The sequence below is a fragment of the Sphingobacterium sp. MYb382 genome (assembly GCF_037572665.1).
In the GTDB taxonomy this organism is placed as follows: Bacteria; Bacteroidota; Bacteroidia; order Sphingobacteriales; family Sphingobacteriaceae; genus Sphingobacterium.
In genome coordinates this window covers 115,344-230,686 of sequence record NZ_JBBGZT010000007.1, presented here as the reverse complement: position 1 = coordinate 230,686, position 115,343 = coordinate 115,344, and the positions used below count along the sequence as shown (strand labels likewise).

The 115,343-nt window shown below is 39.8% G+C and carries 100 protein-coding genes and 4 tRNA genes (1 of these 104 only partly in view); 58 read left to right on the top strand and 46 right to left on the bottom strand.

Annotated elements, in window-relative coordinates; all coding sequences use genetic code 11:
• The first annotated feature begins 132 nt into the window (after positions 1 to 132).
• The 5 genes from WH223_RS01770 to WH223_RS01750 all read left to right on the top strand — a co-directional run bounded on the left by WH223_RS01770 (position 133) and on the right by WH223_RS01750 (position 5,392).
• A complete protein-coding gene (locus WH223_RS01770; RefSeq protein WP_340045804.1) occupies positions 133 to 870 on the top strand; it encodes an electron transfer flavoprotein subunit beta/FixA family protein in 738 nt (245 codons plus the stop codon).
• A gap of 20 nt (positions 871 to 890) precedes the next feature.
• A complete protein-coding gene (locus tag WH223_RS01765) occupies positions 891 to 1,865 on the top strand; it encodes an electron transfer flavoprotein subunit alpha/FixB family protein (RefSeq protein WP_340045803.1) in 975 nt (324 codons plus the stop codon).
• Between the two features lie 108 nt (positions 1,866 to 1,973).
• Complete coding sequence (locus WH223_RS01760) at positions 1,974 to 2,594, top strand: bifunctional nuclease family protein (RefSeq protein WP_340045802.1); 621 nt, start codon at positions 1,974 to 1,976, stop codon at positions 2,592 to 2,594.
• Between the two features lie 21 nt (positions 2,595 to 2,615).
• On the top strand, positions 2,616 to 3,974 hold the full coding sequence (locus tag WH223_RS01755) for a nucleoside permease (protein WP_340045801.1): 1,359 nt from the start codon (positions 2,616 to 2,618) through the stop codon (positions 3,972 to 3,974).
• 110 nt (positions 3,975 to 4,084) lie between these two features.
• Entirely contained in the window at positions 4,085 to 5,392 is a 1,308-nt protein-coding gene (locus tag WH223_RS01750; RefSeq protein WP_340045800.1) for a mechanosensitive ion channel family protein, read from the top strand.
• Positions 5,393 to 5,605: 213 nt separating this feature from the next.
• Here the strand turns inward: WH223_RS01750 and WH223_RS01745 are convergent, their stop codons facing one another.
• Positions 5,606 to 6,133 (bottom strand): NAD(P)H-dependent oxidoreductase, encoded by a 528-nt coding sequence (locus WH223_RS01745; protein WP_340045799.1) that lies wholly within the window; start codon positions 6,131 to 6,133, stop codon positions 5,606 to 5,608.
• 163 nt (positions 6,134 to 6,296) lie between these two features.
• Here WH223_RS01745 and WH223_RS01740 point away from each other — a divergent pair, with 163 nt between their 5' ends.
• Positions 6,297 to 6,662, top strand: a complete 366-nt coding sequence (locus WH223_RS01740; RefSeq protein WP_340045798.1) for a winged helix-turn-helix transcriptional regulator — start codon at positions 6,297 to 6,299, stop codon at positions 6,660 to 6,662.
• A 67-nt stretch (positions 6,663 to 6,729) separates the two neighbouring features.
• Here the strand turns inward: WH223_RS01740 and WH223_RS01735 are convergent, their stop codons facing one another.
• The gene (locus tag WH223_RS01735) at positions 6,730 to 7,233 is read right to left on the bottom strand and encodes a hypothetical protein (RefSeq protein WP_340045797.1); all 504 of its coding nucleotides are present in this window, start codon (positions 7,231 to 7,233) and stop codon (positions 6,730 to 6,732) included.
• A 91-nt stretch (positions 7,234 to 7,324) separates the two neighbouring features.
• Complete coding sequence (locus WH223_RS01730) at positions 7,325 to 7,924, bottom strand: C40 family peptidase (RefSeq protein WP_340045796.1); 600 nt, start codon at positions 7,922 to 7,924, stop codon at positions 7,325 to 7,327.
• Between the two features lie 172 nt (positions 7,925 to 8,096).
• Here WH223_RS01730 and WH223_RS01725 point away from each other — a divergent pair, with 172 nt between their 5' ends.
• Positions 8,097 to 8,987: a DMT family transporter gene (locus tag WH223_RS01725; RefSeq protein WP_340045795.1), complete on the top strand. Its 891-nt coding sequence runs from the start codon at positions 8,097 to 8,099 to the stop codon at positions 8,985 to 8,987.
• Between the two features lie 44 nt (positions 8,988 to 9,031).
• On the opposite strand, the gene mtaB is transcribed toward WH223_RS01725, so the two are convergent.
• The gene (mtaB, locus tag WH223_RS01720) at positions 9,032 to 10,354 is read right to left on the bottom strand and encodes a tRNA (N(6)-L-threonylcarbamoyladenosine(37)-C(2))-methylthiotransferase MtaB (RefSeq protein ID WP_340045794.1); all 1,323 of its coding nucleotides are present in this window, start codon (positions 10,352 to 10,354) and stop codon (positions 9,032 to 9,034) included.
• 276 nt (positions 10,355 to 10,630) lie between these two features.
• Here mtaB and WH223_RS01715 point away from each other — a divergent pair, with 276 nt between their 5' ends.
• The 7 genes from WH223_RS01715 to rodA all read left to right on the top strand — a co-directional run bounded on the left by WH223_RS01715 (position 10,631) and on the right by rodA (position 18,172).
• Entirely contained in the window at positions 10,631 to 11,452 is an 822-nt protein-coding gene (locus WH223_RS01715) for a thymidylate synthase (RefSeq protein ID WP_340045793.1), read from the top strand.
• A 26-nt stretch (positions 11,453 to 11,478) separates the two neighbouring features.
• Positions 11,479 to 11,928, top strand: coding sequence for a dihydrofolate reductase (locus WH223_RS01710; protein WP_340045792.1), 450 nt, complete (start codon positions 11,479 to 11,481; stop codon positions 11,926 to 11,928).
• A 502-nt stretch (positions 11,929 to 12,430) separates the two neighbouring features.
• Entirely contained in the window at positions 12,431 to 13,453 is a 1,023-nt protein-coding gene (locus WH223_RS01705; RefSeq protein ID WP_340045791.1) for a rod shape-determining protein, read from the top strand.
• A gap of 103 nt (positions 13,454 to 13,556) precedes the next feature.
• Positions 13,557 to 14,393: a rod shape-determining protein MreC gene (mreC, locus tag WH223_RS01700; protein ID WP_340045790.1), complete on the top strand. Its 837-nt coding sequence runs from the start codon at positions 13,557 to 13,559 to the stop codon at positions 14,391 to 14,393.
• Positions 14,386 to 14,913 carry a rod shape-determining protein MreD gene (locus tag WH223_RS01695; RefSeq protein ID WP_340045789.1) on the top strand — a complete coding sequence of 176 codons (528 nt, stop codon included), beginning with the start codon at positions 14,386 to 14,388 and terminating at the stop codon, positions 14,911 to 14,913. The genes mreC and WH223_RS01695 overlap by 8 nt, the downstream gene beginning before the upstream one ends.
• Before the next feature lie 15 nt (positions 14,914 to 14,928).
• Positions 14,929 to 16,908 (top strand): penicillin-binding protein 2, encoded by a 1,980-nt coding sequence (gene mrdA, locus WH223_RS01690; RefSeq protein WP_340045788.1) that lies wholly within the window; start codon positions 14,929 to 14,931, stop codon positions 16,906 to 16,908.
• Positions 16,901 to 18,172, top strand: coding sequence for a rod shape-determining protein RodA (gene rodA, locus WH223_RS01685; protein ID WP_340045787.1), 1,272 nt, complete (start codon positions 16,901 to 16,903; stop codon positions 18,170 to 18,172). Before mrdA ends, rodA begins: the two co-directional genes overlap by 8 nt.
• 3 nt (positions 18,173 to 18,175) lie before the next feature.
• Here the strand turns inward: rodA and WH223_RS01680 are convergent, their stop codons facing one another.
• From WH223_RS01680 to WH223_RS01670, 3 genes are read right to left on the bottom strand one after another with little or no spacing between them, the layout of a single operon-like run.
• Positions 18,176 to 19,030 carry a nucleoside phosphorylase gene (locus tag WH223_RS01680; protein ID WP_340045786.1) on the bottom strand — a complete coding sequence of 285 codons (855 nt, stop codon included), beginning with the start codon at positions 19,028 to 19,030 and terminating at the stop codon, positions 18,176 to 18,178.
• On the bottom strand, positions 19,027 to 19,644 hold the full coding sequence (locus tag WH223_RS01675) for an IMPACT family protein (RefSeq protein ID WP_340045785.1): 618 nt from the start codon (positions 19,642 to 19,644) through the stop codon (positions 19,027 to 19,029). The genes WH223_RS01680 and WH223_RS01675 overlap by 4 nt, the downstream gene beginning before the upstream one ends.
• Entirely contained in the window at positions 19,641 to 20,495 is an 855-nt protein-coding gene (locus WH223_RS01670; protein WP_340045784.1) for a DMT family transporter, read from the bottom strand. Before WH223_RS01670 ends, WH223_RS01675 begins: the two co-directional genes overlap by 4 nt.
• Positions 20,496 to 21,209: 714 nt before the next feature.
• Here WH223_RS01670 and WH223_RS01665 point away from each other — a divergent pair.
• The 5 genes from WH223_RS01665 (at position 21,210) to WH223_RS01645 (ending at position 26,440) form a co-directional block, all read left to right on the top strand.
• Complete coding sequence (locus WH223_RS01665; RefSeq protein ID WP_340045783.1) at positions 21,210 to 22,034, top strand: prephenate dehydratase; 825 nt, start codon at positions 21,210 to 21,212, stop codon at positions 22,032 to 22,034.
• Between the two features lie 37 nt (positions 22,035 to 22,071).
• Entirely contained in the window at positions 22,072 to 23,178 is a 1,107-nt protein-coding gene (locus tag WH223_RS01660) for a chorismate mutase (RefSeq protein WP_340045782.1), read from the top strand.
• Positions 23,178 to 24,431, top strand: coding sequence for a 3-phosphoshikimate 1-carboxyvinyltransferase (aroA, locus tag WH223_RS01655; RefSeq protein ID WP_340045781.1), 1,254 nt, complete (start codon positions 23,178 to 23,180; stop codon positions 24,429 to 24,431). Before WH223_RS01660 ends, aroA begins: the two co-directional genes overlap by 1 nt.
• A gap of 73 nt (positions 24,432 to 24,504) precedes the next feature.
• Positions 24,505 to 25,599, top strand: a complete 1,095-nt coding sequence (aroC, locus tag WH223_RS01650; RefSeq protein WP_340045780.1) for a chorismate synthase — start codon at positions 24,505 to 24,507, stop codon at positions 25,597 to 25,599.
• Positions 25,589 to 26,440 carry an ROK family protein gene (locus WH223_RS01645; protein ID WP_340045779.1) on the top strand — a complete coding sequence of 284 codons (852 nt, stop codon included), beginning with the start codon at positions 25,589 to 25,591 and terminating at the stop codon, positions 26,438 to 26,440. Before aroC ends, WH223_RS01645 begins: the two co-directional genes overlap by 11 nt.
• A 19-nt stretch (positions 26,441 to 26,459) precedes the next feature.
• On the opposite strand, the gene WH223_RS01640 is transcribed toward WH223_RS01645, so the two are convergent.
• Complete coding sequence (locus tag WH223_RS01640; protein WP_340045778.1) at positions 26,460 to 28,877, bottom strand: alpha-ketoacid dehydrogenase subunit alpha/beta; 2,418 nt, start codon at positions 28,875 to 28,877, stop codon at positions 26,460 to 26,462.
• A 151-nt stretch (positions 28,878 to 29,028) separates the two neighbouring features.
• Here WH223_RS01640 and WH223_RS01635 point away from each other — a divergent pair, with 151 nt between their 5' ends.
• Both WH223_RS01635 and WH223_RS01630 read left to right on the top strand, forming a co-directional pair.
• Complete coding sequence (locus tag WH223_RS01635; RefSeq protein WP_340045777.1) at positions 29,029 to 29,763, top strand: hypothetical protein; 735 nt, start codon at positions 29,029 to 29,031, stop codon at positions 29,761 to 29,763.
• 19 nt (positions 29,764 to 29,782) lie between these two features.
• A complete protein-coding gene (locus WH223_RS01630) occupies positions 29,783 to 30,238 on the top strand; it encodes an NUDIX domain-containing protein (protein ID WP_340045776.1) in 456 nt (151 codons plus the stop codon).
• Between the two features lie 233 nt (positions 30,239 to 30,471).
• Here the strand turns inward: WH223_RS01630 and rlmH are convergent, their stop codons facing one another.
• The 4 genes from rlmH to fbaA form a co-directional block, all read right to left on the bottom strand.
• The gene (gene rlmH / locus WH223_RS01625) at positions 30,472 to 30,945 is read right to left on the bottom strand and encodes a 23S rRNA (pseudouridine(1915)-N(3))-methyltransferase RlmH (protein WP_340045775.1); all 474 of its coding nucleotides are present in this window, start codon (positions 30,943 to 30,945) and stop codon (positions 30,472 to 30,474) included.
• Positions 30,946 to 31,039: 94 nt separating this feature from the next.
• Complete coding sequence (locus WH223_RS01620; protein WP_340045774.1) at positions 31,040 to 31,279, bottom strand: hypothetical protein; 240 nt, start codon at positions 31,277 to 31,279, stop codon at positions 31,040 to 31,042.
• Between the two features lie 27 nt (positions 31,280 to 31,306).
• Positions 31,307 to 32,029 carry a hypothetical protein gene (locus WH223_RS01615; protein WP_340045773.1) on the bottom strand — a complete coding sequence of 241 codons (723 nt, stop codon included), beginning with the start codon at positions 32,027 to 32,029 and terminating at the stop codon, positions 31,307 to 31,309.
• Positions 32,030 to 32,188: 159 nt separating this feature from the next.
• Positions 32,189 to 33,268 (bottom strand): class II fructose-bisphosphate aldolase, encoded by a 1,080-nt coding sequence (gene fbaA, locus WH223_RS01610; RefSeq protein ID WP_340045772.1) that lies wholly within the window; start codon positions 33,266 to 33,268, stop codon positions 32,189 to 32,191.
• Positions 33,269 to 33,528: 260 nt separating this feature from the next.
• Between fbaA and WH223_RS01605 the strand changes: the two genes are divergently transcribed.
• From WH223_RS01605 to WH223_RS01590, 4 genes are read left to right on the top strand one after another with little or no spacing between them, the layout of a single operon-like run.
• Positions 33,529 to 33,876, top strand: a complete 348-nt coding sequence (locus WH223_RS01605; protein WP_340045771.1) for a Spx/MgsR family RNA polymerase-binding regulatory protein — start codon at positions 33,529 to 33,531, stop codon at positions 33,874 to 33,876.
• Position 33,877: 1 nt separating this feature from the next.
• Positions 33,878 to 35,824 (top strand): M1 family metallopeptidase, encoded by a 1,947-nt coding sequence (locus WH223_RS01600; RefSeq protein ID WP_340045770.1) that lies wholly within the window; start codon positions 33,878 to 33,880, stop codon positions 35,822 to 35,824.
• A gap of 3 nt (positions 35,825 to 35,827) precedes the next feature.
• Positions 35,828 to 36,541 carry a carboxypeptidase-like regulatory domain-containing protein gene (locus WH223_RS01595; RefSeq protein WP_340045769.1) on the top strand — a complete coding sequence of 238 codons (714 nt, stop codon included), beginning with the start codon at positions 35,828 to 35,830 and terminating at the stop codon, positions 36,539 to 36,541.
• A gap of 32 nt (positions 36,542 to 36,573) precedes the next feature.
• Positions 36,574 to 38,058: an amino acid permease gene (locus WH223_RS01590; RefSeq protein WP_340045768.1), complete on the top strand. Its 1,485-nt coding sequence runs from the start codon at positions 36,574 to 36,576 to the stop codon at positions 38,056 to 38,058.
• Between the two features lie 87 nt (positions 38,059 to 38,145).
• Here the strand turns inward: WH223_RS01590 and WH223_RS01585 are convergent, their stop codons facing one another.
• The 4 genes from WH223_RS01585 to thrA form a co-directional block, all read right to left on the bottom strand.
• Positions 38,146 to 40,518 carry a hypothetical protein gene (locus tag WH223_RS01585; protein ID WP_340045767.1) on the bottom strand — a complete coding sequence of 791 codons (2,373 nt, stop codon included), beginning with the start codon at positions 40,516 to 40,518 and terminating at the stop codon, positions 38,146 to 38,148.
• 267 nt (positions 40,519 to 40,785) lie between these two features.
• Positions 40,786 to 42,093, bottom strand: coding sequence for a threonine synthase (thrC, locus tag WH223_RS01580; protein ID WP_340045766.1), 1,308 nt, complete (start codon positions 42,091 to 42,093; stop codon positions 40,786 to 40,788).
• Between the two features lie 5 nt (positions 42,094 to 42,098).
• The gene (locus WH223_RS01575) at positions 42,099 to 43,091 is read right to left on the bottom strand and encodes a homoserine kinase (RefSeq protein WP_340045765.1); all 993 of its coding nucleotides are present in this window, start codon (positions 43,089 to 43,091) and stop codon (positions 42,099 to 42,101) included.
• A gap of 21 nt (positions 43,092 to 43,112) precedes the next feature.
• Positions 43,113 to 45,560, bottom strand: coding sequence for a bifunctional aspartate kinase/homoserine dehydrogenase I (gene thrA, locus WH223_RS01570; protein WP_340045764.1), 2,448 nt, complete (start codon positions 45,558 to 45,560; stop codon positions 43,113 to 43,115).
• 454 nt (positions 45,561 to 46,014) lie between these two features.
• Here thrA and WH223_RS01565 point away from each other — a divergent pair, with 454 nt between their 5' ends.
• Both WH223_RS01565 and WH223_RS01560 read left to right on the top strand, forming a co-directional pair.
• Positions 46,015 to 46,590 carry a C40 family peptidase gene (locus WH223_RS01565; protein ID WP_340045763.1) on the top strand — a complete coding sequence of 192 codons (576 nt, stop codon included), beginning with the start codon at positions 46,015 to 46,017 and terminating at the stop codon, positions 46,588 to 46,590.
• Between the two features lie 148 nt (positions 46,591 to 46,738).
• Positions 46,739 to 47,254 (top strand): phosphoribosyltransferase family protein, encoded by a 516-nt coding sequence (locus WH223_RS01560; RefSeq protein ID WP_340045762.1) that lies wholly within the window; start codon positions 46,739 to 46,741, stop codon positions 47,252 to 47,254.
• Positions 47,255 to 47,288: 34 nt separating this feature from the next.
• Here the strand turns inward: WH223_RS01560 and WH223_RS01555 are convergent, their stop codons facing one another.
• The 5 genes from WH223_RS01555 to WH223_RS01535 all read right to left on the bottom strand — a co-directional run bounded on the left by WH223_RS01555 (position 47,289) and on the right by WH223_RS01535 (position 53,015).
• The gene (locus WH223_RS01555; protein ID WP_340045761.1) at positions 47,289 to 48,722 is read right to left on the bottom strand and encodes a lytic transglycosylase domain-containing protein; all 1,434 of its coding nucleotides are present in this window, start codon (positions 48,720 to 48,722) and stop codon (positions 47,289 to 47,291) included.
• A 159-nt stretch (positions 48,723 to 48,881) separates the two neighbouring features.
• The gene (locus WH223_RS01550) at positions 48,882 to 49,085 is read right to left on the bottom strand and encodes a twin-arginine translocase TatA/TatE family subunit (protein ID WP_340045760.1); all 204 of its coding nucleotides are present in this window, start codon (positions 49,083 to 49,085) and stop codon (positions 48,882 to 48,884) included.
• 75 nt (positions 49,086 to 49,160) lie between these two features.
• Positions 49,161 to 50,435, bottom strand: a complete 1,275-nt coding sequence (locus WH223_RS01545) for a murein hydrolase activator EnvC family protein (RefSeq protein ID WP_340045759.1) — start codon at positions 50,433 to 50,435, stop codon at positions 49,161 to 49,163.
• 98 nt (positions 50,436 to 50,533) lie between these two features.
• Entirely contained in the window at positions 50,534 to 51,313 is a 780-nt protein-coding gene (locus tag WH223_RS01540; RefSeq protein WP_340045757.1) for a DUF4292 domain-containing protein, read from the bottom strand.
• Positions 51,303 to 53,015 (bottom strand): tetratricopeptide repeat protein, encoded by a 1,713-nt coding sequence (locus tag WH223_RS01535; RefSeq protein ID WP_340045756.1) that lies wholly within the window; start codon positions 53,013 to 53,015, stop codon positions 51,303 to 51,305. The genes WH223_RS01540 and WH223_RS01535 overlap by 11 nt, the downstream gene beginning before the upstream one ends.
• A 206-nt stretch (positions 53,016 to 53,221) precedes the next feature.
• On the opposite strand from WH223_RS01535, the gene rplM reads away from it, so the two are divergent.
• The 4 genes from rplM (at position 53,222) to tsf (ending at position 55,889) form a co-directional block, all read left to right on the top strand.
• Positions 53,222 to 53,665 carry a 50S ribosomal protein L13 gene (gene rplM / locus WH223_RS01530; protein WP_340045755.1) on the top strand — a complete coding sequence of 148 codons (444 nt, stop codon included), beginning with the start codon at positions 53,222 to 53,224 and terminating at the stop codon, positions 53,663 to 53,665.
• Between the two features lie 11 nt (positions 53,666 to 53,676).
• Positions 53,677 to 54,063 carry a 30S ribosomal protein S9 gene (gene rpsI, locus WH223_RS01525; RefSeq protein ID WP_340045754.1) on the top strand — a complete coding sequence of 129 codons (387 nt, stop codon included), beginning with the start codon at positions 53,677 to 53,679 and terminating at the stop codon, positions 54,061 to 54,063.
• Positions 54,064 to 54,080: 17 nt separating this feature from the next.
• Positions 54,081 to 54,884: a 30S ribosomal protein S2 gene (gene rpsB, locus WH223_RS01520; RefSeq protein WP_340045753.1), complete on the top strand. Its 804-nt coding sequence runs from the start codon at positions 54,081 to 54,083 to the stop codon at positions 54,882 to 54,884.
• A gap of 168 nt (positions 54,885 to 55,052) precedes the next feature.
• Positions 55,053 to 55,889 (top strand): translation elongation factor Ts, encoded by an 837-nt coding sequence (gene tsf, locus WH223_RS01515; RefSeq protein WP_340045752.1) that lies wholly within the window; start codon positions 55,053 to 55,055, stop codon positions 55,887 to 55,889.
• 176 nt (positions 55,890 to 56,065) lie between these two features.
• Here tsf and mnmD read toward each other — a convergent pair whose 3' ends face one another.
• The gene (gene mnmD, locus WH223_RS01510) at positions 56,066 to 56,734 is read right to left on the bottom strand and encodes a tRNA (5-methylaminomethyl-2-thiouridine)(34)-methyltransferase MnmD (RefSeq protein WP_340045751.1); all 669 of its coding nucleotides are present in this window, start codon (positions 56,732 to 56,734) and stop codon (positions 56,066 to 56,068) included.
• Between the two features lie 54 nt (positions 56,735 to 56,788).
• Here mnmD and WH223_RS01505 point away from each other — a divergent pair, with 54 nt between their 5' ends.
• The 5 genes from WH223_RS01505 (at position 56,789) to WH223_RS01485 (ending at position 63,670) form a co-directional block, all read left to right on the top strand.
• Entirely contained in the window at positions 56,789 to 58,024 is a 1,236-nt protein-coding gene (locus tag WH223_RS01505) for a dicarboxylate/amino acid:cation symporter (RefSeq protein ID WP_340045750.1), read from the top strand.
• 199 nt (positions 58,025 to 58,223) lie between these two features.
• Positions 58,224 to 58,640: a cytochrome c maturation protein CcmE domain-containing protein gene (locus WH223_RS01500; RefSeq protein ID WP_340045749.1), complete on the top strand. Its 417-nt coding sequence runs from the start codon at positions 58,224 to 58,226 to the stop codon at positions 58,638 to 58,640.
• 27 nt (positions 58,641 to 58,667) lie between these two features.
• Positions 58,668 to 61,133 (top strand): cytochrome c biogenesis protein CcsA, encoded by a 2,466-nt coding sequence (ccsA, locus tag WH223_RS01495; protein ID WP_340045748.1) that lies wholly within the window; start codon positions 58,668 to 58,670, stop codon positions 61,131 to 61,133.
• Complete coding sequence (locus WH223_RS01490) at positions 61,133 to 61,900, top strand: Rossmann-like and DUF2520 domain-containing protein (RefSeq protein WP_340045747.1); 768 nt, start codon at positions 61,133 to 61,135, stop codon at positions 61,898 to 61,900. The genes ccsA and WH223_RS01490 overlap by 1 nt, the downstream gene beginning before the upstream one ends.
• A 219-nt stretch (positions 61,901 to 62,119) precedes the next feature.
• Entirely contained in the window at positions 62,120 to 63,670 is a 1,551-nt protein-coding gene (locus WH223_RS01485; protein WP_340045746.1) for an FMN-binding glutamate synthase family protein, read from the top strand.
• 39 nt (positions 63,671 to 63,709) lie between these two features.
• Here the strand turns inward: WH223_RS01485 and WH223_RS01480 are convergent, their stop codons facing one another.
• Positions 63,710 to 64,150, bottom strand: coding sequence for a MarR family winged helix-turn-helix transcriptional regulator (locus WH223_RS01480; RefSeq protein WP_340045745.1), 441 nt, complete (start codon positions 64,148 to 64,150; stop codon positions 63,710 to 63,712).
• Positions 64,151 to 64,258: 108 nt separating this feature from the next.
• On the opposite strand from WH223_RS01480, the gene WH223_RS01475 reads away from it, so the two are divergent.
• Entirely contained in the window at positions 64,259 to 64,639 is a 381-nt protein-coding gene (locus WH223_RS01475) for a hypothetical protein (protein ID WP_340045744.1), read from the top strand.
• 114 nt (positions 64,640 to 64,753) lie between these two features.
• On the opposite strand, the gene WH223_RS01470 is transcribed toward WH223_RS01475, so the two are convergent.
• Both WH223_RS01470 and WH223_RS01465 read right to left on the bottom strand, forming a co-directional pair.
• On the bottom strand, positions 64,754 to 65,527 hold the full coding sequence (locus tag WH223_RS01470; RefSeq protein ID WP_340045743.1) for an amidohydrolase: 774 nt from the start codon (positions 65,525 to 65,527) through the stop codon (positions 64,754 to 64,756).
• 91 nt (positions 65,528 to 65,618) lie between these two features.
• Complete coding sequence (locus WH223_RS01465) at positions 65,619 to 66,596, bottom strand: polyprenyl synthetase family protein (RefSeq protein WP_340045742.1); 978 nt, start codon at positions 66,594 to 66,596, stop codon at positions 65,619 to 65,621.
• An 89-nt stretch (positions 66,597 to 66,685) separates the two neighbouring features.
• On the opposite strand from WH223_RS01465, the gene WH223_RS01460 reads away from it, so the two are divergent.
• Together WH223_RS01460 and WH223_RS01455 are read left to right on the top strand one after the other, a co-directional pair.
• Positions 66,686 to 67,840 (top strand): glycosyltransferase family 4 protein, encoded by a 1,155-nt coding sequence (locus tag WH223_RS01460; RefSeq protein WP_340045741.1) that lies wholly within the window; start codon positions 66,686 to 66,688, stop codon positions 67,838 to 67,840.
• A 4-nt stretch (positions 67,841 to 67,844) separates the two neighbouring features.
• Positions 67,845 to 68,174 (top strand): metal-sulfur cluster assembly factor, encoded by a 330-nt coding sequence (locus WH223_RS01455; RefSeq protein ID WP_340045740.1) that lies wholly within the window; start codon positions 67,845 to 67,847, stop codon positions 68,172 to 68,174.
• Positions 68,175 to 68,247: 73 nt separating this feature from the next.
• On the opposite strand, the gene WH223_RS01450 is transcribed toward WH223_RS01455, so the two are convergent.
• Together WH223_RS01450 and WH223_RS01445 are read right to left on the bottom strand one after the other, a co-directional pair.
• Positions 68,248 to 69,489 (bottom strand): cation:proton antiporter, encoded by a 1,242-nt coding sequence (locus WH223_RS01450; RefSeq protein ID WP_340045739.1) that lies wholly within the window; start codon positions 69,487 to 69,489, stop codon positions 68,248 to 68,250.
• A gap of 4 nt (positions 69,490 to 69,493) precedes the next feature.
• Positions 69,494 to 69,973 carry a cation:proton antiporter regulatory subunit gene (locus tag WH223_RS01445; protein ID WP_340045738.1) on the bottom strand — a complete coding sequence of 160 codons (480 nt, stop codon included), beginning with the start codon at positions 69,971 to 69,973 and terminating at the stop codon, positions 69,494 to 69,496.
• 276 nt (positions 69,974 to 70,249) lie between these two features.
• Between WH223_RS01445 and WH223_RS01440 the strand changes: the two genes are divergently transcribed.
• Positions 70,250 to 70,822 (top strand): YceI family protein, encoded by a 573-nt coding sequence (locus WH223_RS01440; protein WP_340045737.1) that lies wholly within the window; start codon positions 70,250 to 70,252, stop codon positions 70,820 to 70,822.
• Positions 70,823 to 70,864: 42 nt separating this feature from the next.
• On the opposite strand, the gene WH223_RS01435 is transcribed toward WH223_RS01440, so the two are convergent.
• Positions 70,865 to 71,650 (bottom strand): MBL fold metallo-hydrolase, encoded by a 786-nt coding sequence (locus tag WH223_RS01435; RefSeq protein WP_340045736.1) that lies wholly within the window; start codon positions 71,648 to 71,650, stop codon positions 70,865 to 70,867.
• Positions 71,651 to 71,765: 115 nt separating this feature from the next.
• Between WH223_RS01435 and recJ the strand changes: the two genes are divergently transcribed.
• The 5 genes from recJ (at position 71,766) to WH223_RS01410 (ending at position 78,244) form a co-directional block, all read left to right on the top strand.
• Positions 71,766 to 73,460: a single-stranded-DNA-specific exonuclease RecJ gene (recJ, locus tag WH223_RS01430; RefSeq protein WP_340045735.1), complete on the top strand. Its 1,695-nt coding sequence runs from the start codon at positions 71,766 to 71,768 to the stop codon at positions 73,458 to 73,460.
• Between the two features lie 33 nt (positions 73,461 to 73,493).
• The gene (lptB, locus tag WH223_RS01425) at positions 73,494 to 74,228 is read left to right on the top strand and encodes an LPS export ABC transporter ATP-binding protein (RefSeq protein ID WP_340045734.1); all 735 of its coding nucleotides are present in this window, start codon (positions 73,494 to 73,496) and stop codon (positions 74,226 to 74,228) included.
• Between the two features lie 26 nt (positions 74,229 to 74,254).
• On the top strand, positions 74,255 to 75,769 hold the full coding sequence (locus WH223_RS01420) for a GH3 auxin-responsive promoter family protein (RefSeq protein WP_340045733.1): 1,515 nt from the start codon (positions 74,255 to 74,257) through the stop codon (positions 75,767 to 75,769).
• Between the two features lie 102 nt (positions 75,770 to 75,871).
• A complete protein-coding gene (locus WH223_RS01415; protein WP_340045732.1) occupies positions 75,872 to 76,939 on the top strand; it encodes a branched-chain amino acid aminotransferase in 1,068 nt (355 codons plus the stop codon).
• A gap of 97 nt (positions 76,940 to 77,036) precedes the next feature.
• Positions 77,037 to 78,244 (top strand): IS3 family transposase gene (locus WH223_RS01410; RefSeq protein WP_445265598.1). Its coding sequence is split into 2 segments (ribosomal slippage): positions 77,037 to 77,370 and positions 77,370 to 78,244, totalling 1,209 coding nucleotides; the frame shifts between segments, so codons are not numbered across the junction.
• A 42-nt stretch (positions 78,245 to 78,286) separates the two neighbouring features.
• Here the strand turns inward: WH223_RS01410 and miaA are convergent.
• The 4 genes from miaA to pdxA form a co-directional block, all read right to left on the bottom strand.
• Positions 78,287 to 79,213 (bottom strand): tRNA (adenosine(37)-N6)-dimethylallyltransferase MiaA, encoded by a 927-nt coding sequence (gene miaA, locus WH223_RS01405; RefSeq protein ID WP_340045730.1) that lies wholly within the window; start codon positions 79,211 to 79,213, stop codon positions 78,287 to 78,289.
• A gap of 74 nt (positions 79,214 to 79,287) precedes the next feature.
• Complete coding sequence (locus tag WH223_RS01400) at positions 79,288 to 79,881, bottom strand: IS1096 element passenger TnpR family protein (RefSeq protein ID WP_340045729.1); 594 nt, start codon at positions 79,879 to 79,881, stop codon at positions 79,288 to 79,290.
• Between the two features lie 58 nt (positions 79,882 to 79,939).
• Positions 79,940 to 81,358, bottom strand: coding sequence for a CCA tRNA nucleotidyltransferase (locus WH223_RS01395; protein WP_340045728.1), 1,419 nt, complete (start codon positions 81,356 to 81,358; stop codon positions 79,940 to 79,942).
• 94 nt (positions 81,359 to 81,452) lie between these two features.
• Positions 81,453 to 82,508, bottom strand: coding sequence for a 4-hydroxythreonine-4-phosphate dehydrogenase PdxA (gene pdxA, locus WH223_RS01390; RefSeq protein ID WP_340045727.1), 1,056 nt, complete (start codon positions 82,506 to 82,508; stop codon positions 81,453 to 81,455).
• Between the two features lie 103 nt (positions 82,509 to 82,611).
• On the opposite strand from pdxA, the gene rsmA reads away from it, so the two are divergent.
• From rsmA to WH223_RS01375, 3 genes are read left to right on the top strand one after another with little or no spacing between them, the layout of a single operon-like run.
• Entirely contained in the window at positions 82,612 to 83,391 is a 780-nt protein-coding gene (rsmA, locus tag WH223_RS01385; protein ID WP_340045726.1) for a 16S rRNA (adenine(1518)-N(6)/adenine(1519)-N(6))-dimethyltransferase RsmA, read from the top strand.
• A gap of 3 nt (positions 83,392 to 83,394) precedes the next feature.
• A complete protein-coding gene (locus WH223_RS01380) occupies positions 83,395 to 84,573 on the top strand; it encodes an FAD-dependent monooxygenase (RefSeq protein ID WP_340045725.1) in 1,179 nt (392 codons plus the stop codon).
• Positions 84,560 to 85,495 (top strand): NAD(P)-dependent oxidoreductase, encoded by a 936-nt coding sequence (locus tag WH223_RS01375; RefSeq protein ID WP_340045724.1) that lies wholly within the window; start codon positions 84,560 to 84,562, stop codon positions 85,493 to 85,495. The genes WH223_RS01380 and WH223_RS01375 overlap by 14 nt, the downstream gene beginning before the upstream one ends.
• On the opposite strand, the gene WH223_RS01370 is transcribed toward WH223_RS01375, so the two are convergent.
• Positions 85,473 to 86,354: a UbiA family prenyltransferase gene (locus WH223_RS01370; protein ID WP_340045723.1), complete on the bottom strand. Its 882-nt coding sequence runs from the start codon at positions 86,352 to 86,354 to the stop codon at positions 85,473 to 85,475. The two genes, WH223_RS01375 and WH223_RS01370, sit on opposite strands and share 23 nt — an antisense overlap.
• Positions 86,355 to 86,529: 175 nt before the next feature.
• Between WH223_RS01370 and acs the strand changes: the two genes are divergently transcribed.
• The 8 genes from acs to mnhG all read left to right on the top strand — a co-directional run bounded on the left by acs (position 86,530) and on the right by mnhG (position 94,641).
• Complete coding sequence (gene acs, locus WH223_RS01365) at positions 86,530 to 88,446, top strand: acetate--CoA ligase (RefSeq protein WP_340045722.1); 1,917 nt, start codon at positions 86,530 to 86,532, stop codon at positions 88,444 to 88,446.
• Positions 88,447 to 88,898: 452 nt separating this feature from the next.
• The gene (gene mbhE, locus WH223_RS01360) at positions 88,899 to 91,208 is read left to right on the top strand and encodes a hydrogen gas-evolving membrane-bound hydrogenase subunit E (protein ID WP_340045721.1); all 2,310 of its coding nucleotides are present in this window, start codon (positions 88,899 to 88,901) and stop codon (positions 91,206 to 91,208) included.
• A gap of 3 nt (positions 91,209 to 91,211) precedes the next feature.
• Entirely contained in the window at positions 91,212 to 91,622 is a 411-nt protein-coding gene (locus WH223_RS01355; protein ID WP_340045720.1) for a Na+/H+ antiporter subunit B, read from the top strand.
• A 1-nt stretch (position 91,623) separates the two neighbouring features.
• On the top strand, positions 91,624 to 91,980 hold the full coding sequence (locus WH223_RS01350; protein ID WP_340045719.1) for a Na+/H+ antiporter subunit C: 357 nt from the start codon (positions 91,624 to 91,626) through the stop codon (positions 91,978 to 91,980).
• Entirely contained in the window at positions 91,977 to 93,485 is a 1,509-nt protein-coding gene (locus tag WH223_RS01345) for a proton-conducting transporter transmembrane domain-containing protein (protein ID WP_340045718.1), read from the top strand. The genes WH223_RS01350 and WH223_RS01345 overlap by 4 nt, the downstream gene beginning before the upstream one ends.
• Before the next feature lie 4 nt (positions 93,486 to 93,489).
• Complete coding sequence (locus tag WH223_RS01340) at positions 93,490 to 93,966, top strand: Na+/H+ antiporter subunit E (protein ID WP_340045717.1); 477 nt, start codon at positions 93,490 to 93,492, stop codon at positions 93,964 to 93,966.
• Positions 93,963 to 94,238 carry a monovalent cation/H+ antiporter complex subunit F gene (locus WH223_RS01335; RefSeq protein ID WP_340045716.1) on the top strand — a complete coding sequence of 92 codons (276 nt, stop codon included), beginning with the start codon at positions 93,963 to 93,965 and terminating at the stop codon, positions 94,236 to 94,238. The genes WH223_RS01340 and WH223_RS01335 overlap by 4 nt, the downstream gene beginning before the upstream one ends.
• A complete protein-coding gene (mnhG, locus tag WH223_RS01330; RefSeq protein ID WP_340045715.1) occupies positions 94,231 to 94,641 on the top strand; it encodes a monovalent cation/H(+) antiporter subunit G in 411 nt (136 codons plus the stop codon). The genes WH223_RS01335 and mnhG overlap by 8 nt, the downstream gene beginning before the upstream one ends.
• Before the next feature lie 3 nt (positions 94,642 to 94,644).
• Here the strand turns inward: mnhG and WH223_RS01325 are convergent, their stop codons facing one another.
• Complete coding sequence (locus tag WH223_RS01325; RefSeq protein WP_340045714.1) at positions 94,645 to 95,736, bottom strand: lactonase family protein; 1,092 nt, start codon at positions 95,734 to 95,736, stop codon at positions 94,645 to 94,647.
• 191 nt (positions 95,737 to 95,927) lie between these two features.
• Here WH223_RS01325 and WH223_RS01320 point away from each other — a divergent pair, with 191 nt between their 5' ends.
• Positions 95,928 to 97,334, top strand: coding sequence for a peptidylprolyl isomerase (locus WH223_RS01320; RefSeq protein WP_340045713.1), 1,407 nt, complete (start codon positions 95,928 to 95,930; stop codon positions 97,332 to 97,334).
• Between the two features lie 456 nt (positions 97,335 to 97,790).
• Here WH223_RS01320 and WH223_RS01315 read toward each other — a convergent pair whose 3' ends face one another.
• From WH223_RS01315 to WH223_RS01275, 9 genes are all read right to left on the bottom strand, one after another.
• Complete coding sequence (locus tag WH223_RS01315; protein WP_340045712.1) at positions 97,791 to 98,660, bottom strand: nuclear transport factor 2 family protein; 870 nt, start codon at positions 98,658 to 98,660, stop codon at positions 97,791 to 97,793.
• A 59-nt stretch (positions 98,661 to 98,719) separates the two neighbouring features.
• The gene (gene cysS, locus WH223_RS01310; RefSeq protein ID WP_340045711.1) at positions 98,720 to 100,192 is read right to left on the bottom strand and encodes a cysteine--tRNA ligase; all 1,473 of its coding nucleotides are present in this window, start codon (positions 100,190 to 100,192) and stop codon (positions 98,720 to 98,722) included.
• Between the two features lie 18 nt (positions 100,193 to 100,210).
• Complete coding sequence (der, locus tag WH223_RS01305) at positions 100,211 to 101,515, bottom strand: ribosome biogenesis GTPase Der (protein ID WP_340045710.1); 1,305 nt, start codon at positions 101,513 to 101,515, stop codon at positions 100,211 to 100,213.
• A gap of 161 nt (positions 101,516 to 101,676) precedes the next feature.
• Positions 101,677 to 103,389: a RagB/SusD family nutrient uptake outer membrane protein gene (locus WH223_RS01300; protein WP_340045709.1), complete on the bottom strand. Its 1,713-nt coding sequence runs from the start codon at positions 103,387 to 103,389 to the stop codon at positions 101,677 to 101,679.
• A gap of 15 nt (positions 103,390 to 103,404) precedes the next feature.
• Positions 103,405 to 106,461, bottom strand: a complete 3,057-nt coding sequence (locus WH223_RS01295) for a SusC/RagA family TonB-linked outer membrane protein (protein ID WP_340045708.1) — start codon at positions 106,459 to 106,461, stop codon at positions 103,405 to 103,407.
• A 379-nt stretch (positions 106,462 to 106,840) separates the two neighbouring features.
• Positions 106,841 to 106,913, bottom strand: a tRNA-Met gene (locus WH223_RS01290).
• Between the two features lie 46 nt (positions 106,914 to 106,959).
• A tRNA-Met gene (locus tag WH223_RS01285) sits at positions 106,960 to 107,032 on the bottom strand.
• 47 nt (positions 107,033 to 107,079) lie between these two features.
• Positions 107,080 to 107,152, bottom strand: a tRNA-Met gene (locus WH223_RS01280).
• A gap of 51 nt (positions 107,153 to 107,203) precedes the next feature.
• A tRNA-Met gene (locus tag WH223_RS01275) sits at positions 107,204 to 107,276 on the bottom strand.
• Positions 107,277 to 107,391: 115 nt separating this feature from the next.
• Between WH223_RS01275 and era the strand changes: the two genes are divergently transcribed.
• Complete coding sequence (gene era, locus WH223_RS01270) at positions 107,392 to 108,270, top strand: GTPase Era (RefSeq protein WP_340045707.1); 879 nt, start codon at positions 107,392 to 107,394, stop codon at positions 108,268 to 108,270.
• Here era and uvrC read toward each other — a convergent pair.
• The 3 genes from uvrC to porW all read right to left on the bottom strand — a co-directional run.
• Entirely contained in the window at positions 108,267 to 110,078 is a 1,812-nt protein-coding gene (uvrC, locus tag WH223_RS01265; RefSeq protein ID WP_340045706.1) for an excinuclease ABC subunit UvrC, read from the bottom strand. The two genes, era and uvrC, sit on opposite strands and share 4 nt — an antisense overlap.
• A 148-nt stretch (positions 110,079 to 110,226) precedes the next feature.
• Complete coding sequence (locus WH223_RS01260) at positions 110,227 to 112,482, bottom strand: penicillin-binding protein 1A (RefSeq protein ID WP_340045705.1); 2,256 nt, start codon at positions 112,480 to 112,482, stop codon at positions 110,227 to 110,229.
• Between the two features lie 111 nt (positions 112,483 to 112,593).
• Positions 112,594 to 115,343, bottom strand: partial view of a type IX secretion system periplasmic lipoprotein PorW/SprE gene (gene porW, locus WH223_RS01255; RefSeq protein ID WP_340045704.1) — the 3' portion only. Its footprint extends 412 nt past the window's final position; the window shows 2,750 of its 3,162 coding nt (coding positions 413–3,162); the start codon falls outside the window, past its right edge; its stop codon occupies positions 112,594 to 112,596.

Below are 115,343 nucleotides of genomic sequence, written 5' to 3'. Positions count from 1 at the left end.
AAAAAATGTAATGAAAAGCCCAGCACAGGATACTTGTTATTACTTAAAAAAAATGATAGGTTTGTTAGTAGACGAAATAAACCACTAGATAGTAAACCGAGCTTACAAATGCTCCTTAAATAATGAGATCATATGAAAATATTAGTTTGCATCAGTAATGTGCCCGACACTACTTCGAAAATAACATTCACCGATAATAACAGCAGTTTTAACACATCGGGAATTCAATACATCATTAATCCGTATGACGAAATTGCATTGTCTAAAGCTGTTGATTTAGCCGAAGGCGGAAAAGCAACCGTCACTGTGCTTCACGTAGGGGACGCTTCTTCAGAGGCAACCATCCGCAAGGCTTTGGCTGTTGGAGCCGATGAAGCTGTTCGTGTGGATGCACCAGCGCGCGATGCATCATTTGTTGCACATCAAATTGCGGCCTATGCTAAAGAGAAACAATTTGACCTTATCCTTACCGGACGGGAGTCTATCGATTATAACGGTACACAAGTACAAGCTTACGTAGCTGAATTGTTGAACATCCCATCGGTATCTATTGCTAAAAAATTAACCATCGATGGTAATACAGCAACTGTAGAGCGTGAGATTGAAGGAGTAAAAGAAATCCTCACGGCGAGCTTACCGCTAGTTGTTGGTACCGCAGAAGGTGTAGCAGAGACTAAAATTCCGAATATGCGTGGTATTATGTCGGCAAGAACAAAACCGCTTGAAGTTATTGCAGCGGTCGACGTACCAAGCTTATCCAGCATCAAAAGCTATGAAACACCACCAGCAAGAGGCGCTGTACAGCTTATAGATAAAGATCAGGTTGCTCAACTTGTGGAGCGTTTACACAATGAAGCTAAAGTTATTTAAGAACCTTTAAAAAGAAATTTATGTCAGTTTTAGTATATATAGAAAATTCAGAAGGCACATTTAAAAAATCAGCTTTTGAGGCCCTTTCATACGCAAAGGAAGTAAGCTCCTTAAGTAACCAAGATGTAATAGCGTTAAGCATTGGTAAAGTTGATGCTGCCGAATTGGAAAAAGTAGGTCAATATGGTGTCGCGCAAGTTATCAATGTAGACACTGACCAGCTAGGTCAATTTGTAAATCAAGCTTACGCATCGGTTATTGCAGAAGTTGCGACAAGTAAATCAGCAAATACAGTAATCCTAGCGAATACGTTTAGCGGAAAAGGCTTGGCACCACGCGTAGCGGCAAAATTAGATGCTGCACTAGCTGTTGCTGCCACTTCTCTACCTACGATTTCAGGAGATACATGGACCATAAAACGTACTGTGTTCTCTAGTAAGGCCATCGCAACGGAAGAACTTACCGCAGCTAAGCGTGTTATCTCCCTAAGCCCTAATGCATTTGAAGTAAAAGAAAATCCTGTATCAGTAAATATTGAAGCTTTTCAAGCTAATGTATCCTCTGGCGATTTATCTACTGTTATCAAAGAAATCGTTAGAGCAACAGATAAAATATCGTTACCAGAGGCCGAGATTGTGGTTTCAGCAGGTAGAGGTCTCAAAGGACCTGAGAACTGGGGAATGATTGAAGAGCTTGCTGATGTACTTGGTGCAGCTACAGCATGTTCTAAACCTGTTTCTGATGCCGGCTGGCGCCCGCACTCGGAACACGTAGGTCAAACCGGAATTGCAGTTAGCCCGAACCTATATATTGCCATTGGTATCTCGGGAGCTATCCAACATTTAGCTGGAGTAAGCTCTTCGAAAACTATTGTTGTCATCAATACAGATGCCGAAGCACCGTTCTTTAAAGTAGCCGACTATGGCATCGTTGGAGACGCCTTTGAAATCGTTCCGAAGCTTATTGAAGCCTTAAAAACGTATAAAAACAGTTAAACATACACATTGAAACAAAGTAAATGGCTATACGTAAACAAGTTACGTCTAGCCATTTTTATTTTTTAGTGAATATTCCCATCTTTGTATTCTTGTAAGGCTTTAAGAATGAAGAAAATCAAATTAGATATTGTTGGCTTGTCCTATAGCCAAACACAATCTGGTGCCTATGCCCTGGTATTAGGGGAAGTTGGTGGCAACCGTAGGTTGCCTATTATTATAGGTGGATTTGAAGCTCAAGCTATTGCTGTGGAGATCGAAAAGATGAAACCCAGCAGACCATTAACACACGATTTATTTAAAACCTTTGCAGACAATTTTAATATTCGCATTGAAGAAGTACTTATCTACAACCTCATTGATGGTATTTTCTTCGCCAAAATACTATGCAATAATGGCGAACAATCTATTGAAATCGATGCACGCACATCCGACGCTGTGGCTTTAGCCGTTCGTTTTGGTGCTTCTATCTATACCTATGATTTTATTATGGATGCTTCTGGCATTGTGATTGAAAGCAATGACTTAGCATTTCTTGAAAATATGGATAGCCCAAAAGAGAATGTAAGTACACGCGAAGCGGATCGTCCACAAGAAAGTCAAACTCCTTCGGCCTACACAAACCTTAGTGATGAGCAGTTGGAAGCCAATCTTACTAGAGCCATTGAGAATGAGCAATACGAGAGTGCGGCAAAGATTCGTGACGAAATCGAAAGAAGAAAATCTTAATTAAACATAATTACTTCATATATGTCAGTCAAACTACGATTAACCATCATGAGCTTTTTCCAGTTTTTTGTTTGGGGAGCTTGGTTAATTACGATAGCGAATTACTGGTTTGGAACCAAACATTGGGAAGGCACCCAGTTTGGAGCCATCTTCGCCACGATGGGAATAGCATCCCTTTTTATGCCTACCCTTATGGGGATAATTGCCGACCGCTGGATTAATGCTGAGAAGTTATACAGCATATTGCATTTCCTATATGCAATTACACTATTTTACCTACCGACGGTAGATGACCCACAAGTATTTTTCTATGTCATCCTCTTGGCTATGTGTTTTTACATGCCAACACTAGCACTATCAAACTCCATATCTTACAGCGCTTTAACTGCAGGAAACTACGACTTAGTAAAGTCCTTCCCTCCTATTCGCGTTTGGGGAACTGTTGGATTTATTGCAGCGATGTGGTTAGTGAATTTAACGGGAAATAAAGCTACAGCACATCAGTTTCATATCGCAGGAGCGGCAGCAGTTGCTTTAAGCATATTTGCGTTAAGTCTACCTAAATGTCCACCAAGGAATACAAATAAAGAATCTAGAACATTTGTACAAACTTTTGGTCTTGAAGCCTTCAAATTGTTTAGCGACTATAAGATGGCTTTATTCTTTATCTTTTCCATGTTTTTGGGTGCAGCACTACAATTGACAAATGCATATGGAGATGTTTTCTTAGATGAATTTAAATTCTACCCTAAATATGCAGACTCTATCGTTGTTAAGTTCTCGACGGTTATCATGTCTATTTCCCAAATTTCGGAAACACTTTTTATCCTAGCGATTCCTTTCTTTTTGAAGCGTTTCGGTATTAAGAATGTGATGTTAATCTCCATGTTTGCCTGGGTATTACGCTTCGGTCTGTTTGGTCTTGGTGATCCAGGAACAGGGCTTTGGATGATTGTTCTATCCTGTATTGTCTATGGTATGGCCTTTGACTTTTTCAATATCTCAGGTTCATTATTCGTAGAATCTTCTACAAACTCTCATATCCGTAGCTCTGCGCAAGGACTTTTCATGATGATGACCAATGGTTTTGGCGCCATCTTAGGTAGTTTAGTTTCAGGATGGGTAATCGAGCATTACTTCACTTTATCCTTCACGGATATCTCTAGCCTAGCAAGCTATTTACACACAGAGGCCAGCAATAGCACTTTATTGAAACTTGTACAGGAGCACGGTATATCATTAGCAGATAATGGCCTACTTAGCGCTGGTATTCACTTAAAAGATTGGCACAACATCTGGTTAGCATTCGCAGGTTATACGTTAATAATTGCGATACTATTTGCAATATTCTTCAAGCACAAACACGAGAAAGCAGATTAGTTTTCTACATAAACGACAAATGGCCGCAGCAAAACTGCGGCCATTTGTCATTTACAGGGCATAGACCGCTAAAAAACCGTTTAGTCTATTTTCCTTATCTTTATCATTATATGGAAAAATCAGACTTTTTAGTAGTAGACACAAAACGAAACACACTTATTTTTGACTGGCTCTTACATCAAATAGAACTATTAGGCTTTAAAGGACATGTAGCCCAAATCAGTACTTCTATTATTCTACTTGTTGTATTTGTATCCGGACTTATCCTAATCGACTTTTTAATTCGTAAAGTACTCAAATCGTTATTTATTCGAATTATACAAAGAACCCTCAATACGTATGATGATCTATTGGTTCAACATAAGATTTTAGACAATATCAGTCATATCGTTCCACTCTTAATAGCACAGCAGTTACTCCCTATTATCTTTATCGATTCACCACTTTGGGCAAGTATAGTTTTTAAAACAACAACTATATTTATCGTCTTCATGGTTTATAGACTTATCAATGGGGTATTGAAGACCATACGTGATGTACTTCACCTTAAAAATCGCCTTGTTGATAAACCCTTAGATAGTTACCTACAGGTTGTACAAATCTTCCTTATTTTCATCGGTGGTATGTCTGCCTTTTCGATATTAACCAGCATCGAGCCTTGGCGCTTTGTTGCCTCCTTGGGTGCGGCATCAGCCATCCTCCTACTCGTCTTTAAAGATACTATCTTAGGCTTTGTAGCAAGCATTCAGGTATCAGCAAACGACTCGGTGCGCGTAGGCGATTGGATCGAAATGAACAAATACGGGGCCGATGGCACCGTATTGCAAATAAACCTTAACAACGTAAAGATTCAAAATTTTGATAAAACAATCGTTACTATACCAACGCATACACTCCTTACAGACTCTTTTAAGAACTACAGGGGTATGCAGCAATTTGGTGGACGAAGAATTAAGCGGGCGGTAAACATTAAAATCTCATCTATCCGGTATTTAAAACAAGACGAGATTGAAGCCTTAAAGAAAATTCAGTTGCTCGCTCCTTATATCGCGGAACGCCAAAAGGAGATTGATGATCACAATTTGAAAACGCAAGCTGACTATAATGTATTGGTTAATGGTAGAAGAATGACCAACGCTGGTCTTTTCAGAGCCTACATCACGCGATACATCCAAAACAACCCCAACATACACCAAGACAGAATGGTGATGGTACGACAGCTCCCTACCACCGAGCATGGTTTACCTTTAGAACTATACATGTTTACGACAAGTACCGATTGGGAGTTTTACGAACGTGTAATGGCTGATATCTTTGATCACCTTTTTGCTTCAATAAAGTACTTTCACCTAGAAATTTTTGAATTACCAGCATCGGATGACTTACGAAGCTTTATAGAAAATAAAGATTTAAAATAGTAAAATGAAAAAGGTCGTTCCTAGCAGAACGACCTTTTCTCATTTTTTGGTTGGGCATATTTCACAATAGGCCTTAACATTAACCATAACACTATGAACAAAAATTACTCTGACACAAAGGTGCAACATCAGTATTAAGTCAATATTAGGTCGCTATTAAATAACCAATTTTTTCTAAAACAGCTTTTTAAGGCAAATTCTCCTATTTGAAGCTTATAAACCCTGTGCATAAGCTAGATAAGCTTTAGCACTATCTTCAACAATCTCGGGGCTTGGATTATGCTCTACATCATACCAAGTAAAAATAGGTGCGAACGCTGCACCAATATACTGTGCTGTTACTTTTATAGGAAGCGAAAGCTGTTCAATTGTTACTTCATACAAACCATCAGCTTGATAGTCTTCCTCTTTGATTCCAGCTGAAATAGCAAGTCCTATTTTCTTTCCTTTCATCTTATCGCCGCCTGTACCATATGCCCATCCGTAGACTAATACCTCATCCATCCATTGCTTCAATAATGGCGGGGTGAAAAACCAATACAAAGGATACTGAAAAATAACGGTATCATGTGCTTCCACTAGCTTCTGCTCGGCTAGTACATCAATTTTCCCGTCAGGGTAAGCTTCATACAAGGCGTGTACGGTAAATTCCGCTGGATATTTTTTCAACTCTTCAATCCATCGTTTATTTACTAAGGAATTTTCAATAGTCGGGTGTGTTACTATAACTAATTTTTTCATCGTTATTACATACTTTAATAAACTCAAAATTAGCATAGCCGCTTTAATCATACAATAAGGGATGAATTAGTCCCTTGGTGATAAATTAATCATGATGGGAAAACGACGCGTAGGGCAATCTTGCTAGCAAAAAAATACGTATTTTTATACAAATAGCAATTCTATGTATCAGCGTAAAATCCCTCTTGACTTTGAATGTGGAACAGGTATAGCCATTGAGGTTGTACTTTCAAAATGGAAATTTTGCATCCTTCAAGAAATTGAACGCGGCATTAGCCGTCCTAAAGATTTAATGGAGGCCATACCTGGTATTACCAAACGAGTATTGCATGATCAATTAAAGCAATTGGAATACCATGGAATCTTAAAAAAAGAAATTTATCCGGAAGTACCGCCTCGTGTAGAATATGCCATCACAGAGCTCGGGCAGACAGCCCTTCCGATTACCAAGGCCGTACATGCTTGGGGATTGGAATTTGGACCTAAGCTCAAAAGCATTCTTCAAGCTGAAGAAGAGAAAAATATATAAATGTCTATAAAACAAAAATACTGCAGTTTATGGCTGCGGTATTTTTGTTTTATCTATTTCTTATGCATTACTTACGTGCATAGGTAACATTAATTCTGTCAAGTACTTTTTCAATTGTCGTCTTAGCGGCATCTTTCATTTTTTGATTACCTGGATAATCGGCATCTAAAACGACACGTTTACTTTTATCTTTATACTTATATTCTAAAATGTAACGTGGCACTTTTGCTCCTTCTGTACTATCTTGACGTACTGTTGTCATATCATTATCTACATTCCAGAAGCCCATTTCCATTGCTTTTCTATGAAGAAACAATAAATCATCGTTCGATAATTTAAGTTTTTCTTTGACCACTTCATTATTTTTATTCAAGTATTGGTAATCTTGCGTTGCTGAATTGTACGTATTCAACATAGAATCTCGTAAGCCGTACTGAATATCAATAGATTCGAAATCAGAAAAACGGAAAGGCGCATTTTTCAACATATTGGAGTAATAAAATACACAATAAATAAAAAATGAACCGATGATACACAAACCTAAAAAGATGGTCTTTGTTCTTTTCTTCATAACAATTAAAATATGACGCAAACATACGGAAATATGCGGGAAGAAAGACGCTTTAGCGTTCCCGATTTAAGGGCTTAGTGTAATCTTAGTGTTAGATTTTTGGAGAACCCGCGCGGACAAAATATTTGTAATACCAGCTATCCTTGATATTAGAGATGATTACTCCACGTTTTGTAGATACGTGCACGAACTTATTATTGCGTAGATATACACCCACATGATCGATGTCTCTTCCTCCGAAGGAGAAAAATATTAAATCACCTTCCTTGAGGTCACGTTCGTATTTACGTTTTACCTGATCGCCCATATCGCGCGAGGTACGTGGTAGATTTTTACGGTACACCTCTTCGTAGAGAATACCGACAAAACGTGAACAATCAATACCCGATTTTTCACCTCCCCCCATCCGATGTGGGCTTCCCATCCAATTATCTAAAAACGAATAAAGTTGTTTATTATTCAATTCTCGCAAACTCACCCCTAGAATATCGGCATAATTAGCCAGTTTAGCGGTCTCTAAGTTCATATTGCGCGCATCACTAGCGTCTGTCAAAATGGTACCCGAAGCAGGTCGTCCGCCGTCCCTTTTTCCCAACACAACATGTCGCTTACTTCCGCAGGAGTTCAGCAGGAGCACTGCACAAAGCAGTCCTACAACAGCAGATAATCGTTTAGAGATGCCTATATACATATAACAAACTTACTTAATTTCCATTTTAGTTACAACAAGATGCATGCCTAAAACTGATTTTAAGAAGCTAAAAGTCAATAAAAAAAAGGACGACTATTGTAAAAAAGCACAGTCAATTTGTATATTTTGAGAGCGCCATCTTGAATTTATGTACCTTTGACAAATTTTTATCATGAATAAATTCAAAGGACTTATCGCTGTATTTTTAGGCGCAGCAAGTTTCGGGATCCTATCCACATTCGTCAAAAAGGCCTATGGCGAAGGTTTTAACTTAGGCGAAGTGACAGGCGTTCAAGCCTTGTTTGGTATGGTTTTTCTATGGGTTCTCCTTGGCATAGTGGTTCTTTTTAACAAAGGATACCTTAAAAAATATCCAGCTACCACACCTACTTGGAAAATGATTCTTAGTGGTACGGCTACAGGAGCGGTAAGTATTTTATACTACAAATCCGTTTCCTTGGTTCCGGCATCGCTGGCCATTGTATTACTGATGCAATACATTTGGATAGGCCAACTCATTGAGTTTGTTGTTTTCAAAGAAAGACCTAGCAAAAAGACATTAATCGGTATTGCCGTTATTTTGGCCAGTACGCTACTTGCAACAGGACTACTAGAAAAAGAAATTCAAGACATTAGCCTTCTCGGTATATTTTATGGATTGGCCGCTGCAACAGCATATGCAACTATCATCATTGTTAATGGACGCGTAGGAAATGATTATGCGCCCCTACACAAAGGAGCCTTAATGGTAACAGGCGCTGTAATCTTAGTATTCGTCTTGCTTCAGCCTTTTTCGATATTTCAGTCAGGTATGGACTCTTTATGGAACTATGGTTTATTACTAGCGTTCTTTGGAACAGTATTACCGCCTGTACTTTTTGCCTACGGAATGCCAAAGACAGGTGTTTCTCTAGGAAGTATATTAAGTGCAGTGGAGCTACCTGTAGCCGTATGTATGGCCTACTTCGTACTACATGAATATGTGTCACCACTACAGTTTTTCGGAGTCGTATTGATTCTGGCTGTAGTAGTCTACATCAATACACAAACAAAAAAGGATTAGCCGCTGGCTAATCCTTTTTTGTTTGTCTAATTTTTAGCATCGGCTTAATTGTGCACCAATACTTCGGGAAGCTCTTCAATATCAACTTCTCCTTGGTCAGTAACCGAAACAAACTTAACAGGTACAATTTCATTTACTAATAATGGATCGTATGCAGTACGTACTTTCACATAGTTTTTGGAAAAACCATGCATATAGCCATCCTTAATATCACCTTCAAATAACACCTCACCTACATTCTCTAGTTGCGACTCATAAAAGGCACGACGTTTCTTCTCCGAAAGGATATGCAACATCTTACTACGGTCACTACGTTGCGAACCTGGTACAGCACCTTCCATTTGCGCAGCGATAGTATTTTCACGTTCCGAATAGGTAAATACGTGTAGATACGAAATATCAAGTTCGTTCAGGAAATTATACGTATCGATAAAATCTTCACGTGATTCGCCTGGGAAACCAACAATAACATCAACGCCGATACAACAATCAGGCATTAACCGTTTAATTGTAGCTACACGCTCAGCATACAATTCGCGTTTGTAACGGCGACGCATCTGCGCAAGTACTTTATTGCTTCCCGACTGCAATGGCATATGGAAATGGGGAACAAATCGTTTGGACTGTGCCACAAAACTTATAATTTCATTGGCTAACAAGTTTGGCTCGATGGAAGAGATACGAATACGATCAATACCTTCCACTTCGTCCAAAGCTTTCACCAAGTCTAAAAACTTGTCTTGGCGTTTACCATCACGAATACCGTAATCACCAATATTAACTCCGGTCAACACAATTTCCTTAACACCAGAAGCAGCAATTTCTTCCGCTTGGCGAACGATATCTTCTATTTTGCCTGAACGGCTAGCCCCACGTGCTAAAGGAATCGTACAGAAAGTACAAGAATAGTCACATCCGTCTTGAACTTTTAAGAAAGTACGTGTACGATCACCTATAGAATAGGCAGACACAAACTCATGTGTATGCTCAATCGGTGCATTATGAACAACCGCTTTGGGTTGTTTCGTCAAATCATTGATGTGTTCAATGATGTTAAATTTCTCGGCTGCACCCAATACCATATCAACGCCTGGAATCTCAGCTATCTCTTGAGGTTTCAGCTGCGCATAGCAGCCAACAATCGTGATATAAGCATTTGGAGAGTGCTTCAAGGCCTCTTTCACTACCTTACGACACTTCTTATCCGCATTATCAGTAACCGAACAGTTATTAATAACATACACGTCCGCCTGACTATTGAAAGGCGTAGTCTCGTAGCCGGCATCTTTGAAAACACGGCCGATGGATGAGGTCTCAGAAAAATTGAGCTTACATCCTAGGGTATAGAAAGCAACTTTTTTATTCATAACAATTTTGCAAAAATACATAAAAACTAGTAGAATCTCAGACATTGACGAATTGTGATATTTCAATGAGAATGAAAGCTGTTTTTTTTGGTAACTTATGCTATCCTGAAATAATGATAACCGTCAAACAGGCGTCAAAAGAATAGGTATATTTTTTCTTTTCTGCTGTAACAAAGCAGAAAACAGATTTAGCTTTTTTATTATTTTGTAGCTAGCTAGAGCTTCTTTTAAATTTATACTATCTTCGTATCAACATTCAAAAAAAACATCCAACACATGAAACAATATCTTGATCTACTAAAATATGTTTATGAGAACGGGGTCGATAAAACAGATCGAACAGGAACGGGAACACGCAGCGTTTTTGGTCATCAGATGCGTTTCAACTTGAAAGATGGTTTTCCGATGGTCACCACAAAAAAACTACACCTACGTTCTATCCTTCATGAACTTATCTGGTTTTTAAAGGGAGACACAAACATCAAATACCTTACAGACAACGGCGTAAGCATCTGGAACGAATGGGCTGATGAACAAGGAAACCTTGGTCCTGTCTATGGTTCGCAGTGGCGCTCATGGCCTACGCCTGATGGTGGCCATATTGACCAGATAGCGAAAGTTATCGAGCAATTAAAGAAATCACCGGATTCCAGACGTATTATCGTATCAGCGTGGAACGTTGCGGAAATTGAAAATATGGCCCTTCCGCCATGTCATGCTTTTTTCCAATTTTATGTTTCTCCGGCGCAGCCAGAAAAAGGAATACTGAAGCCACAGCTTTCGTGTCAGCTCTACCAACGTAGTGCTGATATCTTCTTAGGTGTTCCGTTCAACATCGCGTCTTACGCACTGTTGACGATGATGGTGGCTCAAGTATGTGATATGGAGGCGGCCGATTTCGTACATACTTTTGGCGATGCCCATATCTATAGTAATCACTTTGAACAAACAGAGCTTCAATTGAGTCGAGAGCCAAAGGCACTTCCTCAGCTTAAAATCAACCCTGAGGTACGTGACATCTTTGATTTTAAATTTGAAGATTTCGAATTGGTAAACTATGAGTCGCATCCACATATTAAAGCACCTGTGGCTGTTTAATCTTATTTAATACGCATTTAACACTTATGAGTTCATTACAGATAACCCTTATTGTCGCGGCATCCACGAACAACGCTATTGGTAAAAACAATAAAATGTTGTGGCACTTACCTGACGATTTCAAATATTTCAAGAAAAACACAATCGAGCATTCGGTAGTTATGGGTCGTAAAACCTTTGAATCTATTGGAAATCCACTTCCTGAACGCCGCAATATTGTATTGACACGTAACCAAGATTGGCAAGCAGAAGATGTAGACTCGGCAAACGCGCTTGAAGAGGTGTTAACCTACTGTCGCGACGAGCGTCGGATATTTATCATAGGTGGGGCCGATATTTACAAGCAATTTTTACCTTTAGCAACAAGGGTATTGCTGACTAGAGTTCACGCAGAACTAGATGGTGATGCTTTCTTTCCAGAATTGATAGAACAACAATGGACATTGACGAGCAAAGAAGAACATCCTAAAGATTAAAAACACGCCTATGATTTCACGTTTGAGGTTTGGGATAGAAAATAAGCTATTTAATATAAACAAGTAGCGTCTTCACAAATAACTTGAGCCGTTAGATTTAGAAAAACCAATTTAACGGCTCTCTTTTTTAAAAGCGAGTTCGTGTAAATACGTCATGTTCCAACCGATTATTTTAAAATAAAAACTACACTAAAAATAGCTGCAAAAATATTTTTTTAAGCGTGAGCTTCTCAAGAAATAAGACAAAAGAGTCGAACGGATTTCTACAATAGTTTAGATTCGCACATCAATAAAAACTGTAAAATCGTAACCATTAAAATAGAACGTTTTTATTTGTCTTGATACACAATAAAATGGGTTAAAAAAACGTTACATGGGCACAGCGTCTTATTTGTAAAAACATTTCCGAGAGCTATCATTTTTTTCCTGAGCAAGAACGACACAAAACCATTTTTTTTGTTTAGTTTTGCATTAAATTTTAAAATAAGACAACACATACCAAATGGGGTTATTTAACTGGTTTACGCAAGAAGTTGCTATAGATTTGGGTACAGCCAACACCCTTATCATTCATAACGATAAAGTAGTAGTGGACGAGCCTTCGATTGTCGCTTTTGACCGCACCACCAACAAGGTGATTGCTATTGGTCGCCAAGCGATGCAAATGGAAGGTAAAACACATGACAATATAAAAACTGTACGCCCTTTGCGTGATGGTGTTATTGCAGATTTTACGGCTGCAGAACATCTTATCCGCGGGATGGTTAAGTTGATTACTAATGGGAAATCATGGTTCTTCCCTTCTTTACGTATGGTGGTTTGTATTCCTTCGGGCATCACCGAAGTAGAGAAACGTGCTGTACGTGACTCCGCAGAAATTGCTGGAGCGAAAGAGGTATACTTAATTCATGAGCCTATGGCAGCTGCGGTAGGTATCGGTATTGATGTAGAAGAGCCTGTAGGGAACATGATTATCGATATCGGTGGTGGTACGACAGAAATTGCTGTCATTGCTCTTTCCGGTATTGTATGTGATCAATCTATCCGCGTAGCGGGTGACAACTTTGACTCGGATATCGTTCAATATATCCGTAGACAACACAATATTATGATTGGTGACCGCACAGCGGAGAAAATCAAAATCGAAGTAGGAGCTGCTTTACCAGAACTTGCTGAGCCACCTGCAGACTTCGCTGTTCAAGGTCGTGACTTAATGACTGGTATTCCAAAACAGATTACCGTTTCTTACACAGAAATTGCGCACTGTTTAGATAAATCAATTTCTAAAATTGAAGAGGCTATTTTGAAAGCACTAGAGATTACACCTCCAGAGCTTTCTGCAGATATCTACCAAACGGGAATTTACCTAACTGGTGGTGGTGCTTTGCTTCGTGGTTTAGACAGACGTATTCAAGCTAAAACAAAATTACCAGTACATGTGGCTGAAGACCCACTACGTGCCGTTGTACGTGGAACAGGAATTGCCCTTAAAAATATCGGCAGATTCAAGTTCTTAATGCAGTAATAACAAGCTGGAAACGAATAAAGAATTTTGAACTACGCGATATAGAAAAGTAAAACCTCTATATCGCGTAGTTTTTCACAGAATTAAGCAATAACAATTTTAAATGAAAAACCTTTGGCTATTTCTTTCTAGATACAACGCTATTTTTTGGTTTATTTTATTTTTTGCTATTGCCTTAGCGTTCGTTGTTAGTAACAACAGCTATCAACGTGCCTCCTTCCTTAATTCATCCAACGTGGTTGTTGGTTCTTTTTACAAACAAGTAAATTCTTGGAAAAGCTACCTCGCGCTAGCTGATGCGAATGAGAAGTTGGCAGAAGAAAATGTATTGCTACGTCAGCAAGTACAAAATCTTTTGCAAGCGGATACAAACTCACAGGAAGTGCATATTGTAGATTCTATTGAGCAAGGTCGGTATACGTTTATCATAGCCAACGTTGCTAATAATAGCGTTCATCAGAAAAGTAATTATATCACTTTAGATAAAGGAAGCAATGACGGCATTGAGCCGGGTATGGGCGTTATTACGTCTAACGGTATCGTTGGGATTGTCCTGAATACCTCGGCACACTTTTCTTCCGTTAGATCGTTACTTCACCCAGACAGCAAGGTGTCTGTAACTTTAGATAGTTCGGCTGTGTTTGGTTCTTTAGTATGGGGAAAAAATATAGACCCTAGATATGCAATGGTTCAAGACATCCCGAATCATATCAAAGTGAAAAAAGGAGAAAAAGTGTTTACCTCTGGATTTTCTTTATTCCCTGCGGGTATTCAAGTTGGTGAAATTGTTGAAACCGGAATCACCTCCGGTGAGAGTTTCTTAGATTTAAAAATTAAGCTATCAACGAACTTCAGCAACCTGAACCACGTTTATATTGTTAAGGATTTATTAGTTAAAGAAAAACAACAACTAGAAGCAACAAACGAAGATAATGGGTAGAGTAATAGTTTATAATGCCATACGCTTTTTAGTTTTGATACTATTGCAAATAGCCCTCTTCAAAAATGTTGGCTATTACAATGTAGTATCTTTTTACCCGTATATCTTAATAATATTCTTATTACCAATAGGTATTCCTAATGTTTTGCTTTTTGCGATTGCCTTCTGTACAGGTTTAACAATAGATGCTTTTTACGATTCTTTGGGTCTACATGCGGCAGCCTGCGTGGCGCTCGCTTTATACCGCATTTTCTTCCATAAAGTAACCTTAGAAGTAGAATTGCAAGGTTCTTTCAATACACCATCTCTATCAGAAATGGGAACAAAATGGTTCCTATCTTACATCTTCTTTGGCACCTTGGTGCATCACTTCACTTTGTTTGTCATCGAGACATTTACATTTACAAATTTCCTTTATACGCTGGCTAGCATTATTTTAAGTAGTATATTTACAGTACTAACAATACTGTTAATGAGTTTGTTAGTGTATAAGCGAAAATCACGATTAAGTAATCTTTAATAGAACTTCCCCTTCATGAATAACAGTTTTTTTGCACGAAAATTCGTCGTTCAAGGTATTTTTATAGCTATAGCTCTTGTTATTATTGCTAGGCTTTTCTATATACAAATAATCGACAAAACCTATATATTATCTGCCAACAATAATGTGTTGCGTAAAGTGATTGTATACCCTGCTCGTGGTGTTGTGTTTGATCGCAACGGAAAGGTACTCGTGCAAAATGAACCTGTATATGATTTAATGGTAACACCTAGAGAGGCGAAAGATATCGATACGGCTTTGTTGTGTCAACTCATAGACATTGATAAACCTGGTTTTATTCGTCGCATGGATAAAGCGCGAGCGCATTCCCCTTATCGTGCTTCTATTTTTGAAAAACAATTGTCTTCGACCACTTACGCACAACTCCAGGAGCAGCTGTATAAATTTCGTGGTTTCTATGTACAAAATAGAACCGTTAGAAGCTATCCTGATAGCATGGCGTCGCATGTGTTAGGTTACACACTAGAAGCCAATGAGAAAGATATAGAACGATCAAATGGTTTTTACAGACCTGGTGACTACATTGGGGCAACAGGTATAGAACGTTCCTATGAAGATTTATTACGCGGACAGCGTGGCGTAAAAAACCAGATGGTAGATGCCTTGAATAGACCAAAAGGAGTATTCATGGAAGGTAAGTATGACACACTAGCCGTAGCTGGAGATGGCTTAATATCAACTTTAGATAAGGATTTACAGGTACTTGCTGAAAAATTAATGAAAGGCAAAATGGGCTCTATTGTAGCCATTGAACCTTCTTCAGGAGAAATTCTGACGTTCGTAAGTAGCCCTGGATATGACCCTAACCTCATGGTAGGCCGTGAACGAGGGAACAACTATATGGATTTGTTGAATGACCGTACCAACCCTATGTTTGTGCGCCCTATCCAAGCCTACTACCCACCGGGATCCGTCTTTAAGGTTGTTGCTGCCCTAACGGCACAGCAAGCAGGCGTCATTGACGAACATACCGTCTTCAACTGTCCTGGAGGCTACCGCTATGGTAATGGCCGTATTATGCGCTGTACACACGTTGATGGTCCTACATCCCTAATCAAATCGATTCAAAAGTCTTGTAATACCTATTATGGCTATGTTTACGCACGGATGATTGATTCACGTGGTATGTCATCGCCAAAAGCATATGACCTATGGAGAGATGCTATTGGAAAATTTGGTATTGGCCATACTATAGGAATTGACTTACCGGGAGAAAAACCAGGTTTAGTACCTACCTCAAATTGGTATAGCAAACGCTTTAGAAGTGATAAATGGCGATCTAGCTTTAACATATCTTTATCAATTGGTCAAGGAGAAATGGGTATTACGCCACTACAGATGGCTAACATTATGGCTATTGTTGCTAACCGCGGTTTCTACTACCGTCCACACCTTGTAAAAGGTATTGGCGAGAAGAAACTAATCAGAGACGAGTATAAAGAAAAAATCTATGCTGGTGTAGACACCAAATATTACGAGCCTGTTATTGAAGGCATGAGTAGAGCCGTGAATGTTCCTGGAGGAACAGGATATGCGGTTCGTCTTTCAGATGTTGAAATGTGTGGTAAAACTGGAACAGCTCAAAATCCACATGGTAAAGACCATGCCGTGTTCTTCGCTTTTGCTCCACGTGAAAACCCTAAAATTGCTATTGCCGTCTTTGTAGAAAATGCAGGATATGGTGGTACATGGGCTGGGCCGATGGTAAACATGATTGTTGACCAATACATCAACGGCAAAATATCATTACCGAAGAGTGTTCAAGATCGTATATTTAACGCCAACTTTATTCCACAAGTCGCAAAAGCGAAGGAAACAAAAGAAGCGCCTAAAAAAGATAGTACCAAAGTAAAGAAAGATTCGACAGGTACAGTCTTAAATACAGCAGCAACAAAAGAAGAAAAGAGAGAAATTTACGTTCACCACAGCCAGATAAAAAGAGGTCATGAATAATACGGTAGAGAAAAGCTTTTTTGGAAGAATCGACTGGGTAACCATTTTGATATGGTTTACACTCTGTACTATTGGTTGGTTCAACATTCATGCAGCCGTATTTGACCCGGAACATCCGGGGCTATTCAACATGGCGACCAACTATGGAAAGCAATCCATCTATATATTTTCGGCCTTGATAATTGGCTTTAGTATCTTGATTATTGATGCTAAGTTTTTCATCAGCGCTGCTCCCGTCATTTACATTGTCGTCACCCTACTCCTTATTGCTGTACTGGTAGTCGGTAGAAATGTAGGTGGAAATCAGGCTTGGATTCCGCTAGGAAGCTTTCGTTTGCAACCTTCTGAATTTGGTAAACTAGCCACCTGTTTATTGCTAGCCTCCTACCTCAGTAATCAATCGAGTAAAACACCAACACTAAAATCCTTATTAATAGGCGCTGCTATTGTTTTATTCCCTGTAAGCTTGGTTATGCTACAACCCGATACCGGTTCGGCTTTAGCCTTCTTTTCTTTAATTTTTGTATTCTATCGTGAAGGCTATGTTGGTAACGGTTTGTTAGTCCTCATTGCTTGGGCTATTTTCCTATTCGTGATGGCGCTCTTGGTTAATCAATGGGTTTTGGTAGGTAGTATGCTCGTTATCGCGGGTATCTTTGCTTTCAACCTGCGCCGTAAAAGAAAATACCTTATTAATATATCTATATTATTTCTATTAAGTACAATTTACGTTCTCTGCGTTGACTTTGCATACGATAACATTCTAAAACCTCACCAAAGAGGCCGTATTGAGATTCTTTTAGGCCGTGTTCATGACCCGCGTGGTGATGGCTACAATTTGAATCAATCTAAGATTGCTATTGGCTCAGGTCAGCTTTTTGGAAAAGGATACCTTCAAGGTACACAAACAAAATACAACTTCGTACCAGAACAGAGTACGGATTTTATCTTCTGTACGATTGGTGAAGAATGGGGTTTTGTGGGTAGTGTGGTCTTGATTGGTTTATATATAACGCTACTGCTACGCTTAATTAATCTAGCAGAACGACAGCGAACGGCTTTTGCTCGGATTTATGCCTATGGGGTAGCATCAATCTTATTTTTCCATTTCTTCATCAACATCGGGATGACCATTGGTATCATCCCTGTTATCGGAATCCCGTTGCCATTCATTAGCTATGGAGGGTCTTCCCTATGGAGTTTCTCTATTTTATTGTTTATTCTATTACGTTTTGATTCCAGCAGAAAAGGTTTAAATAATTAAACCTTAAAGTTTAGCTAAGACATAACGAATAGCTTCATCAACAATTTCAGCTGGATTCTCCGCAAAAGAATCATTAACGCGGCTGGCTAATATTGCATTCACGGACAATGCATGATGGCCAAACATATTGGCCAACGCATAGATGCCAGCAGTCTCCATTTCTAAATTGGTGATAATGCGGTTATCAAATCGAAAAGCATTGGCCCGCTGTATCAAATCTGGGTAAACATTCACCGAACGTACAGTGCGCCCCTGTGGCCCGTAAAAACCAGGCGCTGTCATTGTCACCCCTTTCGGTAATCCGGATGCAATCTTAGTTAATAACTTTTCGCTTGCTCTTCCTACATAAGGCTTAAATGTCAGGGTATCGAAATGCTCCTGTATAGCCTTTTGAAGGGAGGTTTCCTCCTCCGAATAGCTTTTTACATAATATTGCATCAAGGCGTCAAAACCAATCGCATATTCACTAACGAGAATTGTCCCTATTTTTATATCGCCTTGGATAGAGCCGGATGTACCTATACGGATAATATCTAAACTCGTCAATTCTTCCTTAAGCGTCCTTGTCTGAAAATCAATATTAACCAACGCGTCTACTTCATTGAAAACAATATCAATATTATCGGTACCAATACCTGTAGATATCACCGAAATACGTTTACCTGCTAAAGTTCCAGTATGCGTAATAAACTCACGCTTTCCTTTCCTCACTTCGATTTTATCAAAATATTTGGATACCTCTCCCACACGATCAGGATCGCCGACAAAAATAATGGTTGAAGCCAAGTCTTCAGGCAATAGGTTCAAATGGTAAATACTACCATCTGCATTTAATATCAATTCCGAATCTGCAATCATATAGTTCTTATATAGGAATATTCAACACGTTCTAATTTTTCCAATTTCTGGACAACGAGATTGACGTGTAGTTTTCTAACAGACACATCCATCACACAAAGGTTATCAAACTGTTGGCTTAAAATAAGCAAATTTTCCTCTTTAACCAAACGCATCACATCATTCATCTGCAAATAATCGAATGAGATACGATACACATCATTTACGGTTTTCTCAACGATAGTCGCCACTTCCAATGCTTCTTGTGTAGCTACTTTATAAGCATTAATCAGGCCTGGTACACCAAGCAAGGTGCCGCCGAAATAACGAACAACGACGACCAAGATATTAGTAACATCTTTAGAGAGCAACACGTTGAGGATTGGTCGTCCAGCAGTACCTGAAGGCTCCCCATCATCATTCACTCGAAATACGGTACGATCAGGAGTCAAGCGGTAAGCCCAACAGTGGTGACGAGCCTTAGGATGTAAAGCTTTGAGCTCCGCAATGATATCTTTTAACTGACCTTCATCGGTAAATGGATAAGCGTAGGCAACAAACTTACTTCCTTTATCTCTAAAAATTCCCTCAGCAGGCTCCTCAATGGTAAAATAATTATCTTCAAATAAACTCACAGAAACGCAATAATAAGTACAGAAATAACAGCCAAGCCTAATCCTACTTTATTGAGTAAGCTTAACCGCTCATGGAAGATTGTTACACCAACAAGAGCTCCCAATAAGATAACGCCAATATTCATACCTGTAAATACAATTGAAGGGCTCTCTGGCAAGGCCCGATGTGCCTTCATATAAAACAGGATATTCCCAAAATTAAACAATCCCAATAGGATTCCCCAACCTAATGCCTTTAATTCTAAACGATCTCTACCCGTAAAAAGACGAAACAGTAGGATAGCCAGCGTAATAATACCTGCTAAAACAAAAATCAAGAACATTGAAAATGAATAAGGCACACCTTGAAATAAAGCCACCTTTTTAAAGAAGATATCGATAACACCCATCCCAATAAATACACAAACGGGATAAATCCAATTATGATTGGATTGTTTTCCACCTTTATGCCAACCGATGGCGCATAATATAGCGCAGAGACCTACACCAATGCCTACAAGCTTCGTTGGCGCCATCGCTTCATGAAAAATAAAGAAGGCCGCTAAGAGCGGAATAAACAAGGATAGTCGTTGTGCTATTTCTGTTCGTACAATTCCACTGTAAGCTATAGAGAAGGCTATACATAAAAAGATAAGAGGCAATAACACGCCTAAAGGGACATACAAATGCCATGGGAGGTTGCCAATCGCTCCTGTGTACGAATCTGGACGTAACACAAAATAGGTTAATGTTGCCGCAACTAAATAATTTAAAAAAATAAGATGTAAAGGTTTATGTCCCCTATTCTTGGCTAGCTTAAGGATGATAGCCACCGTTACACTACAAAACACACTTAATAATACGTACCACATAAACATTCAATTGAAACTCAAGGCTACGTTCAGCTATTGAGTCTCCAATTCTACGAAAACTTTCGCATAATACTAAAAACTATAACCCCTCTCCTGCCATCAGCTTTCTAAAACAGGAAGATAAACTCCAAAATGAGAAACTATCGACAAATGAAAATCAATATTTTATCATTTTCATGACGTTTTCTATGTCAGATAAAAGTAATCCACAAAAAAAACGTGTTATTTTAATGGTTTTTCAACACAAAAACACACTAAAATAAACTAAAAATAATTAATAAAAAAACATCATATTTTAAACATAAAAACAAACAAAAAACATGCTATTTAAACAATAAAAATACACTAAATTAATATAAAAATAAAACAAAAATCAATTCAAATAACTAATAATCAATAATATAAAGAAAATAAAACAACATAAACGCATGTTAAATAACGCATTAAAAAACCACATAAAAAACAATAAAATAACATATAAAAAACAACACAAAAACAGCTCAAAAAAACTTTTTTAAAAAAATATTTTGCATATATAAATTATAACTTCTACATTTGAGCCATAGGATTTAGAAATGACACACAAGGCAACATATTTTTATTTTGGTTTCTTTTATTACAACGATAAAAGCCGGGATTGATATGTTTATATAAAAGTAAACAGAAAAGTCCCGGGCAGTGTCCGGGACTTTTTTTTTGCACGAAACAAAACACATGAAAACTAAAATAGCCATACAAGGAGTTAAGGCATCTTTCCACGAAGAAGCTGCTTTTAAATATTTCGGAGAAGAAATCGAAACTATTGAATGTGAGTCTTTTAAAAAGACCTGCGAGATGCTTAAGCAAGGCAAAGCAGACTATGTAGTGATGGCCATTGAGAACTCAATAGCCGGTAGTATTTTACCAAACTACAACCTGCTACGTGATTATCGTTTCCACATTATTGGAGAGGTACATTTAAATATCCAGCAAAATTTACTTGCCCTACCGGGTGTAAAATTGAGTGATATTAAATTCGTGGAGTCTCATCCAATTGCGATTCGCCAGTGTGACGAATTCCTAGGCTATTATCCAGATTGGACTGTCAAAGAAGGAATGGACACGGCAGCCTGTGCTAAAGGAATTGCGGAGAATCAACTAAAAAATACGGCAGCCATTGCGAGTGCACTAGCCGCTAAATTATATGGTTTAAACATCTTAGAAAGAAGAATCGAGACCAACAAGAAAAACGCTACACGCTTTTTGATTCTTGCCAATCAGGTTATCGAACAAAAAGGAGCGAATAAAGCGTCTTTATCCTTCCAGATAGGAAATGCAGTAGGTGCATTAGCAAATGTATTGCAGTGCTTCGCGGAGCAAAATGTAAACCTCAGCAAAATCCAGTCGATGCCTGTTGTCGGAAAACGAAACGAGTATGACTTCTACGTAGATGTAGAATGGAAAAAGCAAAATGATTACGATGCGGCTATCCGCAAAGTATTGAAACATACGGTGAACTTCAACATTATGGGAGAGTACATCAAAAACGAAAAAGTATAATTAATAATAAAACGACAAAATTTAAAAATATTCAATCATGAAACATACATTAGACATCCTTCCTTTAAAATCTTGGTTAGACACAGGCGATAAACCTTTAGTTATCGCTGGACCTTGTAGTGCTGAAACAGAAGAACAATTAGTATCAACAGCACACTTATTAGCCAATACAGGCAGAGTAAATATCTTACGTGCTGGTATTTGGAAGCCAAGAACAAGACCAGGAGAATTCGAAGGTATTGGAAGCATTGGTTTACAATGGTTAAAAAGAGCTAAAGAAGAGACAGGTCTATTAACAGCAACAGAGGTAGCAACAGCAAAACACGTTGAAGAAGCTCTAGCAGCAGGTGTTGATGTATTATGGATTGGTGCACGCTCTACAGCAAACCCATTCACTGTTCAAGAAATTGCAGATGCTTTAGTAGGTGTAGATATTCCAGTATTCGTTAAAAACCCAGTAAACCCAGACTTATCACTTTGGATTGGTGCATTAGAGCGTATCAACGGTGCTGGTATTAAAAAATTAGGTGCTATTCACAGAGGTTTCTCTTCTTTCGAGAAAACAGCTTTCAGAAATGAACCAATGTGGGATATCGCTATTCAATTAAAATCTGCTTGTCCTGAGCTTCCTATCATCAATGACCCGAGCCATATTTGTGGTAACCGTGAGCTTCTTCCTTACATTGCTCAAAAAGCAATGGATATGGACTTGCAAGGATTAATCATCGAGTCGCATATTGACCCTTCTGTAGCATGGACTGATGCGAAACAACAAGTAACTCCAGCTGCTTTAGTTGAATTGTTAGACAACCTATCTGTACGTCGCCCAGCATCTGACAATCCAGCTTTCGAAGATAAATTGACAGAACTACGTCAACAAATTGACAAGTTAGATGATGCTATCTTAAAACAAATTGGTGATCGTATGAAAATCGCTGAGAAAATTGGTGAGTACAAACGTGATAACAACGTAACGATTCTTCAAGTAAACCGTTGGGATGAAATCGTTGAGAAAAGATTGAAATTAGCTACAGCATTAAGCTTAAGCGAAGATTTCGCAACAAAATACTTAGAGTTATTGCACAACGAGTCTATCCGTAAGCAAAACGAAGTGATGAACATTAAATCCAATGTAGAGGCATAATGAATTTAAAAAGCATTACGCTAACGCATGCCGCGAAAGTAGTTGACGGTACTGTACAGTTGACAGGCTCAAAATCCGAGAGCAATCGTGCTTTGATTATTCAAGCACTAAGCCACCATGCTGTACAAATCGAAAACTTATCAGAAGCAGCAGATACCGTAACGATGCGTGCATCCTTAGCCCAAGTTGAAGGGGCTAAGGGTGACCAGCATATCACGGTAGATATTGGCCCTGCAGGTACAGCAATGCGTTTTTTAACGTCATACCTGAACCTTATCCAAGGGAGCTTCACCTTAACAGGTACGGCACGCATGCAGCAACGTCCCATTGGTATATTGGTTGATGCACTACATACAATAGGCGCTTCTATCAGCTATGAAAAGCAAGATGGTTACCCTCCTTTACATATAAAAGGAGGATTTGACCAACAAACGACTAGCATTTCCATACAAGGTGATATCAGTAGTCAATACATCTCTTCCTTATTATTAATAGCGGCATCCTTAAAACAAGGGTTAACGTTAAACATATTAGGCGAATTGACTTCTAGACCTTATGTTACGATGACTTTGGATATGCTTAAAGAAGTCGGTATTCAACATACTTGGGAAGGAAATAGTATTCATATTGCTCCACAGTCTTACAAAGAGGCAACAATCTATGTAGAACCTGATTGGAGTGCTGCGTCCTATTGGTATGCCGTAGTAGCCTTATCAAAACAAGGTCATATTGCTTTACCAGGTTTGAAAAAAAGTAGCCTACAAGGTGATATTGCTATCATCGATATCATGGCGCACTTTGGTGTAGAAAGCACGTTTGAAAACGATGGCTTACACCTTAGAAAAACAGATATACAACGCACTGACCAACTGATAGATTTCAAGGAATGTCCAGATTTAGCACAAACCATTGTTGCTATTGCTGCCGGATTAAAACGTAACATTTCATTCACCGGCGTTAAGACACTGATGATTAAAGAAACCGACAGAATTGCGGCTTTACGTACGGAAATCTCCAAATTTGGCGCTGAGCTATTGGAAGATGGAGAAGTTTATCACCTAAAAACAGAAAAAGTAGAAGCTCCAGAGCAGGTCACTTTTGACACCTACGAGGATCACCGCATGGCCATGGCCTTCGCTCCTCTTGCATTGATATTCAACAAAGTAACCATCAACGAACCTATGGTTGTTGAAAAATCTTACCCATTATACTGGGAACATTTACAAGCACAAGGCTTTAAAATAGAAGATTAAACATCATTAAAATCGGCAATAAGGACTTTATTCTTATTGCCGATTTGGTATATTTACCAAATAATAAACAATTATGGCTGGAAATTCTTTTGGCACCGTCTTTAAGATTACAACATTTGGTGAGTCGCATGGCAAAGCCATCGGCGTAATCATTGATGGATGCCCTCCTAATATAGAAATTGACGAAGATTTTATACAATCCGAATTAGATAAGCGTAGACCTGGACAATCGAAAATTACGACACAACGTAAAGAAAGCGATACGGCACAAATCTTATCGGGGGTTTTTGAAGGAAAATCAACAGGTACACCTATTGCGATCTTAATTCCTAATGAAGATCAGCGTTCTAAAGATTATAGTCACATCTCGGACAAATTCCGTCCTTCGCATGCTGACTATACGTATCAACAGAAATATGGTATCCGTGATTACCGTGGCGGTGGACGTTCATCAGCACGCGAAACAGCTGCACGTGTGGCTGCAGGCGCTGTTGCGAAACTATTCCTTAAACAACACGGTATTGAAATTTTTGCCCATGTATCTGCGGTTGGACAAATTGAATCACCAAACCTAGATACTACAGATTTAAACCATCTATTAGAAATACGCGAAAATAATATCGCTCGCTGTGCGGATCCGGCAACGGCACAAGAAATGATTGAACTCATTGACAGTGTTCGTAAGGATGGCGATACTATCGGCGGACAAGTAGCAACAATCGTGCGTAATGTACCTGTTGGTCTTGGAGAACCGGTATTCGATAAGCTACATGCTGACCTCGGTAAAGCGATGTTAAGTATAAACGCTGTACATGGCTTTGAATATGGTTCAGGCTTTAGTGGTTCACAAATGCGTGGTTCGGAGCATAATGACATCTTCGTTAAAGAAAATGATACTGTGCGTACCAAAACCAACTTCTCTGGAGGTATACAGGGTGGAATTTCTAACGGAATGGATATCACTTTCCGTACAGCCTTCAAGCCTGTAGCAACCATTATGCGTGATCAAGATACTTTAAATGAGGATGGTGACGCTGCTGTTATCTCCGGAAAAGGACGTCATGACCCTTGTGTTGTAACACGCGCTGTCATCATTGTGGAAGCTATGACAGCCCTTACAATCGCTGATCACTTCTTAAGAAATAAAATGTATGCAGATGGAAAATAAATTGGTTCTAACAGCCGATATTGGTGGTACACACATCACATCTGCATTAGTTGATATTCAAACATGGCAAATTCTAGAGGATACTATCTCTAGAAGCCATGTTAATTCTAAATCTGATGCTAAATCGATTTTACAAAGCTGGAAAAGCTGTTTATCAACAAGTTTAGCACAAGTTGAATTCACAATTCCACACCTTGGTATTGCCATGCCCGGTCCTTTTGACTATGCAAATGGTATTTCTTTAATAAAAGGTCAAGACAAATATGAAGCCTTGTACCAAATGAATGTTAAAGAAGCTTTAAATGAGCTTATGGATCAGCCTGTTGCCATCCGCTTAATTAACGATGCGGCAGCATTCTTGCAAGGAGAAGTATTTGCAGGAAATTTAGCAAACCGTGAAAAAGTACTTGGTATCACTTTAGGAACTGGGTTAGGATCTGCTATTTGGCAAAAAGGAGCTCCTGCTTTCGATGCTGACTTATGGGATAGTCCTTACCAGGAATCTATATTCGAGGAGTTTCTAGTAACGCGTTGGTTTACGAAACGATTCTTTGAGCTTAGCGGCATCCAAGAAGAAGGTGTGAAAGACATCATCAAGAAACATAGACAACATCCGAAGTTTGATATGCTAATGGAAGAGTATACAACAGCGCTTTATGATTTTCTATGCTTCTTCTCGACGCAAGAAAATTGCAACACTTTTATTTTAGGTGGTAGCATATCAAAAGCGTGGGAACTAATCGCTAGTTATAACACAGAAAAATTCGACCGTTTTGAAATATTCATTGGTCAATATGCAGAAAAAGCTGCCTTAATTGGAGCAGCTTCTTTATTCAAATAGAAAACAAGAATACCCGATACTAAAATAGTTTCGGGTATTCTTGTTCATTATAATCACTCATCATCGTATAAACAACCTCCATTACATCATCAACCGAAGGTTTTGTAAAGTAATCACCATCGGAACCATAAGGAGGACGATTAGCCTTAGCCGTCAACGTTCGTGGCTGTCCATCTAACAGATAATAACCATTTTGCTTCTCCAATATTTCTTGTAAAATATAAGCAGCAGCACCACCTGGCATATCCTCATCAACAACCAAAAGCTTATTTGTTTTTGCTAATGATTTAGCTGATAAATGTTCTCTATCAAAAGGAGCTAAACATTGCGCATCAATAATCTCAATCGAGATACCCAACTTCTCAAGCTCGATAGCGGCTTCTTGTACCACACGCAAAGTAGATCCATAAGATACAACTGTCATGTCAGAACCTTCACGAATAAGCTCAGCAACACCTATCGGAACAATAAAATCGCCGACATTCGTAGGCATCTTTTCTTTCAAGCGATAGCCATTTAAACACTCAATAACTAGTGCAGGCTCATCCGAGCGCAACAAGTTGTTGTACATACCTGCTGCTTGCGTCATATTACGAGGCACACAGATATGCATACCACGAAGACTGCCTAGCAGGACACTCATTGGTGATCCAGAATGCCAAATACCTTCTAAGCGGTGTCCACGTGTTCGAACGATAACAGGCGATTTCTGCGTCCCTTTGGTACGGTAACTCAAACTTGCTAAGTCATCACTCAACACCGGTAATGCATAAATCAAATAATCTAAATATTGAATTTCAGCAATAGGACGTAAGCCACGCAAGGCCAAACCTACCCCTTTTCCAATAATAGCAGATTCGCGAATACCTGTATCAAATACACGCAACTCGCCAAACTTATCTTGTAAACCCGAGAAACCTTGGTTTACATCACCAATTCTCCCTAAATCCTCACCAAATGCTAATACGCGTTCATCACGGGCTAAATTTGCATCAAAACAAGCGTTTAAAACTTCACGTCCATCTACAAAAGAACCGTCTTCTGTGTATAGGGCTGAAATATTTTCTTTTTCCAACGGAGATTCTGGACCGTCGTTGAAAAGTTTATCATTATAACGTTCGTAATTTACCTGCTGTTTTTCTTTATACCACGCCAGTAAAGCTACTTTTCCAGCAGGCTCATCTTTGCGTAAGTCACGAATAGCACGACGCACCTGTGTGTAAACTTCTTTTAGAGAAGCTTCTGCCAAAGACTGCAAGGTTTTTAAAGGTATTTCTACGGCAGGATGATCAATTGCCGATAAAACGGCAATACTTTCATCCAGATCTACCTGAATTGTTTTATGATAATCTGCCCAAGCACGACGCTGCTCTCCACGAACAAAGTCCTTAGCCTCCTTTTCTAAGTTATCGAGTTCATCTTCTTGTGCAACACCCGAAGCAATCATCCACTCTTTAAACTTATCATTACAGTCAAAAGACTGCTCCCAGGCTAGTCGTTCATCCGATTTATAACGTTCATGCGACCCCGAGGTAGAGTGCCCCTGTGGCTGTGTAAGCTCCGTCACATGCACCACACAAGGAATATGCTGCTCGCGCGCAATCTTCGACGCCGTCTCATATACCTCACAAAGCGCTGGATAATCCCAACCATTAACTTTGAATATCTCCACACCATTACTCCCGCCTTCACGCTGAAAACCACGAATAGCCTCAGATATATCGGCTTTGGTTGTCTGCACTTCATTGGGCACAGAAATACCGTAACCATCATCCCAAATAGATAAAACCACAGGAATTTGCTTAACAGACATGGCATTTAAGGTTTCCCAGAAGACACCTTCTGAAGTCGCCGCATTACCAATCGTGCAAAAGACAACTTCCTTTCCTTTATTTGAAAAATTAGCTAGATGTGACAAACTATCGTTCTCACGATACAGTTTTGAGGCTAAACCAAGGCCCATAACACGCGCCATCTGTCCGCCAGTAGTCGAAATATCAGATGCTGAATTTTTCTGATTCATCTGGTTAAGCCAGCTTCCATCTTTCGCTAATAGTTGTGTCGAAAAGTGACAATTCATCTGTCTACCGCCCGAAGAAATATCGGCTTCTAAATCTGGATTAGCGTAGAGCTGTGCAAAGAAATGATAAATGGTAGATATACCTGTTGCAAAGGCCAGCGTTTGATCTCTATAATATCCAGAGCGCCAATCGCCATCTTTAAAAACCTTTGCTAAAGCTAATTGCGCAACTTCTTTTCCATCACCAAAGATGCCGAACTTGGCCTTACCCGTCAAAACTTCCTTACGTCCCAGCAAGCTTACGTGTCTGCTTTCAACAGCTAGTTTATAATCGTTCAGAATGATTTCTCTAAAGTCTTCAAAACTAATTTTTGACGTCTCAAAATCACTACTTGTATTCATGTTAATATTTGACATAGTTAAACTACGATTTTAACAAAAGTACTAAATAATAACTTTTATCCCAATTCTATGGTGGCGTATTCTACGCCTAGATAAAATGCAGCAAGAAGTTTTTCATTACAGCAATTAATAGTTACTTTTAGGCTCTTTTTAAGGAAAAGAAAGCATGAGTAAACAACAAAAAAACAACAATACTGCAGAAAATTTTCTAGGTGATTTAGAAAAGACAATCATTATCAACCAATTAATGGAGACTCCTTTTACAGAAAGAGATGAACCATGGCGTGATAATTTCTTAGCACATATTGCACAAGCGAATCTAAAATTGGGCGAACCTGAAGTTGTCATGAGTAATGATGGCTTTCCGTACATACAATTGCAGACCGTTCAGAGTGGAGAAAGTTTCCAAGCTTTTGTATTAGAGAACCAATTAGAGCAATTGTTAGATCAAGGTTTTGGCATCGTTATCAATGCTCAAAATGGACAGCCTGACTGGGTATTTTCTTATGGAGACCTGGTTAACTTTTCGTTAAACGGCACTTTTTACAGTGAGCAAAGTTTATTCTCGAACGCCAAAGCTTATAATAGTATTGGCCAAGATGAAGATATTTTAGTAGGACAACCTGCAGAAAATGTTTTCCCTAGTTTTTTAAGAAAGCAAGTAAAAGAGTTCCTTCAATACTCCGGTGTTAAGAACCCTAAAATAATGCTCATTGCGAGAAACTATACCGATGAAGAAACAGCAACACAGGACCTTGTCTTCAACATTATGCCTACTCAATTTGCATCGGAGAAAGATTTTGACACCATCATGAATACTTTACAGTGGTTTTTACCGAAGCACTACTCCTTTTTTGGCGTCGACGAGATGAGTATTGAGAATGGCTTTTTACCTTTATAAAATATCTATTAAATAAATCATGTTTTTATTCAACGTAAGGGTATACGGAATACTGATAAACGAAAAAAATGAAGTTTTGATAAGTGATGAAAAGCTAGCCAAAGTATCGTTTACCAAGTTTCCTGGAGGAGGATTAGAATACGGCGAGGGGCTTATTGAAGCACTAAAGCGTGAGTTTATGGAAGAATGTGATTTGGAGGTCGATATTGTACGCCATGTCTACACCACAGACTTCTACGAAAAGTCTAGCTTTAACGAGAGCCAGATTCTCTCGATTTATTACCAGGTGAAAGCTACTGGCCCTATAAAATTCGAATTAAAAGAAAGTCCTTTTGACTTCTCGCAAGAAAAACAGCAGGAGAAAATGGAAGTCTTCCGTTTTTTACCAATTGAAAAATTAGAAGAGAAAGATTTAACATTCAAAACGGACAAAGTAGCTTGGTCTACTTTTAAAACATTACTAGCTCAGGATTAATCTACTGAGCTAGTAATGCATATTATTACTAAATATACTGAAAAGCATAATAAGCAACAATTATAACAACGATACAGGTTATAATCAATGTCTTATTTCTGCGCCCATCTATATGAGATTGCATACTTCTAAACTTATAATCTCGCTTAAATTCATTCAAATTCATAAGTACCTCCTTTTCTTAATAAGATGCATAAGGCATCCAATTTACATAAAATAATTTAAAACAGTTGTTATTCATGATGGTAAGGCTCATTGCGCATAATGGTAAATGCCCGATAAAGCTGTTCCACAAAAAACATCCGAATCATCTGATGAGAGAACGTCATCTTAGACAAAGATATTTGCTGACTCGCACGAGCGTAAACTTCTGGGGAGAATCCATAAGGCCCACCGATAACAAATACTAAATGATTTACAGAGCTTACAAGTTTCTGCTCAATAAATTTAGAGAAGTCTAAAGAACGAAATTCTTTACCACGCTCATCCAATAGAATAACAAAATCTAAAGTACTAATCTGTTTTAAAATCAACTCCCCTTCTTTTGTCTTTTGCTGATCCTGACTTAGGTTCTTCACATTTTTAATATCAGGCAACACCAGCATTTCAAAATTTATATAATGCTTTAAGCGCTTCATATAATTTGTAATACCAGTTTGTACAAATCCCTCGTCTGTTTTACCAATACACAGCAATGTAATCTTCATGTTCTCCGTTTCAATCTAAACAGCAAAAATAAAAAACAAATGGGTTATTTTTTCAAAAATAACCCATGTAGCAAAACATAAAACCACGAAGACACTAAATACTTTCAATTTCTACAATGGATAGCTTGGTGATATTAGCAATATCTTCTACAGTCAATCCCCGATTTCTCATTTCATGAATAAAAGAAAAGAATTCTTTCCTAGCCTCTTCTCTTCCTTCTTCTAGACCGATCTCCCTTCCTTCCTCTAAACCGATCTCTCTTCCTTCTTCACGGCCTTCTATCTTACCGACTTTCTTACCTGCGCGTTTTCCTTGTCGAAATCCATTCTCCATCGCGTGTTTTTTTAAAATATAAATAATTTACATTTTAACACCTCCTTCCGTTAATTCATCAAGTATTAAATCAAACCTGCCATTAATCTCCTCATTACTAACATATAAAAAATTTTTCAGAAACACTAAGAATGGCCGCATATCTTGATAGCTATGTTTTTGTCGAAGTAGAGCACGAGCAATAATTAGCCTATCTTCACCTAACTCCATATCAGAAACTTTTCCTTCTTTATAGGCTTTTTGACATGCTAAAACCACTAAAGCAAAAATATTATCCATCTGTAGAAGCTCTAACTCACTATGATACCATATATGGTACGCATGGAATGAAAACCTTAGTTTTGAGAACACTCCTTTCTGCTCATACCGTGTATTTTTCCGCTGACTTTTATCCCCTATAAAAAAAACAACAGTCTCTATTGGCTCTTGGTGCTTATCCATAAAACGGTAATTATATTGCAACAAGCGGAAAGGAAAACCAGCGTGACTTCCCCCTTCAATCTCCGTATGGATTAACATACACTTATCTTGGTTATCCTTTAAATAAACCTTAGCTAACATATCAGCAACACGCTTTCCTTTACTTCGCAGTCGATTAGGTTCTAGCAACAAAAGCTCTTTATCTAGAAAATCTATTTTACGATTAAAATCAAATAACAGATCAGCCTTCGAATGCAAGAATCGTAGAAAATCAGCAAAGTACTTTTCCAGCACTCCTTTTAAAAGCTCATCGTTTTGCTTAGTAAGCATAGGTACTACTAATTGGTTAATACTAAAGATAACGAAATTTCCAACCGTTATCAACAAGTAGCCTTAAAGTCATAGCTCCAAAATTTGACTCAAAAAAAATGGCTCTCCTAAACCGGAGAGCCATTTTCACATGTTATATAAAGGCTGTAAGCCTAATAATTACAATTTATCGTTTGCATCAACTGCATTCAACTCTTGGAAAGCTTGAGTTAAGCGCGCCACGAAAGCTTCTTCACCTTTACGTAACCAAACACGTGGATCGTAGTATTTTTTATTTGGTGAATCAGCACCTTCAGGATTTCCAATTTGTGCTTGTAGGTAATCATGGTTTTTAGCTTCGTAAGCACGAATACCATCCCAGAATGCCCATTGCATATCGGTATCGATATTCATCTTAATTGCTCCGTAAGAGATTGCTTCAGCAATTTCTTCTGGTGTAGAACCAGAACCACCGTGGAATACAAAGTTAACTGGTTTTTCAGCTGTTAAATTGAATTTCTCACGGATATATTCTTGTGAATTATGTAAGATAACAGGTTGTAACTTAACGTTACCTGGTTTATAAACACCATGAACGTTACCGAAAGCTGCAGCAACAGTGAATTGGTCAGAAACCTGAGATAATTCTTCAAAAGCATAAGCAACCTCTTCAGGTTGAGTATACAATTTAGAGCTATCAACGTCAGAGTTATCAACGCCATCTTCTTCACCACCTGTAACACCTAATTCGATTTCAACAGTCATACCTAGTGGCTTCATGCGCTCTAAGTATTTTTTTGAAATAGCAATATTCTCTTCGATAGGCTCTTCAGAAAGATCCAACATGTGTGAAGAAAATAAAGGTTTACCATGTTGAGCAAAAAACTTCTCACCAGCATCCAACAAACCGTCGATCCAAGGTAACAATTTTTTAGCTGCATGATCTGTATGTAAAATCACTGCCACACCGTAATGTTCAGCTAACAAATGTACGTGTTGAGCTGCAGAAACAGCACCCAAAATACATGCTTTTAAACCATCATTATTCAATGTTTTCCCAGCATAAAACTGAGCTCCACCGTTAGACAATTGAATAATTACAGGAGAGTTTACGGCTTTAGCTGTCTCTAAAACAGCGTTAATGGAATTGGTACCAGTAACGTTTACCGCAGGTAATGCAAATTTATGTGCTTTTGCAAGCTCAAAAAGCTCTTGCACTTGACTTCCAGTCAATACACCTTTAAAATCTTTTAGGCTCATTGTTATATATTAAAATATGGATATTTATTTTATTCTCTCTAAAGGTAGTATTTTTCCGCATAGCTCGCAAGACTTAGTGTGAAATATACACTAACAGAAGGTCGTAAAGCTATTCGAAATAAGTAGCATTTACTTAGCATATTTACTAAAAAAACGCACTCATTTTAGCAAAAAAAACAAGAAACTAATCGTACTGTAGACTCGTCAATTTTCAAAGATATTGATATCTTTATCTTCGCATAGCTACAATTTAATTTAATATGTTACATATTTACGGAATCAAAAACTGCAACACGGTCAAGAAAGCGTTAGACTGGTTGTCACTAAAGCAAATCGAATATACTTTTCACGATTATAAAAAAGAACCAGCTACTGACTTACAACTACTTACTTGGGAAAAACAAGTAAATTGGGAAGCATTAGTTAATAAAAAAGGAACAACTTGGCGTAAATTGACCGATGCCGAAAAAGAGGCTGTTATTGATGCTCCATCGGCAAACCAAGCTTTGTTACAGAACAACAGTATGATTAAAAGACCACTTATTGAAACAAAAGAAGGTATCATCTTAGGTTTTGATGAAGCGGAGTACACACAAAAATTAGGTTAAGATGTTGAAAAAATTTATTTACATAGCGCTAGCCAGCTGTTTATTCCAACACCAAGCACAAGCTCAAAGCACTAGCATATATAACTACACAGAGGCATTTGATCCTATTTTCTACACGAAGAATGGATCACCATACCGCTCGGCAAGCGGAAAACCAGGACATGCGTACTGGCAAAATAGAGCTGACTATACCATAAAAGTTAGTTTAGATGACCAAAAAGATTTAGTATCGGGTCAAGTCACCTTGACCTATACAAACAATAGTCCGGATGAGCTGAATTACTTATGGTTTCAACTCGACCAAAATTTATTTCATGAAGACTCCAGAGGTCAAGCGATTCTTCCTTTAGAGCAAAGCCGCTATGGCTCACCAAACAGTGACTTCAAAGGAGGGTATAATCTAAGCAGCATTCAACTTGCTGATGGCCGTAAAGCGACTTACGAAATTATCGATAGCAGAATGCGTGTAGAGCTACCTACCCCATTGGCCGCTGGCGGATCGACCGTTTCCCTTAAAATTGACTATTCCTACACCATTCCCGAATTTGGAGCCGATAGAACAGGTATTTTGCCAAGTAAGAATGGTAAAGTATATACTGTAGCACAATGGTATCCACGTTTATGCGTATACGATGATATCTTAGGATGGAACACCGAACCGTACACTGGCCCTGGAGAGTTTTACTTGGAATATGGTGATTTCAATATTGAGATTACCGCTCCAGCCAACCATATTGTTGTTGCAGGAGGTGAATTGCTTAACCCAGAAGAGGTATGGACGAGCCAGCAATTGGAGCGCTACAGACAAGCATCAAAAAGTGATAAAACTGTTGTCATCCGTTCGGCTCAAGAAGTTACCGCAGCCAACTCCCGTCCCAACAAAACACAACTTACTTGGAAATTTAAATTAAATCAAGCACGCGACTTCGCTTGGGCTTCTTCGTCAGCATTTATTCTTGACGGTGCAAAAATCAACAACCCTAGTGGAAAAACAGCCTTAGCCCTGTCAGCATATCCTGTTGAAAGTAGCGGAGCTAACGCCTGGGATAGATCTACTGAATTTACAAAATCATCTATCGAATATTACAGTAAGAAATGGTTTGAATACCCCTACCCTGTTGCTGTCAATGTCGCATCGAATGTGGGTGGAATGGAATATCCAGGAATTTCTTTCTGCGGCCATAAAGCAAAGGCAGCTGGCCTGTGGGGCGTTACAGATCATGAATTTGGGCACAACTGGTTTCCAATGATTGTAGGAAGTAACGAACGCTTACATGGCTGGATGGATGAAGGCTTTAATAGCTTTATCAACGAATTATCTACTGAAGTATTCAATAAAGGAGAGTTTAGAAAAAATATAGGTAACCGCAACAGCATGGCAGCGGCTTTTAGCAATCCGGCACTTGAACCAATAATGTCTACACCTCAGAATATGAGAGAGCGCAATATCGGTATCTTAGTTTATTATAAACCTGCCGTGGGACTTCGCTTGCTGCGCGACGAAATCATTGGTACCGAAAGGTTCGACCGTGCTTTTCGCACGTATATAGCCAACTGGGCTTATAAGCACCCTACACCAGACGACTTTTTCAGAACGATTGAAAATGAAACCGGCGAAAACTTAGCTTGGTTCTGGAGAGGATGGTTTAAAAATAACTGGGCATTAGATCAAGCGATAACCAATGTTACCTACGATAAATTAGACCCTAAAAACGGGGCTATTATTACGGTTGAAAATTTACAGAAAATGCCAATGCCAGTTGTGGTAGAAGCGACAACGGAGTCTGGTTTAAAAATCAGAAAAAAACTACCTGTTGAGATTTGGCAACGTAACAAAACTTGGTCATTCAAATTAAAAACAACGGAAAAATTAGTCAAAGTAGTTCTTGATCCTGATCAAGTATATCCAGACATCAACCCGACTAATAATACGTGGCAAAAAAATTAAAACATGAAAACAACATCTTCACTATTAAACTTGGGTATATCCCTTCTTATTCTTTTTTTTGCACATAACGTTAACGGTCAAATACAAGACATTAAAGATGTTAATGGTATTGTTTATGAGCTTACCAGTAGTCAGCGTTTAAAAGATGTAAAGGTCAAAAACTTACGTACAAAAGCGCAAACGACCACAGACTCGCAAGGTAACTTCACTATTGAAGGAAAACTAAACGACTACCTTACGTTTACACAAATTGGCTATACAACAGATACCGCTTTTATTTACCAAGGCGGTGTTCAACGGGTCTACATGGTTCGCGACAACAAAAGTATTGTCATCGACGAAGTCGTAGTAAGTCGATTAACGGACAGTAGATTGGTGGCGGAAATTGCACGTGCTAAAAATGAAGGCACAGCAACCGAAGCATCCCAAAATAGAGGGGGCTTGCGTATTTCACCATCACGCTTATTTGGCAAAGATGGTAAATTGGCCCGCAAAAACTTAGCTTTACTAGAAACAGAGCAAAACAACCGTAAGATTGATCGTTTATTTACCGATCAAACAATTTTAGCATTAGTGCCTTTAAACGATGAGGAGCTACCTTTATTTAGAGAGCGTTTCAGACCTACATTAAACTTCATTCAAACGGCGTCGCCTGTAGATGTACGTGCTTATATTTTAGAATCTTACAGTAAATTCAAATCGAAACAAACAAAATAACCTAATACAAACAATAAACTTTACCTTAACCTATGCTTTACAAAAAATCAATACCTCACATTATTAAAGAGAGCAAAGAAAGCGGCGAACATACGCTGAAGCGCACCCTATCCAGCGGAGCGCTAATCTCTTTAGGTGTCGGAGCCATTATTGGTGCCGGCCTATTCTCTCTAACGGGAATCGCAGCAGCAGAGAATGCTGGACCTGCCGTTGTGCTATCTTTCGTTATCGCAGCATTAGCCTGTTCTTTCGCTGGCCTTTGCTATGCGGAATTCGCATCGATGATTCCTGTTGCTGGTAGTGCCTACACATACTCTTACGCCACCATGGGTGAGTTTGTTGCTTGGATTATCGGTTGGGATCTTGTACTGGAATATGCATTAGCCAGTGCTACCGTAGCCGTCAGTTGGGCACAGTATTTCAATCAGCTTCTACAGATTTTCGGCGTACAAATACCGGAACAATTCCTTAAAGGACCTTGGGAAGGTGGTATTGTGAATGTACCAGCCATTGTTATTGTGTGTTTATTATCATTACTATTAATTCGCGGAACAAAAGAATCATCTAGACTGAATAACATTTTAGTAATTCTAAAAGTTAGTGTCGTTATTATCTTCATTGCTTTGGGATGGAGCTTTATTGAATCAGCAAACCACACACCTTTTATCCCGACAAATGAAGGGGAAGAATTGGTTAAAAATGGTGAACTAGGCTTCTGGTCATTCATGGGTAGTGATTATTTCGGTAAATTTGGTATTAGTGGTATTTTGCGTGCTGCAGGTGTTTTATTCTTTGCGTTTGTTGGATTCGATGCCGTAAGTACGGCAGCACAAGAAGCTAAAGACCCTAAAAAAGGGATGCCTATTGGTATCATCGGTTCGCTTGTCGTATGTACAATTTTATACGTACTATTCTCTTATGTTTTGACAGGCTTAGAGCACTACGAAGCTTTCAAAGGAGATGCGAAACCGGTAGCTACAGCTTTCGCAAAAACGGGATATACCTTCCTAAATACAGCATTAATTGTGACCATTATTGCGGGATATACATCTGTAATCTTAGTGATGCTTTTAGGCCAAAGTCGCGTGTTCTACTCGATGAGTAGAGATGGTCTTTTGCCAAAGTTATTTTCTGATTTATCCAAAACGCAAACACCTTGGAAAACGAACCTTATTTTTATGGTTTTCGTTTCTATCTTCGCTGGATTCGTTCCAATTTCTGATTTAGGACATATGGTTAGTATTGGTACTTTGTTCGCCTTTACATTAGTCTGTGTCGGTATTTTGGTATTACGTAAAACGAACCCTGAACTTGAACGACCATTCCGCACACCATTTGTGCCTGTCATTCCAATTTTAGGTATTGTTGTTTGTATACTCCTTATGGTTTCACTTCCTATAGAGAGCTGGGAGCGCTTAGGAATTTGGTTGCTATTAGGTTTAATCATTTACGTTTTCTACAGTAAGAAACATAGTAAAATACGTAAGCTTCACAATAAAGATCAAAATCAAGAATAAAAAAAAGAGGTGTCCAAAATATTTTGGACACCTCTTTTTTTTATTCTTCGCAAACATGATTGTTCTACAACATTTATAGCCCAGCTTTTATTCATATAAGGATTGTTGCAAAGCCGTAAACACAGCTTTTTCATTTGCCATTAAATCTGCAAGAGAGGAAAAGGTATGTGTCTTTATAATCTTACTATCTCGTATTAAAAGGGCTTCAATGGTTCCGTTCTTGTGTGATTTTAGTTGTAATCCTTCGCTAATTTTCCCTGCTTTATCATAACTCACCCGACTTAAAAGATCTTCGTCTTCAAAAGGAAAGGTTAATTTGGTCGTTAATCGACTTTTAGATTCGTGCTCCGCATTACTTACTAAATCAACATAAGAAGTGATGATTTCAGGGGCTGTTTTGCTAGCCATCCGTTGGGCAAAAAGATACAAACCCTGCATAATACCATCACCTCCCCACTCTTGATCCATATAAGCCATACTCATGGAATAGGTCTTTATTTCCTTACCATCCAAATAATAAAAAGTTGCCGATTCAGGATATCCCTCTTTCAGATTTGCAACACCTAAAGAAGGGACCATAATTTGATTTTCTCTATAAACAGTTATGGTAGGTGGATTACTTCCTTTATTGAGGTGTATTTCTACAGGTGATCTAAGCTCGGTTATACGAAGTTCGTTTGCAGCATTACTAAAGGTTATCCTATTGAAATAATGCATCGCGAAAAGATTATATTCCAGTTTTGTTGGTACATGATCTTGATAGTAAATTGTTAAGTAGCTACTTCTGTCGGGTTTTGAATAAACAGGCCCCGATACAGGAACATTATGCTCATAAACCGTCGTGAGGTTGTAATTATAAAAATGATAATCTTCCATTTGTTGAATTGGATCAAAGGAATATTCCTTTATCAAGATGCCATTTTCATAATAAGCTATAATCCGAATATCATCGATAATAGTTTCTGTCTTAAAGAAACCGACAAAAGGTTTTTCATTTCTGTATGTCCCCGTATATACGTCTTGTTTCTGATCTTCAATAATAAAATTAAAATAACTAATATCATGCAATTCATCATTGACGTAGTTACGAAGAACAGCAATATGGTTAAAGTTATCATCCGAAAACTCTTCTTTTCTAATGCAAGACCCCATTTTATAGGTAAGTCTATTATTACCTTCGATTACAACACCATCGATAGGTAAATCATCTTTATAGCTGCAGGTATATTTTAATTCATCATCTTTAAAAACCTTATAGTCTCCATTTTTTAATCCATCGATGGTTTCATATTCATAAATTAGGTCCGTTAATGCGTAATTATGATAAACCTTCTGTGTCCCATGAAGTTTACCACCCCTATAGCTATAGACAAATAGGTTATCCTCGTTGACAAAAAAGGTTCCTTCCCAAGGTAAACCATTTTCATAAGTTCCAACAGCAATAATGGTTTTACCATCGTCGGTTTTAGTTATTTCACGACCTATTTTTCCCCCTTTAGCCAAGGTATATTCAGTAATGTTTACATCATCTTTTATGAATGTACCTTCATACGGCACCCCTTCTTTATAGCTATTCTCCATCAGCAACTTGCCATTGACATCATAAGACTGGGATACACCTTCTTTCTCGTACCCCAAATAACTAATCTTGTCTTTCAGTTCTATAGCCAAGTTATTCCTAGTGTAGTAGTTGCATACAAAATGTTTACCCCTCCCTTTAGATTTATTGATTTCTATATTGTTTAAAAGTTGCCCATTCTTGGCATACAACATCTGATTTATCAATTCTGCACTATAGCCGTCATTGCTGCCATACGCATCCTTTTGTGCCAGATTGCCGTTCTCCCAATAGGTAAGAATACTATATTTCGGAACAGTAGAAGCTCCCGCAGCAGGACTCACCGTCTCTATTATTTGTGGCTGTACAGTGCGTATAGGTTCAGAATCTTGTTCTATATCCAGATCACTATAATAAGACTTGGGTGTTTGTTTGATAAAAGTTCCAGAAAAAGAAGCATAGCCATGAATCTGCCCTTGGGCTATTTCTTTCCCTTTATAAAAAACGGTTATACTTTTTTTCTTGTATTCGTTGTCGTAAGTAATCTTTTGCCATAGCTCGCCATTCGGATAATAGTAGGTAAGCACCTTATTACGGCTAGGATTTACAATCTGTTTTGAGCTTTTATCCAGCCCATTTTCATCATACCAATAAATGTCACCTACATAAACCTCAGGGTTGCTCGCTAAAACGTAACCTTGCATCTGCTGATTACCATTTTTGTAAAAGTCTTGTACAAATAGTAAGTCACCTTCTTTTTTTAATGGGAGCAAGCGATAATATGCATAATTCAAGCTATTACTTTCCTTCCAGTTCGCATCGAAATACAAGGTGTCTTGAGCCTTACTGCGCTGCATAGCCATACAGAGAACTATAGCGGTTAGTACAATTGGTATCTTCATTCTTTCTTTTTGGCTAAAATTAAAGCAAAAAAAATGCCTTAAAAGGCTATTCTTAAAAATTATAGTTTTGAACTACGGTTCGATTTTTACTTGCCATACCTTCTACAGCCATCCGTTACAAAAGATTGAAAAACCAATATTGAATAAAAAGGTAATGAGCCCGATGATGTATCGAGCTCATAATTATAACAAACAACTTAATCTATTTACTTTTTTAACAACACACTATAGAGCTGGTCAATCGAAGAGCGACCGAAGCCAAGATGCTTATTTATTCTTCAACAAATACGCCTTAAACGCGTCATATTCTACAGCTAAAGGTGTAGCCTGCTTTTCTTTGCCTACGCGATCTTTTTCTGCTGAAGGCAATACAACTTCCTTAAAAATCTCTGGAGCTATGGCATCTGGAAATTTACACGGATGAGCGGTAGACAAAAATACAGATGCGTACTCGCCTGGTTGATCTTTTTGAAATTGTCGAGCAGCCAAATAAGCGATAGCCGTGTGCGGACAAGCTACATATTTGTACTTATCATACAACTCCTGCATGCCTTTCACAGTTTCCTCATCAGTATATGAATAGGTAGCAATTAATGTGCGTAGTGCATCTAAATCTTGGTTAAACAATTCTTGTATACGTACCCAATTGCTCGGATCACCAACATCCATGGCGTTTGCTAATGTCTGTACGGAAGGCTTCGCCTGATAATTTCCTGTTTCCATGAAACGAGGAACGGTATCATTTACATTCGTACCAGCAACAAAGTGCTTAACAGGTAATCCCAATTTATAAGCCAACAAGCCAGCGCCAATATTACCGAAATTGCCACTAGGAACAGAGAAAACCACCTCTTTCGTACCTTGTGCCTTTAACTGAGCATAGGCCCAAAAATAATAGAAAGTCTGCGGTATTAGGCGTGCGATATTGATAGAATTTGCCGATGTCAGGCGTAGCTCACTCTTTAATTCAGCATCATTGAAAGCACGTTTTACTAAAGCTTGGCAATCATCAAACGTACCATCTATTTCCAGTGCACGGATATTCTGTCCGTTGGTTGTTAGCTGTTCCTCTTGAATAGAAGAAACCTTTCCCTTCGGATATAAAATAGTAACACGCGTACCTTCAACACCTAAGAAGCCTAATGCTACAGCGCCTCCAGTATCACCAGAGGTGGCTACTAACACATCCAACAAGGCATCGCCCTCTTCGGAGAAATAACCCATAACGCGGCTCATAAAACGAGCTCCAAAATCCTTAAAGGCATAAGATGGGCCATGGAATAATTCCAATACTCCCGTTCCTGCATCTAACAACTTAACAGGAGCCTCAAAATTAATAGCATCCTCGACAATGGCTTTCAAAGCTGTCGCAGGGATAGCATCCCCAATTAAGGCCTGCGCCACGGTAAAGCCAATTTCTTGTAGAGAATATTGTTCTATATTACGGATAAAAGAAGGATCCAAAGCAGGGATATTTTCCGGCATATAAAGTCCTTTATCCGCTGGAAGCGAATTAAAAACAGCTTCCTTAAAGGAGACACGAAGATCTTTATTATTTGTACTGTAAAATTTCATAATAGTTAGTTTAGGACTTTCGGTCCTCCCATATTAACGGAAGACACATATTTTAGACTTTCAATATCGCAGGCATCCAAATGCGCTTGTATTCGTGCCGCAGCACGCTCAGCTACTTCTTTACCTTTAGCGATAGCAACTACCGAAGGGCCAGAACCTGAAATACCAAAGCTCAGTGCACCTTCTTCGAGTGCGATACGTTTCATTTCGTAAAATTCTGGAATAAGGATCGCTCTTGTAGGTTCAATCAACACATCGTGCATGCTACGACTTATTAAATCATAGTCATTCTCATACAAACCGGCAATAAGGCCAGCAATATTTCCCCATTGCGTCACCGCATCCTTTAGCAAGACCTTCTCTTTAATCAGCTGGCGTGCGTCGCGTGTAGGGACGTCTACTTGTGGGAAGACAATACCAGCATACAACTCGCTAGGCACAGGCAAGGAGACAATATCTAAAGGATTATATCCACGAATTAAGGTAATCCCCCCCATTAAGGCTGGCGCTACATTATCAGCGTGACCATGCCCACAGGCTAATCGTTCACCTTCCACACAGAAAGGCATCAGTTCAGCCTTCGTTAGCGGGTTCCCTAATAGTGTATTTATCGCAAACAAACCAGCTACCGTACTTGCCGAGCTTGATCCCAAGCCACTACCAATAGGCATGTGCTTGATAAGCTCAATCTCTACGCCGATATCATCTTGAATACCGAGATGCTGGAGCAACATTTGCACACAAGCACTGACGGTATTGCGGTCGGCATCTAAAGGTAAGCGTCCATCATCACCTTTTATCGAGCGAATGCGTACGCCAGGTTGGTCAACCTTATACATAACCACTTCATCTCCGGGAAAATCAACGGCAAAACCCAAAACGTCAAATCCGCAAATCATATTTGCTACGGTTGCAGGTGCAAAAACGCGGATTTGCTGTAACACTTTTGTAAAATCTATAGACTTCGCTGCCAATGGCTTTTCTACATTCTCTTTCATGAATTCTCTTATCTACTATAATTAAGCACCAACATTCACTAAATCGGCAAATACACCAGCTGCTGTTACTTCGGCACCTGCACCAGGTCCTTTTACCACCAATGGTCTTTCTTTGTAACGCTCCGTCGTAAAGGAAATAATATTATCGCTACCCGACAAAGCGTAGAAAGGATGATTCTCCTCGACCATTTCCAAGGCTATAGATACCTTGCCATCTGTCAGCTTACCGATATAGCGAATTACTTTTTTCTCCGCTTCAGCCTTTTCTTTTAAAGCTGTGAAATAAGCATCAGCCTTCAATAACTCGGTATAGAAATCATCTACTGAACTTGCCGACAGACAAGACTCCGGCAAGATAGCGCCTAAATCTACATCAGTAGGCTCGATTACATTACCTGCATCACGTGCTAAGATTAACATCTTACGCATAAAATCTATACCTCCTAAATCATCACGCGGATCAGGCTCCGTATACCCAAGTTCTTGAGCTTTTTTCACGACATCATAAAAAGAAGCATCGCCCGTAAAGTTATTGAAGATATAAGAAATTGTACCCGAAAGGATAGCTTCAATCTTCACCAAACGGTCACCGCTCAGCATTAAATCTTTCAATACGCGAACAATAGGTAAGCCGGCACCAACATTCGTCTCGTAGAAAAAGTCTACGCCATGTTTACGTGCGGCATCATGTAGGCTTTGATAATCTGCATAAGCACCAGAATTCGCTATTTTATTGCAGGTAACAATAGAGATATTCGATTTAAAGATATCCAAGTAGTAGGTTGCAGGAAGCTTACTTGCAGTGTTATCGATAAATACACAGTTAGGTAAATTCATAGCTTTCATACGGTCAATAAAGCTCGACAAATCTGCTACCTCTCCACTTTCTTCAAGATCTTCAGACCAACGCGACAAGTCAACGCCATCTACATCGAACAACATCTTGCGGGAATTTGATAAACCAACGACCTTAATCTCGACATCGTTATGCGCTAGCAAGAAGTCATGCTGCTCATGAATTTGCTTAAATAGAGTTGTACCAATATTACCAGTTCCTACATTGAATACATATAAGGTCTTTTTCAATTCTGCAAAAAATGCATCATGCACGGCATTTAGGGCTTTTGAAAGGTTCTCCTTACCGATAATCACCGATATGTTAAGCTCTGAAGACCCTTGCGCTATTGCACGCACATTTATACCGTTACGTCCTAGTGCATAGAACAGTTTACCAGACATACCCGGTGTACGTTTCATATTTTCGCCAACGATAGCTAATACCGAAAGGTTATCTTCAACAGTTGGCATCTGCAATTTATTGGCTTCTAACTCCAATTCAAACTCCGTTTTTATTAAAGCTAATGCTTTTACGGCATCGTCTGGGTTGATAGCAAAAGTAATGCTATGCTCAGAAGACGATTGGGTAATTAATACCACATTAATCTGTTCGCGAGCTAGTAACGTAAACAAACGACCACTAAATCCCGATTTACCAATCATTCCACTACCAGAAAGATTAATCACCGAGATATCTGAAATTGACGATATGCCCTTGATTGGAAAAGAAGAGCTACCACTTTCAAACTGGATAACGGTACCTGAAAACTCAGGCTGAAAGGTATTACGTATAACGATTGGAATCTTTTTCAAGAAAGCTGGAATCATCGTTGGTGGATAAATCACCTTGGCGCCAAAGTAAGAAAGCTCCATCGCTTCGGTATAAGAAAGCACAGGTAAAGAAAATGCTTTCTTAACAATACGCGGATCCGCTGTCAACATACCGTTTACATCGGTCCATATCTCAATAGCAGAAGCATTTAGCACCGATCCAAAAATTGCCGCTGTATAATCCGAACCACCTCTACCTAACGTAGTAATACGCCCTTTATCGTTAGACCCGATAAAGCCCGTTACAAACAACAGCTTGTCACTGTGTGTGTACGAAAGAGCTTGGATAAGCTGCTGCGTTAGCTCTTCATTAACCTGGGCATGGCCAAAATTATTATCCGTTTTGATATAATGTGAAGCATCGAGAAATTCAGCTTGTGGCACATCCTGCTCTAATATCTTCGCTACCATATAATTGGACAAGCGCTCGCCAAAAGAAACAATAAGATCTTTACTTTGTGCACTCAACTCTTTAAGCGCACTAACACCTTGTAAGATTTCGTCCAACTCATTGATAAGTAATTTAAGCTTGGTCAACACTGGATTTTGATATTTAACCGCAATGAGGCTTTTCACTACTTGAAAGTGACGTTCTTCTAGCGTTTTAATATCAGCCTCAAAAGGAATCCTTGCTGCTGCATTTTCAGCCATGGCCGTCAACAAATTCGTTACCCCCGACATAGCCGACAAAACGACTAAGGGTTGCTCACCTTGATCAAAAGACTGTTTCACAATCGCTAACACACTTTTGATACTGTCGATAGTACCGACCGAAGTCCCTCCAAACTTAAGTACTTTCATTTTTTGTTATTTAGTTTTAAAATAGTTTAGCACAAAAAAAGCCTTCCGTTATGAGGAAGGCTCTATTATCATCTGTACACTTTTTTATACAATAGAATTACTTCCTCCGTTGTTTTATCCCGGTGGTAATAATAATCGTTGTAATAATAGTGCTATTTGACATCATATTTTGTAAATCGATTTAAAGGTAAGATATAATTTTTAGAAAATTCAAATATTTTTTATTTTTTATTGAAAATTTAACAAAACACCTCTTACCCGTATCAACAAGTTAGTAATTTATGCGGTCGAAAAAGTAGCGCATTCGCTACAGCGTAATTTGTTAAAAAGCGTTAAAACTATGTTAAATAAATATCACTTTCCTTGGAATCCCAATACATATATGTTACCTTCGTTTCTGTCGTTGTAGCAAATATTGGACAATGATTAAAAAAGTTGTAATTAAAGCGAACAAATGAAAACAAAGAAATTAGTAGCAGGCATGCTATTCATGGGCTTATGTCTAATCTCGCAGGCACAAACCAAAAAAACAACTTCCTCTGATCCGGATAATTTAGCAAAAGAATACTTTTCACAAATAATGGGCGTTGCAAACAACGCGATGACCAATACCAAACTTTATCAATTTGTCTACGAATGGTTAGGAACTCCTTACCGATTAGGCGGTGATTCTAAGCGTGGTATCGATTGTTCAAAGTTCTCTTTAGCGGTTTATGAGAATGTTTTTAACACTACCATTGGCTACAACAGTAGAAATCAATACGCTAATGTAAAACCTATCCGCAAAAACGAGCTTCAACCAGGAGACCTTGTATTTTTCAAAATCCGTAGTAAACAAATTACACATGTTGGTGTTTATTTAGGCGACGATAAATTTGCACATGCAGCTTCTAGCCGTGGTGTAATGATCAGCAACCTAAACGAAGCATACTGGCAGCGTTATTACTACAACGGTGGACGTCCAACGGATGATGCTTCACAAACGATGACAGCGAATCTACCATCAGAAAATGATAAAAACTTAAACTAAGTTTTAACATATATAAAAAAGGCTTGAAGAAAACTTCAAGCCTTTTTTTGTGGAAAAAATTTAAAGCAATTTACAGGCTCATGTTTTCACCTTTTACCTGTTTTTCATTAAAAGATTTGTTATTTTTACCTTCATAAAATTCAATGCTATGTCCAATAAGAGAACGTTAGTTTTAGATAAAAATCAAATCCGTCAGAAGTCTATCCGCATTGCTTACCAAATATTGGAAGACAATTTTGAGGAAGACGCTATTGTCTTAGTTGGTATTGCCGATCGCGGTTATATTTTTGCACAAAGACTACAGCAGATTTTACAAGAAATCGCGCCAACAAAAACGTTCGATATTATTAAGATAACAATTGAGAAGACAAAACGTAGCTTAGAGGCAAAGACCGATGTGGCTATTGAAACGGCAAAAGACAAAGTTATTATCTTGATTGACGACGTATTAAATAGTGGACGTACCTTAGCTTATGGCTTAGGTTTGTTTCTAGATATTCCCCTTAAGAAAATGCGCACAGCAGTATTGATTGATCGCTCGCATCATCAATTCCCGATATTTAGTGATTATTATGGATTAAAGCTCTCTACAATTCTGAAAGAACATGTAGAAGTAGAGCTTGAAGAATTCGATAATACAGAAGATGCTGCTTGGTTATCCTAAGCAGCATCTCTCCTTTTATCTTTTCACCCTTTGTTTACAGGGTTCTCACTTTCAGTTTTTGACCTATCTGTAAAGTCGCTCCTTTGATATTATTATCACTCTTTAACTGTGCGACCGTACTTCCATTATATTTATTAGCAATATCCGATAAGGTATCCCCCTTACGGACGGTATGATTTTGGTAACGAGGGCCGCTCGCCTTTTTTGCTGGAGCATTAGCCAGTCGTGCAGACTCTTCCTTTTGAACAATTAGCGATCGTCCGAGTATATTACTTTTAGCCGTTAATCCATTCCAAGCACGTAAATTCTGTACCGACACACCAAACTTAGCAGCAACGGTAGAAATTGTTTCACCAGACCTTACTTTGTAACGACCAGAAGACGACGAAGTACGCGCTCCCTTTTCTACATGGGCATAGTTTGCCGCAGAAAGGACATCCGGGTTGTTCAAAGCCGCATAAAGTAAACTGTCACTACGGTTGCTCGTTTGTGGCAATAGCAGACGGCGAGGCTTATCTAAACTGGCATTTACGATGGTTGACTTATAGGAAGGATTGAAGCGCTTTAACTCTTCTAGAGAGAGGTTGACGGCTTCCGCAACTTGCCTTAGGTCGACATTCTTATCCAACATTAAGCTCTTCACACTCCAGTCCATCCCTACGTTTGATTGTCCAATACCATATTCCTTAGCATACTTTAGCGCATAGGTCATGGCAATATACTTAGGAATGTAGTTTTGTGTTTCTGTCGGTAAAAAGGGTGCTAATTCCCAAAAAGAAGGACGCTCAAAGCCCGAACGTTGTATCGCGCGGCGCACAGCACCACGACCACAGTTATAGGAAGCAAGGGCTAAAAGCCAATCATCAAACTCCGCATAAGCATCCGAGAAATAACGACATGCAGCATAACAAGCTGCATAAGGGTCTTTACGTTCATCGACATTGCTATCCATCGTTAAATCATACCCCTTCGCCGTTCCATACATAAATTGCCATAATCCAACAGCTCCCGAAGTGGATACCAAATGAGGATCCAGCGAAGACTCTACCACGGCAAGGTATTTTACCTCATCAGGCAGGCTGTTTTCAGCGATAATAGATTCGAAGATGGGGAAATAATGATGTGCAAGACCTTGCAACTTACTCATATAAGGATTGTAATTCGACGAAATATACTTATCCAAGTAAAACTTAATCTTATCGTTATAGACTAAGGGAATTGTTCGTTGAATCTGTCGCATTCGCATGTTAATCAGCGAATCTTCATCCATTTGAGCCTCTGCTTCCGCAGACCACTTTTTTAAGGAATCTAATCCTGCAACGATTCCTCTTTTTTGATCAGACACAGCTTCTGAGAGAAAAGATATACTCTCTTCCTCTGCTGTACGGACCATCATTTCCTGCGCATAAACATGCGATAACAAACTAATTGCAGAAAGAGAAAAGACCCGCAAATAAAATTTCTTCATAAGTTTTAAGGGTATGAATGATGTTCTATTTAGGTTTACAATATGCCATACACTCCTAATTAAACGCCTAAAAAAGGATTTTGGTATGTATGCCTTAAAATCAAAAAGTTTCATCCCAAATCTGTGATGAAACTTTTTGTTAATCTTTACAACAACTATTTAGTTTTGGTTATTGTTGCTATTTGTTGTGTTTTTATTATCTTCTGAAGGATCTTCTTTCTGTCCATCCTTGAATTCTTTAACACCACGACCTAAACCGCGCATCAATTCTGGAATCTTTTTTCCTCCGAATAACAACAACACTAAAATAACGATTACAAGAATCTCTTGTGTTCCGATAAATAATAATCCCGATGTATACATAATTTTAATTTCTTACAAGCCTCCTCAACGAAGGTATTCCACAAATATATAAATTCTACTTCTAAATCTCTGTAACTATTTTGCTAACCAGGAAGATGGGTTCATTGCCGTCTGTCCTTGGAACACACCAAAGTTAACCACAGAGTAGCCTGCATCAGGGTCTGTATCTGCCGTTCCTACCTGCTGTCCGCGTGTCACTTTTTGTCCACGACTTACAGACAAACTTTTCAGGTTGGCGTATGACGTAAAATACTCACCGTGCTTGATAACAACCACACTACCGATCACCTGCACCACTTCACCTTCAAACACCGCTTTCACTGCTGCATTATTTCCGGTACGGATAGCAACATCCGTGTTATCGACACCTACAGAACGTTCAACACGCTCAAATCCAAATCCACGAACAATATCACCTTGCGCCACTGGCCATGGTAGGCGTCCACGGTTAGATTTAAAGTCGGCCGACAAGCGCGCTGCCTCTGGTGTAGAGCGTAAAATCTCACTATCAGACTTTCGTGGCGTTGTTTTTTCAACTTCGGCTACTGTCTTTCCGGTACGCTTAGCCTCTACTTCTGCTGCTTTACGGCGTTCTTCTTCCGCTTTACGTCTCACCTCCTCAATCTCACGGCGAATAGCTGCATTAATCATGGCATCAATACGTTTCTTCTCTTGCTGTTTGTTTGTTAACTGCCCTTTATAGCTAGACTCTTCCTTACGCAGTTGGCTTAACTCATTTGCATGCGAAGCCCTATCTTTAGCAATGATGCTACGCTCTTGTTGCTGCTCTTGTAGTAATTTATTTTGGGTCTGTTTATCACGCTCTAATTGGGCTATTTTAAGCTCGATTTGTTTTTTCGTTTCATCGATTTCAGCACCTTTGATTTTCCTTGCATCAGAAAACTGCTGTAAATATTTCACACGCTTGAACGCCTGATTAAAATCTTTAGAAGCAAAAATAAACATCAGCTTATTGTAACCACTTTTATTACGAAAAGCGAACATAATCATCTTTTCATAATCTTGACGCATTTTCTCAAGCTCGGCTTTCAGTCCATCTACAACTTTAGTATTCGACTGAATATTACCATTAATCAAACGCAACTCGGCGTTGATGGTCGTGATTTTACTTTCCCGTAAATCCAACTGTCGACTAAGCGCATTAACCTCTTGCTGAGAGAGAATTTTCTCTTGCGTTTTCGCTCTTAATATCTTTGTTATTTCAGCAATCTCAACATCGATCTTTTCACGTTGTTTTTTAAGCTCGGCACTACTCTGTTGGGCAAAAGCCGCAGGCAGGTAGCAACAAACCATAAAAGAGAAACTAAATAATATTTTTTTAAAATTCATGAACCGTCTTTGTCTTTCTATCGGCTTAAACTAAGTCAACAAAAATAAGTATATACCAAGTATGAAGCTAACTATTTTATTTTTTTCTTCCGCAAAGGCTACTCAACTTCCTTATAACGAGCAGGAATAGTAAACGGAAGTTCTACTTTTTCATTAAACTCTACCTTATTAAAATCCATTTGTGATTTCAAGGTAAAGTCATCTCCTGCCATGTTTAACGTTATACGTAGCGGAAAATTGTATCCAGCCGTTTTATTGTAGTTGCTGTAATAAGCTTCCATGCTCTGATTTGCACCAATCCGTTGCAGCGAAAGATTGAAGGGGCGGTTATCTTTATTAATACGATACTTATAAGACAACTCGTCTTTAATACCTACAACAAGAAACTCATCCTCCGCACTAGCCACCTGCACCATATCGGTACGTAACAACACAGGAGAAACATTGGCTAACAATAAATCTTGCAACATCGGGAAGGTAATACCTTTATTTGTATACTTATGTACATAGTCAAAAGGCTTAGAAATATACTCGCCTTGAAGCTTATTCAAAATCTTAATACTATCCGGCGTGATTAAAACGCGTGCAACCTCTACACCAAGCATAGCAGTCACCGATACCCAAATGGATTTATCACGCTCCATGCGCAAGTTTAATGTTACATCTTGAGCACCATCGCGCAACTCAATGCGTGTTTTCGCTCGTCCGGAGAAAGTATGAAAATCCAAATTGGATAACTCAAAGCTTTTAATTTCCGATGCATGTGCAGAGACAACATCAACTGGCGCTCCTTTATCCGGAATAACAATCTTCTGCTTTGTCTTACAGCCAGCAGCCAATAGCACGATCAACAACAACGGTCCTAACCTACTCCACATAACTTTTATTCGCTATTTTTGTCTTTAATTTTGTTAACTCAGCTTCGCTCAAATCGCCCAGCGCTAATGCTTTCTCCCACTGCTTGAGTGCTTCCTTTACATTGCCCGCCTTAAACAAAATATCACCATAATGAGCATGGTACAAACCCGTCTGACGACCCGTACCCATAGCTTTCTGAATCCATGTTAATGCCTCAGCATAATTTCCTTGTTTAAACAAAATCCATGCGTAAGTATCTTGATAAGCGGCATTCCCTGGTTCTAAGACATTTGATGTTTTAGAAATCGATGCTGCATGCTCTAGCTTCTCATTACGCTCAGAAAGGTAGTAAGCATAATTATTCATCGCATTAGCATTTGTGCTATCCAATTTTATAGCTTCATCATAAGCAACGTCAGAGATATCAACTAGATTTAGTTTATGATATAAATCGCCTAAGCTCGTATAGATTAAAGACTGTAAATAAGGGATATCTTCACTACTATTATCAAGCGCTGACTCCAACATCTTACGTGCGTTTGCCGTATCATCTTTCACTTGATAGGCTAATCCAGTAAAATACATAAGCGTTGCATTATTCGGATTAGCTGCCATAGCTTCAAATCCATGTGCAATAGCATCATCTGGAAGATTCAACGCTAAGTCAACATTCATCAACATACGCCATGCGTCGATATGCCCTTTATTCATGCTTATAGCCGTTAAAAATAAAGAGCGAGCCTCTTGCAAGTTTCCACGACGCCAGCTCACCTCCGCTTTCGCGACATGGCTATCGGCAACACGTGGATAACGAAGTACAAGGATATTCGCTAACTCTTGCACTTGTCCTAGTTCTAAAGAAGTCTTCCCGCCCAAAGCAGCCATCATCACTCTATACTTCTCCGTGAAATCTACATCAGGAGCATCAAAGGCTTTCTTTAAAGCTTCAAAAGCTTGTTTATTCTTCTTGCTCGAGGTATAAGCATCCGCTAAATCGAGGTACAGTAAATTGTCGGAACAGTTGGCAACACCTTTCTCTAATACTTGAACGGCAGCTTTTACATTTTTGCGATCAAGATAGATATAACCAATTGTACTGTAAATCTGTCTGATTTTGGATCCTTTAGAAACCCATGGAAGCAACAGCTTCTCGGCTTCATCACCACGCTTAAGATCAACAAGAATTTCTCCTTTTATAGCATCCAACGTATCGGAAACACCAAATTTAGTTACGGCCTCATCATATAAGGACAGTGCTTCATCCGAACGCTTACCATTATGAAGTAGCATTATTTTTTCGCGGTACAGCACTTCATTCTCTGGGAAGCGTGATAAAACAGTATCTATAGTCTCTAAAGCACCATTCAAATCACGGTTTCCTTTATAAAGCTCCAACAGATAATTTGCATACAACAAATTACCAGGTTCTATAGTAAAGGCCTGCTTGGCTAAAGGAATAGCAATTTCAAAATTGCGTGCTTGCCCAAAGAGCAAGGCTTTAGCATAATAAGCTTCCGGCCCTGCGGGATATTTAGCAATCAATTCGTCCAAACTTGCCAACGCGCCACCAAAATCACCTGTACGAAGTTTTGCTTCTATTAAAATCAAATCCTCCTTGTAGGGTTTATCCACTGTTGTTTGCTGCGCTGTTACCACACGCGGAGACAGCATAGCTAAGAAAACAACCAGACTAACCCACACTACCCGTTTATCTATTTTCATTAATCTTCTACTTAAACTCAAAATATACATATTGTTAAAGATGGCAAAAAAAAGCAATAGTTTGCTTATCGTAGTCTTAAAACATGTTAAAAAAACAAAAAGTCAAATAGCTTTCTTATTTTCAAATAATTATCGTACTTTTGCAGACCTAATTGTAGCATCTACCATTAGGATAGAACATTTATTAATTAATTAAATAAAAGCAAGTGAATACGTTAAGTTACAAAACTGTCTCTGCCAACAAGAACACCGTTACTAAGGAATGGATTGTTGTTGATGCTGAAGGAGAGATTTTGGGGCGTTTAGCAAGTGAGATCGCGAAAGTTATTCGTGGCAAGCACAAGCCAACATTCACCCCACACGTAGACTGTGGAGATAACGTTATTGTTATCAATGCAGACAAAATTAAATTAACTGGAAACAAGTTAGGCGACAAAACATATGTTCGCTACACAGGTTATCCAGGTGGTCAACGTTTTGTTTCTCCGAAAGAATTATTAGCGAAACACCCAGAGCGCATCATCGAGAAAGCGGTACGCGGGATGTTACCTAAAAACCGTTTAGGTCGTCAATTGTTCAAAAACCTTTTTGTTTATGCTGGATCTGAGCACAAACATGAGGCACAAAGTCCAAAACCAGTTAAATTTTAAGGAGAGCAAACATGTCAACAACTAATACTTCAGGAAGAAGAAAAACTGCTGTTGCCCGCATTTACTTAACTGCTGGTAGCGGAATCATTATCGTAAACGGTAAAGATTACAAAGAATATTTCCCAACATTGCCATTACAATACATCGTTACTCAATCTACAGAGGTAGCGGGTGTTGCTGGAAATTTTGATGTGAAAGTTAACGTTCAAGGTGGTGGTGTAAAAGGCCAAGCTGAGGCTGTACGTTTAGCAATTGCTAAAGCGTTAGTAGAGCTTGACCCAGAAGCTAAACCAGCTTTACGTGCAAAAGGCTTAGTTACTCGTGATGACCGTATGGTTGAGCGTAAGAAACCAGGACGTAAGAAAGCACGTAGAAGATTCCAATTCAGTAAACGTTAATCAAGGAGGATCACAACATGGCAAGAGCAACATATCAAGAATTATTGGATGCAGGTGTTCACTTTGGTCACCTTACTCGTAAGTGGGATCCGAAAATGGCTAAGTACATTTTCATGGAACGCAACGGTATCCACATTATCGATTTGAACAAAACATTAACGAAATTAGAAGAAGCTGCTTCAGCTATCAAACAAATCGTTAAGTCAGGTCGTAAAGTTTTATTCGTAGCAACGAAAAAACAAGCGAAAGAAATTATCGCACAACAAGCGAAAGACGTTAACATGCCTTTCGTAACAGAGAGATGGTTAGGTGGTATGCTTACAAACTTCACAACAGTTCGTAAGTCTATCAAAAAAATGTCTAACATCGACAAAATGCAAAAAGATGGTACATACGATGTATTATCTAAAAAGGAAAAATTAATGATTCAGCGCGAGCGTATCAAATTAGAAAGCCTTTTAGGAGGTATCGCTGATTTGAACCGTTTACCAGCAGCTTTATTCATCATCGATGTGAAAAAAGAACATATCGCTGTTGCAGAAGCGTTGAAATTAAGCATCCCTACTTTTGCTATGGTTGATACTAACTCTGACCCTTCAAATATCGATTTCCCAATCCCAGCTAACGATGACGCTACGAAATCTATTAGCTTAATCGCTGGAATCATTGGTAAAGCTATCCAAGAAGGTTTAGATGAGCGTAAACGCGACAAAGAAGAAGACGCTGAAAAAGAAGCTGCAGCTGCTAAAGCCGCAGTAGATAACGGTGACGCTGACGCAAACGCTGGTAAACGCCCTCGTAAAGCGAAAGACGGAGAATAATATTCTTATCTAAAACCGGATAAACATTGTTAGTCTTTTTGGGGTTATACTTCAAAGCGTCTACATGGTTTGTCCGGTTTTTTTCATCGAACAAGTCCATACAAAACAACAAAGGATTACTCGGTACATACAAGAACTAGGTTGTTAATATTATAAAAGGAATAAAACATGTCAGTACAAATTTCTGCATCAGATGTAAACAAATTGCGTCAACAAACTGGCGCTGGTATGATGGATTGTAAAAAAGCATTAGTAGAAGCAAACGGCGATTTCGAAGCTGCTGTTGACTACTTACGCAAAAAAGGAGCTAAAGTAGCTGCTAGCCGTCAAGACCGTGATTCAAACGAAGGTGTTATCATTGCTAAAGCTTCAACAGACGGTAAATTAGGTATCGTTGTAGAAGTAAACTGTGAGACTGACTTCGTGGCTAAAAATGCTGATTTCGTTGCTTTCGCAGAAAAAATCGCTAGCGTAGCATTAGAAAACAAACCAGCTACATTGGAAGAGCTTAAAGCTTTAACAGTTGATGGTAAAGTTATCGCTGAATTGTTGATCGAGCAAACTGGTGTTATCGGTGAGAAAATTGACGTTTCTAAATACGAAATCGTTGCAGGCGAGAAAATCGTTGCTTACATCCACGGTAACTACCGTTTAGGTGTATTAGTAGGTCTTTCTGCTGATGCTGAAGGTGTTGAAGAAGCTGGTAAAGACGTAGCAATGCAAATTGCAGCGATGAACCCAGTAGCTATCGATAAAGATGGTGTTGATACACACACAATCGAGCGTGAATTAGAAATCGCTAAAGAGCAAATCCGCGCTGAAGGTAAACCAGAAGAAATGGTTGAGAAAATTGCAGCTGGTAAATTGAACAAATTCTACAAAGAAAACACTTTGTTGAACCAAGAATTCGTTAAAGATTCTTCAAAAACTATCGCTCAATTCTTAGACTCAGTTTCTAAAGGATTAACTGTAAACGCTTTCAAACGTGTACAATTAGGTGCGTAAGTACTAAAATATAACACTTCGGTGTGATAAAGAAACAGCTGCCCAAATGGGCAGCTGTTTTTTTATGGCTATTTCTTTTCTGCACATTTAATTTAGTTCGTTAGCTGTAGCCATCGTTTTAAAAAGTATGTACAGGTAGAAAAGAAAACGTTAACGTATACATCACCGATAATGGACTAAGAAAGTTTTACGGCACGCAGCATCTCTCGCTTCCCAGGGGCACCAGGAGCTTTTTCTATGGCAAAGCCCAATGCTTTCATCGTACGTTTCAATTGGCCAGTAATGGCATAGGTAACAAAAACACCACCTGGTTTAAGAAATTTACAAACATGGGCTAATGTTTCTTCGGTCCACATCTCTGGCTGATGCACTGCCGCAAAAGCATCGAAATAAATTAAATCAAAGCCTTTTTCCGCTTGGAAATCCATAATCTTATGAACCGCAATTTCCAGCTTTACCTGGTCATTAAAATCTACAGACTTTTCTTGCGCCGGGCTATACTGCGCTTTAAAGCTTTCCCATATTTCGGGCGATACAAAAGCATCATAGCCTGTGGATAGCGCAATAGCTGAATCCAAAGGATAGGCTTCTACCCCACAATAATCTACGGTGACTCCCTTATCAGCGACGAAGGAGCTCGTCATCAAAAAGTTTAAACCCGTACCAAAGCCTATCTCTAAAATAGCACAATGGTTGGTTTCATTATTTTCTAAAAAATAAGCTAATCCTGATTGTACAAAGACATGCTTACTCTCTTGCAGAGCGCCATGCTTGGAATGGTAGTGTTCACCAATAGCCTCATGATACAATGTTTTTGACCCATCACCTGTCGTTACAAATTCCATAATTATCTTTTTTAACAAAACTAATACAAAAAACTACTACTTTAGTCAAGCATTATGAGCAAAGTATTAGAAAACTACGGAAGCATCCTTCTTCTTCTCGCTGGCATTATCCTTGGCAGCATTGTCGGTTTATTTTATCCCGACGCAGTAGACTATATAAAACCTTTCGGTGATATTTTCTTAAACTTACTCTTTGTTTCTATAATTCCACTACTTTTCTTTGCTATTGCCACCTCAGTAGCCCAAATTGAGGATCAGAAGAAATTAGGTAAGATTATCGGAATCATGGCCTTAGTATTCTTAGTCACGATTATTATTGCTTCATTAGCGATGGTGGCCGCTCTTTATGCCTATCCAGTAAACTCAGCCATAGATACAGGAAACCATATTGAAGATACCTTAAGCAGCTCGACCACCTCCTGGGGCGACCGTATTGTTAGTTTTCTAACCGTTAGTGAGTTTAACAATCTTCTTTCTCGCCAAAGCATCCTTGCTTTCGTTATCTTTTCTTTTTTGGTGGGTATTGCAGCACGTAATGCTGGTGAACAAGCAAAAGGCTTTATCAACTTTATTCAATCGGGCAACGAGGTCATGAAGCAACTGCTACTTTTAATCATGAAGATTGCCCCTATTGGCCTTGGTGCTTACTTTGCCTTTCAGGTAAAAACTATCGGCACACAGCTTTTCGGCTTTTATGCAAAACCATTAGCGCTATATTATATATTTGGTATCATCTTCTTTTTCGTAGCCTTCAGCGTGTACGCTTTCGTTGCACAAGGACGAAAAGGCGTTCCGAACTACTGGAAAAATAATATATTACCCTCTTTAACGGCGCTAAGCACCTGCAGCAGTCTAGCGACCATGCCGAGCAACCTAGCGGCTGCAAAACGCATTGGCATCCCTCCTACTGTTGCCAACGTAGTTGTTCCTCTTGGAAATACATTGTACAAAAATGGATCCGCCCTTTCATCGATTTTAAAAATATATGTCGCATTCTCTTTGTTGGGTTGGAATTTCTTTGAACCACAAACCATCATTACCGCCGTGGCGATAACCGTTTTAGTAACCGTCGTTGCAGGCGGAATACCCAACGGAGGATATATCGGCGAGATGTTAATGATTTCCGTCTATGGCTTACCGCCTGAGGCTATTCCTGCCGTGATGATCATCGGGACCTTGGTCGACCCACTAGCGACCGTCCTCAATGCTACAGGAGATACAGTTGCGGCCATGCTTGTTACGCGGTTTGCTGGTGAAAAATTCACACCACAACAAGACCCAATTGTTTAAATCGTGTAATATTGCTGTTAAGCACCTTAGCCTCCTTATGCGGCCTTACCTTAGTTTAGTCTAAAAAGCTTGCTCTAAGGCTCATAAACATCGAACAAGCAATTATTTAGAACAATTACAAATAACTTGCTAGAACTAACAAATTACTTCCTTCCATTTGCATTTTGTAATTTTGCGTAACATACAGATATAGCGGAACATGAAGAAAAGCTCAATCATACTTATTGCCATCATTGCAGTAGCTATCGCAATGATTTTAGTTATTTACACGGACTCGAGTACCTATTCTACCTTTTCACAAGCGAAGGAGAAAAAAACAGAGTTGTATGTTGTTGGTGTATTGAACAAACAAAAAGATTTACACTACGACCCAATTAAGGATGCGAATCATTTCTCATTCTTTATGTACGACAAAGATAGTACAGAGTGTCAAGTTGTTTTCAACGGATCAAAACCGCAAGATATTGAACGCTCTGAACAAATTGTATTGACCGGTAAAATGGAAGGCAATGTCTTCCATGCAAGCAAAATTCTGATGAAATGTCCTTCCAAGTATAATCAAAATGAAATGGAAGTCATTGAAAGTAATGCTGCTCCTAAAACAGCAATGAACTAATTTTTATATTCTATATTTCAAACACGAATGGACGTTAATTATATTGGTGAGAATTTATTACCAGGAAAGATAGGCCAATTTTTTGTGATCCTAGCTTTTGGTAGTGCACTACTGTCCCTAATCAGTTATTTCTTTGCTACTCAAGAAACAGAGAACAAGTCATGGAAGAAAATTGCAAGACTTTCTTTTTGGCTAAATCTAATTTCGGTAGTTAGTATTGGTAGTATATTATTTTATATTATCTACAATCACCTTTTCGAATACCACTATGCATATGCACACTCTTCTAAAGCATTGCCTACCCATTTTATTATTTCTTCCTTTTGGGAAGGACAAGAAGGTAGCTTCTGGCTATGGATGTTCTGGCAAGTTGTATTAGGTTCTGTTTTACTTTTCAAAGCTAAATCATGGGAATCTCCTGTGATGACCTTCGTCATGCTGTGTCAAGTATTTTTAGCGTCCATGCTATTGGGTATTGAGGTCTTTGGTGTTCGTATTGGTAGTTCTCCGTTTATCCTACTTCGCGACGCTTTAAAGGCACCTATCTTTAGTGACCCTAATTATCTAGCTTTAATTCCAGATGGTAGAGGCTTAAATGCTTTGTTACAAAACTACTGGATGGTTATCCACCCACCTACCCTTTTCTTAGGCTTCGCCTCTATGATTGTTCCGTTTGCTTATGCAGCGGCAGGATTATGGACTAGACGCTACAAAGAATGGGCTACAAAAGGATTGCCTTGGGCATTATTTGCCGTTATGGTCTTGGGTGCAGGTATTATTATGGGTTCATTTTGGGCTTATGAAGCATTAAACTTCGGTGGTTTCTGGGCTTGGGATCCGGTAGAAAACGTATCAATCATCCCTTGGTTGACATTAATTGCTGCTGTACACGTTATTTTAGCTTTCAAATACTCTGGACAAGGATTTTTCACCGCTACATTGTTAGCGCTGATTAGCTTTGTGCTTGTTATTTATGCTTCATACTTAACCCGTAGTGGTATTTTGGGAGAAACTTCGGTGCACTCTTTCACCAGTTTGGGGATGTCGGGACAGCTAATTATCTTCAATGCGGTATTCTTCTTTATTATGGTTGGTTTACTTATTTGGCGTTACAAAGAGTTACCGACAACGAAGAAAGAAGAAGATATCTACTCGCGTGAGTTTTGGTTGTTCATTGGTGCCTTGGTATTGACGGTTGCTTGTATTCAGATGATTGCGACAACGTCTATTCCTGTATTTAACGCTTTGTTTGGTACTAACGTTGCTCCTCCTATCGACCCTATTCCGCATTATAACAAATGGCAAGGAGCTTTTGCCGTTGTGGTGATGCTTGTCACTGGATTTACACAGTTCTTAAAATATAAACGCACCGATTCTAAGAAATTCTGGGCATCGAGTGTTGCTTCTTTAGTTGTTGCTTTAATTCTTTCAGCAATAATTATTTACTACACGAAGGTTTATGCGAATGCGATGTATATCCTATTAACGTTCACTACCGTATTCTGTATTCTTGCGAATATCCGTGTACTGGGCGATGCTTTAAAAGGAAAATGGCGCTTAGCAGGTTCAGCGGTTTCACATATTGGTTTTGCACTGCTACTTTTAGGTGCGCTTATCGCTGCGGCGACAAACAAAGTAATCTCGTTAAACAATTCGGGTTATATCCAAGTAGCTGATTTTGATAAAGTAGAAAAACCAGGTGAAAACTTATTCTTAACAGAAGGTGAACCTGTTCAAATGGGCGAGTACCGTTTGACGTATATCGGTGATAGTGTGGCTGCACCGAACGTATTTTACAAGATAAAATATGAGAAATTAGACGAGGAAAGTGGAAAAGTTACAGAATCCTTCGTCCTTCGTCCTTTCGCACAAAATAACCCAGACATGGGTGGTTTGATTGGTACGCCAGCGACACGTCATTATGTTACACACGATATTTACACATTAATCACTGCCGCTGCATCCGATTCGCAAGCGAAAGCAGCTAATGTTCCAAAAGAAGAAAAAACAGGCTATGAAGATTATGATGAGCCTGCTACTTACCAAGTAAGCTTAGGCGATACCTTGCGCTACCGTAACGGTTATTATGTGATAGAAAGTATCAATAGAGATGCTAAGATTAATAATATCCCTAGAGGTCCGCAAGATGTTTTCGTAGGCTTAAAAATCAAAGTAGTTTCTGCGGATAATAAAACACACGAAGTAGAACCTGTATTCATCATTAAAGATGGTAATACGTACGACTTCAATAAAGATGTTAACGAACAAGGCTTACGCTTCCGTTTCACGAATATCCTACCGAAGGCCGATAAGTTGGAAATCATGCTGTACCAAAAACCACTACCTGAGAAAAAATGGGTCGTGTTTAAAGCAATTAAATTCCCTTACATCAACTTCTTCTGGGCAGGAACGATTATTATGACCATCGGATTTTTCATGGCCATCTATCGTCGCGTGAAGGATGCTAAACTAGCAAAATCAACTACGGAATAATGAAAATTGTCATACTCGGAAGTGGTAATGTAGCCGGTTATCTGGCGGAGAACTTCAGCCATCAAGGCCACAAAATCATCCAAGTATATAGTAGAACGAAAGCCAATGCACATGCATTGGCTTCCGTATTTGAGGCTGATGCTACAGATGAACTATCCCAATTGCTGCCCGATGCCGATTTATACCTACTAGCAGTTAGTGATAGCGCCATTATAGAGCTCATGCAGACGCCGCCAGCCATCGGCCAAGGTATTATGGTGCACTGTTCGGGGGCTACGCCACTAACCGCTTTAGCGAGCTATGAGCAGTATGGCGTCATCTATCCACCCCAAAGTATATCCAAAAATGTAAGTAGCCCTATTGCTGCTATTCCATTTGCTATAGAAGGAAATACACCTGCTGTACAAGCTCTACTCTTGCAAACGATGCAAGCGATGGCACCTAAATCTTTCCCTTGCACGACAGCTCAACGTTTAGCATTGCATGTAGCCGCTGTGTTTGCCAATAACTTCAGCAATCTCCTTTTTCAAATCAGCTATGACCTCCTTGCGGAGCATGAAATATCCTTCGATTTGTTACGTCCTATCATCTTAGAAACGGCACAAAAGGTGCAAAACAAGCGTCCTGATGAGGTTCAGACAGGCCCTGCCAAAAGAGGAGACCAACAAACGCTAGAAAGGCATTTGAATTTTCTTAGTGAAAAGCCTTCTTGGCTCAAAATATATCAACAACTTTCGGAAGAAATACGCAGGAAAGCTAATTCCTAATGAATATTTTATCAAAAAAGTAAATCTTCACAGAACGACGTTCTTTTTTCGCAATACCATAAGAAGTTTCTAATTTTGCACTAAACCACAAGATTATGGTCACTATGCTCAACAAAAATAAAAGACGTAGATATGGCTCGTCTTTTGCTAGTAAAAGAGTAGGGTAAAAGAAAAATAACGATTCAAAATAGAAATAAGCAACATTTTCCACGATAAATCATGGCAGTTAGAAAATTAATTCTTGCAACAATAGTCATAATAAATCTCATCATCATTTCTTTTGGGATTATTTTTACGCCAAAATGGTTCTGGTTACTAATTGTACCACTTCCGATGTTACTTTTGGCTTACTACAACAGTGTTCAAACAAGACATGCGATCTTAAAAAACTACCCGCTATTGGGTTACTTTCGTTTCTTCTTCGAGGCTATTCGTCCGGAGATGCGTCAGTATTTTTGGGAATCAGACACCGATGGACGCCCATTCAATAGAAGACAACGTTCTATCGTTTACCAGCGTGCAAAAAATGAACGTGAAACAGTAGCTTTCGGTATGCAGACAGACCCACAAACCATCGGTAACGAATGGGTGGCACACTCTGTTTTCCCATGCCACATTGAGAGCCATGATTTACGTACTACCGTTGGTAACGAAGCGTGTAAGCAGCCTTATAGCTTAAGTGTTTTCAATATCTCAGCAATGAGTTATGGAGCTTTGAGTAAAACAGCAATTACAGCATTAAACAAAGGTGCTGCCCTACAAAACTTCGCGCACAACACTGGTGAAGGTGGAATTAGTCCATACCACATTAGCGGTGGTGACTTAATCTGGCAAGTAGGTACAGGTTACTTTGGCTGTCGTAACGATATGGGTATGTTTGATGCGGATCTTTTCGCGGAAAAAGCTAGCAAGCCTTACGTGAAGATGATTGAGCTTAAGCTTTCACAAGGAGCAAAACCAGGTCACGGTGGTATCTTGCCAGCGGCTAAAAATACACCAGAGGTTGCTGCTATTCGTCACGTAGTACCAGGTACAGACGTTATGTCTCCTCCTGCGCACAGTGCTTTTAGCACACCGATTGAGATGATGTTGTTCATCAAAAAGATGCGTGAATTATCAGGCTACAAACCTATAGGTTTCAAAATCTGTATTGGTGATAAACAAGAATTTATTGATATCTGTACAGCCATGCTGACGACCCAAGTTTATCCAGATTTTATCTCGGTAGACGGTTCTGAGGGTGGTACAGGAGCTGCTCCTTTAGAGTTTACGGATAACATTGGTATGCCATTATACGATGCGTTATCATTTGTTACAACCACTTTAATCAAGTTCGGTGTTAAGAAACATATCAAGCTTATTGTATCAAGCCGTATTGTTACAGGCTTCGACTTACTTAAAGTTATTGCTTTAGGTGCTGATGCATGTTATAGCGCGCGTGGTATGATGTTCGCTCTTGGATGTATCCAAGCCTTACGTTGTAATGAAGACGTTTGTCCGGTGGGCGTAGCTACACAGAAACCGCATCTTTATAAAGCATTAGATGTTCAAGATAAATATGTGCGTGTAGCACAGTTTCACCGCAACACCTTACGTGCAACGGTAGAAATTATGGAAGCTTGTGGTTTTAGAACATTAGATGATGTTTCCGCAGAGAAATTCTTCCGTAAAGTGGACAACGTACACACGTTAAGTTTTCAAGATATCTACTTTAAGGATACAGGCAAGTTGGTCAACAGCCATAGCGCATTTGAGCACCAAGAATTTTAATAAAAAAGGGCTGATTTTAAATCAGCCCTTTTTTTTGGTTTAGATTAGGTTGGTATACACCATTTCCAAGGTGTCGCGTGCATCGACCATCTTTTCGTAGTTCACCCCATCTAGGGCTTCACCGATGGTTCGTTTTGCTTGATGCATACAGCTATCACGCAATTGTCGACCTTGTTTTGTTAAAAAGATAAGGTTGGATCTCTTGTCATCCTTATCGATTACCCGAATCACAAGTTTGCTCTTCTCTAAATTATTGATTAATCGTGATACACTAGGTTTATCACGAAAAGTGAGACAAGCAAGTTCTTGTTGAGTTCTTCCTTCCTCCATCCACAGGTAATACAGCAGAGACCATTGTTCAGAGGTCATCTTAATTCCTTCTTCTTTTAGATTTTTCTGCAACCTTCGGGCAAGGGCTGCAGAGGCTTTCCCTGTTAAGAAAGAAAAAAACTCGTCAGTATGTTCGAAGTTAGCTTTCATAATAAATTGTTAGTACTGTTAGGTTAGTTGTTTATACAAACAAAATAAAAAACGCGGTATAAAACAAATAATACTTAATATTTATCCGTTTTTGTTATATTTACCTTAATGGAAAATTTTCTTCCAGCGCTTTTTATAATAGGTGCTGCAATTTACAAAATATACACTGAATACCAAAAAGAACAGGAGAAGGCTCGTAAAAGAAAGCCTACAGCTACTGCTGTGCCCAATACTCCTCCTGCACGACATGCTACTCAGCCAGCAAAACCTATAGAAAAGTACAAAGCTCCGACACAAGAATCGTTCAAAGAATCTCGTCCAGCACCGGCACCAACAGCACGAGTTGTGCAGAAACCGGTTCCTAAATCGATAAAAAAAGAAAGTAAATCACAGGATGTGGAAAATAAAGTGGAAAACCATGGCCATCCCGTGTTCAATTTACGTGAAGCGATTATCCAAGAAGCCGTCTTAAACCGCCCTTATCAATAGCAGCACATAGCACTAGCTGTTCCGCATGGAGGCTTTATGCACCTATGCAAAGAAAATAACGATTAGGAAGCTGCTCTTTGGATTATTTATACCGGGTTTCTTTCTCGATGCCGCTTATAAGGAAAAAATATCAGCATCTTTCAAGAATGGGTAGTCTGCTCTAAACTTTTGTAAATCCGCAGGATTCAGCGTAAACGTATATAGATCTTCATCTTCTGGTTTATAATAAACCACGTCTCCACCAGGAGAAATACACATCGACCCGCCCGAATAATACACTTCATTACCATCATGGCCTACACGATTGACACCAACTACATAAGCTTGGTTCTCAATAGCACGTGCAGGAATCAAGGTACGCCAATGTGCCGAACGCTTATCAGGCCAGCTTGCTGTATACACTAAAAGATCATAGGCATCACCTACATTTCGTGACCACACAGGGAAGCGTAAATCGTAGCAGACCATCGGACAGATACGCCATCCTTTTAATTGAAGAACGACGCGGGAGCTGCCTGGGGTGAATACTTGGTCTTCATTGCCCATGCCAAATAAGTGGCGCTTATCATAATGAACAAAGCTTCCATCGGGATACATCCATACAAAACGGTTGTAGTAGTGTCCGTTTTCTTCGATGATTAAGGAGCCTGCGATAACACAAGCATAGGATTTAGCGTGCTCAAACAACCAGTGCATGGTTTGCCCTTTCATTGTTTCCGCACATTTTTCCACATTCGTGGTAAAACCAGTATTAAACATTTCAGGCAGAATGATTAAATCTGTTTTTTCCTTCAAAGCAGACAAACGCAAAGAAAGATTTTGCAAATTTTTCTCTACATTTTCCCAAAACAAATACGCTTGAAATATTGTAATCTTTAATGGTTCCATACCTACACTGAACTTTTCGCTAAAATAAACATGTTACTTTGACAATGTAACAAAAAAGGAATAGTTTTTCACTAATTAAATTAAAATACTATTATTTTTCGCGATGCATAAGGGCATCAGCCAAAGCAAATAGAGGTTCCTTACGCTCGTCAGCAATCTTAATTGCATGCAACTTCTCGTAAGCAACGGCTGTAAATTCTTCTTTTCTCTTATCTGCTAACGCTTTAATTGTGTATTTAGCGTATAAAGCTTTCATATTTTCAATCTTTTCAGCGTCAGCGATGGTCGTACTATTCAACAAATCTTCCAATAATGGGCGGTCTGTTTCCGAGATAAGCTCCTTCAGCTTGATATAAAGTATTGTCTTTTTATTGGACAAGATGTCTCCTCCTACTTGTTTACCAAAAGTTTCAGGATCGCCATATACATCTAAAATATCATCCTGAAGCTGGAAGGCAATACCAAGGTTAACACCAAAGTCATAGATTAAGGCTTGCGCCTCAGCGTCGGCATGACCGATAATTGCCCCCATTTGAAGGGCACCTCCTAACAGAACGGATGTTTTTAAACGAATCATTTGGATATATTCCTCCTCTTGAACACGCTCCAACTTCTCGAAATCCATATCCAGCTGTTGTCCTTCACAGACCTCAATAGCCAATTTATTAAACACATGCAAAAGCTCGGCTACCTTCGCTGCTTCACACTTAGCCAACTCGGCATATGATTTTACGAGTAAGGCATCGCCCGATAAGATGGCAATGGTATCATCCCATTTATGATGAACGGTAGGTTCACCACGACGCAATGGCGCGCGGTCCATAATATCATCATGAATCAAAGAAAAGTTGTGAAAAAACTCAATGGCTGTACTCGCAGGTAACGCGGCTTCTACGGTATCCTTATCAAAGAGCTCCGCCCCCATCAATACCAAAAGCGGACGAATCCTTTTTCCCGCTAAGGCCAAAATATAACGAATAGGATCGTATAGATGAGCTGGATTTTCGGGAAACGTGGTACTTTCTAAATGCTGCTGAAAGCGCTTTGCGTATGCTAAATTTTGGAACATCTGTTTTCTGTATAGTCATGCGAAGATAACTATAATATTTCTTGTAGTTTTCCCTAATGGCAAAATACTATATTTGTAGAAAGGACCATATGCGCATTTTTATTATTCACAATTTCTACCAACATGCTGGAGGCGAAGATGCCGTTTTCCAACAGGAAGTTCATGCGCTCTCCGAAGAACATCAAGTAGAAACATTCACCTGTCAAAATAAAAAGGGATTCAAAGGAATTCAACAATATCTATCGTATCCTTTCAACATCCGCGAAGCGAAAAAAATAGCGCAACGAGTAGCTGTATTTAAACCCGATGTGGTACATATACACAACCTTCACTACGCGTTGGGCCCCTGGCTGATTCGTCAAATTTATAAGCTTGGAATCCCTGTGGTCATGACGCTACACAACTACAGACTCTTATGCCCTTCGGCAACATTGTTTTTTGCTGGCCAACTTTTCAGGGCTAGTCTACAAGAAAATTTTCCTTGGACAGCTGTGAAGAATAAAGTTCTAGACCATTCGTTTCTTAAAACATTCCTTACTGGATTCACCTACTGGTGGCACCGTAGGCTTGGCACATGGAATCAAGTAGCACGTTATATTGTGCTTTCTGATTTTGCTAAGAACAATTTTGTACAATCTACCTTCCCAGTTCCTGCCGAACGATTTACCGTTAGGCCCAATGCTGTCGATGTAGAAAGATTGCAACAGGAACGTACACATACGTTCATTTACATCGGTAGACTATCCGAAGAGAAAGGGATTATCCCTTTACTACAGGCTATTGCCGACACCTCTTTTACGCTCAAAGTATTTGGAACAGGTCCACAACAGGCGCTAGTGGAAGAACTGCAAGCCCAACATACGAACATTGAATATATGGGCTTCCATAGCCAAGAGCGATTACGTCAAGAATTAGAAACTGCTACGGCTTTAATCGTGCCTTCCGTTTGCTATGAAGGCATGCCGATGAGCATACTCGAAGCTTTCGCCAAAGGAACTCCTGTAGTAGCGAGCAACATTGGCATTTTACAAGAAATGGTCGTACCTTTGTTCACCGGTTTATCTTTCGATCCTTATCAAAAAGAAAGTATCAAAAGAGCTTTAGCTGAATGGATAGCTTTAAGTCAAGCACAGAAGGAAGAAATCGGTAATAATTGTCGCCAGGTGTACGAAAAGAACTACACCGTAGCACAAAATATGCATAGACTACTGGCAATCTATCAGGAAGTCCAAATTAAAAATTAAGACAATGAGCATAATTATATTAGACAAACTCAATCTCGCCAAAGAGATCCAAGCACAGCTGGAAACGGTTTACGATCCAGAGTTAAAGCCGGCTAATATTGTCGACTTAGGCTTGGTTTATGAGATTATCACCAAAGAAGGGGGCATCGCTAAGATTGTAATGACCCTAACAGCACCAGGCTGCCCTGTGGCTGGTGAAATTATGAATGAGGTACAACGTAAAGTTGCCGCCGTAGAAGGCGTCTCTGAAGCTCTTGTAGAGCTTACCTTTGATCCACCATGGACAAAAGACATGATGACGGAAGAAGCAAAATTAGAATTAGGATTTTTATAGTCTTAACATCTATATAAAAAAGAGCCTACAACAAGTTGTAGGCTCTTTTTTATATAGATGTTCATGCTGGATTTTACTCTTTTGTTCCAGCTTCTAGCTGACTTAATGTTTTTCGTGGTTTAATCGGCGTAGCATCCTGACCAAACAGCTTCGTCCATAGCGTTCTTGACTCTTTGGTCAACAAGGGCGATACAATTGATAAAATCAATACATACACTACGACAAAGGATTGCAGCATTGGCATCAATCCGCCTGCCTTACCAATATTAGCCATGATAATGGAAAACTCACCACGTGCAGACAGGGTAAAACCAATATCGAAAGATGTTTTAGGTTTCATGGAGGAGAAACGAGAAGCGAAATATCCAGATGCCACGTTACCGATAATGGTAACTACCGCAGCAAGAGACGCCCATCCTACCGCACCACCTAGGGTATACATATCTATCGTCAACCCGAAGTTGAAGAAAAACATAGCCCCAAAGAAGTCTTTATAAGGCAGAATCATGCCTTCAATTTTCTTAATATATTTAGAGTCGGCGAATACCAAACCTGCCATCAAAGCACCAATTGCTTCAGCCACATGAATGGTTTCTGAGAATCCTGCAATTAAAAATAGCAAGCTAAAAATAATAAGAATAAAGAGCTCGGAGCTTTTTTTATCGAGTACTTTATCAATGGCTGGCACTAGCTTTCTGCCAAGCACCAGGAAAGTAAGGATAAAGCCCAACGCTAAAAGCGACGTTCCTGCAACGGCCCAAAAGGAAGTTCCTCCAGTAAGGATAAGCCCTGAAAGGAAAGAGATGTGCATGGCGATAAATAAATCGTCAAACATAATCATCCCCATAATGACCTCCGTCTCCGGGTTGGCCGTACGCTTCAAGTCGGTAAGCACTTTAGCTACTATGGCCGTTGAAGAACTTGTCATCACACCACAAAGCACCATCATCTCCTTGAAGGGTAGATCCATTAACCAACCGACAAGCAGACCCGACACGAAGTTTATCAGCACATAGACCGTCCCTCCAGTGACAATCGATTTACCCGACTTCATCAGTCGGCTCACCGAGAACTCTAATCCTAAATAGAATAGTAGAAAGAGAACCCCTAGCCTTCCCATAAAGTCGATAAAAGGCTTACTCTCGGTAAAGCTAAGATCGATATGCCAAAACTGAGGAGCATGCTGCCCAAGAACCATACCTATAATAATGAAAAACGGAATAACCGAAAAGCGCAACTTATTTGCCAATAAACCAACAAGGGCGACTAAGAAAACAGCAACTCCGACTTCAAGTATTAAGGTAGGTGACAGCATAGAATTAAATTAGGATCTCTTTAAGTAGTTTGATATTCATTTTTTTTCCGGCGATGACTAATGTCGTACCCGGCGTGATGATGTAATCAGGTCCTGGATTGATAAGGCTCTCCTCATTACGGATAGCCGCAATGATGGATGCTCCTGTACGTTGACGTACTTCCAATTGACCGATACTTTTGTTAACGCCATCACTAGCCTCTCCGACTTTGTACCATTCGATACGTAAATCATCAAGAGCCACTTCGATGGTTTCTAGTGCTTTTGGTTTGTAAGACAATCCGCCTAATATGCCGGCTACCTGACGAGATTCTTCATCCGAAAGGGTCATTACACAATGGGTCTCATTATCTTCAGCATCCGCACGGTACAATTCACGTGTTCCGTCATCGTGGATAACGACAACCATGTTATCGCCCGCTTCAGTCTCGATTTGATATTTCTTCCCAATACCAATCAAGTCACTTTCTCTAACTATTGACATAGCAAAAAAATTTATTGATTAACGCCAAAATAAATATTGGCTGCTACAAATTTAGCAAAAATTTTAAAAAGGAGACCTATAATGCCCGTTTACGTATGGACTCATTGTCATAAAAACCAAGATAACAACAAGTTACCCCAATAACGCATACAAAAGAGCATCACCTAAAAATAAAGCCATTTTTTGTCTTAAAAAAGATACAAAAAAAGTCTACAACAACTCTAGGCATTACAAATCTTTATCTATCTTTAGATTGAATAAATACTAATAAACACCATGAAAAAAAATAGCTTCATTCTCCTTTTCTTCATCGCCATTACTAATTTGGCTATTGCACAAAAAAACAACTTTACACTAGACACTAAAAGCTCTTCTATCCAATGGGAAGCTAAAAAAGTGATTGGTGGTCACGTAGGTACCATTGGTATCAAAGACGGAAAAATAGCCGTAGATAAGAACAAAATTACAGGTGGTGAATTTACCATCGACATGACATCTTTGCTATGTACAGATGCGCCAAAAGCGACGGATCACTTAAAGAATGAAGACTTCTTCCATGTAACCAAATTTACAACGGCGAAATTCGTGATTACGAAAGTAGATAACAGCAAAGCGCAGCCTGTGGTAACGGGTAATTTAACGATTAAAGAAAAGACTAAATCTATTTCTTTCCCTATTAAGGTAACTGCAATCTCAGCCCAAGGCGTAGAAGCGGAAGCCAGCAATATTAAGATTAATAGATTAGATTATGATATTCGCTTCCGCTCGAAAAGTCTTTTTACAGACTTAGGTGACAAAGCTATTGAAGATGAATTCACACTGAACATCAAAATCAAAGCAACGAAGTAAGACATAAAAAAAAGAGCCCTCTACTCGGGCTCTTTTTTTATGCTATTTAATAGCAACATCGACGATTCTAAAGCTTCCGTCGGGCTGCTGCTCTCCTTTACCAATGGAGATACTTTTGGAGTGGTAGAAAAGATACGTCCAATCATCTTCTCTTCCTTCTTCCCAATATTGTTTACGTAAATCACGTGATAAGCGACCATCAAAGTCGTACTTAGCGACAAAGTTTTTAAAGATCTCTTCTGGCTCTGGTAACACATCGCCACCAAAGAAATAATGCTCTCCGCCGGTGTGTATGTGAAATACTTGATGGTGCGGTGTATGTCCACCACTAACCTGATAAGAGATCTGATGATTTACCTGTCCATCGCCATCCAATAAAACGAGGTTTCCGCTACGCTGAATCACATCGAATATTTCTGTTTTGTAGGAAGGGTTTTCACCACTAAAGGCATATTCCCATTCTTCACGCTGCACATAATACTCTGCATTAGGAAAAGCAACGCGTGCTACGCCATCTTTAAAATCAACCATTCCACCGGTATGATCTTTATGCAGGTGGGACATCAGCACATATTTTACATCCTCAGGCTCGAAGCCCAATCGGCGAATATTATCGTGAATCATCAAGCCGCCATCTTCATTCGAAAAGCCTAAACCCGTATCACATAAAATTAAACCGTCATCCGCCACAATAAGGAAAGGATGTACATGTACAAAAATGGATCCTTTTCGCGTTAATGGGTCGTCTTTTGCAGCATCAAAAGGCACAAAAGCCTTACTTGCATCGACAGAAAAAGAACCCTCGTAGAGTGTATAAGCTTGTATCATATCAAATTAAATTGTAAACAAGTAGGTTTCAGAATATTAGTCCACCCAAGCCTTTCGGGATTAGGTAAACCAATTTACAAAACGTATATTTACCCGTTAATACAGGGGCAAAGATATGCAAAAAAGGTGGGTAATAAAGCCAAAAAATAATGCTACAAAAACCGAAAAACTAAGGAATGAATTGGGTGTAAGCCCAGTCATTACAGAGTTACTCCTCAACCGCAATGTCAGCACTTTCGATGAGGCCAAGCTATTCTTCCGTCCGGAATTGGACATGCTTCATGATCCGTTCTTGATGCAGGATATGGATAAAGCAATATACCGTATTGAACAAGCTATCGGCAATAAAGAAAAGATTTTAATCTACGGAGATTATGATGTCGATGGTACTACTGCCGTTTCCGTTGTCTACAGTTTTTTCAGAGATTTCCATTCTGGTATTGAGTTTTACATCCCCGATCGCTATGTCGAAGGGTACGGTATCTCTACCCAAGGTATTGACTATGCCGCTGAGCATGGATTCTCCTTAATCATTGCACTAGACTGTGGTATTAAGGCGAATGATAAAATTGACTACGCAAAATCAAAAAATATAGACTTCATCATTGGCGATCACCATTTGCCAGGCGATGAAATTCCTCAGGCGGTAGCCGTATTGGATCCGAAGCGTAATGATTGTGCCTACCCTTACAAAGAGCTTTCGGGCTGTGGTATAGGCTTCAAAATTATTCAAGCATTCATCCAGAAGAATGATATGGATATCCAACTGGCTTATCAGTACCTCGACCTCGTCGCGGTGAGTATTGCCTCGGATATCGTTCCGATTACGGGAGAAAACAGAATATTGACACACTACGGATTAAAAAAGCTGAATACCAACCCTAATTGTGGTCTGCAAGCGCTTATCAATCTTTCCTCCAATAAAACAGGACAGTTCTCCGTTAATGATATCGTCTTCCAAATAGGTCCACGGATCAACGCGGCAGGACGTATTGAACACGCTAAAGATGCTGTAAAGCTTTTAATCTCAAAATCACTGCAAGAGGCTAAGGATTTTTCGGCTACGGTAGATGATCAAAATAACCAACGTAAGGATTTAGATTTAAAAATTACGGAAGAAGCACTAGCCCTTATTGGTGGTGATGAAGCCTTGATAAAACGTAAGTCAACGGTTCTCTACAAGGAGGATTGGCATAAAGGTGTTATCGGTATCGTGGCTTCCCGTCTAACGGAAAAATATTACCGCCCTACCATTGTGCTTACGAAGACCAATGGACATGTTGCGGGATCGGCACGATCGGTTATCGGCTTTGACCTTTACGAAGCATTAAGCGAATGTGAAGACCTTCTAGAGCAGTATGGTGGACACAAATATGCCGCAGGCTTAACGATGTCGACGGAAAAAATTGAAGCTTTTCAAGAGCGTTTTGAGCAAGTTGTAACTAAATTAATCAAACCGGAAATGCTTCAGCAGGAAGTATTGATTGAAACGGAGATTAAACTCAATGATATCGAAGCTAAATTTTACCGTATCCTTAAACAGTTTGAGCCTTATGGTCCACAAAACGAAGCACCTATCTTTTTAACGAAGAAAGTGCAAGGAACGGGATATATTGTTGGTAACAACCACTTAAAAGTAACTATACGCCAAGCAGACACGCCAAATTTTGAATGTATAGGCTTTGGATTAGCGGAGCATTTAGATTTCATCAATAGCGGACAACCTTTTGATATCTGCTATACTATTGAAGAAAATAACTGGCGTGGCAAAAAGAATTTACAATTAAATATCAAAGCAATTCGATATTAGAATATATTTGTAATCAAACGATTAACAGAGAAGATGATACTAAAGGCTGAAAACCTCGTCAAAAAATATAAGCAACGTACTGTTGTCAACGATGTTTCCTTTCATGTGGAACAAGGGGAAATCGTAGGTCTATTAGGCCCAAACGGTGCTGGAAAAACGACTTCCTTTTACATGATTGTTGGCTTAATTAAGCCAAATGATGGACATGTATACCTCGACGACCAAGAGATCACACAAGATGCGATGTTTCAGCGTGCTCAAAAAGGTGTCGGTTATCTAGCACAAGAGGCTTCTGTATTTCGTAAGCTTTCTGTAGAAAATAACATCCTTGCTGTTCTGGAAATCCATTACCCAAATAAGGAAGAGCGTTTAGCAAAGCTTGAGGAGCTGTTGACGGAATTTAGTTTACACCGTGTACGCAAAAACCGTGGTGATTTACTCTCGGGAGGAGAACGCCGACGTACGGAGATTGCACGCGCTCTTGCTGCAAACCCAAGCTTCATCCTCTTGGATGAGCCTTTTGCTGGGGTAGACCCTATTGCGGTAGAAGAAATTCAGACCATCGTTTCTAAATTAAAGCGCAAGAATATCGGCGTATTAATTACCGACCACAATGTGCAAGAAACGCTGTCTATCACCGATAGAGCATACTTACTGACGGAAGGTAAAATCATGCTTACCGGCACGCCTGAAGAAATCGCGAGCAATGAACTTGCCCGTAAATTCTACTTAGGTCGTCACTTTGAATTAAGAAGGAAAAAACTTTAACCTAGCCTCTTACATCCTAGAAAATTATGGCATTACTAAATTCTCTGTTTACTTGGATTATGAAAAAGCGCATACATCAAATTGAGCTTTTCATGAAATATCCACATGATGTACAAGAGGAGTGGTTCCAAAGTTTAATTTCTACAGCAGAGGCTACAGAATGGGGCAAGAAATACGACTACACGAGTATCCTTACGCCTGAAGAGTATAAAAATCGTGTGCCTATTCAAGACTACGATGATGTAAAAGTATACGTAGACCGCATGATAAAAGGAGAGCAAAACCTAATTTGGCCTTCGGATATCAAATGGTTTGCGAAGTCATCGGGCACCACTTCCGACCGTTCCAAATTTATTCCGGTAAGCTTGGAAGCCTTAGAAGATTGTCATTACCAAGGAGGGAAAGATATGCTTTCCATCTTTTGCCATAACAAGCCAGAAAATAAAGTATTCACAGGAAAATCGGTGGTTATCGGTGGCTCATCACAGATTAACAATTTTAGCCCTGACTCCTACTATGGAGATTTATCATCTATCTTAATTCGTAATCTCCCTTTCTGGGCGGAGTTCAAGCGTACGCCAAACTTGGAGGTAACCTTAAACCCTAATTTCGAAGAGAAGATTGAACAAATAGCACAGATCACCATCAAAGAAAATGTAACCAGTTTGGCAGGTGTGCCAACGTGGAACATCGTAATGGCTAAGCGTGTGCTTGAGATTACAGGAAAGGATAATTTACTGGAAGTATGGCCTAACTTGGAGTTTTATGGACATGGTGGCGTCAGCTTCAAACCATACCGTGAGCAGTTTAAGCAACTGATTCCTTCGGATGAGATGTACTACTTGGAGAATTACAATGCTTCAGAAGGTTATTTTGGCCTTCAAGACCAGTCTGACTCTGAAGACCTCCTACTGATGCTCGATTACGGCATCTACTATGAGTTCCTACCAATGGAAAATATTGATGACGAGCGTCCACATACTTTAGCTCTTCACGAAGTAGAACTCGGAAAAAATTATGCCTTGATTATTTCTACCAATGCTGGTTTATGGCGTTATAAAATTGGGGATACCATCAAATTCACTTCTTTATCACCTTACCGTTTTCAAATATCAGGACGTACAAAGCAGTATATCAACACCTTTGGTGAAGAAGTTATTGTAGACAATGCTGAACAGGCATTGCATGAAGCCTGCAAAAGAACGGAAGCCATTATCAAAGACTATACCGCTGGCCCTTCCTATTTTAAAGATGGCAAAGCGGGTGCTCATGAGTGGATTATCGAATTTGAAAAACAACCTACCGATTTTAATACCTTCTGCACAACCTTAGATAGCACCCTTCGGGAGATAAACTCCGATTACGATGCGAAGCGCTACAAAGACATGGCTTTGACAGCTCCTATCATACACAATGCTGGTCCAGATAGTTTCTACCACTGGATGAAATCTAGAGGTAAATTAGGCGGACAAAATAAGGTACCTCGTCTTGCTAACAACCGAGAATATCTAGACTCGCTATTAAAAATCATCAATAGTTAGTCTTTATTTTTCAAGCAAATACCCTTCTAATCGAAATTAGCCCCTCACTTTGGGCTTTCTATTGATTCTTTTTTTTAACTTGCGCATTCTAAATATTATGTAATGAGCGGGAAGAATATTAATTCAATTCGCGTAGAGCCAACCCAACAATCAAGACTCTCGCAGGTAGATTTCAATAACTTGAAATTCGGTCAGATTATGACTGACCATATGCTAGTTGCTAACTATGAAAACGGCACTTGGACAGACGTCAGCATCGTACCTTACGGTGATTTATCGATTAGTCCTTCTATGTCAGCTCTTCACTATGGACAAGCTATTTTTGAAGGTATCAAAGCCTATAAGTTTGCTGACGGAACAATCAGTATCTTCCGTCCGGACAGAAACTTGGAGCGTTTCAATAAATCAGCTTCACGTTTACAAATGCCAGAAGTGCCAGAAGATATCTTCATTGGTGGCTTAAAAGCCCTTTTGGACATCGACCGTGCTTGGGTACCAAGCTTAGAAGGAACGGCACTTTACATTCGTCCTTTCATGTTTGCTACAGAAGCAGCACTAGGCGTACACCCATCTATATCGTACAAATTTGTAATCATCTGCTGTCCTGTAGGTGCATACTATAGCAAACCTATCAGCTTAAAAGTGGAAACACATTATACACGTGCTGCTGAAGGTGGTGTTGGTTTTTCTAAAAATGCGGGTAACTACGCTTTATCTCTTTATCCAACGCAGTTGGCAAATGATGAAGGTTATGACCAAATTATGTGGACTGACGCTAGTGAGCATAAATATGTTGAAGAAGCTGGAACAGCCAACTTAATCTTCCGTATTGGCGACACGATTATTACGCCACATGGCGACACTATTTTACATGGTGTTACCCGTCGTACGATTATCGAACTAGCTGAAAAATGGGGATATAAAGCTGAACAAAGAAGAGTATCTGTTGCCGAGCTATTAGACGGTATTAAAAATGGTACTGTTACAGAGGCTTTCGCCGCAGGAACAGCAGCTACCATTACACATATTTCTAAAATCGGCTTAGCTGGTGTTGATTATGAATTGCCTCCTGTAGAAGGACGTGAATTCTCCAACAAGGTATTAGATTACTTAAACCAACTACGTTACGGTAAAATTGAAGATCCTTTTGGATGGAACAATATTGTGTAAGCATATATAAATAACGAAAAAGCCATCTTTTAGAAGATGGCTTTTTTTTATGCCGATGTCCCGTCCTGAAATAAGTTGACAGCTAACTCAACTTATCATGAAAAAAGCACTAAAGAACAATTTACGACGCAGTCAGCGAGATTATAGTCTGGCTTTTAAATTATCTGTTGTTCGTCAAGTAGAAAAAGGCGAACTGACCTACAAGCAAGCACAATCTCATTATGGTATTCAAGGCCGAAGTACGGTTTTGGTCTGGTTAAGAAAACTTGGTAACTTAGATTGGAGTTTACCAAAGCAATACACTATGAATAAGCATATTGACCCTAGCCCAGAGCAACGTATTAAGTTATTAGAAAAGGCTTTGAAAGATGAACAAGATCGCAATCTTGTTTATAAAACGATGTTTGAGATTATGGAAAAAGAATATGGTATGGTTGTGCCAAAAAAGCTTTTATCCAAAGACTTCGGGAAAAAGGGATAATCAGCCTTTCCAAAGTCTGTAAACTGTTTGGGATTAGTCGGCAAGGTTACTACAAAAAATTAAATCGTATTCATTCTCGGTTATTAGAATTGCAACAAGTTAAGCAGGAAGTTCTCAAAGAACGGATGTACCTTCCTCGTTTAGGAACACGTAAGCTATACTTTATATTGAAAGAACGATTTAATGCGCAGCATATCAAAATAGGCAGAGATGCACTATTCAATTTCTTACGTTCGGAACATTTATTAATAAAGCCAGCAAGAAGTTACATCAAAACAACCAATTCAAAACATTGGTTGCATAAGTACCCTAATCTACTAAAAGAGAAAAAGGCTATCAGAGCAGAAGAAATCTGGGTTTCAGACATCACTTATATCCAAACTCATGAAAAAACTGCCTATTTAAGTTTAGTAACAGATGCTTGGTCTAGAAAAATTATAGGATTTCATTTGCACCATGATTTAAGCACTGATGGTGTCGCCAAAGCATTAAAAATGGCTATTAAATCAAGAAAAAGCCATCTTCCGTTGATACATCATTCTGATAGAGGGGTACAATACTGTTCAAATCAGTATCAAGAAATACAGCGTAAAAACAATATTACTTGTTCAATGACTGACGGCTATGATTGTTATCAAAACGCTCTTGCTGAAAGGATAAATGGTATATTAAAAAATGAATTTCTGATTAGTAAACCTAAAAACATAAAACAAGCGAACACAATGATCAGGCAATCAGTTAAATTATACAATAATAGAAGACCACATACAGCGCTAAAATATAAAACGCCTGGTCAAGTACATAAACAAAAAATCCTTACTTGATTAATCAAGTAAGGATAGTTATCGTTAAATTTATACGTCAACCTATTCTAGGACGCTACACGATGGTGTAGTTTCCAAAAACTGAATAATCCCCGTTATGTCTTGAGGTTCAAACCAAGTGGTGTTCCCATATTTCTTGAACCAGGTAATTTGTCGTTTCGCATATTGTCTTGAATGTTGCTTAATCTTATCAACAGCTTCCTCAAGCGATAACTTACCATCAAAATAATCAAATATCTCGGCATAGCCCACCGTTTGTAAAGCTGGCTTCTGCTGATATGCTTTTAAGGATTCTACTTCTGCTAGTAGTCCTTTTTCCATCATTATCCCCACACGCAGATTGATACGTTCATACAATTTAGCTCGGTCCATATTCAAACCAATTGTAACCACTTCAAAAGGACGACGTGCTAAATCACTCACATGGTAAGAAGAGAAAGGCTTGCCTGTTGCCTCATACACTTCTAATGCACGGATAACACGCTGCGAGTTGGAGATATCTACGGTAGCATAGTAAGCTGGGTCTACCCCCTTTAAGCGCTCTTGCAAAGGTTCTATCCCTTCAGCTTCAAACGTAGCGTTTAATTGCTCACGAATTTCTGCTGGCGCCTTCGGCAAATTATCTAAGCCTTCGCAAACAGCACGCACAAATAAACCAGATCCACCAACCATAACGGCGACATCATTATGGGCAAAAATTTCCGTAAGCTTTGCTAATGCATCACGTTCAAAATCACCCGCCGAGTAGTCTTCAGCGATGCTATGGGAGTCTATAAAATGATGCTTTGCCTGTGCGAGTTCTTCCAAATCAGGCTTAGCCGTCCCAATGGTCATCTCTTTATAAAACTGTCGAGAATCAGCCGAAATGACTTCCGTACCATAATGATTCGCTAACTGAATCCCCATGGCAGTCTTCCCTACAGCAGTAGGTCCAACCACAACAATCAAACGTTTTTTATCTTTCTGCATAACGGATGAAAAAAATACCTTAAACGCAAGTTTAAGGTATTTTCTTAATTTTTATTTTATAGCGTTAGTAAGCATTAATATTCGTCTTCGAATCCTCTTTCTGGCTTCTCTTCTCCTTCACCACCCTCTTCTTCATCTTCACCGTCGAACAAGTCAAAGTCCTCATCATCATCTACGCCATATTCTGTATCGTCTACTGGTACATCCTCTTCATCATCGTCGTCGTCTACATCAGTAGCAACAGGGAATAACGATGCTGCAGCACTTTTTGGAGCCTCACCAACCGACTTAAATAATGCCGGATATTCCTTTCCATCTTCTTCCTTTAAGATTTTTATCAGTTCAACATGAAAGTCATACGGACGATCGAAGTTATAGATGTAATAGAATTTCTGATGTGGATCATCAATAAATTTACTCATTTTGACCTCTTCCACCTTTAGTACACCGCTAGCAGTTTTTCTATCCGTTGGTAGAAAAGCTATCTCCGTTCCTTTTTTCCATTGATCATTGCTCACGTAAAAAGACGAAGACACATCCTGATTATACCCAGTAGTTTTATGGATTGCAGCATGCAATTCCAAAAAGGTACTCTTAGAGGGCATATCTATCTCCCGATAAATATCTTCATAATCCTCAAAAGTAACTCGAAATCTGTAAATAGCCATTTTTGTTATATCCTATGCTTGTTTTTCAATCCTAAAATTACAATAATTTTTAAAAAAATTAAGGGAGGATTTCATTTTTAACGTTCAATCCCATACGTTCACCTTCTTGCAAAACAAAGGCCAAAGCTTCGTCACGATTGTTGGTAATATCACCTTCTAAAATCGCTTCACGCATGGCATTTTTTAGCGTCCCGATAACACGCCCCGGCGCAAGCCCAAAAAGGTGCATTATATCTTCACCAGAAACAGGAGGCTGCCAGTTTCGCACCTGATCACGCTCCTCGACATCCTTCAATTTCTGTTTTACCAGCTCGAAGTTGTTTCGGTATTTTTTCTTTTTAAATTCGTTCTTTGTCGTCACGTCGGCATGACACAGCAACATCAATCCATCGATATCATCACCTGCCTCAAAAAGTAGACGGCGTACCGCCGAATCAGTGACAATATCCTGTGCCAAAACAATAGGACGCAAGTGTAACTGTACCAACTTCTGCACAAACTTCATCTTTTCATTAAGCGGAAGTTTCAACTCAGCGAACAACTTAGGTACCATTTTAGCACCTCGATCTTCATGCCCGTGGAAGGTCCATCCTACACGTTTATCAAATCGCTTCGTTGCAGGTTTAGCAATATCGTGCATAATAGCTGCCCAACGCAACCATAAATCGTCCGACATTTCAGCCACGTTATCCAACACTTCTAGTGTATGGTAAAAATTATCTTTATGTGCTCTTCCATCGATGGTATCTACCCCGTAAAGGTTGTACATCGCTGGAAAAATCTCTTTCAATAAGCCTGTATCAAACAAATACTTAAAACCTGCCGAAGGACGATTAGACAATATTATTTTATTCAGCTCATCAGTAATACGTTCCTTCGAAATAATACGAATACGCGTTACTTGATCCGTAATCGCCTGAATGGCTTTGATATCAATCTTAAAATTAAGCTGAGTGGCAAAGCGTATCGCTCTTAACATCCGCAAAGGATCATCCGAAAAAGTAATAACAGGATCTAGCGGCGTACGGATTACACGGCTTTCTATATCTGCTAATCCATCAAAAGGATCAACCAGCTCACCAAAGCGATTGCCATTCAAGCAAAAAGCCATAGCATTAACTGTAAAGTCACGTCTATTTTGATCGTCGGCCAAAGTGCCATCCTCTACAATAGGGTTTCTGGAATTGGAACGGTAGGACTCTTTGCGGGCACCAACAAATTCAATATTGATATGGTCGTGCACCAACATAGCAGTACCAAAACTCTTGTATACAGCTACTTTAGTACGTAAAATATCACCCAATTTATTAGCGAAATCTATTCCACTGCCTACCACCACAATGTCCACATCGTTCTTAAAGGCACGTCCCATGATTCGATCACGAACATAACCGCCAATCACATAGCAGTCGACTTGTTCCTGATCTGCTAAATGGCTGATTTTTTGAAAAATGGGATGTTGTAAATTCTCTCGCATAGCAAACCTGTATAGGTAGAAATCTATTAGCGGGCAAAAATACGGAAAATTAGGTATAATCCGGTAGTTTCCGTGGGATAAAAGGTCTTAACGACTAATCTCTATCCTTAGAAAGTCTACGGAATGCCAATGGATTTGCCGTCAACTCAGCCTGTTCTCTACGACATTTAACAATATGTACCGCTGTAAAAATAGCCTCTAGGAAAGATTCATGAGACGCCACATTTTTACCGGCAATATCGTAGCCTGTCCCATGATCTGGAGAGGTGCGCACCGTAGGTAATCCTGCGGTATAGTTTACCCCTTTGCGTGCTGCAATATGTTTAAAAGGAATTAAGCCCTGGTCATGATACATCGCCAAAACCGCATCAAATTTGGTATAGGCATCAGCCGCAAAGAAGCCATCCGCAGGGTAAGGACCAAAGCAGAAGATACCTTGCTCATTCGCTTTTTCTACTGCTGGACGCACCACTTCGTCATCTTCTTTACCAATAATACCATGATCGCCTGCATGTGGGTTTAAGCCCAACACAGCAATTTTAGGCTTTTGAATCCAAAAGTCTTTTTTAAGACTCTCGTGCATCATTTTCAGCTTATGAATAATCGCATCTTCGGTGATGGTCGATGCGACATCTTTCACAGGGATATGTCCCGTAACAACCCCAACACGAAGTTCATCGGTAATCATAAACATCAACACGTCATCCGCATTGGCTTTCGCTTGTAGATATTCGGTATGGCCAGGGAAGTTAAATCCTTCCTGTTGAATATTATGCTTATTAATTGGAGCCGTAACAAGGGCATCAATAAGGCCTGCATTTAGGTCGGCAACAGCTCTTTCTAAGGATAGAAAAGCATACTTACCTCCTATTTCATTGTCTTCACCCAAGGAAAGCTTTACATCTTCTTGCCAGCAGTTGATCATATTTGCACGCTTAGCGTTTGCTTGATCTGCCGACTGAATAACATTGAAGCTAAAATCTTGGATTCCGATAGCTTTACGGTGGAATGAAGCTACTTTAGTATTTCCATAAACGATAGGTGTGAAATAATCTAGCACACGATTATCAAGCAATGATTTAATAATCACCTCCAACCCAATGCCATTCACATCGCCAACGGTAATACCAATTTTTAATTTTTCACTCATCTCTTAAAAGCTTTGATTCAAAAATACAAAATTTACCATATAAAAGGCCGTTTGAAAAGCAAATTGTTAGGAATAACTATCTTTGTATTCTATTCTTTATACTATGAGTACAGTACGCGCGAAAAAACACCTAGGACAGCACTTCTTAAACGACAAGAATGCTGCACAAAAAATTGTCAATGCTTTAGACCCTTCACTTGGTTTTAAACAAGTTCTGGAAGTTGGTCCTGGTATGGGCGTACTTTCAGATTTCCTTTTACAAAATGAATCCTACGAAACGTGGATGATTGATATCGATGAAGAATCCATCGCTTTCTTGGACGACAAATATCCACAGCTAGAACACCGCCTTATCAGTGGTGACTTTTTAGCCTTAGATTTTTCGGCCCACTTTGACGAAAAAATGGCCGTTATCGGTAACTTCCCTTATAATATATCATCACAGATTTTATTTAAAATATTGGAAGAGCGCAACCGCGTAATACAAATGGCGGGTATGTTCCAGAAAGAAGTAGCGGAACGTTGTGTTGCTAAACCAGGTTCTAAAGAGTATGGTATTCTTTCCGTCTTTTTACAAACCTACTACGATGTGCAATACTTATTTACAGTAAAAGCTGGAGCCTTCAATCCGCCACCAAAAGTACAATCGGGGGTTATGAAGATGACGCGTAATAAGCGTGAAACATTGGATTGCGATGAGAAGTTATTCTGGCGTGTTGTTAAAGCAGGCTTTAACCAACGCCGCAAAACGCTACGCAATTCCCTTTCTGCGGTAGTGCCGAAGGATAAAATGTCAGATAATCCTTTGTACGAGCTACGTGCTGAAAGATTAACCGTGGAAGACTTTATCAGTTTAAGCAAAGAGATAGGTCAAAGCCTATAACTTATGGAAGCTACTACTGATAGATTTATCATCATTGGAGGAGGAATAGCTGGCCTTTGTGCTGCTATCGGTCTTCAATCTATCGGTATGGAAGCCCATGTCTATGAAGGAGCACAAAAACTTAAAGGTATTGGCGCAGGTTTCGGCCTTGCGGCCAATGCCATGCAAGCTTTAGCCTACCTTGACTTGCGTGATGACATCAGCAAACTGGGCCATTTCTTAGACTCTTACAATATCCTTGATGACCAAGGTCATATCCTAGTTGCTCCCGACACCAAGTCGATTAGCAGCAACTACAATCAAGACAATTTCGCCATTCATCGGGCCGACCTCCATCAATTTTTATTAGGTAAAATTCCTGCGGAGCAGGTTCACCTAGGCAAAAGAGCGATTTCATTCACGAAAGAAAAAGAGCTCGTTACCGTTCATTTTTCCGATGGAAGTTCCACGACAGGCAAAGCCCTATTGATTGCCGATGGTGTGCACTCTCTTTTACGTCAACAACTTATTCCGGAGTCGGCACCACGCTACTCGGGGTATACCTGTTGGCGTGCAACTATCGACAACAGCAGTATACAGCTACAAAAAAGTACGGAAACATGGGGCAAGAAGGGTCGCTTTGGCATGACTCCGCTTGTCGGAAACCGTATTTACTGGTATGCATGTATCAACAGCGAGGCTCAAAACCCTATCCTGAAAAACTGGACAACACGTGAATTACTAGCTAACTTTAGCGATTACCACGCCCCTATACCCCGTATCATTCAAGAAACGAAAGAGAGCGATTTGCTATGGAATGACATTATTGACATTGCACCATTATCACAACTCGCTTTTGACAATATATTACTGATGGGGGATGCAGGACATGCCACGACACCCAATTTGGGACAAGGCGCCTGTCAAGCCATTGAAGATGTAGCCGTACTTATTGATGAACTTAAAAAGCACACAACGCTTTCGGAAACGTTCAAAAATGTGGAAAGAAGGCGCTTAGCTCGCGTAAATTACATCACGAACACCTCTTGGAGAGTCGGACAAATTGCCCAATGGGATAACACCGTATTGATTAATATCCGTAATTTTCTCATGAAAATTATGCCGAACAAGCTTAAACAAAGCCAAATAAATAGATTATTATCCGTTGACTTCATGAAAATCAATGCTAATGAAAAACACTAACATCCTTATCGTCGACGACGTTCACGAAATCTTATTAGAAAGATTACGTGCTGCACATATAGATTTTGATTACCAACCGGATTTTACGCGTGCCGATGCGGAGAAGGTCATTGAAAATTATACCGGATTGATTATACGTTCTAAATTTCAGGTAGACCAAAGTTTCATCGACATTGGTTTAAACCTACAGTTTATAGCACGTGCTGGCGCCGGTATGGATAATATAGACCAGGAATTTGCCGTAGGCAGAGGCATCCATCTTATTCCTGCTAATGAAGGAAATCGCGACGCCGTAGGCGAACACATGATTGGTATGTTGCTAAGCTTGATGAATAACCTCAATAGAGGACATCGCCAGATTGCCGCAGGACAATGGAATCGCGAAGAAAATAGAGGACATGAGCTTAAGGGTAAAACTGTAGCCTTGATTGGCTATGGTCATAACGGACAGGCTATGGCCAAGAAACTATCCGGATTTGACGTTAAAGTTATCGCTTACGACAAGTATAAAACAGGATTCTCGGATGCCTATGCACAAGAAGTATCCATGGAAGAAGTGGTCAAACATGCTGATGTGGTAAGCTACCACATTCCGTTGACGCACGAAACGAGCAATATGATTAATGAGGAATATCTCTTCCACTTCCGCAAGCCTATTTTCTTTTTGATGGGTGCTCGTGGAGGCATCGCCAAGATACCAGCGGTGCTTAAAGCGCTCGACGAAGGGAAAATTATTGCAGCAGCTTTCGATGTGTTACCTGTAGAGAAGTTCCCTACACTGGCTGAGCAAACATGGTTTACAGACCTTACATCACGAGACAACGTATTATTGAGTCCACACGTAGCGGGCTGGACTTTTGAAAGTTACTACAAACTATCGGATGTATTAGCGGATAAAATTATCGCAGCAGCGAAAAAATAAATAAGACTAAAAGGACGATTACAAACTGCAATACCAAGGCTAAATCTAGCAGGTAAGTATAGTGATAATGTTCTTTTTTCTTAAACACAAAGAAACGCAGTATAAAAGCCACCAAGAGATTGGTGGCCAATATGCCCACCTTAATCGGAAAACTAACAACCGAGAAATACAGTAAAAGACTGTGGACTAACAAAAGACCATAGCACAATAGAATAGCCTTCCGCTCTCCCAAAACAGTAGGAATTGTCTTCAAGTGGTAATAGGAATCTTGTGCCATATCGCGAATATCAAATGGCAAGGTACATATCACTAAAAAGACAAACTTAAAGACAAATAACGTGACAAATAAGTCTGTTGCGACCGGAGTACCCTGCGCATACAACTCCACGGCAGGCAAGGCTACAGAGCTCAATGCCCACACCAAAGCAATATGAAATACTTTCAAGGCGGGCAATTGTCGTAATCCTCCCCATTTACCTTCACGCCGAATAATCGGAGCGGAATACAGAAAACTTATGAAGCCTATAAATCCTAGAAACAAAAAGCTGTATAGATGCACCTGAAAGAGTGCATAGCCGAGCAAAATCGCGGCAATAACCATATTTAAGACCATCAGCCAGGTATGGCTAAATATCCATCGTGTACGCAGATAAGGCGAAGCGGCTGGATTTTTTGGTTTCGCCAAAAGCAAACTACTGTTGTACAAAAGCAACGTAGCAGCTCCTTCTATAAGGATGATAAAAGGCTGATAAGGTCGATCAAACACAAGGTATGTCAGTGCACATTGGGCAGCAGCGGCCAACGCAATCAAAAGATTGGTAAACACTAAGAAATAATAGCCCTTTCTTAAAAATTGCATATATGTTAAAAAACTAACAACTAGTTATTAAATTACTCAAAATAAGTCATTATCCTATTTAAAATTGACAATAATCACAAAAAAAACTAAATTAGCTCATTGAGTTTCAGTGCAGACGTGATTGAATAAATGATTGTCCGTATTGAATAAAAGTATGATAATATTACCAAAAAATATGAGCCTACAAATTAAAAGTTTCGAGGAATATCAAGAAGTCTACAAACGTAGTGTTGATGAGCCGGCAGCATTCTGGGGAGAAATTGCTGAAAATTTCTTTTGGAAAAGAAAATGGACAAATGTATTAAATTGGAATTTCAGCGAACCGAATATCAAATGGTTTGAGGGAGGAAAAGTAAACATTACCGAAAACTGTCTAGACAGACATATCTATAATTTAGGGGATAAACCAGCTATCATTTGGGAACCAAACGACCCGAACGAAGCACACCGTGTTTTGACCTACAAACAACTACTCAGCAAAGTAGAAACCTTTGCTAATGTTTTAAAAAATAACGGCGTTAAAAAGGGCGATCGTGTATGTATCTACCTACCGATGGTTCCTGAGTTGGTAATTGCCGTATTAGCCTGTGCTCGTATTGGTGCTATCCACTCCGTTGTGTTTGGTGGTTTCTCTGCGCAATCTATTGCTGACCGTATCAACGATGCTGAATGTAAATTGGTTGTAACAGCTGATGGCGGCTTTAGAGCTAACAAAGTATTGGAACTAAAATCTATCGTTGACGATGCTTTAATGCAATGTCGCGGCGTAGAGCGTGTCATCGTCCTTACACGTACACGCACACCGGTATCGATGATCAAAGGTCGTGACGTATGGTGGGAAGATGAAATCAGCAAAGTAGAGACACAAGGCAATCCGCCATGTCCAGCAGAAGAAATGGATGCTGAAGACCCTTTGTTCATTTTATACACATCGGGATCTACAGGTAAGCCTAAAGGGGTAGTACACACCACCGGCGGCTACATGGTGTATACTGGTTATACTTTCTCCAATGTGTTCCAATATCAACCTGGTGAAGTTTATTTCTGTACAGCAGATATCGGTTGGATTACCGGACATAGCTATATCATCTACGGACCATTATCGCAAGGTGCTGTTTCCTTAATGTTTGAAGGTACGCCTACGTACCCAGATGCAGGCAGACTATGGGATGTCGTAGATAAACACAAAGTAAATATTCTATACACAGCACCTACTGCTATCCGTTCGTTGATGGCCTTTGGTGATGAATACGTAGATAATAAAGATTTAAGCAGCATCAGAAAATTAGGTTCTGTTGGTGAGCCTATCAACGAAGAGGCTTGGCATTGGTATAACGAGAAAATTGGTAAAGGCAAAGCGCCAATTGCCGACACTTGGTGGCAAACCGAGAATGGAGGTATCCTTATTGCACCAATGGCGGGTATATCACCAACGATTCCTAGTTATGCTATGCTTCCACTTCCGGGAGTGCAGCCTTGCTTAATGGATGAGAATGGTCAAGAAATTGAAGGAAACGATGTTAGCGGAAACTTGTGTATCAAGTTCCCTTGGCCTGGTATGTTGCGCACGACTTGGGGCGACCATGAGCGTTGTCGTCAAACCTACTTCGCTACCTATGCCGATAAATACTTCACGGGCGATGGATGTTATAGAGATCCTAACGGTTATTACAAAATCACAGGTCGCGTAGATGACGTATTAAATGTTTCAGGCCACCGTATCGGAACGGCCGAAGTAGAGAATGCTATTAATATGCACTCTGATGTTGTAGAATCTGCTATCGTAGGCTACCCACACCCTGTCAAAGGACAAGGTATCTATGCTTACGTTATTGCAAACCACCACATCGATGAGGACAGCACTCGTAAAGATATCCTACAAACGATCACACGCTTGATTGGTGCTATTGCGAAACCGGATATTATCCAGTTCGTAACAGACCTACCGAAAACACGTTCCGGAAAAATCATGCGTAGAATCTTACGTAAAATCGCCGAAGGTGAAACAGAAAACCTAGGTGATACCTCTACACTACAAGATCCTACAGTCGTGGAAGCTTTAATCAAAGGCTCTGCAGAACTTAAAAAGTAAAAATAAATAGCTATACATACAGGCACCCTAGGGTGCCTGTATGTATTTTCTAGCATACGCAACAAGCCTAAATCCTTCCTTTTCTTGCTAAAGAACGTGTACGAAGCAGCTTTTATAACAGAAAAAAAACGACACAAAGTTGCACCTTCAAACGGCTTTAATTTCAAAATATGAGGTAGACATTTCCTGTAACGTTGTTCGTTTACACATCGTGCATGAATAAACCTGAGGCTCAGCCTATAAAACAGAAAATCGTAGCGTTCAACCTCCATCATCCATACTTGTTTAAGCGATTGCTGAAGCACATAATGACAAAAACAGCACCTTAAATCAGTATTGCTATTTTCACATTTTTCACAGCTTAAGCGGAAGATTTGTCGAAAAAAATAACGAAAAAGTGCGGATTTTTTGTATTTTTATGACGTTTCCAAAAATTAAATATTCAAGACTGCATGCTATTTACTGTTTTAACAGGATTAATAACATCGAGCCTTTTCGTTCCTTTCGGCAAGCTTATTAAGTCGAAATGGAGTATATTGCTCCCTTTCATACCTGTACTGCTATTTCTTTATTTTGTTCTGCATATTTCGGCGGTTTCCGGCGGAACCAATTTCGTCCAGAGCGTTCCTTGGGTGCCTTCACTAGGTATCAACTTCGATTTACGGCTTGACGGACTCGCCCTTCTCTTTTCTTTGCTAATTACAGGAATTGGAGCAGCGATATTTTTCTATGCACGAACTTACCTTAAAGGTCATCCCTACTTTGACCGCTTCTTCGGCTACCTCTTCCTCTTCATGAGTGCCATGCTGGGTGTCGTTTTATCAAACAACCTCTTAACATTATTCATATTCTGGGAGCTTACCAGTATAAGTTCATTCTTCTTAATCGGCTTTAACAACGATAGTGCAGAGTCACGTAAGAGTGCAATGACAGCTTTAAGCATCACAGGTATTGGTGGCTTTTTCCTCCTTGCCGGATTAATATTGTTAGGAAACATTGCTGACACCTACATTATCAGTGAGCTATACGAGCGTCGTGATATCATTATCAACCACAATCTATACCCACTTTTTACCGGATTACTGTTTATCGGTGCCTTCACTAAATCGGCGCAGTTCCCTTTCCATTTTTGGTTGCCGGGAGCCATGAAAGCGCCGACGCCTGTATCGGCCTATTTACACTCGGCAACGATGGTAAAAGCAGGGATTTATCTCCTTGCTCGTTTTTCTCCAGTGCTTGGAAATACAGACTTCTGGATATACACGTTGATGGCTGTGGGAGGCTTTACGATGCTATATGCGGCTATTCATTCGCTATTCCGCGTTGACCTGAAAGGCGTACTTGCCTACTCGACCATCGCGGCACTAGGTATCCTTACCTTTCTATTGGGCCTAGGCACACGTGAAGCAGTTATCGCGGCCAGCGTATTTATATTAGTACACGCCCTCTATAAGGCGACACTATTTATGGTGACGGGTATTATCGACCATGAGACACATACACGTGACCTGACAAAACTTGCGGGCTTGCGTAAGGTGCTATTCCCTGTGTTTGTTGCGGCTCTTTTGGCTGCCTTATCGAGTGCCGGATTACCACTAACTTTTGGTTTCATTGGAAAAGATTTAATCTACGAAGCGACATTGCATCAACCGGAGCATTTGATCATAGGATTAACAGTTCTAGCTTTCATCACCAATATGGCACTTGTAGCGGCAGGATTCATGGCCGGTATAAAGCCCTTCGTTGGGAAGCTACCAGAAGCCTTTGAGAAGGTTCACCTTCCCTACAAGTCGATGTGGATACCTCCACTTATCTTGGCTATCCTCGGTCTTGTGTTTGGATGTATGCCGGGTACAATTGGCGACTTACTAAACTATAAAGCTGCTGACAGCATCTTGCACGGTAATAGCGAAATGCACCTTAAGATATGGCATGGTTTTAACATTGTTCTTATACTCAGTTTGACGACGCTAGCTGCTGGTACGGTACTTTATATCCTAAACAAACCTAAGGCTCAAAAGCTAGCAGCCATAGAGAAATTCAATGTTATTTCTCCGCAAACCATCATTGTTGGTTTTGGAAAATCTATCATGCGTCTTGCTGATTGGTTTACACATCTATTCCATGATGGCTACCTACGCTCCTATAATTTTAAAATTATACTCTTTGCCGAGGTCCTTTTGGGCTATAAGCTATGGCTAAGTGGACCTATACATATTGACTTCTCTAAATTAACACCACTATCGTGGTATGAAGTTGTTATTGTTTTGGTTCTTATCGGCGCCTTATACATCATTGTAACGACAAAATCTAGGTTAACTTCCGTCGTGTCGACGAGCGTTATCGGCTATTGTATCTGTTTGATGTTTGTGTTTTATAGTGCTCCCGATTTGGCGATGACGCAGTTTAGTATTGATACCTTGACAACGGTCTTGTTTGTCCTTGTACTCTACAAATTGCCAGGCTTCATCAACTTAGCAGGAAGAGCAATATTATTACGCGACGCATGTATTGCTTTAGGTTTCGGTACGATTCTTTCGTTAATAGCCTTAAGAGCTTTATACGAACCAAATAGCACCGTTATCAGTAGTTACTACGCTGAAAATGCCTATTTGCTCGCTAAAGGAAAGAACGTCATCAATGTTATCTTGGTGGATTTCCGGGGTATTGACACCATGTTTGAGACCGTGGTACTATCCATTGCTGCACTCGGCGTGTATAGTTTAATTAAGTTACGTTTAAAATCTTCCGAAAAAGAATAGTCTATGAAAAGTGCCATTTTACAGACCGCAACACGGTATTTATTACCGATTTTACTGTTGTTTTCATTTTTCCTACTCCTTCGCGGTCACTATTATCCTGGAGGAGGATTTGTAGGCGGTTTAGTCGCCTCTATTGCCTTTGTATTACACAGCTTCGCCAATGGTACCGAAAATACCATGAAGATACTTCGTTATAAACCACTTTCATTGATCCCTATTGGATTGGGTATATCTGCGTTGAGCGTTATCCTTCCTTTGGTTGGTGGATTACCACCGATGACCGGTCTATGGTTCGAGCAGCCCATCCCTGTTATTGGGATGATTGGAACAGCCTTATTCTTTGACTTAGGTGTTTATTTTGTTGTGATAGGCGTTGTGCTTACTATTTTGTTCACCATAGCTTTAGAAGAATAATATGGAATTACTAATGATTATCGTCATCGGCCTTTTGTATGCTGGTGGCATCTATCTTATCCTCCGTCGCAGCATGGTGAAACTATTGCTCGGAATCATGTTGCTGGGAAATGCCACCAACATGTTAATCTTCTTGTTGGGAAAGATCACAAAGGGAAAACCTCCCGTTATCGATGAAGCCTACAAGGTTTTTCAAGATATCTATGCCGATCCTATTCCACAGGCATTAATCTTAACGGCAATTGTAATCAGCTTCGCTTTGACTTCTTTTGCTATTGTACTTTTAAAACGGGTGTACGCTTTGGTAGATTCCGATGATTTAGATGACTTAAACACTCCAGAAGAAGAAGATTTATGATTGATAACCACTTATTAGCGCCGGTTTTTGTACAACTATTCACGGCTATTATTCAACTTATCTTTTGGCGTAAGACGATTCCGCAACGCTTCTTGAGTGTTGGTGGTAGTTTAATCGGCGTGCTTGTTGCTATACGTTTATTTGCACGTGTCTATCAAGATGGTATTCTAACCATGAATGCTGCCAACTGGGATGCTCCTTTCGGGATTGTCTTTGTGGCCGACACATTGAGTACAACCCTCGTGTTGCTCACCTCTATTGCAGGTTTTGCTGTTTCCATATTCTCCTCTGTAGGCTTAAGCCGCCAACGGATGCTTTATGGTTACTTCCCTATATTTCATTTCTTAATCATGGGCCTTCAGGGCGCCTTTTTAACGGGTGATATTTTCAATTTATATGTATTCTTCGAGGTTATCATCATTGCTTCTTTTGTTTTAATGACCCTTGGAGGACGTAAAGCACAACTGGAGGGAGCCGTAAAATATATGTCGATGAACATCTTGGCGTCTACCTTCTTCTTGACGGGTATTGCCATTTTGTATGCGATTACTGGTACGTTAAACATGGCCGACTTAGCCTTAAAGATACAGACCGTACAAAATAAGGCTTTGATAGGTATTACCTCTTGTTTTTTCCTGGTAGGCTTTGGTATTAAATCGGCCGTTTTCCCACTTTACTATTGGCTACCATCCTCCTACCATACGCCACCATCGGTCGTTGCGGCTACCTTTGGAGGTCTATTGACGAAGGTTGGTATCTATGCTTTGCTACGGGTATTCAGCTTGATTTTTATTCCTGATGAGTTCACCCGTAACCTATTGATGGTATTAGCGATTTTCACCATTATAACCGGAGCTTTCGGCGCCTTGATAAAAACGAATGTCAGACGTTTATTCTCCTACCTTATTGTGTGCCATATTGGTTTCATGGTGGGTGGTTTAGCGATGTTTAGCCATCTGGCTCTAATGGGAACCATTTTCTACCTGATTCATGATATCATGGTCAAAACGAATATGTTTTTAATGGCAGGTCTTATTCGCCAACTGCGTGGTACTTTGGACATGAACAACCTAGGGGGCTTATACAAAGAGTACCCTAAGCTATCGTTATTGATGGCTGTGGTATTGTTTTCTCTGGTGGGTATTCCGCCGCTTTCCGGATTTTGGCCTAAAGTTTTCTTATTCCAAGAGGCCTTTAACCAGCAACAATACTTCTTTGTATTTGCCTTGATTGTGGGTAGTTTTATTACGATGTACGTCATTGCCAAAATGTGGGCTCAGGTATTTTGGAAAGATGCACCTACTGATGGTACCATCGAAGACCGCTTCGCTCCTATGCAATTTTACCGTAAAGCATTAATGGTATTGCCTATCGCAATACTAGCGGGTGTTACGTTATACATCGGTCTTAATGCGGAAGTTATTGTTCGCGTTGCCGAGAAAATATCAGATCAATTAATAGATACAACCCCTTACATCGATGCTGTATTGGGGCTAAATAAATAGGATAATGATAAAGACTTTTTTAATGAACCTGTTGCTCTCCGGAATATGGGTGGCACTAACAGGTTCGATGTATTATACCAACTTCCTCTTCGGCTTTATGCTGGGGTTCTTTGTGCTGTGGATCATGAACCGTACCGAGGAAGACCAACGTTATTTCTATCGGGTACCGAAGGTTATCAGTTTCATATTCTACTTCCTATACGAGCTTATCAAGTCTAATGTACAGGTTGCTTTTGATGTGATAACGCCGAGGTATTTCTTCAGACCAGGGATTGTGAGCTACCCAATGAATGCGGACACAGACTTTGAGATAAATCTACTCACCACGATGATATCTTTAACACCGGGAACGTTGATTATTGATATTAGTGAAGATAAAAAGACTATTTATATACACGTCATGTACCTTACTGATCCGGAGACCTTCGTGCGCGAAACGAAAAATGGATTAGAACGTAGACTTTTAGAAATTTTAAGATGATCACTTTAGAAACCTATTTCGACTATGTCATTCTACCGATATTAGCCATTTCGGTTATGCTTGTCTTTATTCGCCTATTTCGAGGGCCTGCTGTGGTTGATCGCGTTATTGCGCTAGACCTTATCATTACGATTGGTATTGGTATCATTACGGTGTATAGCATCCGTACCGATCAAAAGGTTTTATTAGATGTAGCTATTATCCTTGCGCTTATTGCTTTCTTGGGTACAGTTGCTTTTGCTTACTATATAGAAAAACAACAAGATGATTAACGTTATTTTAGCCATATTAAGCACCGTTGGTGCGCTATCCATCTTATTTGCATCCATTGGTATCTTACGGATGCCCGACTTTTATTTGCGTTTGTCGGTAACGGTAAAAGCATCTACTTTAGGTGTAGGCTTATTATTAATCTGTGCGGCTATTATGTTCCCGGATGTATCGGTAACAACGAAAGCTATTGCGATTATTTTCTTTTTGATTATTACAGCACCTATTGCGGCGCATATGATTGGAAGAGCGGCCTACTTCACCGGCACCCCACTTTGGAAGGGCACCGTGGTAGACGAACTAGCGGGTCGATACAATAAAGAAACGCATGAGTTGGAAAATCATATTGACCCCAACTGTGATGAGCGTGAAAATATTGCCGTTACTTCGAAAGAAACGAAGTAACGTTTAGAAAGCGATACAGACCGGACTTGCTACTTGTATTTCTTGGTCTGTGGCGCTCAACTCACCTGTGTGGCTATCGCGCTTAAAGACAACAATATTATTCGTTGTTTGATTAGCCACCAATAGGTAATTACCATCAGGCGAGAAGTTAAAATTACGTGGACCTGTTCCTTCGGTACCATATACCTTTTTCAACTCCAACTCACCGTGTTTATCAACAGCAAAAAGAGCGATAGAATTGGCATCGCCACGATTTGAAGCATATAAAAACTTGCCGTCGTCTGATAAACGAATCTCAGCACCACCATTACCGCCTTTAAAATCGGCCTCATTGATAGATGATACTTTCAATATTTCCCAGGTGTTGCCACTCTTTTTATAATGTACAACTTCGCCTGTAAGCTCTAACAATACATATAAGTTTTTCTCCTTTTTATCGAATACAATATGGCGAGGACCACCACCTGCTGGCGTGGCAAGACTTCCTTCTTCTTGTAATTTATATAAGCCCTGATCTTTCTTGACCGCATAGATGGTAATTTTATCAGATCCTAAATCTTGGATATATACATGCTTAGCATCGGGTGTAAAGAAAGCCGAATGTACGTGTGCTGCTTGCTGACGATCTTTATTGGGACCACTCCCCGTGTGCTGTAGTAGCTGCACCTGCTGTGCTAACTCACCGTGCTCATCAAGGTTATATACGGTAGCAGAACCGCCACCATAGTTTGAAACAATCACTAATGGATCTTTCGGGCTTACTGCAATGTGGCAAGGATAACTTCCTTGTGTAGGCAGCGCATTCACGAAGGAAAGGTTGTCGCCATCAAATGTATAGGCCGACAAAGAAGCACGCTGATCGCCCATTTCATTCACCGCATAAACGCGTGTTCCATCTGTTGATTTCACAACAAAGGAAGGGTTATCTGTGACTGTTGTGGCATACAACTCGGAGCTACCATCCTTCAGGTCGAGCATATACAAATAAATACCTTGACTTCCTTTATCCGTATAAGTTCCGACAAAGAAAGGTACTTGTTGTGCTTCACTTTTCAGGGCAAATAGACACAAAACCAGGATCCATAATTGTTTCATAAACAGTATTTTTTTTAAGACAATCCCAAGTTACATATTATTTTAAAAATTACTAGCCCTAAATAGCTGTTAAATATGGTTAAAGGCCCCTTAAATTTTAAGATTTTTAATACCTTAGCGCATAGAAGAATTAGTAACTTTGAGAAGTTCCGAAAGAAGAGAATTATTAGCCTATATCTAGTAATTTTGTTATGCTTTCAGACATGCAATTTATGATGAAGAAATATATCAGCTTATTAGCTATCTTAACTATTTTTAGCGTTAAAGGTTTAGTGGCGCAGACAGCGGCACAAAAAAGCCGTTTGATTGATCGCGTGATAGCCACCGTAGGTTCCAGCATCATCCTCCAATCGGAATTAGAAATGCAATATGCGCAACAGCTTGCTAGAGGTGAAAAACCAGATGAGAAAGTAAAATGTTACTTAATGCAGCAGTTGGTAACAGAAAAACTTCTTTCACAGCAAGCAGTTATTGACTCTGTTGAGGTATCTGAATCTGAGGTTGATGACAGATTAAATCGTCAGATGCAGATGATGGTTAGGAATGCTGGAGGAAAAGAACGCCTTGAGGAGTTCTTAAACCGCTCGCTATTGCAGTACAAAGAAGAAATGCGTACTAGTGTTGGAGAGTCATTGAAAGCACAAAAGATGCAACAAAATATTATCTCATCGATTAACGTAACGCCACAAGAAGTGAAACGTTATTTCGAGAGCTTAAACCAAGACAGCCTTCCTTACTTCAATACAGAAGTAGAAATTGGTGAGTTGGTTATCAACCCTGTGTTGACGAAAGAAGAGAAAGATCAATTCCGCCAAAAAGCAGAAGGCTACCGCAAACAGGTTCTTGGTGGTTCTGACTTTGGAACTATCGCTCGTTTATATTCTGATGACGGTTCTTCCGTTCAAGGTGGTGAGCTAGGCTTCGCAACACGTGATAGCTATGTAAAAGAATTCTCCGCTATGGCTTTCCGTCTAAAAGAAGGAGAGATATCTCCTGTTTTCGAAACGATGTATGGATTCCACTTCTTACAAGTATTACAACGTCGCGGTGAAGAGGTAAACGTACGCCACATCTTGGTGAAATCCAAACCTACGAATGCAAGTTTGGAGCGTGCTAAAGCGAAAATCGACAGTATCTATGACCGCGTAGTAGCAGGAAAAATAAGTTTCCACACCGCAGCATCCTTATATTCTGAAAATAACGAAACGAAATACACCGGTGGTATGTTGAGCAATCCTGAAGATCGCTCCAGCTTAATTCCGGTAGATGCCTTAGATCGTGCTACATTCATGGCAATTGACCCGTTAGAAGTAGGACAATATTCCAAATCATTTATCTTCCAAGAGAATCCACAAGCAAACCCTGTATATAAGTTCATGTACCTTAAATCTAGAATAGCGCCTCATAAAGCAACGTTAGATCAGGATTTTGCGAAAATTCAAGAAGCAGCAAAACAGGATAAAGTACACAGAAAGCTAAGTGAGTGGTTCGAACAGCGTAAAGAAAATACATTCATCCATATCAATGAAGATTTCTTACAGTGTGATGAACTTAAACTATGGTTACCTGATGAGAAAAAAACATTAGCAGCCAACTAACAAGAAGGTTTATAAAGAATTTAAAACGGTGCTTCCCACAAGAAGCACCGTTTTTTTATGCTTAAGCAGCTGTAACTAGCGCATAATTTCATTCCACAAAAGTAATAGCAATAGATTGCAGCCCTGATTCTTATGGGTAAAGAAAGCACTTACAAAATCAGCGGCACATCCAACCAAGCATTGATTAAACCTAGAATATTTATGTCTATCCTTCATACATTCGCGAGGCACGAGCGCAAAACAACAGCAAAACAAGCGTAGAACAGGGCATTCCAAAGAAAAGATAGACAATGGAAGCTATTCGCAAACGAAATATCAACAGATTGAAGCAGAAGAAAATGTATAAGAGTATATGACACTATCGGTCGTGAAAGGATGCAGCTATATCGCTTCTCATGACATAAAAAAACGGGCTCTAAAAATAGAACCCGTTTTAATATTTTATGTTGACTAAGATTAACGTTCAAACATCATCTCTAAGATAACACGCCATTGAAAATCATCTTTAAGCTGCCATATACGGATGTAATTAAACTTAACAGCCTTATCTTTGGAATGTACCGTTGCCGTACCCGACGTGTAGGCATACTCACCACTGTAGGCACGCCCAACTCCTGAAGGCTCGGTTGTAATCTCAATACGCTTTTTCTTCAAGAATGCTAAAACATCCTTCTTCCCTTCCATTTCTTCTTCCCATGGGTAGTAGTAACGCACATCATCAGCTAAGAACTCTTTAAAACCTTCCTCATTGTTTGCTTTAAGCACGGTAGAGAAAAGTTCATCACTCTGCATAACGATTTCCTCACGTTGCTGTAAACGTACGTTGGAACGATGTTTCAAATACCAAGAATCATCAGGCTCATGATAGATAAAATCGGACTTTGGTCCTTTACCGTAGTTTTCAACTTCTGCACGCAGATGAATCTTCCAATTTCCTTTTTTATCACGACGCCATACGGTCAAATACTGACCATTACGTTTTACAGCGCCTACTTTTTGGAAATCCATTGGTCCTGAAGTTACTCCCCAATCGAGGCTTCGTGAAACCAATGCAAAGTTCGGAGCCCAGTTCATCACGTCTGGAATGTTTGGTCTATTATTCAAATAGTTTAAAGCATTCACTGGTGATGGCACATATAACGTTGATTCTTTATCAACGATGGAAAGTAATGCCTGATGTGGACTTAGGGTTTTCGAAATATTAGCCGCAGAGCGATCTGCAGAGACAATTCCACCAATACGATCAGGCAACTGCGCCTGCGCCGTAAATGAGGTTAAGCCCAACAAACAAACTACTACGGAATAGATATTACTAATTTTACGCATCTAATAATTCGATTTTTAAAATAAAACTGATTGGCCCTTTAGCGGGTGGTATTCCTTAATCAAATCTTATTCCAAAGTGTTCCTTCTTTGCTATCTTTTAGTTGAATACCAATAGCTGTCAACTCTTCACGGATTTTATCGGAAGTCGTAAAGTCTTTATTTTTCTTTGCTTCGTTACGAATATCAATGATAATTTGCATCAGCTCGTCCATAGAATCTGCGTCAGCACCCAATGTATCATCTTTCAATCCTAATACATCAAAGACGAAGTCTTGTGTAAACTGCTTCAGCTCGGCTAACGTAGCTGCATCGATTGACGCTTTACCATCGTACACACTATTTACATAACGCGCTACTTCGAAAAGCTCTGCTATTAAAACAGGACTGTTGAAATCGTCATCCATCGCTGCATAACAGTTGCGTCGTGCATCAACCACCGAGAAGTTAGCATCCGCTTTATCGCCTGCTTCAATTTTATCCAATAAAGCTAGGGCACTCATCAAGCGTTTGTATCCTTTATCTGCTGCATCAAGCGCATCGTTAGAAAAATCTAACGTACTTCTATAGTGTGCCTGCATCATAAAGAAACGAACAGCCATTGGCGAGTAACCTCTCGTCAATAGTGGGTGATTTCCAGTGAAAAGCTCATGTGGTAAAAATCCATTACCTGCCGATTTAGACATACGTGAACCATTTACCGTCAACATATTGGTATGCATCCAATATTTAGCTGGGTGTACATGGTTACAAGCCTCCGACTGGGCAATTTCATTTGTATGGTGCGTTGCTGCAAGGTCCATACCCCCACCATGAATATCAAACTGAGCACCTAGGTATTTGCTGCTCATCGCCGAACATTCAATGTGCCAGCCTGGGAAGCCTACGCTCCATGGTGCTGGCCATTGCATAATATGCTCAGGCTTCGCCTTAATCCATAGTGCAAAGTCTAAACGTCCTTTTTTCTCATCCTGACCACCAAGTTCACGTGTACCATTCAGCAGGTCTTCCAACTTACGGTTGGTAAGCACGGTATAGTCATGATTTTTGACATATTTATCTACATCAAAATAGACCGTACCATTAGCCTCATAAGCGAATCCATTGTCGATGATTTTTTTCACCATCTCAATTTGTTCCGAAATATGGCCTGTAGCTGTTGGCTCGATGCTTGGCGGCAAGGTATTAAACAAGCGTAAAACCTCATGGAAACCTAGGGTGTACTTCTGCACAATTTCCATAGGCTCCAATTGTTCGAGCTTTGCTTTTTTCGCAAATTTATCATCCCCTTCATCACGATCCCCCTCTAGGTGTCCGGCATCCGTAATATTACGTACGTAGCGCACCTTGAAACCAAGGTGTGTCAAATACCGGAAAATAAGATCAAAAGACACGAATGTGCGACAATTTCCCAAGTGTACATCAGAGTACACCGTTGGACCACAAACATATAAACCCACTAATGGGGCGTTCAATGGTTCAAATTTCTCCTTCGTGCGGGTTAACGTATTATAAAGGACAAGATTATTTTCCATACGATTGAAAAGCAAAAATTATTTTTGTCTAAAATATACTTGAATAGGTACTCCTTTGAAATCAAAGTTATCACGCAACTTGTTCTCTACGTAACGTTTGTACGGATCTTTGACATATTGAGGTAAGTTACAGAAGAAAGCAAACATTGGCGCTCTACCCGGAAGCTGCGTCGCATATTTAACTTTAATATATTTACCTTTTAATGCTGGCGGTGGATAGTTTTCAATTACCTGTAGCATCACATCGTTTAATTTCGATGTAGGGATTTTTTTCATTTTGTTAGCAAATACTTCCATTGCTGTTTCTACAACTTTGAAAATACGTTGCTTCTCTGTTACGGAAGTAAAGATAATAGGCACATCAACAAAAGGAGAAATTTTCTCTTTGATGCGTGCTTCGAAATCTTTCATCGTTTTATGATCTTTCTCAATGGTATCCCATTTGTTCACCACAATAACGATTCCTTTTTTATTCTTTTCAGCAAGGTGGAAGATATTGATATCTTGTGCTTCAATACCATCGTTTGCATCGATCATCAAAATAACAACGTCTGAATCTTCTAATGCTTTGATTGTACGCATTACAGAATAAAACTCGATATCTTCGTTTACTTTAGTTTTTCTACGTAAACCAGCTGTATCGATTAACAAGAATTCGTGACCGAATTGATTGTAGTGAATACGGATAGAATCACGTGTTGTACCAGCGATATCTGTTACGATATTACGATCTACACCTAAAAGTGCATTCGTCAACGAAGATTTACCCACATTCGGGCGACCAACGATAGTAATCTTTGGTAATTGTGTTTCTTCCTCTTCTTCTGGCTCTGGGAAGTTAGAAACAACCGCATCCAAAAGCTCTCCTGTACCTGATCCTGTAGCAGCAGATACGTTATAGATATCACCTAAACCAAAAGCATAAAATTCTGCTGATGCATGGTGTAATTTTGCATGATCCACTTTATTGGCAACCACGTAAACGGGTTTAGACGTACGTCTTAAAATATCAGCAATTTCATCATCTAAATCGGTAATACCGGTAATAACATCCACCATAAAAACGATAACCGAAGCCTCGTCAATAGCGATATGTACTTGATCACGGATAGCTTCTTCGAAGATATCATCTGAACCATGAACAAAACCACCTGTATCAATAACTGTAAATTTTTTACCAATCCATTCTGCAGATTCGTAATGACGGTCACGGGTAACTCCACTAAAGTCATCCACGATAGCTTTCCGACTTTCTGTCAGACGATTAAATAAGGTCGATTTACCAACGTTTGGACGACCAACAATTGCAACAATATTTGCCATATCTTTTGTGTTTTTTCTCGCGCGTTACCTCACGGCAACTCATTTTATAAATAATATAAGGGTACAAAGTTACACAAAATAAGCTATTATTTTGCCGGCTTAACAAAAATGGCTTTGTCGTGAAACAAAGCCATTTATACGTATTGTTAAAAAGATTTTAATTATTGCGTTGGGTTTTGCGTCAATGTTCCTGGATAGGCATTAATCGCATCCTGCGGAATGTAATAGGTCACTCTATAATCTGTAGATCCAATGGCTTCAGACTGTCTGTGCGGCCCAGGATACGCACGCTTCAATTGACCTCCATTTCGAAACACATCATAGCTTCTTTCTGCCTGATAAGCGAGCTCCAGTTGGCGCTCTTTATCAATTAGCGTAGGCGCATTCCCAGCATTTAAAGCAGCATATCCACCGTTGACAATGGAACGCTCTCTAATTTTATTCAGATCACTCAAAGCTGCTCCATAGTTACCAAGCTTGGCATAGGCCTCTGCACGATTGAGGTATATCTCCCCCAGACGGCTAATTACAGGAGAATGCAAATGCGTATCTTCCCCTTCACGCGAACATTTGGTAATATAAAACTGCGGATAAACACGATTTAACGTGATGAAATTATCCAATACGCCCGTATAAGTTACCCCATCTTTATACTTAATAGAATAGATTTCCTGCGCTTCATCTACAGCAGTCAACGTGTAGGTATCCTTATCCTCGGTACAACTGATGGTAGACCCATTTCGCGTAACAACAGCTTGTACATAGCTTAGATCTGTTGCAGCGGAACCTTTTATAAAGCGGAATACCTCCGTATAAGCACCTGTTTTCTGATTTTTAGTATAAGTAGGCTCAATAAAGGCTGCTCGTGCATCCACCAATTTATACTTTTCAGGACGCCAATCATTACGCCCTGTTTCATTCAGCAAATCAATGTACTTGGCGCTGGCATACATCTCACCCCAACCTTGACCACCAATATTAGCATACATCCCACCAACACCATAGAAATGATCCGAACCGGAGAACTCTGCAGCCACTCTTTTAACGGCAAAAATAGTCTCTGGATTACGTTCTGGTGTCAACGTATTATACTTCATAAATTGTTCTCTTGACAAAAGACTGTACTTACCTGAACCAATCACCTTATCAGCATATTCAACCGCCAGTTGTGCATATGCTGCATTTGGGTTCTCGTAAGTTCCGCTCATATATAAATATACACGTGATAACAAGGCCTGCACAGCTCCTTTCGTGGCATAGATAGGCACATTATCTTTATCGATTAAAGTTTCTGCTTTCTTTAAGTCGGCAATAATCTGCTCATAAGTAGCTTTCACTGTTGCTCGATCAGGCAATGGCGTATTCAACACATCATCGGGCGTTCCATTTACAATCGGCATCCCTAAGTTTGTTTCTGGATTTTGATAATACGGACGGCCAAAGGCACGTACAAAGTAAAAATACATCAAACCACGAATATAGTAGGCTTCCCCTAGGCGGCTATCAATTGTTGCACTCTGCCCTTCGGGGATCATTTTCATAATATTGGAAGATTGGGCAATAGCCTTATATCCAGCATCCCAAAACTGCGCCAGTCGTCCATTATTCGCGGAGCGCGAGAAAGAGATAAACTCATAGAATGCATCCGTTGATGCGCCACGAATCATCATATTATCGCCTGCATACTCCCCACAACGGTGCATCGGGTCTGACCATGTTTTTAGCTGTGCATAGGTACCATTAAGTAATGCATTTAAATACGCTTCAGGGTCTTTCGTTATTTGATCGGAATCCATCGATCCATAAGGCATACGATCTAAGTTGCAGGCCGTCGTTGTCAAGGCCAGCACGAGTAGTATATATATCTTTTTCATAGTATTATTCATATTTTAAAAGGAAACATTTAGACCTAGAATATACTTGCGTGTCGCTGGATAAACGGCAGGCCCTGCGGAACCTAACACCTTACCATCTGATGCCGGTATTTCAGGATCTACCCCTGAGTATTTAGTCCATACGACTAGATTTTCACCTGTAAAGAATAGACGTACATTTTTTATGTGGTATTGACTTAAGTTGAACTTATAACCAAGGCTTAGGGAACGAAGTCTTAAAAAGTCATTTTTCTCGAGATAGCGAGAAGATACTAGATTGCCTTGATCGCTATTATTATACTTGGCTACAGGATGTGTCGCTTCATCTCCCGGTTTCTCCCAGCGACTCCATCCTTCCTGCAATTTCATCTGATTACGGTCGGTGTAAGTACCATCGGCATCATACTCTTGACGGGAATAATTGTAGATCTTACCACCAAGGGCGAAACCAAAAGTAGCTCCTAGATCAAACTGCTTATATTGCAAAGCTGTAGAGAAGCCTCCGACGAGCTTAGGCGCAGCATTGCTTAATCGTTCAAAAGTAGCTTCTTGATATTTGCTAGTCGTGGTACGCTCTACCTCGTTACCATCGGCATCACGTTTTAACTTATACCACATCGGCAACCCATTATCGGGGTTAACACCTGCCCACTCTTTCAAATAATAGGTATCAACAGGAAGGCCTGGCAACAGAATACGTTGCGCTGAGCCCGCGATATTAGACCCATCACCAATAAGAACAGGCTTTATCGAATAACTACCGTCCGCATTTTTTGTAGGGTAGAGGCTCGTAAGTTTATTCCTATTGCGTCCTAAATTTAAATCCACAGACCATAGCAAATCTTGCTTACGAATAATATCACCACCTATCGTCAGCTCAATTCCTTTATTATTCATCTCGCCAATATTTTGCCATATACTACCTACGCCAGAAGTGCTCGTAACCGGTACTCTGTAAATAATATTACTCGTATTTTTATTGTAATAATCTACTGTTGCACGTAGTCTATTCTTAAAAAATGCAGCATCAAAACCTACACCTGTTGTATAAGTCTTTTCCCATGTCAAGTTTTTATTTCCTATTTGATTGATTAAAATACCAGAATCACCATTGTAGCTTGTTGATACAGAATAGAGATTATACTGCGGATAAAGGGCGTCAGGTCTATTTCCAGCATTACCATAAGAAGCTCGCAACTTCAACACATCTACCCAATCTGCTTTAAACCATTGTTCATGATGCATATTCCAGCCTCCACTAACGGAAAAGAAATTTCCATACTTCGCATTATCTCCAAAATTGGAAGCGCCGTCTCGACGAAGTGAAGCTTCTATCAAATATTTACCATCATAAGCATAGTTTACTTTGGATAGCATAGACTGTACCGCCCACTCGCTGATTCCACCTTTTGTACGCTCTGGCTTGGCTACCACATCGAGCACCTCGAAACCAGGAAGGAATCCCGTACCATAAACATCTAAGCCTTTACTCCAAAAATCATTAAACTCATACCCCGCGACAGCATATAAAGCATGTTTATCCCATGTTTTATTAAAGGTCAACATCTGGTTCGTATAACGACGTGCATATTCTGTACGATAATCAGATATCCGACCTTGCACACTTATCCCTCCATTAGAGCGAGGATCGGTATAGCCACTCGCGGAATAGGTATTGTATCTGTAATTGTTTACGGAGTTAAAGGTTAGCCAGCTGGTCAGTTTCACTTCGAAATCTAGGTTACCCATCAATTCGTAATTCACATTTGCCGATTTGTTCCATTGCAAATCATATAAATAGTTGGTGCTCGAGCTATTTACCCAGCTACTAGAACGATGTGGCACCAAATTGCCATTGGCATCATAAGGACTATCCCATGGTAAATTTGAATACATCGATGTTACAGAATATTGACGATCATCCACGCCACGGCGTGAAGCAACAACTGATGGTTTAATCGCTAACCATTGATAAGGTCTGTACACCTGATTAAGGCGTACATTATAACGCGTATAGTCGTACCCCTTTACGGCACCTTTCTCATCATAAAGTCCGACAGATAAGTAAGACTGTAGCTTTTCGGTACCACTAGCGATAGAGACATTATGATTCTGCACAAAACCAGTCTTCGTAGCTAGCTTCCACCAATCGAAGTTACTATTGCGCAAATCGGCATTCCATCGTGGAAAGGCAATCTTATCGGCATTCGCGAAGGAGGCATAATAGTCATATAATTCGGCTCCATTCATCATTTTAAGGTTTCCATTGGTCAGTTGGTTGAACCCCGTACGTGTAGAGAAGGTCAAGGTTGTCTTTCCTACCTTAGCTCCTTTTGTTTTAACGACGACAACGCCATTAGCACCTTGCGAACCGTAGATAGCCGTGGATGCTGCATCTTTAAGTACCGTCAAGCTCTCGATATCATCAGGATTAAGGTCGCCAACACCCGAGCCAACAATAACGCCATCGATTACCCATAGTGGGCTCGTCGTACCGTTCAAACTCGCTTGCCCGCGGATTACCACTGCCCCCCGTGAACCCGGCTGTCCAGAACCTGGCGCTACAAAAGCACCCGATACCTTACCACTCAAGAGGTTTTCCACCGATGGGTTCGTTACATCACGCAAAGCATCCCCCTTCACCACTTGCATGGCGCCAGTAAGGCTTTCCTTCTTTTGCACACCGTAGCCCACCACCACGACTTCTTCCAAAGACTCATCCGTTGGGATAAAGAATACCTTAAGGTCCTCTTTATCCGCCAAGACTTCTTGTGTTTTAAAGCCTACGGCAGAAAAAACAAGAACATCCCCTTTTGTAGCAGAAATAGAGAAATTACCTTTAATATCGGTTTGCGTAACAATAGACGCCTTCCCTTTAATAGAAACGGTAACACCAGATTCTGGTCCCTGAGCCGAAGACACCTGTCCCCGAAGGAGGCTTTGACTAATAGGACTAATTGTTACCGTAGAGGCAAAGACCGGTTGTGAAAAAGACGTTGAGGCTATCCCTACGAGAAATGATAACCGCCTAAGGTTCCTTGCACAGAAAAAAAATGGCAATCGCTTTATCATAAAATAATTTTTTGGTTATGGCCCAATTATGGTTCTCCAGAATTGGTTTAATACTCAATAATAAGTGAAGAAATATACATCTACGTGTAGAAAGCAAACGAAAACGGTTGCGTAAAATCGAACAATCGGTTGCATAAAAGGGCGATGTAACATAACTAGAGGAGTTCTTAAGCATAAAGCAGTTGATTTTTCGGGAAAATGGTTATCTAAGAATAGTACTTGGCAGGCTACGGGGATTGTGAGCCATCATGGAATTTGTATGTATCTATCTTAAAGGCTGAGCACGTATTTTGGCATACGCTCTACCACACAAATTCTAGCACTATAAAAGGTCTATAAACAGAAAAAAGCACCATATTTCTATAGCGCTTTTTCGTAGTAGCGGGGATCAGACTCGAACTGATGACCTTCGGGTTATGAGCCCGACGAGCTACCAACTGCTCCATCCCGCAATGTATTTTTAATATCTTTGAACCAGGTTTTACCCTGGTTCTTTTGTAGCGGGAATCAGACTCGAACTGATGACCTTCGGGTTATGAGCCCGACGAGCTACCAACTGCTCCATCCCGCAATGTATTTTAGATATCTTCGAACCAGTCATTGCCCTGGTTCTTTTAGTAGCGGGAATCAGACTCGAACTGATGACCTTCGGGTTATGAGCCCGACGAGCTACCAACTGCTCCACCCCGCAATATATTTTTAGTCTCTTTGAACGAAGGGTCATTTCACCTTGTTCTTTTAGTAGCGGGAATCAGACTCGAACTGATGACCTTCGGGTTATGAGCCCGACGAGCTACCAACTGCTCCATCCCGCAATATATTTTTTATAAAACCTGCGTTTATTTTTCTTAAATGCAAGATTACGTTCTCTTTTATTGGAGCACAAAGATATTATTTGTTTCTTTGTAATCCAAATAAAGCACACAAATAATGTCACACAAAGCAGGATTCGTAAGTATCATAGGCAAGCCGAATGCAGGCAAGTCCACCCTAATGAACTCATTAGTAGGCGAGAAAATGTCTATCATCACGCCAAAAGCGCAAACAACAAGACACAGAATAATTGGAATTGTTAACGATGAAGAGCACCAAATTATCTTTTCTGACACGCCGGGAGTGATAAAACCGAACTATTCACTGCAAGAATCGATGATGAATTTCGTGCAAGGATCCTTAATTGACGCCGATCTTATTCTATTCGTAACGGATATTAACGAGAAACACGACGAGAGTGATGTGATTGAAAAACTACGTAAAACATCTTCGCCCGTGGCTGTGCTTATTAATAAAATTGACAAATCTTCCGAAGAAGAAGTACGCAGTAAAATTGAGTATTGGAAAGAGACGTTAAATCCAGATACTGTATTCGCAATATCAGCTTTACATGAGTATGGCGTACCTGCTATTATGGATTATATCAAAGAAAAACTTCCTGTACACCCTGCTTACTATGCTAAGGATGAGTTAACGGACAAGAATATGCGTTTCTTCGTTTCAGAAATCATCCGCGAGAAAGTATTCAAATTGTACGACAAAGAAATACCATACAGTACGGAGATTATCGTGACTTCCTATAAAGAAGAAGAAAAAATCACACGTATTGCTGCGGAAATCATCGTTGAGCGCGATTCCCAAAAGAATATCATCATCGGTAAAGCAGGCTCCATGATAAAAAAAGTAGGAACCTACGCACGTCTAGACATTGAAGAATTTATTGACGGCAAAGTATTCCTAGAGCTTTTTGTGAAAGTAATCCCTGACTGGCGCAGTAAAAAGAATTATCTAAAAAGATTCGGCTACGACGATTAACCAATCGTTTGTTGCGTAAAATATAGACGAAGTGCTCTAATCTGCTTTAGGTTAAGCACTTCGCTCAACTCCTCATCACTAGCTTCCTTCACTCTTTTCGTCGATTTAAACACCTTCAGTAGGTTTGCCACGGAGGTCTTACCGATACCTGGAATATTCTCCAATTCGGAGACAAACGTCTTGCGGCTACGTTGATTACGGTGGAAGGTAATTCCAAAACGGTGGGCCTCATCCCGTAAATGTTGAATAACTTTTAACGTTTCCGACTTTTTATCGAGATACAATGGGTATTGATCCCCCGGATAATATAGCTCCTCCAAACGCTTCGCAATACCGATTACGGTAACTTGGCGGGAGATACCCAACAGTCGCAAGCTCTTCATTGCAGCTCCTAGCTGCCCCTTACCACCATCAATAACGATAAGCTGAGGTAATTCACCTTCTTCATCCAAAACGCGGCGATAGCGGCGGAAAACAGCCTCTTCCATCGTTGCAAAGTCATCGGGTCCAACAACAGTCTTCACATTAAAGTGGCGATAATCTTTTTTCGAAGGTCGGCCATCCTTAAAGACAACAATAGCCGAAACAGGGAAATTACCTTGGATATTAGAGTTATCAAAACATTCAATATGACGCGGAAGCACATTCATGCGCAGGTCTTTCTGCATCTGCGTAAGCAGTCTATCGGTCTTCACTTCCGGATTTAAACGTTCATACTGCAACATTCTTTCCTTCTTGAAGTAAGCCACATTCTTCATCGATAGCTCCAGCAGGTTTTTCTTCTCTCCGAGTTTAGGCACGACAAACTTGATAGTAGTATCCGTTTCAATATCTATCGGAAACGGAACAATAATCTCTTTAGAGGTACTCTTAAAGCGATTACGAATCTCCAAGATGGCCAGTGCTAACAACTCTTCTTCCGACTCATCCAATCGTTTTTTCATTTCTAAAGTCTGCGTTTGCGTAACGACTCCATGAACCACTTTCAAGTAATTCACGAAAGCATGGCTATCATCCGCAGCAATACTAAATACATCAACATTGGTAATGGAAGAGTTAACGACAGTCGATTTACTTTGATAGTTCGATAGTTTATCCAACTTGCTCTTTAGCTGATGGGCGAGTTCAAAGTTGAGATCCACAGCTGCCGCTTGGATACTCTCTTTAATTTTATTAGTTACCACAGCGATTTTACCATTCAAGATGTCCTTAATATCTGCCAGGTTCTCCTGGTAGTTATCCTCCTCCTGAAAGCCTTCGCAAGGACCTTTACAATTACCGATTTGGTATTCTAAACACACTTTATACTTGCCTTTGGCAATATTGGATGCCGAAAGGTTAAGGTTGCAGGTGCGTAGTGGAAAAAGCTCTCTGATCATGTCAAGGATAACATGCATCATGCCTACGGAAGCATAAGGACCATAATATTTAGACCCATCCTTCACATATTGGCGCGTCCAGAACACACGCGGAAACGGTTCATTCTTGATGACAATCCACGGATAGGTCTTATCGTCCTTAAGCAACACATTATAACGAGGCTTATATTTCTTGATGAGGTTATTTTCAAGCAACCAGGCATCAATTTCGGTATCAACGATCGTAAAAGATATACGATTAATCTTGCGCACCAATACGCGCGTTTTGCCATTTAACTGCGATTCATTGATAAAATAAGAACCTACCCGATTTCTCAAGTCCTTAGCTTTCCCGATATAAATAAGCTCATTATCTTTGTCGTAATACTGATAAACGCCTGGTTTATGTGGGATTTTCTTTAATTCTTCTTTATAATCAAACAGTTGCATAGCAATAAAAGCCTTTTAAATTAAACAGCTAGCTCGAATAAAAATAACGATTTTGAGCGTTACGTTCTTCTAAGCCTGCATAAAAAATGCCGAACAGCAAATTTCGTAAATATTTACTGTTCGGCAAGTATATATAGATCTAGTGATCTTAAAATCCTAATCGATCGTCATTAAGCGAGTTGCTCTCGTCTTCAGCTCCACCGCTCCCATTGAAAGGAACATACTTCCCACAGTCCATCTCCCGCGTTAACCCGCCTGGAGGTTGTGGGAAATCCTCTTTACTGTAGTGCAGTTTCTTATCATTATACACACGCTTCATGTATAAACCGAATATTGGTAAGGCTGCCGCTGCTCCTTGTCCAGAGGCCATGCTGTGGAAACGGATACCACGATCTTCAGCTCCTGTCCATACCCCCGTTACAAGTTCTGGTGTAATACCAATAAACCAAGCATCCGAGTTATCGTTGGTAGTACCAGTCTTACCACCCATAGGGTACGTCAAACCACCATACTCTGCTCTACGTAAGCGAGAAGCTGTACCGCCATCAACCACACCTTTTAACATATTCACCATGATGTAAGCCGATTCGCTATTGATAGCTTTCACCACCTTAGGTGCTTTTTCATAAATTGGCGTACCATTTTTATCCTCAATACGCAAAATCATCGTCGGCTCAATCCATGTTCCGAAGTTCACGAATGCTGAATAAGCACCTACCATATCATATACTGAAGCTTCGTAAGCACCTAAAGCTATCGACGGATAGTTAGGCACCTCGGAAGTGATTCCCATTTTCTTCGTTAAAGCGGCCACATTTGAAGCGCCTACTTCGTTGATAACGTAAGCAGATGCAAAGTTTTGCGAGTATTTAAGAGCATTCTTCAATGTTATTGGGTCACCACCTTGCACTGTTCCACGTGGCGTCCAATTGCCATACGTTTGCATATGGTTTGGTACCGTGAAGCAGGGCGAATACCCATTATCAATGGCTACAGCATATGTAAATGGCTTCGCCGTTGAACCAACCTGACGTTGACCTAATTTAACATGGTCATATTTGAAATGCTCGAAGTTAATACCACCAACCCAAGCTTTAATATGTCCTGTTTTAGGCTCCATAGACATCACGGCGTTACGTAAGAAAAGCTTATTATAACGGATAGAGTCCATCGGTGTCATCACCGTATCGACATTTCCTTTGTATGTGAAAAGCGTCATCGACACCTTCGTGTTAAATGCTTTTTTGATATCCTCTTCACTGTAGTCAGCATCTTTCAAAGCACGGTAACGATCGGAACGTTTCATACCTGATATTAAAAGCTTCGCATTATCACCACGGAAAGGATCAGAATTTTTATACTGACGGTCAAAGTCACGTTGCAATTTCGTCATCCATTCTTTTTGTGCTTCTTCAGCATATTGCTGCATTGCATAATTGATTGGCGTATAAATCTTAAGACCATCCTTATCTAAATCGTAAGGTGTGCCATCAGGCTTCGTGATGGATAAGCGTTGAAATTCTTTCTTAATCTCTTCCTTCAATACAGCACGGAAATAAGGCGCTAAACCTTCTCCATAATTGGAGATACGTAGCTTCAAGTTGATAGGTGTTGCTTTTGCAGCATCCGCTTGTGCTTGGGTAATGTAAGATTGTGAAGCCATATTGTTCAATACCGTATTACGGCGTGACAATGCGTTATCTGGAAACTTAATCGGAGAATAAAGGTACGTACCTTTCAACATACCGACCAAAATAGCGGCCTCTTCAGGCTTCAGCTGGTCAGGTGTGGTGTTAAAGAATGTACGGGCCGCAGATTTAATACCATACGTGTTTTTATATCCATAATCTACGGTATTAAAATACATCGTAATGATCTCTTCCTTCGTATAGCTACGCTCCAAACGAACGGCTGTTAGCCATTCTTGGAACTTTTGCATCATACGTTTGATACTACTACGCTCGCGACGCTCCGAAAATAAGTTAAGGGCTAACTGCTGGGTAATGGTACTTCCCCCCTGCTTGCTACCCGTTAAAGTATGCAGTACAGAAGTCAACGTACGGGAGTAGTCAATACCCGAGTGCTCATAAAAACGCTTATCCTCCGTAGAAATTAAGGCCTGAATTAAATAGGGCGACAGTTCACTATACTTAACGTTAGAACGGTTATGTTTATAGTATGTACCCAACACTTCAAGCTCTTCCGATAATACTTCGGAAGCTAAGTTACTTTTCGGATTTTCCAATTCCTGAAAAGAAGGTAATTTACCAAACACCCCAATGCGTATACTCAGGATAAACAAACATGCAAGACCTACTATAACCAAGAATACTTGCCATAGTCTTTTGGTGTACCGTTTTACATCTTCTTCCGTAAGCTTGCTTTGCTTCGACTCTCTTTTCATTTATTAATCTTTTTATTGCGGTGCTCTGTTACCAACCTAAAACTAAACCACCTTGAAGCATGATACTTCAAGCCGTCTAGCTATCGGGGTTCATAAACCACCATTATTCGCTTATTGTTCTGTATAAATCAGGTGATAGTTTCGGATTTGTATCCCATCTGTTAACGTCTCAATGAACTCTTTTGTTATGATGAAATAATTATAATCTTCGACTGGCACCTTCATGATTTCAGGAAGCAAAGGTAATATTCTTGATTCATAAGTTTTCACATCTTCGTACGTTTCAAATGGACCAATGAAAAGTAGCTGATTTTCAGCATTAACTAATTTCAATTGGTGGTTGATATCGATGCGTGCGTAGCGACTACGGTTAAATTGTCCAATACCATAACGGCTAGGCGCTAAATTAACACGTGGGTCACCAACATTAATCGTGAAATAATAAACAGCTGTATCTGGAAATATACGCTTATCACGATAGTCATTTGGACCATATTCGATAGAAACGTTACCAACATCCATGGTCTTACCGTCTAATTTAACGGCACCTGTCGCCAGTTTATTGGTGTTTATAGTTGTATTTACTTTACTTTGACCTAAAGCCAATTCTAACTTCTCGTCTTCAATCTCACCCAAATCAACCACAATAGCGCCTTCTTTCTTCTCTAGCTTAGCGACAGCATTGATACCGCCAACCGTAGACTTCACCGTTTTGCTCGCTCCTGTCATCTCACCAGCAAGCAACTCAGCAATCTCACGTTTCTGCTCTTCTGTTTTCGGTTTTTCGACTTTCTCTGCTACTTTCTTCTCCTCAACTTTCACCGGCTCCTTAGGCTTCTTCACTTCCTCTTTCGCTTTATCTTTCACGAGAGCAACACCCGTACGGTAATCGCCATTAATAAACAAATCAGGCCAAGGCGTCATATCTGGTTCATCCACAAAAGCGATACGGCTTCTATCAATATCTTGTAATGCATTAACACGATTGATAAACATGTTCGGGTTGTTTTCGACAAAAGCGATGTTATCTTTAGCAAGTGGCGTCACCAAACTATCTGTAGGGTATTTCTCCACAAGCTTAGTTAACGCATTTGTAAAATCATCAACACGGCCTACACGACCTATAGCTAGCGCTTTCAAATATTCAATCTGAGCGACCATTCCGGAAGTCTGGAATACGCCTTCAAGCTCTTCATTAGCCTGCTTGATAACTTCAACGTGATCACCTTCGGTGTATAAAGCAAATAGCTTGTCAAACGCACGATCAAGCACACGCTTATCACGGTTGATTTTATCCATGTAATAAGGATCTTTCGCCACCAAAGCATGCAATGAATTTGGATACAAGGTAATCAAGCGACTTTTATATTCGTTGCTCTTCGCTTGGTTGACACCATCATACATACGGTACAAAGAATAATAAATTTCTGCTCCCGCAGTCGTATTTGGGAAGCGCCCTAAGAAGGCTTCATATGCTAAAATAGCGTCTTTATTATCCTTCGTATAATCTCTATAAATATTACCAATGACAATCATATTGTCATGAACTTTCTGTGTACGCTTATCGAAATCCTCTTGTGTTTGAGGAATTGACGTCAAGTAACGATCACGCTCTCCTTGAATGAAGGCAACCGCATCCAGCGTATCTTTCTTCGCTACCTGTTGGTTTGTATCTGTATTTGCGTTTAACTGAGCCAACAGATTAGGGCTATTATCGCCAGCAAATCTCCAGTCATCTTTCAGCTGTCTATTTCCCCATTTACGTTTAAAATCTGCTGTTCCTAGTAGTAAGGCATCTTGATTATTAAAATAGAAACGATTATCGGCATACGTATTATTCGTCGGGTTGGTTGCCAAAACATTGCTGTTTACAAAACCACTATTTGACGCTACAGCACCTTTTTTACCTTTCTTTGCCAATGCAGCAGCACGATCCAACTCACCTTGCTTTTTAATGAGGCTTGCGCCTGCATATTTTGCAACCTGCTCTTCTCTTCCTGCTTCATCTAATCTACCCAAGTTGATAAGCGTATCTTGCCACAGGTTATCCATATACAAGCCGGTAAGCTCATTCATATAAACTAGCTTACGACGCAAACGGTCAACATCGGTATAATCTTGAGGTAAAACGGTGGCTAAACTATCGTAATAGTTGCTGGCACCACGGTAATCTTGCTGCTGAAACAAGTAATCTCCTAGTGTAAGGTAAGTTTCTGCCGCCTGGTACGTATTACGATTAGGCACACTCAATGATTTTTGAAAATAAGCAAAAGCTTCTTTCTCATCCTTCTCTGCCAAATAAATACGTCCTATTTCAAAAAGTATCTGATCTTTAAAATCTTCGTTTTTACCTTCCTTAAGCATTGACTTCAGCGGCTTCACCTGCTCCGCTAACGTACCTCCATGCAGCGCTCCTTTCAGAAAGGCTGCTTGTAAGCTCGCTTCAAAGGCCATATCAAAAGGCACATTCGCTTTGGATATCTTATCAAACAAGGTGTATGCTTGTGCATCTTGTTTGTTGTCGGCATACAGCTGTCCCAACAAAAAGCGCCAGCGATGCTTATCGTAGCTATCTTTATTGGACTCCATGGCAAACTCCAAGTACGGAATTGCAGCCAACTCTTTACCTGTACGAATCAACACATTGGCTTTCGCCGCATTGACAAAAGTACGCGTCTTCAGGCTCTTGCCTAGAAACATAAAGGCCGAATCAGCAGCCATGGCTGCCTTCTCAGGCTTATTAATCTGTAATAAAGCACGTGATTTCCATGCGTAGGATACCGGCTTGTACTTAAGCTCTGGTCCATCTTCCTTAATCAGTTTATCAAAAAATTCAATAGCTGTATAGTAGGAACCTTTCA

Excerpts from the sequence above, each read along its gene's own strand:
- WH223_RS01350 (WP_340045719.1), top strand. The coding sequence starts at position 91,624 with ATGGAATTACTAATGATTATCGTCATCGGCCTTTTGTATGCTGGTGGC.
- WH223_RS01340 (WP_340045717.1), top strand. The coding sequence starts at position 93,490 with ATGATAAAGACTTTTTTAATGAACCTGTTGCTCTCCGGAATATGGGTG.
- WH223_RS01480 (WP_340045745.1), bottom strand. The coding sequence starts at position 64,150 with ATGAAAGCTAACTTCGAACATACTGACGAGTTTTTTTCTTTCTTAACA.
- era (WP_340045707.1), top strand. The coding sequence starts at position 107,392 with ATGTCACACAAAGCAGGATTCGTAAGTATCATAGGCAAGCCGAATGCA.
- WH223_RS01590 (WP_340045768.1), top strand. The coding sequence starts at position 36,574 with ATGCTTTACAAAAAATCAATACCTCACATTATTAAAGAGAGCAAAGAA.
- WH223_RS01665 (WP_340045783.1), top strand. The coding sequence starts at position 21,210 with ATGAAAACTAAAATAGCCATACAAGGAGTTAAGGCATCTTTCCACGAA.
- tsf (WP_340045752.1), top strand. The coding sequence starts at position 55,053 with ATGTCAGTACAAATTTCTGCATCAGATGTAAACAAATTGCGTCAACAA.
- WH223_RS01730 (WP_340045796.1), bottom strand. The coding sequence starts at position 7,924 with ATGTATATAGGCATCTCTAAACGATTATCTGCTGTTGTAGGACTGCTT.
- WH223_RS01450 (WP_340045739.1), bottom strand. The coding sequence starts at position 69,489 with ATGCTGTCACCTACCTTAATACTTGAAGTCGGAGTTGCTGTTTTCTTA.
- WH223_RS01725 (WP_340045795.1), top strand. The coding sequence starts at position 8,097 with ATGAATAAATTCAAAGGACTTATCGCTGTATTTTTAGGCGCAGCAAGT.
- aroA (WP_340045781.1), top strand. The coding sequence starts at position 23,178 with ATGAATTTAAAAAGCATTACGCTAACGCATGCCGCGAAAGTAGTTGAC.
- WH223_RS01705 (WP_340045791.1), top strand. The coding sequence starts at position 12,431 with ATGGGGTTATTTAACTGGTTTACGCAAGAAGTTGCTATAGATTTGGGT.
- WH223_RS01710 (WP_340045792.1), top strand. The coding sequence starts at position 11,479 with ATGAGTTCATTACAGATAACCCTTATTGTCGCGGCATCCACGAACAAC.
- WH223_RS01765 (WP_340045803.1), top strand. The coding sequence starts at position 891 with ATGTCAGTTTTAGTATATATAGAAAATTCAGAAGGCACATTTAAAAAA.
- WH223_RS01380 (WP_340045725.1), top strand. The coding sequence starts at position 83,395 with ATGGAAGCTACTACTGATAGATTTATCATCATTGGAGGAGGAATAGCT.
- WH223_RS01740 (WP_340045798.1), top strand. The coding sequence starts at position 6,297 with ATGTATCAGCGTAAAATCCCTCTTGACTTTGAATGTGGAACAGGTATA.
- WH223_RS01395 (WP_340045728.1), bottom strand. The coding sequence starts at position 81,358 with ATGCGAGAGAATTTACAACATCCCATTTTTCAAAAAATCAGCCATTTA.
- WH223_RS01460 (WP_340045741.1), top strand. The coding sequence starts at position 66,686 with ATGCGCATTTTTATTATTCACAATTTCTACCAACATGCTGGAGGCGAA.
- WH223_RS01375 (WP_340045724.1), top strand. The coding sequence starts at position 84,560 with ATGAAAAACACTAACATCCTTATCGTCGACGACGTTCACGAAATCTTA.
- WH223_RS01485 (WP_340045746.1), top strand. The coding sequence starts at position 62,120 with ATGGCAGTTAGAAAATTAATTCTTGCAACAATAGTCATAATAAATCTC.
- WH223_RS01540 (WP_340045757.1), bottom strand. The coding sequence starts at position 51,313 with ATGTGGAGTAGGTTAGGACCGTTGTTGTTGATCGTGCTATTGGCTGCT.
- WH223_RS01575 (WP_340045765.1), bottom strand. The coding sequence starts at position 43,091 with ATGAAAGAGAATGTAGAAAAGCCATTGGCAGCGAAGTCTATAGATTTT.
- WH223_RS01320 (WP_340045713.1), top strand. The coding sequence starts at position 95,928 with ATGCTTTCAGACATGCAATTTATGATGAAGAAATATATCAGCTTATTA.
- WH223_RS01355 (WP_340045720.1), top strand. The coding sequence starts at position 91,212 with ATGAAAAGTGCCATTTTACAGACCGCAACACGGTATTTATTACCGATT.
- WH223_RS01505 (WP_340045750.1), top strand. The coding sequence starts at position 56,789 with ATGAGCAAAGTATTAGAAAACTACGGAAGCATCCTTCTTCTTCTCGCT.
- acs (WP_340045722.1), top strand. The coding sequence starts at position 86,530 with ATGAGCCTACAAATTAAAAGTTTCGAGGAATATCAAGAAGTCTACAAA.
- lptB (WP_340045734.1), top strand. The coding sequence starts at position 73,494 with ATGATACTAAAGGCTGAAAACCTCGTCAAAAAATATAAGCAACGTACT.
- WH223_RS01325 (WP_340045714.1), bottom strand. The coding sequence starts at position 95,736 with ATGAAACAATTATGGATCCTGGTTTTGTGTCTATTTGCCCTGAAAAGT.
- WH223_RS01535 (WP_340045756.1), bottom strand. The coding sequence starts at position 53,015 with ATGAAAATAGATAAACGGGTAGTGTGGGTTAGTCTGGTTGTTTTCTTA.
- cysS (WP_340045711.1), bottom strand. The coding sequence starts at position 100,192 with ATGGAAAATAATCTTGTCCTTTATAATACGTTAACCCGCACGAAGGAG.
- WH223_RS01695 (WP_340045789.1), top strand. The coding sequence starts at position 14,386 with ATGGGTAGAGTAATAGTTTATAATGCCATACGCTTTTTAGTTTTGATA.
- WH223_RS01615 (WP_340045773.1), bottom strand. The coding sequence starts at position 32,029 with ATGCTTACTAAGCAAAACGATGAGCTTTTAAAAGGAGTGCTGGAAAAG.
- WH223_RS01315 (WP_340045712.1), bottom strand. The coding sequence starts at position 98,660 with ATGCGTAAAATTAGTAATATCTATTCCGTAGTAGTTTGTTTGTTGGGC.
- rlmH (WP_340045775.1), bottom strand. The coding sequence starts at position 30,945 with ATGAAGATTACATTGCTGTGTATTGGTAAAACAGACGAGGGATTTGTA.
- WH223_RS01545 (WP_340045759.1), bottom strand. The coding sequence starts at position 50,435 with ATGAATTTTAAAAAAATATTATTTAGTTTCTCTTTTATGGTTTGTTGC.
- WH223_RS01670 (WP_340045784.1), bottom strand. The coding sequence starts at position 20,495 with ATGTGGTACGTATTATTAAGTGTGTTTTGTAGTGTAACGGTGGCTATC.
- WH223_RS01370 (WP_340045723.1), bottom strand. The coding sequence starts at position 86,354 with ATGCAATTTTTAAGAAAGGGCTATTATTTCTTAGTGTTTACCAATCTT.
- uvrC (WP_340045706.1), bottom strand. The coding sequence starts at position 110,078 with ATGCAACTGTTTGATTATAAAGAAGAATTAAAGAAAATCCCACATAAA.
- WH223_RS01755 (WP_340045801.1), top strand. The coding sequence starts at position 2,616 with ATGTCAGTCAAACTACGATTAACCATCATGAGCTTTTTCCAGTTTTTT.
- mrdA (WP_340045788.1), top strand. The coding sequence starts at position 14,929 with ATGAATAACAGTTTTTTTGCACGAAAATTCGTCGTTCAAGGTATTTTT.
- mnhG (WP_340045715.1), top strand. The coding sequence starts at position 94,231 with ATGATTAACGTTATTTTAGCCATATTAAGCACCGTTGGTGCGCTATCC.
- WH223_RS01770 (WP_340045804.1), top strand. The coding sequence starts at position 133 with ATGAAAATATTAGTTTGCATCAGTAATGTGCCCGACACTACTTCGAAA.
- WH223_RS01735 (WP_340045797.1), bottom strand. The coding sequence starts at position 7,233 with ATGAAGAAAAGAACAAAGACCATCTTTTTAGGTTTGTGTATCATCGGT.
- aroC (WP_340045780.1), top strand. The coding sequence starts at position 24,505 with ATGGCTGGAAATTCTTTTGGCACCGTCTTTAAGATTACAACATTTGGT.
- WH223_RS01640 (WP_340045778.1), bottom strand. The coding sequence starts at position 28,877 with ATGTCAAATATTAACATGAATACAAGTAGTGATTTTGAGACGTCAAAA.
- WH223_RS01300 (WP_340045709.1), bottom strand. The coding sequence starts at position 103,389 with ATGAAAAAGATATATATACTACTCGTGCTGGCCTTGACAACGACGGCC.
- WH223_RS01500 (WP_340045749.1), top strand. The coding sequence starts at position 58,224 with ATGAAGAAAAGCTCAATCATACTTATTGCCATCATTGCAGTAGCTATC.
- mnmD (WP_340045751.1), bottom strand. The coding sequence starts at position 56,734 with ATGGAATTTGTAACGACAGGTGATGGGTCAAAAACATTGTATCATGAG.
- rodA (WP_340045787.1), top strand. The coding sequence starts at position 16,901 with ATGAATAATACGGTAGAGAAAAGCTTTTTTGGAAGAATCGACTGGGTA.
- recJ (WP_340045735.1), top strand. The coding sequence starts at position 71,766 with ATGCAAAAAAGGTGGGTAATAAAGCCAAAAAATAATGCTACAAAAACC.
- WH223_RS01560 (WP_340045762.1), top strand. The coding sequence starts at position 46,739 with ATGTCCAATAAGAGAACGTTAGTTTTAGATAAAAATCAAATCCGTCAG.
- der (WP_340045710.1), bottom strand. The coding sequence starts at position 101,515 with ATGGCAAATATTGTTGCAATTGTTGGTCGTCCAAACGTTGGTAAATCG.
- WH223_RS01260 (WP_340045705.1), bottom strand. The coding sequence starts at position 112,482 with ATGAAAAGAGAGTCGAAGCAAAGCAAGCTTACGGAAGAAGATGTAAAA.
- WH223_RS01415 (WP_340045732.1), top strand. The coding sequence starts at position 75,872 with ATGAGCGGGAAGAATATTAATTCAATTCGCGTAGAGCCAACCCAACAA.
- WH223_RS01585 (WP_340045767.1), bottom strand. The coding sequence starts at position 40,518 with ATGAAGATACCAATTGTACTAACCGCTATAGTTCTCTGTATGGCTATG.
- rsmA (WP_340045726.1), top strand. The coding sequence starts at position 82,612 with ATGAGTACAGTACGCGCGAAAAAACACCTAGGACAGCACTTCTTAAAC.
- rpsB (WP_340045753.1), top strand. The coding sequence starts at position 54,081 with ATGGCAAGAGCAACATATCAAGAATTATTGGATGCAGGTGTTCACTTT.
- miaA (WP_340045730.1), bottom strand. The coding sequence starts at position 79,213 with ATGCAGAAAGATAAAAAACGTTTGATTGTTGTGGTTGGACCTACTGCT.
- WH223_RS01715 (WP_340045793.1), top strand. The coding sequence starts at position 10,631 with ATGAAACAATATCTTGATCTACTAAAATATGTTTATGAGAACGGGGTC.
- WH223_RS01295 (WP_340045708.1), bottom strand. The coding sequence starts at position 106,461 with ATGATAAAGCGATTGCCATTTTTTTTCTGTGCAAGGAACCTTAGGCGG.
- WH223_RS01605 (WP_340045771.1), top strand. The coding sequence starts at position 33,529 with ATGTTACATATTTACGGAATCAAAAACTGCAACACGGTCAAGAAAGCG.
- ccsA (WP_340045748.1), top strand. The coding sequence starts at position 58,668 with ATGGACGTTAATTATATTGGTGAGAATTTATTACCAGGAAAGATAGGC.
- pdxA (WP_340045727.1), bottom strand. The coding sequence starts at position 82,508 with ATGAGTGAAAAATTAAAAATTGGTATTACCGTTGGCGATGTGAATGGC.
- WH223_RS01760 (WP_340045802.1), top strand. The coding sequence starts at position 1,974 with ATGAAGAAAATCAAATTAGATATTGTTGGCTTGTCCTATAGCCAAACA.
- WH223_RS01595 (WP_340045769.1), top strand. The coding sequence starts at position 35,828 with ATGAAAACAACATCTTCACTATTAAACTTGGGTATATCCCTTCTTATT.
- WH223_RS01470 (WP_340045743.1), bottom strand. The coding sequence starts at position 65,527 with ATGGAACCATTAAAGATTACAATATTTCAAGCGTATTTGTTTTGGGAA.
- mbhE (WP_340045721.1), top strand. The coding sequence starts at position 88,899 with ATGCTATTTACTGTTTTAACAGGATTAATAACATCGAGCCTTTTCGTT.
- WH223_RS01420 (WP_340045733.1), top strand. The coding sequence starts at position 74,255 with ATGGCATTACTAAATTCTCTGTTTACTTGGATTATGAAAAAGCGCATA.
- WH223_RS01750 (WP_340045800.1), top strand. The coding sequence starts at position 4,085 with ATGGAAAAATCAGACTTTTTAGTAGTAGACACAAAACGAAACACACTT.
- thrA (WP_340045764.1), bottom strand. The coding sequence starts at position 45,560 with ATGAAAGTACTTAAGTTTGGAGGGACTTCGGTCGGTACTATCGACAGT.
- WH223_RS01435 (WP_340045736.1), bottom strand. The coding sequence starts at position 71,650 with ATGATACAAGCTTATACACTCTACGAGGGTTCTTTTTCTGTCGATGCA.
- thrC (WP_340045766.1), bottom strand. The coding sequence starts at position 42,093 with ATGAAATTTTACAGTACAAATAATAAAGATCTTCGTGTCTCCTTTAAG.
- WH223_RS01455 (WP_340045740.1), top strand. The coding sequence starts at position 67,845 with ATGAGCATAATTATATTAGACAAACTCAATCTCGCCAAAGAGATCCAA.
- mtaB (WP_340045794.1), bottom strand. The coding sequence starts at position 10,354 with ATGAATAAAAAAGTTGCTTTCTATACCCTAGGATGTAAGCTCAATTTT.
- WH223_RS01620 (WP_340045774.1), bottom strand. The coding sequence starts at position 31,279 with ATGGAGAATGGATTTCGACAAGGAAAACGCGCAGGTAAGAAAGTCGGT.
- WH223_RS01465 (WP_340045742.1), bottom strand. The coding sequence starts at position 66,596 with ATGTTCCAAAATTTAGCATACGCAAAGCGCTTTCAGCAGCATTTAGAA.
- WH223_RS01440 (WP_340045737.1), top strand. The coding sequence starts at position 70,250 with ATGAAAAAAAATAGCTTCATTCTCCTTTTCTTCATCGCCATTACTAAT.
- WH223_RS01635 (WP_340045777.1), top strand. The coding sequence starts at position 29,029 with ATGAGTAAACAACAAAAAAACAACAATACTGCAGAAAATTTTCTAGGT.
- WH223_RS01660 (WP_340045782.1), top strand. The coding sequence starts at position 22,072 with ATGAAACATACATTAGACATCCTTCCTTTAAAATCTTGGTTAGACACA.
- WH223_RS01645 (WP_340045779.1), top strand. The coding sequence starts at position 25,589 with ATGGAAAATAAATTGGTTCTAACAGCCGATATTGGTGGTACACACATC.
- mreC (WP_340045790.1), top strand. The coding sequence starts at position 13,557 with ATGAAAAACCTTTGGCTATTTCTTTCTAGATACAACGCTATTTTTTGG.
- WH223_RS01550 (WP_340045760.1), bottom strand. The coding sequence starts at position 49,085 with ATGTATACATCGGGATTATTATTTATCGGAACACAAGAGATTCTTGTA.
- rpsI (WP_340045754.1), top strand. The coding sequence starts at position 53,677 with ATGTCAACAACTAATACTTCAGGAAGAAGAAAAACTGCTGTTGCCCGC.
- WH223_RS01345 (WP_340045718.1), top strand. The coding sequence starts at position 91,977 with ATGATTGATAACCACTTATTAGCGCCGGTTTTTGTACAACTATTCACG.
- WH223_RS01630 (WP_340045776.1), top strand. The coding sequence starts at position 29,783 with ATGTTTTTATTCAACGTAAGGGTATACGGAATACTGATAAACGAAAAA.
- WH223_RS01600 (WP_340045770.1), top strand. The coding sequence starts at position 33,878 with ATGTTGAAAAAATTTATTTACATAGCGCTAGCCAGCTGTTTATTCCAA.
- WH223_RS01680 (WP_340045786.1), bottom strand. The coding sequence starts at position 19,030 with ATGATTGCAGATTCGGAATTGATATTAAATGCAGATGGTAGTATTTAC.
- WH223_RS01745 (WP_340045799.1), bottom strand. The coding sequence starts at position 6,133 with ATGAAAAAATTAGTTATAGTAACACACCCGACTATTGAAAATTCCTTA.
- WH223_RS01490 (WP_340045747.1), top strand. The coding sequence starts at position 61,133 with ATGAAAATTGTCATACTCGGAAGTGGTAATGTAGCCGGTTATCTGGCG.
- WH223_RS01475 (WP_340045744.1), top strand. The coding sequence starts at position 64,259 with ATGGAAAATTTTCTTCCAGCGCTTTTTATAATAGGTGCTGCAATTTAC.
- fbaA (WP_340045772.1), bottom strand. The coding sequence starts at position 33,268 with ATGAGCCTAAAAGATTTTAAAGGTGTATTGACTGGAAGTCAAGTGCAA.
- WH223_RS01445 (WP_340045738.1), bottom strand. The coding sequence starts at position 69,973 with ATGTCAATAGTTAGAGAAAGTGACTTGATTGGTATTGGGAAGAAATAT.
- WH223_RS01400 (WP_340045729.1), bottom strand. The coding sequence starts at position 79,881 with ATGGCTATTTACAGATTTCGAGTTACTTTTGAGGATTATGAAGATATT.
- WH223_RS01335 (WP_340045716.1), top strand. The coding sequence starts at position 93,963 with ATGATCACTTTAGAAACCTATTTCGACTATGTCATTCTACCGATATTA.
- WH223_RS01555 (WP_340045761.1), bottom strand. The coding sequence starts at position 48,722 with ATGAAGAAATTTTATTTGCGGGTCTTTTCTCTTTCTGCAATTAGTTTG.
- WH223_RS01565 (WP_340045763.1), top strand. The coding sequence starts at position 46,015 with ATGAAAACAAAGAAATTAGTAGCAGGCATGCTATTCATGGGCTTATGT.